Genomic DNA, 115,343 nt, shown 5'->3' on the forward strand with positions numbered 1-115,343 from the left:
CAAAAACTTCAATTTTTCTTTTCATAATTTCCTCCTAAATTGCAATTGGAATATCTTTTATTTGTTCTCCACATTTATAATTTTCTACTATAACATCGTCTGATGTAAAATCATAGAAGTTTTTAACATTAGGATTTAAAGTAACCTTTGGAGCAGGGAATTTCTCTCTCTTAATAAGTTCCTCTATAATAGGAATATGTCTATCATAAATATGAGCATCAGCTATAACATGAACAAGTTCACCAACTTCTAAATCACATTCTCTTGCAAGCATATGAACTAAAATTGCATATTGGCAAACATTCCAATTATTTGCAGCTAAAATATCTTGACTTCTTTGATTTAAGATAGCATTCAATTTTTTACCTGTAACATTGAAAGTAACACTATATGCACAAGGATATAAATTCATTTCAGATAAATCTTCATGAACGTAGATATTTGTAATTATCCTTCTACTATATGGGTTGTTTTTTAAGTCATAAATTACTCTGTCAACTTGATCAAACATTCCTTCCTTATACTTATGTTTAACTCCGAGTTGATACCCATAAGCCTTTCCAATGCTTCCATTTTCATCAGCCCACTCATCCCAAACATGACTCTTCAAATCTTTAATATTATTGGATTTCTTTTGCCATATCCAAAGCATTTCGTCAGTACATAATTTAATAGCTGTTTTTCTAAGTGTAAGTGCAGGAAATTCTTCAGCTAAATTATATCTATTTACAACACCAAACTTTTTAATTGTATATGCCTTTGTTCCATCCTCCCAAACAGGACGAACTTTTTCTCCCTTTGTATCTACACCATTTTCAAGTATATCTTTACACATTGAAATAAATATATCATCTGCTCTACTCATAATTTTCTCCTAAACTTTAATTGTGAAATAACAAATTTTCCGCGCACTACCAGATGCGAAACATCGTGGAAGGGTTGGTTTTTTTCTCATAATAAGAATAACATTTTTATATAAAAAAGGCAAATTAAATTTGAATTTACTTAATCTAAAATTTAAAATATCTATTGAAACTGTAACATTTTTCAAAATATTTTTCAATTTATTCACTAAAAATACTTGATTTAAGTTTTATGATATGATATAATACCTAAAGTGATTAATTTACAATATTTAAGTGAGGTGAAAACAATGAAAAAGGGAATACATCCAGAATACAATAAAGTAGTTTTTATGGATACAACAAGTGGATATAAATTCATCTGTGGTTCAACAAAAACTTCAAATGAAACAATAGAAATGGAAGATGGTAACACTTATCCATTAATTAAAATTGAAATCAGTTCTGACTCACATCCATTCTACACAGGTCGTCAAAGATTTGTTGAAAAAGGTGGTAGAATTGAAAAATTCAAAAAAAGATACAATATGGACTAAAAATAAAAAGCAGAGAAATCTGCTTTTTTTATTGCAAAAAATTAGGGACTTTAGGAGATTTCTAAACTATTACTTGTTTACAAGCAATAGTCTTTCTGAAAAAAACTATAAAATAATTTTTCTATGTATCTTCAATACATTTACTTTTGCTAAAGCAAAAGTATGAGATCTCTCCACTACACTCAGCTAAGCTTCGTTACGGTCGAGATGACGTGTTAGGAGAATTAATTTTCTAAATATCTTGACGTGAATTTTTTTACTTATTTTTGCTAATAACAAGAAATAGTATTTCTGAAAGAAATTCTAAAATAATTTTTCTATGTATCTTCGATACATTTACTTTTGCTAAAGCAAAAGTATGAGATCTTCTCAGTCAATTGTACTCAAATCAAAGATTTTAACAATCTTTGCATCAGGCCTACTTTTGCTTGCAAACAAGCAAAGTTAGGGCTAGATTGACTTCACTTTGCTATACTACGTTTCGCTCAAGATGACGTATAGAGAGAAATATTCGTTTAGTAGCTAGACGTTAAATGTAAATCGGCTTCAAAATATCTGAATAATTTCCCAACAAAAAAAGCTGTTTTCACAGCTCTTTTTTTAACAACCACCTTTAAGTTTTTTACTTCTTATATAAAGTTTAGGAAATTTTTCATGTTGATTAAAATAACCCATAAGTTCAAAAAATTGAAAAGCTCTTTTTTGTTGTTCGACAGTCATTCCCAACTTTTCTCTAATATGTTTTTTTGCCATATTAGAATAAACAAAATACCCTTCACTATTTATATCTTTAATAACAATATCATATAAGTCATAATACTCTTGTTTCATTATTTGTCCCCTTTTGCAGATTGTATTTCGTACCAAGTTTTATATTTTCCATTAAGAGCGATCAACTCATCATGTGTACCTGTTTCTAAAACTTTTCCATTTTCTATCATAACTATTGTATCACAATTTTTAACGGTGGACAATCTATGTGCAATAATCATTGTGCTTCTACCCTGTTTTAAAACATCAATTCCATAATTGATAATTTTCTCAGTTTCAGTATCAATATTAGCAGTTGCTTCATCCAAAATTAAAACTTTTGGATTTCTAACTATTGCTCTAGCAAAACAGATGATTTGTTTTTCTCCAAGAGACAAATCCGAACCACTTATTGCAAGCTCAAAATCCAAATTATTATCTCTTCTTTGTAAAAGATTTTCCCCTCCAACTTTTACAATAGCATCTAGCACTTCTTTTTCAGTTATATTTTCATCTTTAAGAGTAATATTGTCTTTTATACTTCCTGTAAAAATATAAGGATCTTGAAGCACTACTGCCATTTGTTTCCTATATGATGCTTTACTTAAAGTTTTTATATTTTGTCCATCAAGTAAAATTTCTCCTTTTTGATTTTCATAAAAACCTAAAATTAAATTCATTATTGTTGACTTTCCACTTCCAGTTGCACCAACAAAAGCAATTGATTTTCCCTTTTCAAGTTTGAAGTTGACATCTTTTAAAACTGGAACATTTTCTTTATATTCAAAACCAACATTTTTAAATTCAATATTTCCTTCAAGTTCAATTTCCCTATCCGTTGTTTTTTCTTGTTCAATTTCGAAAATTTTGATGATTCTATCACAAGAAACAAGCGCAGTCTTATATCTATTTATTTCAGATAAGAAATTCATAAATAGCCTTAAAATTCTTTTATTGTATTCAATTAGAATATATAATATACCAACACTTAAACCTAGTCCATTTAGTTTTAAAATGGTAAATACTAAAATTATTATCGCATTAGTAACAATCATTACAAAGTCCATCAAATTCCAAGAGAACAAAGCATTGATTAAAGTTCTTCTTATATAGTTTTTCTCAACTTCTTTATTTTCTTTTTCAAAAGAATTAATCATCAAATCTTCATTTCCATAAACTTGAATTACAGGTAAAGATTTAATAGTTTCATTATAGATTGAGCTTGTAATTCCCTCATGTTTTCTTATAGTTTTAGTAACTTCTGTAAGTTTTTGACCATAATATTTTGTAATTACATACATTAATGGCAAATAAACCAATACTATTAATAATAAATATGGACTAATGAAAAACATAACAGTTAACATCATTCCTAGATTTAAAACAAAAGCTAGTAAGTCATTTAAAAGAGTTTGATATAACTCTTTAATTGTATTTGTATCAGTTGTAAATCTAGAAACCAAATCTCCTGCATAAGAACTATCAAAATATTGCATCTTGAAACTTTGCATACGTCTAATTAGACTAAATTGAATCTTGTATGCGATATTACAAGAAATTTTATTAAAAGTAATTCTTACTACAAAAGTAAATCCTACAACAGCTAAGTTTAATGCTAAATAGAATAACACTTTATTTAAAATAAAGGAATAAAAATTATCCATATTAACCAAATCTGCATCTATAATTGATGAAATAACTGTTGGTATATACACATCAAGAAAAACTCTAAAAATAGTACAAATTGAGCCTGTAAAAAGTAAAAACTTTTCTTCTAAAAGGTAGGAAGTTAAAAACTTTAATTTCTTATTCTTCATCTTCTTCCTCCTTATCTAGACTTTGATACTCAAATTGTTCTTTATACCAAGAATCCTTGGAAATAAGTTCTTCATGAGTTCCTCTATCTACTATTTTTCCATTGTCCATAACCAAAATTAAATCAGCATGTTCAACTGCAGAAATTCTATGAGAAATAATTATATTAGTTCTATTTTTTCTATTTTCTTTAAGCGAATTAATAATCTTACTTTCAGTATTTGCATCAATCGCAGAAAAAGAATCATCTAAAACTAGAATTTCAGGATCACGATATAACGCTCTCGCTAGAGAAATTCTTTGTTTTTGTCCACCAGAAAGTCCAAGACCACGTTCTCCAACAACTGTATCAAGTCCTTTTTCTAAATTTTGTATATCCTTATAAAAATCTGCTTTTTTAATAACATTAATAATTCTTTCATCATCTTCTGATACACTACCAAATAAAATATTTTCTCTTACAGTTTTTGAGAGCAAAATATTCTCTTGACTTACATATCCAAATTTACTTCTTACTGATGTAATATCATATTCCTCATAAGGTATATTATTAATAAAAACCTTGTTTTTATCAAAATTATAAAATCTTAAAATTTGTTTTACTAATGTACTCTTTCCACTTCCACTTTTACCAACAATCCCTAAAGTTTCTCCCTTATTTAGTTTAAAACTTATATCTTTAAGTGAAGCCTCTTTTTCTTCAGGATAATAAAAAGAAAAGTTTTTAAATTCCATAGTAGAAAAATCTTCTAAAATTTTATCACCATCTTCAATTTCTGTCTCATCATCAAGTAGAAGATTTATTCTATTTATTGAAACTAATGCTCTTTTATAGGTATTTATACAGTCGCCAAGTCCCCAAAAAGACCATGCTAAAGTCTCTCCAAGTCCAAAAAATGTTACAAGTTTTCCAATTGAAATACTTCCATTTCTAACTAAAAAAGCCCCATAAAATAGTCCTATTACCATTGATACCACTCTTATAAATGAGTTTGAAAGAAAAGACATCATCCAAAGATTCGATTCTAAATATGCTAAATCGAAATAATATTTAATTATTTTAGAAATATTTTTTTGTCTTACCTCTTCATTAACATAACTTTTTATTAATTTTATTCCTTCAATTATTTCTAAAATTTCCTGACTTGACTTTCCAAAAGTCAAATTCATTTCTTCACTTACTTTACCAACTTTTTTACTTATTAAATTTGTAATAATTGCTGTGAAAACAAAAGGTAACATAACTGCAATAGTTAGTTCCCAAGAAAGAAAGAACACAAGATAAATTGCACAAATTAATGGCATAAAAATAGAATCACATGCTAATAAAATTCCAAAACTAAAATATTCATATATGTATTTTGTTTCGTTATCTGCTAAACCAATAACATCTCCTGCAGTATTTTTTTGAAAAAAATCAGGAGATTTCTTTAATATTTTTCTAAAAATTAAATCCTTATAGTACATCTTTAACTTAGCGCCTGAACCAAAAGATAAATAAGCAAAAGTCATAAAACTTAAAAAGTTAACTAAGCCTAAAAATATCATCAAAGCTACATAACTATAAACTTTTGTAGCCTCAAAAGTTGGACTTTTAAACAAATCTACAATCTTTCCAGATAAAACAACTAAATAAATTAAAATTAAACTGCTAATTATATCAAAGGCGCATCCAAGTATAAATTTTGTTTTTGTCTTTTTAAAGCCATCTCTAACAGCTAAATAAATCCCCATTTAATCACCTTCTCCCACTTCAAAAAAAGCTCTTCAAAAAGAAGAGCAATTTTTAAATTATTTATTTTTTTTCTTAAAAGTAGCAACAGATCCTCTTTCAACAATTCTTGAAGGTAAGATTGTAACATCCTTTAATTTTTCTTCATTTCTAAGTTCCTTAATCAACTTTCTCATAGATATTGCACCCATATCATAATATGGTTCTTCTATTGTTGTAAGTGCAGGTCTGTAAATTGATGCGATTAAATCATCTCCGAATCCTGCAACTGAAATATCTTGAGGAACTTTAAGTCCGTTATCATAACAATAACTTATAAAACCAATTGCTAAAGAATCTTCACTTGCAAAAACAACTGTTGATTTATTATCTTTGATAAGTTTGAAAATTTCTTCTCCCATATCATATCCAGCTTGAACTGTTATATCCTTTGCATTTATAAGAGCTGATTTTACTTTTCTTTCAGCAACAGCTTCATTAAATCCAGCAAGTTTTTCTCTACCAATTCTACTTGTAATATCCTCACTTATAAAAATAATACTTTCATGTCCTTCATCAACAAGATAGTTAGTCATTTTATTACAAGTTGATTTGTAATCAATACTTACTGTATGTTCATCAGTATATTCATAAAATTTATCAAGTCTTACAAATGGAATGTTTTTACTTTTCAACTTAAACAAAATTTCCGGATTAATCTTTTCACTTATCATAATAATTCCTTCAACTTGTTTAGTGCACATAAATTCGATAATCTTATGCTCTACTTCAATATCTCCGTATGTACTAGAAAGTAAAATATCATAATTGTACATTCTTCCAATTTCTTCAATTCCTCTAATAATTTGAGCCATATAAGAAATTCCTATATCTTTTACAATAACACCAATCATATTTGATTTTCTCATTACAAGACTTCTTGCCAATTCATTAGGCTTAAAATCTAATTTCTTTATAGCATCTAAAACCTTTCTTCTTGATTCTGGGCTTACAGGTTTTGACTCATTCATGACTCTTGAAACAGTTGAAATAGAAACCCCAGCTAATTTAGCTACATCTTTTATAGTAGGTACTGACATGTTATCACTCCTTTGAATTAAAATTAAATATAAAAATCGTTTACAAACATCAATATAATTATAACATAATTTAATTTAAAATAAAATACTTTATGAAAATTATTTTCAGTAATTTTCCCGCTTGAAAATTCATAATTATTTAGTAAAAATATATTACTAAAAATGTTTTACCCATAAAAAAACTGTAAAATATTTATAATATATTTTACAGTAAAATTTTTATTTTTTAACTTTTATATATAAGCCGAATAAAACAGTAGAAATAATCAATGCAACAAAACATATCCCAATTTCTATTCCCACATAATTAACCAAAGCCTTATTAACAGGTAAAAATCCTCCAGTCAAATCAGAAAACACAGGGTAATTATTTGTAACAGAAGTCATAACAATCCCCAAAATTATAATCACAATAAGGAATAGAATATTTTTCTTCTGTTTTATAAAATATTAAAAAAATAAATTACACATAACTACCTCCAAAGCAAAGCAAAAAAATATTTCATATATAATACATTTTAAAAAATTAATTTATCTATTTACTTTATATTCTAGGTAAATAGTTATCACGAGAATATCACAATTATATTTTTTTATCAAATATAAAAACTGGTATTTTTCATCATATATATTGACATAAAATAAAAATATATCATAATTATATAAAAAAACTCATCTAAGCATGTTAGATGAGTTTTTATTGTGAAACAAAAAGGTTCCCGGGCACCCACCCGATGCAAAGCATCGAGGAATGGTGGGGTTGTTATTGTGAAACATTGTGAAACAACAAGGTTCCCGGGTACCCACCCGATGCAAAGCATCGTGGAAGGGTGGGGTTCTTATTTAATTATTTTTAAAATTTTTATTAAAGTTTATAAACACCTTCTATAAATATTTTCTATATCTTCTGGTGTTAATTCTTTAAATCCTTTTATACTTTCTTTTCCCTTGCAAGCCTTCTTAGCCATAATAGCAAAATTTTCATCGTTAATATTTACATCTGTTAATGTACTTTGTAATTTTAAGTCGTTAAATAAAAATTCAGAAAGTTTTTCAATGGCTTTTTCTGCAATTTCTCTATCAGACAGATTTTTATCTATGCCAAAAACATTAACTCCGAATTGAACATATTTATAAATATTTTCATCATTTAAACAATATTGCATCCAACGAGGAGTTAATATTGCAAGTCCATGTCCATGAGTTATATCATAAAATGCTGAAAGTTCATGTTCCATTGGGTGACAACTCCATGCAGTTGATTTACTTCCATTTATAAAACCATTTATTGCCCATGAAGATGCCCACATTAAATTAGCACGAGCTTCATAGTTTGTAGGGTCTTTCATTGCTATCGGAGCATATTTTATTACTGTTTTCATAAGACCTTCCATAACACAATCAAGCATAAATAAATCATTTTCTGTTGTAAAATAAACTTCTAGGATATGACTTAAAATATCTGCTGAACCGCAAGCAGTTTGATATTCACTTACACTGTATGTATTTTTAGGGTCAAGAAAAGAAACCTTTGGTAACATAGCCATCGAACCATTGCTTAATTTTTCATTTGTTTTAAGGTTTGAAATAACTCCCCCATTATCCATTTCAGAACCAGTTGCTGAAAGTGTTAATATAGTTAAAAGAGGCAATGCATCTTCTATTTTTGCTCTTTTTTCTAAATCAAGAAAATCCCAAGGGTCAAAATCAACTTTTGCTCCAGCACAAATAAATTTTGAGGCGTCAATCGTTGATCCTCCACCAACAGCAAGAACTACATCAATATTTTCTTCCTTACATATTCTAGCACCCTCTCTAACAGATTCTATTCTAGGATTAGGTTCTATCCCTGAAAGTTCAAAAACTTCAAGTCCTGCACTTTTTATTTCTTTGATAACCTCATCATAAAGTCCTATCTTTTTAATGGAACCTCCTCCATAAGTTAATAAAACTTTTTTTCCATATTTTGACAATTCTCTTCCAAGATTGGAAAGTTGTCCTTCTCCAAAATATACCTTAACAGGAATATTATAAACAAATGGTTTCATAAAAAACCTCCTCTTAAATTTTTAAATACTTCTTAATTGATTTTACCTTTTCTCTGTATCTAATTAAAGAATACCCCCATTTTATAATGAGAAAACAAAAAGAGAGAATTATTTAAAACAATTCTCTCCTAACCTATATATCGGATAAAATCGTTTTTTAATAATGATCAAAATATCATTTTTTCTTTTTACCGCTACTATGAGCATAGCATAATAATTTTTCGTTGTCAAATATTAAATCTTTATCTAATCTAAGATAAGTATTTTTTTAATTGTTACTAAAAAATCTAAAATTAATATTATATATTGATTGACTATTGATAAAATAATATGGTATACTCTAATCAATAAAAAATACATTTATCAGTTTTATTTTTAATAGTATAATTATTTATTATAGGATGGTCTTATGAAAACATTTGTTAATTTTAAAAAAATATCATTAAATTGTTCGAGGTATACGAATGGAGACTGTTTAATTTGTTTTAAAATAACAAAAATCTAAAAATGTTATAAAAACATACTGGAGGATAAATTTAATGAAAAAATTATTAAAAATTTTTTTCTTATTTTCTGTTTTAGCTTTATGTTCTTGTAATTCTAATAAAAATAAAGAATTTTATACTACCAATAAAAGCGAAAATGGATTTTATTTGATTAGCAGTCCAGTTCCTAAAAAAGTTGTTGAATATGCAAAAGAGATTTTTGTAAAAGAAAAACTAACTGGTACAGCAATTAAAGACGTTAACAATTTGGAATTATCTGAACCATATTCGATAAAGGAAAATATATTTTCATTTTTTATTTTGCAAAATGGTAAAAGCGTTGGAACATTAAAAATTACTGAAAATAATGGAAAATTAAAATATCAAATTTCTCAAGGATATCTGGAAGAAGAATTGAATAATATAATCTCAAAAGACGGAATTTATGAATTGAGTTTTGAAGAAAAAGAAAAAGGTGGTCGTCCAACACCTATATTTAAAAAACGCGATGATGTTCCTAAGGATAAAGTTATATATAATATCAAAAATTCCATAAAGAAAATACAAAATTAAATTTAAAAACAAAAAATGATGCTCATTTGAACATCATTTTTTTTCTATAATTTTATTAAATATTTGCTTTGTCGCATAATGTGAAAGTAATAATATGATTAAAGAAAAATCAAATGGTATTTGTACTACAACTTTTATTAAAAAGCATAGAACAAAAGCAACAAAATCTAAAATCATAAATTGTTTTTCACTTGTATATTTTTTAATTACATCATATTTTAGTTTTAAATTTCTAACTAAGATTACAAAAGCAACTACTCCAACTAATGCATCTATGCTGAAATTAACTAAAAATTTACTGTTTATAACAGCCCATAAAAAATATATAAACAAAGTTCCCATCATGATTATAGTTAATCCTGTAAGAGAAACTTTAGCCTTATCTTCAGCCATTTCTTTTGGCGTAATTCTTCTTGCCATTATTCAAAAATCACTCCGTCAGCACAATCAATTTTAATATTTGTTGAGAAGAATTCTTTTAATGCTGTAACCATATATCCTGTGTCTTTAATTCCACAAGTTTCATAGCTTGAGTGCATTCCAAGTTGTGCAACTCCTATATCAAGAGCATGTAAACTAACTTGAATATTTGATAAGTTTCCAAGAGTTGAACCACCAACTTTATCGGATCTATTTGCAAAGTATTGTGTAGGAACATCTACTTTTTTACAAATTTCTAAAAATACTGCTCTGCTAAAAGCATCAGTTGTATATTTTTGATTTGCAGCTTCTTTAATTACAATACCTTTGTTCATAAATGTTCTATTTGTTGGATCATAAAGTTCAGGATGATTTGGATGAACAGCATGAGCATTATCACAACTTACTAAGAAAGATTTTGCTACTGCTTGATGATATTCATCTGTTCCAAAACCAAGTGAAGCATTAATTCTCTTTAAAGCATCTTTCATAAATGTTGACATTGCACCTTGTTTTGTGTTTGAGCCAACTTCTTCGTTGTCAAAAACGGCACAAACATTTATTGCCTTTGGATTTTTAGAATCTAAAAATGCTTTCATTGATGTAAATGCACATTGTAAGTCATCAAGTTTTGGTGTTGAAACGAATTCATCTTTATATCCCCAAATACATTGTCTTTGACGATTTACTAAGAATAAATCTTTTGCAACTATATCTTCAACTTTAACTCCTAATTCTTCAGCAATCATTTTATCGAAGTCGCCTTTCTTTAATTCTCCTGCTGAGAATAAGGGTAATAAGTCAACTTGTTTATTATAAGCATAACCATTGTTTATTTCTCTGTTTAAGTGAATTGCAACATTTGGTATCATTAAAATATCTTTATCAATATTAAATAATTTATTTACAATATTTCCATTTTCTATAACTAAAACTCTACCTGCAAGACTTAAAGGTTTATCAAACCAAGTTGAGTCAATCATTCCACCATAACCTTCAACATTTAATTTCAAATGTTCTCCTGGTGCTTCCATTTCTGGAACTGCTTTAACCTTGTATGTTGGAGAGTCGCTGTGTGCAGCTGTGATTTGGAAATGATAATCGCTGAGTTCTTCTCCTACTTGGAAAGCTAATATACTTGAATTATTTCTTGTAGTATAGTAATTTCCACCTTTTTTTATTTCCCATTTTGCATTTTCTGGTAAAAATGTATAACCAGCTTTGTCAAAATATTTTTTCATTGTATCAACTGTATGAAACATACTTTTACTTGAATCAATAAAAGTTAATAACTCTTTTGAAATTTCAATATTATTCATATCAATACCTCCTATCATTTTAAATTTACCCTAATTGATTAAATTAAAATCATTATTTATATCTTAAAGAAAATAAAGGAACCAAAGTTCCTTTATTTCTTTATAAATTACATTTTTTTGTTGTCTTCTGCTTTTCTAAGAATTGGTAAGATTAAACCTAAAGCAACTAAAACTAGTGGAGTAATAATCTTTAAGAACATTTCGAATTGGTCTTTTGAGTACATTCCTAGTAAACAACAAGCTAATGTTACTATGAAACACCAAGCACCAAAGAATAGTCCAACACCTCTGCTTTTAACAAATCTATAATGTCTGTCAAGTTCTTCTCTACCATATCTAAGAGCAAAGTAAGCAACGAATACCCACATATATCTCATTGGCATTACTACACCGTTAAGACGAGTAAGTTGTCTTAGAACTGTAGTAGCTCCTGGTACAAATGATTGAGCTAATATGATTGCTCCACCAAGTACTGCAACTAATACGATACCATTTACATAAGCACCTTTTTCGTTCTTCTTTAACAATTTTGTTGGGATATATTGACTTGCATTAGGGTCTTCTAATAACATTCTTAAAGGAGCATCAATACTAATTAATAATGTTGCAAATTGTCCAACAGTATTAGCTGCTGAATAGATGATTAATAGTAAATCACCAACACCATAGTATTGTCCTAATTTTTGGAATGCCCAGTAAGCACCATTTGCTGCATAAGAGTCAAATGCTTCTTTACTTGCGTTGATTTCGTTGATATCGAACATAAGTCCCATAGCAACTGTACCAAATATAGCACTGATAACAACCATTAGAGTAGCGAACATCATAGCTTTAGGGAATTCTTTTGCAGAATCTCCTTCAACTTTATTTACATAAGGTGAAATTTTTTCAATACCACCAACTGCAAATACTAAGATTGATAAACTACTTAAATAGTTCAAATCAACTTTAGGTAATAAATTACTCATTGATAAGTTTAATTTTAAATATCCCCCATTTGGATTAATAACTGGTGCAGCATACATCATAAGAATAAATAAAATACCTAAAATAAACATACTTGAACCAGCAATAGTAGATAATCTCTTAATAGGACTTAAACCTCTTGTTGCTAAATAACAGAATAACAATAATACACCAAAAGTAGCTAATTGAACATAGATTGTAGGAATACTATCATAAGCTTTAGCATCTCTAAAAATCATAAAGCTTAAAGCTTTAAGACCACCTGAACCTTTACCAGCAATATAAGTAATGTGTACTGCCCAATAAGTCCATCCTGCATAATAAGCTAATTTAGAGTTAGTTGTTTCTTGAATCCAAGAAGTAACTCCACCACCTAAATCTTTAAATGTAGAACCAAGTTCACCAACCATAAGTGCATACGGAATAAAATACAATGCGAACATTAGTATCCAAGAAAATATTACTTGTGTACCATGAAAGTAAATATAACCGTTTAAAACATTTCCGAATCCCCAAAGTGTTGAGAAACACATAAATACAAGGGACTGCCAACTAATTTTCTTTTCGGAACCTTCCATTTCATCCTCCTAAAATATAATTTTTAAAGCTATTTTTTTAGCTATACAAAGTATATCAAATTTAGTTATAGTTGTCAAAGGCATAAACGATAAGATAACGTTTTATTTTTATTTAAAAAATATTATCACTTCACTTAATCGTTCCTGTAAATTATAATTTTGTAAAAGAGAAGACACCATTTGGTGTCTTCTTATTTACATTATTATTTTGCTTTCATTTCTGTCCAAGCATCTTGTAATTTTTCGTTTGATTCTCCTAAATCTTTTAATATGAATCCCTTTTCAAAAACTTCTTTTGAAGGGAATACAATATCACTATTTTTTAAGCTATCATCCATTAATTCTCTAGCTCCTTCTATTGGAGAACCATATTTTACAACATTACAGTTTCTAGCAGAAATTTCTGGTCTAGACATAAAATCTATAAATTTAGCAGCTAATTCTTTATTTTCTGAAACTTTTGGAATTACCCAGTTATCAAAGATAAAGATTGCTCCTTCTTTTGGAAATACAAATTCTACATTTTTATTTTCATCTTTTGCAAGTAGAGCTTCTCCACCCCAGATACAAGTTAGCTTTGAATCACCACTTATCAAATTATCTTTAGCTTGGTCATCCCCAACATAATTTTTTACTATTTTCTTTTGAGCAATTAAAGAATTTTTAGCTTTTTCAATATCTTCAACCTTTGTTGAGTTTGGATCTATTCCTTCTTTTATCATTGCTATTGCCATTGTAAATCTACTTCCATCAAGCATTACAACTTCGCCTTTATTTTTTTCACTCCAAAGATCAGCCCAGCTATCAACTTTTTCTTGTTTTGACTTGTCATAAGCAATCCCGATATTTCCAATTGTATAAGGAACTGAATATTCAAAAGTAGGATCAAATACTAAATTTCTATATTCTTTTTTTACTTTTTCCATATTAGGAATTTTACTTTTATCAAGTTTTTCTAACATACCTTCTTTAATCATAGTATCAACCATATAATCACTTGCTACTATTACATCATATTTTTCAGCACCACTTTTTAATTTTGTATAATATTCTTCATTTTCTTCAAAGAATGTGTAATTTACTTTACAATTAAATTCTTTTTCAAATTCTTTTATTGTTTCAGGATCAATAAAAAGATCAGTATTTGTAACATTTAAAACTTTCTTTTCTGTATTTTGTTCTGTCTTTTCTTCTTTCTTTTCTTCTTTTTTCTCATTTTTTGCACATGCTGAAAAAGAAACAGTTGCAACTAGAAAAAGTAATAATACTAATAAATTTTTAATTTTTTTCATTTTTTTCTCCTCTTTTTTTAAATAAATAAGTTATTGTTGAAATTAATATTATTATTGCAAATAGCAATGTTGACAACGCATTTATTTTAGGACTAATCCCTCTTTTTGTCATTGAATAAATTTTAACTGAAAGTGTAGCAACACCATTACCCGAAGTAAAATAACTTACTGTAAAATCATCCAAAGACAATGTTATACAAACTAATGACGCTATTATTATATTAGGAATTAACTGAGGCAATACAATTCTTCTAAATACTTGAAACTGCCTTGCACCTAAATCTGTTCCAGCATCAAATAGGCTTTTATCAAAGGTTAATAATTTCGGTAAGATTGCAAAAACTACAAATGGAACATTAAAAATTATATGTGATAAAATTACAGTGAAATATCCAAAATTAAATTTAAAAAATACATATAAAATTATCATTCCAATAGCTATTACAATATCAGGAAGTATAAGTGGTATATAAGAGACATTTGTAAAATAAGTTTTGAGTTTTGGACTAAAAGCTTTATAAATCGACCAAGCTCCCAAAGTTCCAATTATTAATGCAAATACCGTAGCAATTGCAGTTATTATAATTGTCTGACCAAAAACTTTCATAACAGACTCATCTTTAAATAGTTCTATATACCATTTTAAACTAAAACCTGTAAAAGCATTGCTATATCTCGATTCATTAAAAGAAAAAACTACCATAAATATTATTGGCATATATAAAAATATATATAATAAAAATAAATAGATTTTTCCAGTATGTTTTTTTACCATATTTTAAATCCTTCTGCGAATTCATTTTCTGATTTGTTTAGAAATAATTTAAAAATAATAAGGCATACAAAAATAATAGAAATCATAATTAAGGATATACTAGAACCAGTTTCCCAATTTCTAGCTTGTAAAAACTCCCTTTGAATTAAATTACCAACTAGCATATTTTGACTTCCACCAAGTAAATCAGAAATTATAAAAGTAGTTACAGAAGGCATAAATACCATAACACATCCTGATATTATCCCCTTAAAACTTAATGGAAAAATAATTCGTAAAAACAAATCTTTACCTTTTGCCCCCAAGTCTTTAGCACACTCTATATATTCTCTATCTATATTTATAAGTGCTGTATAAATTGGAAGTACCATGAAAGGTAAAAAGTTATAAATCATTCCTATAATTATTGCAAAATTATTATTTAAAAATTTTATTGGACTATCTATAAATCCAAAATTCATTAACATTTGATTTATTATTCCCTGTTCTCTAAAAATACTCATCCAAGAATATGTTCTAAGTAAAAAGTTAGTCCATAATGGCATAATGAATAATAATACAAAGATATTTCTTCTTTTTTCATATTTAATCCTACTTAGAAAAAAACCAGCAGGAAATCCTAAAATTAGACATAATAGAGTTGAAATCAATGATAATTTTAATGATACAAAAATAATTTTTACATAAGTAGGAGTAAAAAATTTTTTGTAATTATCAAAAGTGAAAACAAAACTCTCATCTTTAACTTTAAAAGAATAATAAATTATAAAAATCAAAGGTGTTATTGTAAATAGAGTAGTCCATAAAAAATATGGCATAGCTCTTATTCTATATAAATGTTTTCGCAACATAAATCCTCCAAAACAAATTACTTAATTATTATTTTAACATCAAAATAGTTATTAGACAAGTTTTTCTTGTAATGTTTCAAAATTTATACTATAATTAAGGTAATAAAAATTAAAGGAGTTTTTGAAAATGAAATTAGTTTTAATTAGACATGGAGAAAGCGAATGGAATAAATTAAATTTATTTACAGGTTGGACAGATGTAGGACTTTCTGACAAAGGAGTTATAGAAGCAAATGAAGCTGGTTTTTCCTTAAAAGAAAATGAATTTGATTTTGATGTATGCTACTGTTCTTATCTAAAAAGAGCAATAAACACTTTAAATATAGTTTTAGAAAGAATGGATAGACAATGGCTTCCTGTTATAAAGACATGGAAACTAAATGAAAGACATTATGGAGCATTACAAGGCTTAAATAAAGCTGAAACTGCTGAAAAATATGGAGAAGATCAAGTGAAATTATGGAGAAGATCATTTGATGTACCACCTCCAGCGCTTGATAAGGAAGATGAAAGATGTCCACATAATCAAGCACCATACAGAAATGTTTGTAAAAGTGAATTACCTTACCATGAAAGTTTAAAAGACACAATTGAAAGAGTTATTCCTTACTACGAAGAAGTTATTAAAAAAGATATGATTGACGGAAAAAGAGTATTAATTGCTGCTCATGGAAATTCACTTAGAGCATTAGTTAAGTATTTAGACAATTTAACTGATGAAGAAATAATTTCTGTTAATATTCCAACTGGAATTCCTTTAGTTTATGAATTTGATGATAATTTCAAAGTTATAAATAAATACTACTTAGGAAATCAAGATTTAATTAATGCAAAGATTAATTCTGTTGCAAATCAAGCTAAAAAGAAATAGATTAAAAAGGTGATTATCTCCTTTTTTCATGCACAAAAAAGCAACAATGTAAATTGTTGCTCAGACTGATGACAAAGGTGTCGATGAGCAATCATTGGCACTTTTTTAGTGGAGAAAAAGAGAGTAAGTAGTATAATAATTAAACTATAGGCAAATAATTTAATAAGAACCCCACCCTTGACGTGAATTATTTTGTTTTATATATTTTTTATCTCTTTTTTTAAATTATTTTCGAAGTTTATTTACTTTTAACGTCTAGCTCTTAAACAAAGGTACTTCCTTTATACGTCATCTTGAGCGAAATGTAGCATAGCGAAGTGTAGTCGAAAGATCTCATACTTTTGCTTTAGCAAAAGTAAATGTATCGTAGATACATTGGGTACCCAGAAACCTTGTTGTTTCACAATAAAAACAAAAATATAAAAAAAGCAAAGACAAAAATTATACTTTGTCTTTGCTCTGAGCAACAATGTAAATTGTTGCTTTTATTTTATTCTTTATCTTTAATTTCATCATATAGATTCTTAATTGCTTTTCTTATAACTTCAGATTTTGGCTCGTCCATTTTTTCTGATATATAGTAAAGCATTCCAACATCTTCATCATGTAGAGTGATTCTTGTATTTAATACCTTTGGTACATCAATATGTTCCCCTTTATTTTTTTCAAATATAGCAATCACTGTAAATACAATTATTGAAGGAATCAAATAACCAAAACTCAAAGAACTTAATGGTAATAATTTTATAAATTCAAAAATTCCAAAAGAATCATTTAACACTGTCATTAAACCAATAACAAGTGATAAAATTGCAGCATATTTTATTGCCTTTTCACAAGTAAATCTCTTTCTAAAAACACTTGTTAAAATTAATATGATTATTGGTGGATATAAAGTAAATAAAAGTGGAACTGCCAATTGTATTATCGCATCTATTCCTAAACATGAGAAAACAAAACTTGCAAAGCAAACAATCATAACCCATATCTTATAAGATATCTTTGGAACTAATTCTGATAGATATTCAGCAACACCACCTGTAAGTGCAACAGAAGTTGTAAGACAAGCTAAAATTACAATAACTGATAGCATTAAAATTCCTGAACGTCCAAATAATAAATTAGTAAAATGAAGTAATATAACTGTTCCGTTTTTTGCACCCTCAACATTTAATCTTGAACTTGCCCCCAAAAAGCAAAGACCTCCATAAACAATACTTAAACAAATAAAAGCTATAATGGAAGAAGATAATATTACCTTTTTTTCTCTTTCTTTTTTAATTTTATAGAAAATTAAAGCATTTATTATTACCGCATTAAATAGTCCTGCACCAAGTCCATCAAGAGTTTGGAAGCCATTTACAAATGATTCATACATTACTTTTTGTAAATCTTCCCCAGGTTGAATTTTTCCTACTGGAGAAATTATTCCAGTGATAATCATTATAATTAAAAATACTAAAAGTGTTGGAGTTAAATATCTTCCTATAAAATCTACAATTTTTTCAGATTTAATACAGATTAAATATGTTATAATGAAAAAGATTGCAGTTGTTATAATAAGGTTATGAAAACCAAAGTTTTTAACTCCTAAATCATATGTTATAGCACCTGTTCTAGGTATTGCAACTAAAGGTCCTATACATAATGAAATACAAACTAAAATTATTGTTCCTAAATATTTTCCTAAAGGTTTAACAAAGTCAGTAATTCCCCCAGAACAAAATACAGTATATAGTGATACCATTGCTAAAAGTCCATCAGCAGCCATATACAAAAGAAATGCAATTGGCCAATAAGAACCAGAATTATATCCTAAAAATGTTGGAAATATCAAGTTTCCAGCACCAAAGAACATTGCAAATAAGCTAAAGCCTATTACAAATATTATTCTTACTTCTTTTTTCATATTCCCTCCTAAAATAAAAAAACGATTTCTAATGTAATAGTACCATAAAAAATAAAAACATGCAAGGTATGGCAATTGAAAAATTTATCTTTATATTTTCTAATTTATTTTATAATTTGAAGTATATAAAACTAAAAATAAATAAAGTTTATTGTATTAAAAATTTTATACAAATATAAGGTTTACATAAAATTTTTATCATTAATCAAATTGTTTCACAATAAAAAAGGGAACTTTGCAGTTCCCTTTTAAAATCATAATTATAATTATGCTAAAATCTTAGTAACAACGCCTGAACCTACTGTTCTTCCGCCTTCTCTGATGGCAAATCTTAAACCTTCATCAATAGCGATTGGAGTGATTAATTCGATTATGAATTTAGCGTTATCTCCTGGCATAACCATTTCTACGCCATCTTCTAATTGGATGTTACCAGTTACGTCAGTTGTTCTGAAGTAGAATTGTGGTCTATATCCTGAGAAGAATGGAGTATGTCTTCCACCTTCTTCTTTAGTTAATACGTAAACTTCTGATTCGAATTTAGTATGTGGATTGATTGTTCCTGGTTTAGAAAGAACTTGTCCTCTTTGGATTTCATTTCTTTGAACACCTCTTAATAATAGACCTACGTTATCTCCAGCAGCTGCTTCGTCTAACATCTTCTTGAACATTTCAACACCAGTTACAACAACTGTTCTTCTTTCAGTAGTTAAACCTACTAATTCAACGTTATCTTGAACTTTTACTTTACCTTTTTCTACTCTACCTGTAGCAACAGTTCCTCTACCTGTGATTGAGAATACGTCTTCTACTGGCATTAAGAATGGGTTATCAATATCTCTAACTGGTTCTGGGATATATGCGTCAACTTCTTCCATTAATTTAACGATTTTATCTCCCCATACTCCATCTGGATCTTCAAGAGCTTTTAAAGCTGAACCAACTACGATTGGAGTGTTATCTCCATCATATTCATATTCACTTAATAATTCTCTAACTTCCATTTCAACAAGTTCGATTAATTCTGGATCATCAACTTGATCTTCTTTGTTTAAGAAAACAGCAATTTTTGGAACGCCTACTTGTCTTGCAAGTAAGATATGTTCTCTTGTTTGAGGCATTGGACCATCAGCAGCACTTACTACTAAGATAGCTCCGTCCATTTGAGCAGCACCAGTGATCATGTTCTTTACATAGTCAGCGTGTCCTGGGCAGTCAACGTGTGCATAGTGTCTGTTTGCTGTTTCGTATTCAACGTGAGAAGTTGAAATAGTGATTCCTCTTTCTCTTTCTTCTGGAGCTTTGTCGATGTTTGCATAATCAACGAATTCACCAGTACCAAATCTTTTATTTAATACTAAAGTGATAGCTGCAGTTAAAGTAGTTTTACCATGGTCAACGTGACCGATAGTTCCGATATTAACGTGTGGTTTAGTTCTTTCAAATTTTTGCTTAGCCATTTTACTAAAATCCTCCTAATCTATTTTTTTGCTCTCTCTCCAATTACTTTATCAGCAATTGCTTGAGGCACTTTTTCATAATGATCGAATTGCATTGAATATGTTGCACGACCTTGAGTATTACTTCTTAAGTCAGTTGCATATCCAAACATTTCTGCTAAAGGTATAAATGCATCAAGTACATGAACACCATTCTTTGGATTCATACCTTGGATTCTACCTCTTCTTGATGAAACGTCTCCCATTACATCTCCTAAATATTCATCTGGAGTTGTAATTTCAACTTTCATCATTGGTTCTAATAGAACCGGAGCAGCTTTTGATACTGCTTGTCTAAATGCCATTGAACCAGCAATCTTGAATGCCATTTCAGATGAGTCAACTTCGTGGTATGAACCATCATATAAAGTAACTTTAACATCTAAAACTGGATATCCAGCTAGTACCCCAGCTTGAGTCGCTTCTTCAATACCTTTTTGAACAGGTCCGATATATTCTTTTGGAATAGCTCCACCTACGATATTATTTACAAACTCAAAGCCTTTACCAGCTTCTTGAGGTTCAATTTTAATTTTACAGTGTCCGTATTGTCCACTACCACCAGATTGTCTGATGTATTTTCCTTCAGCTTCTGCACCTTGAGAAATTGATTCTCTGTAAGAAACTTGTGGATTACCTATATTAGCTTCTACTTTGAATTCTCTTAAAAGTCTATCTACGATGATTTCTAAGTGTAATTCACCCATACCTGAAATAATTGTTTGACCAGTTTCTTCATCAGTATAAGTTCTGAAAGTAGGATCTTCTTCAGCTAATTTGTGTAAAGCTATACTCATTTTTTCTTGAGATGCTTTTGTTTTTGGTTCTATTGCAACAGAAATAACTGGTTCTGGGAATTCCATTTTTTCAAGAATTACATGGCTATTCATATCACAAAGAGTATCTCCAGTTGTAGTATCTTTAAGACCTACCGCTGCAGCGATGTCTCCAGCTGAAACACTATCAACTTCTTCTCTCTTGTTAGCATGCATCATAAGAATTCTACCAATTCTTTCTTTTTTGCCTTTTGTTGAGTTATATACATAAGAACCTGATTCTAAAGTTCCTGAGTATACTCTGAAATATGCAAGCTTTCCAACAAATGGGTCAGCAACAATTTTAAATGCTAATGCTGAGAAAGGTTCATCATCTGATGCATGTCTTTCTACTGCTTGTTCATTATCATCAACACCTTCAATTGCAGGAATGTCTAATGGTGATGGCATGTAATCTACGATAGCATTTAATAAAGGTTGAACCCCTTTGTTCTTATAAGCTGATCCACAAAGTACTGGGTTTATTGATAGACTAATAGTAGCTCTTCTAATAGCTTCTCTTAATTCAGATGGAGAAATTGCATCTCCTTCTAAATATTTTTCCATAATAAACTCATCTGTTTCAGCTAATGCTTCCAATAAGTTTTGACGATATTCTTCGGCTTTATCTTTGTAAGCATCTGGAATATCAGTTTCGTCTATATCTGTACCTAAGTCATTTTTATAAATAATAGCGTGCATTGAAACTAAGTCAATTACTCCTACAAATTCTGATTCAGCTCCAATAGGAATTTGAACAGGTACTGGATTAGCTTTTAACTTATCCTTAATAGTTTCGATAGAGTCATAGTAGTTAGCTCCAGTAGCATCCATTTTATTTATAAAGCAAATACGTGGTACGCCATATTTGTCTGCTTGTCTCCAAACAGTTTCTGATTGTGGTTCTACACCGCTCTTTGCATCAAAAAGTGCAACTGAGCCGTCAAGAACTCTTAAAGATCTTTCAACTTCTACAGTAAAGTCAACGTGTCCTGGAGTGTCAATGATGTTAATTCTTGTATCATTCCATACACATGTAGTAGCAGCTGAACAAATAGTGATACCTCTTTCTTTTTCTTGCTCCATCCAGTCCATTTGTGCAGCACCTTCATGAGTATCACCTATTTTGTGGATCTTTCCTGTATAATAAAGCATTCTTTCAGTTACTGTTGTTTTACCAGCATCGATATGCGCCATTATACCAATATTTCTTGTGTTTTCAAGTGAATATTGTCTTACCACAATAGCATTTCCCCTTTCCTTTTAAATAAAAATCCTATATTAGAATCCATAATGTGCAAAAGCCTTGTTAGCTTCAGCCATCTTATGAGTGTCTTCTCTCTTCTTAACACTTGATCCAGTGTTATTAACAGCATCAAGAATTTCTTTAGCAAGTCTTTCTTTCATAGTTTTTTCTCCTCTATTTCTAGAGTAAGTTACTAACCATCTTAAACCTAAAGTTTGTCTTCTTTCAGGTCTAACTTGAATAGGCACTTGGTATGTTGCCCCACCTATACGTCTTGCTTTAATTTCTAAAACAGGCATGATATTTTCTAAAGCTTTTCTGAAAACTTCAGTTGGTTCTTCGCCAGTTTTTTCTTTTACGATTTCAAATGCACCGTAAACTATTGCTTGAGCAGTTCCTTTTTTTCCGTCAAGCATGATGTTGTTTATAAGTTTAGTAACAACCACATCTCCGTAAATTGGATCTGGCATTACCTCTCTCTTTGGAACATGTCCTTTTCTTGGCACCTTTCTTCCCTCCTTACTATATTAGTAGTATCACTGGTACTCAGCGATTTTTCTTTGCTGATAAGCACACAAATGTATGTATTATAAAGTTAAACTCTTATTAATAAAACATTTCTGCCACATCAGTTTAATTATTTAGGTCTTTTAGCTCCGTATTTAGATCTTCCTTGTTTTCTGTTAGCTACCCCAGCAGTATCTAATGTACCTCTGATAATGTGGTATCTAACCCCTGGAAGGTCCTTTACTCTTCCCCCTCTAATAAGCACAACGCTGTGTTCTTGAAGGTTATGACCTATACCTGGAATATAAGCTGCAACTTCCATTCCGTTTGTTAATCTAACCCTTGCAACCTTACGTAACGCTGAGTTAGGTTTCTTAGGAGTTACAGTTCTTACAGCTGTACATACACCTCTTTTTTGTGGTGATTCACTAGCAGTACTTCTCTTTTTAAGTGTATTAAAATTGAAACTTAATGCTGGTGCTTTTGATTTAGTTACAGCTTTTTGTCTTCCTTGTTTAATTAACTGGTTAATAGTTGGCATTTCTTCACCTCCTTAATTATTTTCTAAAAATGCACATAACTATACATTATTAAATGTACCTACATATTTTATCATTTATATATACAAAAGTCAACATTTTTATGGCTATTTTTTAGAAAATTCAAAAAAAGAAAAAGAGATTTTTTTCAAAAAAATCTCCTTAAATAATTATTTTCTATTCTAATTTTATTATTCCAATTTTCCTTTTATTAAAATCGAACTAATATCTGATAATATAGGTTTAAACAAAGTCATTATTTCTGAAAAACTCAATTCGTTCTCATGTTTTGTATATTCCTTTGTAAGATTTGTAAATCTTTTTAAAAATCCTTTTGGCGTAGTAGGAATATCTTCTCCAAACACTTCACTTCCACTTTCCATCATAAATAGCGACATTCTATAATACATAAATTTGCTATCTTCAATTTCCATATTTGTATTATAATATTCAAATAGTTTCTCGAAGTTTTTCATAATATCACTTTGTTCAGTAACTTCATTTAAAATTAATATTCCATTTTCGTTTTTAAACATTGAATAAGGAGAATGAAAACCTCCAAATCTATGTTTAAGTTTAGATTGTCTGTCATCATCATTTCCAATATTAGTTGTAGATTTAATAAATATTTTATTTGCTATAGAGAATAAAAGAATATTTACATAGTCATATTCGTTACAAATATTAAAGATTTTATGCCTGTTGTTTTCTATTTCTTTATTGTATTTCTTTAAAAATATACTATTAAAGCCTTGTCCATCAAAGGAATATACTCTTTCAAGTTTTGACATATTTCCTCTTAAAACACCTATATATTGTGATTTATTTCCACCTTTAGAATGGCCAGAAACATATACTTTTTTAACATCTTTAAATTTTTCAACAATTTCATCAAAATAGCTTAAAGCCATCCTTTGTTGTTTTGTGTCAGAAATGTTATAAGTTCCTTCCACGTTATCTTTCCACTCAAAATCTCCTGCAGTACCTTTGTAAACAATAATCAAATTATCTTGATACAAAAATGTTACATTTACAACTCTATCACTTCCTGAAATATTTCCATAGACAGAATTATCCACATCTACTATTTTAATTTTTTCATATAATTCTTTATTCTTCTTAATTGTATTTATAATAATAGAAAACTCATCTTCGTTTATTTCTGCTGGAAAAATTCCTAAAGAGTTTTTTTTGCATTCTAATAAATCTGAAATTTCAAACAAGCTTTTACCGACTATATTTTCAGCAAAATTATCTTTTTCAAAACTACTAACATATATTATACAATTTAATATTAAAAATGTATCAAGACCAAACATATTTCCTCCTAATATTCAAAACAATAATGTTTTTTACCAGCTCCTAATTCAAAATGGCATTTAATTATCCCCAAATCGACCTTTGTGTAAAAACCAATTTTTGAATTTATCTCAACTTTATCATTCTTTAAACTAATTATATATCTTTGCTGATTCAATGCAGTTGGAGCAAGCAAGGCAAATTTAACACCTCTTAAAAACCAATCTGGCATTTCTACGTCACTTATAGCAACAGAAGAAACACTTTTAAGCTTTCTAACCTTACCATTTGTTTCGCCGTATCCTATGGCAATAACACATATAAGTTTTTCGTCTTTTTCTATTTTGTATCTACTATTTTTTTTACTGTAAGTTCCACCAACCCAACAGGTGTTGAGTCCTAGACTTTGTGCTTTTAAAACTAGCTTTTCTCCAAAATATCCAATTTTTTCATCAAGATTATCACATTTTTTTCCAATCAAAGCAATATAATTTTTAACATTTTTAAATCTACCAAAATCTGCTAAAATGCTTTTTCCAAAAGCATCAGGCTCATTTGTTATAAATTGAATATTCAAATTAGCTAAACTATTATATTCTTCTATATCTAAATTAATTTCATCAATCAAATTTTGTTCTATATCTTTTTTTGTATATGCTCTTACAGAATGTCTTTGTTCTATAATTTGTTCAAAATCCATAATATCTCCTATAAAACAAAAGGGCTTAATACCCTTAAAATACTACTTATTTTCAGTTTATCCTAAACTCTTGTTACCATTTCAATTTTAGATAAATCTTTAATTTTATCTAAATTTTTATATAAATTTTCTAAATTCAAAGCAATTTTCACAGGCAAAGAACTACATGGAGTAAATTTTTTACCTAAATGATATACGAATTTCCCACAAATTATTGCTAATGTATATTTCAAGATGCCCCCCATTGAAACCAATTATTCTTATTCCTTATACTAGCATACAGAGTAGTAAAAGTCAATAAAAATGATTTTTTTCAAATAAAAAAAGAAGTCATAAGACTTCTAAATTTTATTTTCTACTTCTTCAGTTTTCTTTTTAAATAAGAAAGATAATTTTGTTTCTGAAATTATTATAGCAATAAAAATTAAAACAAAACCAATAACTGATTTAACAGTTAAACTTTCTATTCCAAGAGCTACTGGTAATGCAACACCAAAGATTGACTCACAACCTAAAATGATAGCAGCACTACTTGGATCTGTATATTTTTGTCCTAAATTTTGTAATAATAAAGCAACTGCTGTACACATTACAGAAAGATATAATACTTCAAGCATTGGTCTTAAAGTAATTTGCATTCCAGCATTATTTTCAAAAGCAAATGTAGTTATCCAAGATAAAACACCAGCAACTAAAAATTGCATTATTGTTAGAACAAATGGATCTTTTCCAACTCCTAATTTTGTAACCATAACGATATGAGATGCAAATAAAAGTCCACTTAAAAGCGCAAGTGCATCTCCATAAATTGCAGTTATACTTGAATTAAAAATTGAACCACTCTCTCCTGCCATAGCAATAAAAAAGATTCCTATAATACAGAATATCGCTGCAGATACATTGAATTTATCAGGTCTAACTTTGTTTGTAATCCAATATAAAAATGGCACGATTACACAATAAGATGCTGACAAAAATCCGCTACGTCCTGGAGTTGTGAATGTAACTCCAAGAGTTTGACTAGAATATGCAACAAATAAAAATACCCCAATAATAGCACCAGCTACTAACTCTTTTTTTTCTGCTTTAAATAACTTTTTATGAAAAATTACTGCAAGGATAATTCCTGCTATAGTAAATCTTATACCTAATAGAAAATTAGGTTTAAATACATCAGCTGCACTCTTAACTACTGTAAGGGATGTTCCCCATAAAATAGCTACAATAAAAAGAGCGATTTTAGCTAAAAAACTAGTTCTATGTGAAATATTATTCAAATCGTCCTCCTACTTAACTATCTTAGTTCCTGTAAGACCTTTTACAGCGTCTGATGCTTTTTCTAGTAAAGTAATGATAGCACATCTATCATCTCCACCTTTTACGAAATCTAAACAAGCTTCAACTTTAGGAAGCATACTTCCCTTAGCAAATTGACCTTCAGCAATGTACTTATTAGCTTCTTCAACAGTGATTTCGTCTAATTCTTTTTGGTCTGGCTTATTAAAGTTAATACAAACTTTATCAACTGCAGTTAAAATTAAAAGGAAATCAGCGTTTAATTCTGATGCAAGTTCAGCACTTGATTTATCTTTATCAATTACAGCATCAACACCAACTAATCTACCATTTTTATTAACAACAGGTATTCCACCACCACCAACAGTGATAACTGTAAGTCCTGCTTCAACCATTTTATTAATAGCATCAATTTCAACAATGTGTAATGGTTTTGGTGAAGGAACAACTTTTCTATATCCTCTTCCTGAATCCTCAACGAAAGTAAATCCATTTTCTCTTTCTAATTCTTCAGCTTTTTCTTTTGTATAGAACATTCCAACTGGTTTAGTTGGATTTTCAAATGCTTTATCATCCTCAGCAACTTCAACTTGAGTTATAACAGATACAGCAGTTTTATTTATTCCTTTTTCTTTGAATGCTTGACCTAAAGCTTGTTGTAAATGATAACCTATATATCCTTGGCTCATAGCTCCACATTCAACAAGTGGCATTAAAGGAGTTTTTTCCTTTCCGTTTGCTGAATAATCCATAGCTAAATTAATCATTCCTACTTGGGGTCCATTTCCGTGTCCGATAATAACATCATTTCCTTCTTTAACTAAATCAGAAATAATATCGGCAGCGATTTTAACTTTTTCTAATTGCTCAAAAGGGGTATTGCCTAAAGCATTACCCCCCAAAGCTACAACTATTCTCTTTCCCATTTGTACCTCTTACCATAAAGTAGCATACATAATAGCTTTTATTGTATGCATTCTATTTTCAGCTTCATCAAATACAACTGATTGAGGTCCTTCAATAACTTCATCAGTAACTTCCATTTCAGGAATTCCGAATTTTTCGAAAATTTCTCTACCGATAACAGTTTTTTGATCGTGGAATGAAGGTAAGCAGTGCATAAAGATAGCATTTTCTTTAGCATTTGCCATAACTTCTTTGTTTACTTGGTATGGTTTTAATAATTTAATTCTTTCTGCCCAAACTTCGTCTGGTTCTCCCATTGATACCCAAATGTCTGTGTAAACTACATCAGCACCTGTAGTAGCTTTTTTAACATCTTCTTCAAAGCTTACTGTACAATGAGTTGCTTTAGCGATTTCTAATGCTTTTTCTCTTAATTCTTCTTCTGGCCATAATTCTTTAGGAGCACATGCAGTAAAGTTTACTCCCATTTTAGCGCAAGCGATCATTAGAGAGTTACCCATATTATTTCTAGCATCTCCCATATATACAAAGTTTAATCCTTTTAAGTATCCGAATTTTTCTTCAATTGTTAAAAGGTCAGCTAACATTTGAGTTGGGTGGAATTTGTCAGTTAATCCATTCCATACAGGTACTCCTGCATATTCTCCTAATGTTTGAACTAATTCTTGGCTGAATCCTCTATATTCAATACCATCATACATTCTTCCTAATACTCTTGCAGTATCTTCAATAGATTCTTTTTTACCCATTTGAGATGAACCTGGATCTAAGTAAGTAACTCCCATACCTAAGTCCATACCTGCAACTTCGAAAGAACAACGAGTTCTAGTTGAAGTCTTTTCAAATAATAATACGATATTTTTTCCTTCTAAATAACGGTGAGGAGTTCCGCTTCTCTTTAAATCTTTGAAATTTCTAGAAAGATCTAAAAGGTAACGAATTTCATCACTTGTAAAGTCTAATAATGTTAGGAAATTTCTTCCTCTTAAGTTTTTGCTCATAACAATTCTCCTTTAAATTATATTTGGTTCTTTATAAGTACCCATACACTCTTATTATACTATATTTGCTAAAAAATTCAGGACATTTTATTTAATAAAATTTGTATTACTCTTTATTTATTTCTTTGATATTTGGTTTCTGTTTTTTCATTTCACAAATTAATAATACAATTTTTATATATTAAATCTATAATTATCTAAAAAGTTTTACTTTCTCCTAAATTCCTTGATTTTTTTAATATGACTTTTAAATATTACTTAAAATTTATTATTTTAGATATTTAATTAAATACTTTATACTTAAGCTATTTTTATTATTATTATACTTATTTTTACTCTTTTTATCATTTAATTTGTCCTTTAATTTATTATAATTGTTTAAAAATACTAATTTTAAAATTTATATAATTTATATAATGAAATTTTTTTATAATTTTTTTATAAAAAAGACACTTTTTATAAAAAAATTCTTTACATATAAAAGATTATGATTTATACTTATAATATAGTTATTAATTTAGTAAACTTTTTAGGAGAATTTATGAATAAACAAAAAGGAATAGAGATACAAAACAAAGCTAATTCGTATATAAACGAAGAGAGTATGTATAGTATTGATAGAGAAATTATTACATCCCCCACAAAAGGACTTTTTCATCAATCAGCAAGATTTTTACTTATAAAAAAAGGTTCTGCTAAGATTAGAATACAAAATAATATATACGAAATAAAAGATAGAACTTTAGTTTGTATTTTACCTTGGGAATATACAGAAGTTGTAGAAGTATCAAAAACTATGCAGTATTTTATTCTTAAATACAACTTTGATAGTGCTAACAAAATAATAAAGTCATTTTACAATGTCGATGCAGAAAATTTAAGTTTAATAAACTCATTTTATGACAATCCCGTTATCCACTGTACTTCTGAACAATTCAAGTATTTTTCTAATGTTTTTGATATGTTAAGAGAAGAACTGGGAGAGGACTCATCATTATATAATAAAAATGAAAATCCAATATCTTCTGCTTATGTACTAAATAAAATAATCGACTTAATTATAACTTACAGAAGATTGCAAGACGAAGAGGATAATAACAAGAAGAGAAAAGTAGATGAAAGTTTTGATAAAATTAATATATTTAGATACATTCATGCTCATTTAAGTGAAAAATTAACAATTTCATCAATTTCTAAACTATTTTTCATGAGTGAGTCTACAATAAATAGATATGTAAAAGAAACAACAGGTCTTTCTTTTAATAATCTAATAAATGAGATGAGAATTGGAAAAACAATGGATATGTTACTATATACAGATTTAGATATTGAAGAAATCGCTGAAATAACTGGATTTTCAGATAGATCTCACCTATCAAAAGTATTTACAGCAAGAACAGGACAAAATCCTAATAAGTACAGACAAACTTTCAACAAAGTTTCTCAAATCTGTCAAATTGAAAATATAAGAAAATTTTACAGAATACTAAATTTTGTGGTCAAAAATTCAAGTGAAGACATTGAAATTGAAAGTATATGTAAGGACTTTTCAATATCAATTACAGAAGTTAATAGACTATTTATCTATTATGTAGAAAAAAACTTTAAAAACTTTTTAAATTTTGTAAGAATAAACAAATCAACAAAATTATTATTAAAAACAGATATGCAAATAACTGATATTGCATTTGAAGTTGGATATAATACCGTTAAAACATTTAATAGAAATTTCCTAAAATATCAAAAAATGTTGCCAACTGAATTTAGAAAAAACTTAAAATTACAAGATAAAGATATTTAAAAAATTATATAGAATTTATGATAAAGAAACAAAGAAAGCTCAAGCCGATTTAATAACTCTTTTTGATGAAAACATAGATGAAAGTAAATCTTTAAAAATTTTCACCCTATCTATACTTGAAAAAGAACAAGTTATGAAAATTACACTTTAAGACCTATGCTTAAAAAATTTTTCGAAGGTGGAAAACTTGTATACGATTTACCAGATATAGAAAAGTATATTAAATGGTACAATACGAAAAGAATTAAGGAGAATTTAAAAGGAATGTATCCTATTGATTATAGATTACATTCCTTTGAATAATTTATTTAACTGTCCGTGTTTTTGGGTTCAGCTCAGTTTACTCAGTCTTTATATTTTTTACTATTTAACCAATACACCATTTGAATCAAAAGTATAATTTACATTATTGATTTTAAGTGTTTTACCCTGTGCGATTAGTCCTCCTTTTTCAGCATAATACCATTTGCCTCCAACAATGAACCATTCGCTATCTGCTATACGTCCACTTGCATTTGCAAAGTACCAATTCCCATCAACTAACACCCATTCATTTTGTGAAATTCTACCGTCAGCATTTGCATAGTACCATTCTCCATTAATAATTATCCATTCGTTTTTAGACATTGTTCCATTTGGCTCAATATAATACCATCTTCCATTTTCTTCAAACCATTGATTCGATACCATTTTTCCATCTTTATCAAATCTATACCATTCATCATTTATTAATTTCCAACTGTCTTTTACAGCTACTTTTCCATCTGCTGATTGGTATGTCCATGTTCCATCATCATTTTGAACCCATTTATCTTCTTGTGGCTTTTCTGGATTTACAGTAGAATTTTCTTTTTCTACAACTGTAACTGTAGCTTTTTTTGTTACACTTACATTTTTATTTGTTAATTTAAATGTTATTGTATATGTTCCTACTTTGTCTTTGTTAAATCCACCTTCATCTATAATTTCAACTTGTTCTTTTAAATCATTATTTTTATCATCTTTTGCTTTAACGATTAATGATTTAAGATCTAATGTATCTTGTTGATGTATTGTAACATTTTTAACTTCAAGTTCTATATTTTTTTCTTCAGATGGTGTATTTTTAACCCATTTTGCAAAAATTGTAGTATCTGTTATTATTTTTTTATTAAAATCAAACTCTTTTGTAAAATCACTATCTTCATACCAACCTTTAAAAGTATAACCATCTTTAGTAGGATCTTGTACTTTAGCTAATTTATTTGTACTTAATTGATTAACTTTTATAATTTGATCATCAATTTTACTTCCTAAAAAAGTTTCAAACTTAACAGTTGATACAATTTCTGTAGTATATAAAGCGTTCATTACCATATCATCTACTGATATAATATGAAGTTTTAAATCTTTATATCCTCTTGCACTGATGATAATTTCATCATCTCTATTAAAGAAAGTTTTATCATTAAATACAATACTTACCTTATCTAAAGTTTTATCAAGATTTTTATATTTTCCATCTTCTTTAGTAAATAAATAATGTTTTATTTCTTTTCCATTTCTTCTTATAGTTATAAGATTTATTTTATTTACATATTCACTATCTTCTTTTTTATAGCCGATTAAATGTTTATAGTCAATTTTATTAATCGATGGATTTTCAGATAAAATTTCACTAAATAAAGGTTCTTTAGGCTCTTTTGATTTATCATCTTTAATCCATAAAGCTTTTATAGTATTAATTTTTTGTAAAGAAACTTTCTCTCCTGGAAGATGTCTTTGTCCATCAATTTCCCAAGCGTCAAATTCCATTTTTTCTGGAGGTAAAAATTCACAAACAGGAAGTTCATACTCTTCTTTTAATAATTTTTTAACCTCTTGCATAGTTCCTAGACCACCATTTTTATCAAATGTTATTGTAGCTTGTTCACTCAATTTTTCTTTCCAAAGAGCTTTTAATATTATGTTTTTAGAAATTTGATATTTATGTCCTATCTCTGTTTTTTCGTTAAGATATTCCCATGAATCAAATTCCATTCCCGAAGGTGCTGTGAAGTCGCATTTTGGAACTACGAAAATTCCTCCATTTTCAACTTCTACATCTTTCATTTCTCCACTACCACCGTTTTTATCAAAAGTAACTCTATAAAGTATCTTTTCTCCTTCAACATTTGCATTTATTGAGTAATAAACATCATTTCCTACAAGGTTATCCATTGTTATTTTTACAATAACATTTTTGTATTTACTAGAAACAATAGTTATAGTATCATTTTTATCTAATTTTTCAGTATATGAAAATTGTAACTTTTTATTTTTATTTCCAGAAAAGTCCGTAGAGTCAATGCCTTTAACATCAGTTATTTCACTTATCTTTCCTTTGTGATTTACAATAACTTTTTGGACTGATTTTAAATACTCATCAGATTTGTTATCATTAGAATAAGTTATAAAATGAGTAAAATCTGTTACACTAGCAGTTGCTAATAAAGGATTTGGCATTACTGGATCGGTTTTTTCCATTTGTGGATTTTCATTTTTCTTATCTCTCCATATAGCTTGTATTGTTAAATCTTTATTAACTACTATATCATCTGAAACATTTTTATTTTCACCCTCAACTTGCCAACAATAAAATTCTTTATTTTCAGGAGCTGTAAATGTACATTGTGGTAATTTATAATTTTCATTAATTTTTACTTTTACAGCTTGCATTTCTCCACTACCACCATTTTTATCAAATGTAATAGTAGCTTGTTGAACTTCATTTTCAGATAATGCCATAACCTTGGCTCCTATCATATATGTTCCTTTAGTTTCAGGTTCATCCCAAGCTCCATTAAACATTTGAAAAGAATTAATTCCATCTTTACTATCATCCATACCAAGTGCAATTTCTCCATCTAGTTTTGTAAATGCAATATAATAATCACCATTTACTTGGACATTTGAAATAGCAACTTTATTCCAACCTTCCTTTTCAAATGTCAAATCTTTTGAAAATAAAATATTACCAGGAAGTTCATCTTGTGTATTCTTATCATAAATAGAAATTCTATATTTACTATTATTTAAATCTACATCTTTAGTTTTTGTAATAAAATATGAAATTTCTTTTATATCTACAGGTTTATCATTTGAAATTTTATTTGCAAATGCTCTATCCTTTAAATCCATTCCTGAGAGGTTAGTTGCTTTTTCATCTGTATAACCTACATTTAACTGACTTTCTGGATAAACTTTTTCTAAAGATAAAGTTACAGTTCCAGTTCCAGGAATTTTAATATTTTTTTCTAATCTTTTATATCCATCACTAGTAGCAACTAAAGTGTAATTCCCCGAAGTTAAATCTGTAAATCTAACAGTTTCTCCATTTTCTTCTGCTATAGGTTCTAATTTTCCTTCTTTATAAAGTTTTACATTTCCTTGTATTGAATCATAATTAGCATCTTTTACATTAACTGATATAGAAGCTTTTTTAAAAGTATCTAAATAAAAATCTTTATTTACATCTTCTATAAGATCTATAACTTCTTCTTTATCTTTATAACCCTCTGCACTAGCTACTACAGTATATTTACCAGCCGGAAGTTTTATACTAAATTTTCCTGTTCCAACTTCTGTCATAACAGTTTTTTCATTTTCTTTAATTGTAATCTTACCAACTAATGGAATTATATCTTTTTCTTGATTTTCTTCATTTAAACTTTGCATATTTAAAAGCTTAAATGGTGAGACTTTTTCTATTATATTATTATTTTTTGTATCTTTAGTGTTTATAGTAACATCATCAATATACCATCCTCCACATTGCTCCGGATCTGTCTTTCCACTATCACTTCCTGTATCAAGAACAAATTTAACTTTAAATTTATCTGTTAAATACTCTTTTGATATTTCAATTCCATTTGTAAACCATGACCACTTTATATGCTTATCTACTTCACTTTCATCAAATGTATAAACTTTATCCCAAGTTTTACCATCATCTTTTGAAAAATAAACTTCTCCTATATCTTGATTATATGAATCATAATCATCACTTCTTCTTTTAGCACTTGAACTAAACCAGTTTTGGTAATAAAGTGTAGCATCTTTTAAAGTTGACAAGTCCATACTTGGAGATTCTAAAGAATATTTTGTATTAGGCTTTCTATAATCATTCAAATTTGTTGCGAAAACATTCATACCATCATTTTTACCTAATGATTGATTAATAGTAGGTTTTTTATAGTTTGTATCAAATTGATCTGCATATTCTAACTTTCCAAAATCCCATTTTGTTTCTTTATCACTTTCTATACTAGTCCATCCATCTTGTCCTTTTTCAAAATCAAAACTTTTGAATTCTTTACCTTTAGTAAAAGTATGAGATAAAATTTGTGAAGGTTCACTTTTGTTTTCACCAATCTTTGCAACTGCATAATAGTAATAAGTTCCTTTTTGTGGTTTTGGAATATCAACTAAATCAATAGAATACTTTCCAAAACCATTTTTATAATCTCCTTTTTCAACAGTTTTTATAAGTTCAAAAGGTCCATTTTCATTTGTTGCTCTATATAATTCATAAGATGTAATCTTTTCATTTCCTACTGGAGAAAATGTATAAATTAATTTACCATCTTTCTTATCATTTAACTTTAAATATTTACTTGGAGTTTCTGGTATTTCTTTTGATGCTTGTTCTATTTTTATATCATCAATATACCAACCATTTCCACTACTTTTATATTCTCCATTAGGTCTAAATCCAAACATTACACAAATTTTCTTACCCTTGTAAGCTGAAAGGTCAATATATTCATCAAGCCATTTTTCTTTTGAAGAATTTTTATAACTTCTTTTTAATTTCCAATCTAAACTATCTGGATCACTATCTTCTTTAGCTTCTGCAATCCAAACTTCAGCAGTATCAAAAAATGCATATTCATGATTGCCAAGGTCATAGAAATGTTTAAAAGTCAAAGCAGGATTTTGTGTTTCATTTGTTAAATCTATCGGTGGCATAACAAAAATAGAATTTCCTCGAATATTTTTATACGCTTCTATACCTATCAATTTTTTATTTGGTTCATCTTTTTTAATATTTCCCCATTTAAATAATTTTGATTGTCCGCCAACCTCAAAACCTGAAAGATCTTTTTCAAAATCTTGTACATATCCAATACCAACACCTTTTTGAACTTCAAATGAAAATTCATCACTCTTAGTAACTTTTTTGTTAATATCTGTAGCTTCAATATAATATTTTCCATTTGTAACATTTTTAAAAGTTGCAACCGGAATATTTACACTATAATAACCTGAAAGATTATTTCCATTTTTAAGTTTCATATCGTAGGGTTTATATTCATTATTAATATTTAAATAAAGTTTTACACTTTCAATTCCAATATTATCTTTTACATTTGCATCAAAAGTTGTTTTGTATGTTGTAAAAATCTTATTCATAGAACTATGATTTATAATCGGTTTTTCATTATCTGTTCCATTTGTAATAATACGCCCCGATAATACTTTCATATTTGAAGTGTCTATATCTTTTCCCTTTTTTTGGCCGATAGAAAGCTTAACCGCATTAAGAGCATCAACTTTTCCATACCCATAACCATGGTTTGGAGAAGTTGTATAGTAATCATCTTTTAAAGGTGTTGCAGTTTCATTTAAAATCTTTTCAATTTGATCAACACTTAAATCTGGATTAGCTTTAAGCATTAAACAAACAACACCTGTAACATGAGGACTTGCCATAGATGTTCCTGTATAAATTGTATATTTACCTCCAGGAATTGAAGATAAAATATTAACTCCAGGTGCAACAATATCCGGCTTAAAATTTTCTGTATAGTCAGATTTACCTCTTAGAGAAAATTTTGCAACTATTTCATCTTTTCTAATAGCCCCAACCGCATAAGCTTGTGGATATGAAGCAGGTGTTCCTATAGAATTATCCCCACCATCATTAAATTGACTTACATTTCCAGCTGAAAATACAGGAAAAATCCCCGCATCTCTCCATTTTTTAACCATATCTTGATAAAATCCATCTGTTGAATTACCACCCCATGAGTTATTTACAACCTTTGGAGCCATTTCCGGATGAGATATACCATTTTCATCTTTAGGTGCCATAATCCATTCACCCGCTTTTAAAAGCTTAGCATTATCTGTTTCACCATTTGAATCAAAAACTTTTACAGCAATCCATTTAGCATACGGACACACACCTAAAAGAGAGTTTTCTCTTTGACCCAAGATAGTTCCACAAACATGAGTTCCATGTCCCCTATCATCATAAGGTTCTTCTTTATCTCCAGTCTTTTCATTTACAACATTATACCAAGAATATCTTTTAAGATTTTTATCATTTCCTCTATAATTATTTTTAATAGCCGGATGACTTACATCAACACCCGAGTCAATTATCGCAACAACAACATCGTTATTAAAATTTTGAACTTCTTTTTGCGCTTTATCTGCACTAATCATCTTTAAATTCCAAGGAACATGCTTTTTTTCTACACTAGATAAAGCTTCTCTATCTTCTGGAATATTATTTTGAAGCTTTGGTATCTTCACTTTTTTATTAATACTAATCTTTTCTACATCAGACCTTTTTGAAATCTTAACCAAAACTTCTTTTTTACAAACTACATTTATACAATTTATAATAAAAAATTGTTGATAATTCTTTACATTACCATCTTTTTTATAACGTTCAAGAATTTCTATAATAGACTTTTGACTATCTTCTTTTAACTTTATAGACTTATCTACCATTTCCTTTCTTATCTCATTTTGAATTTCTTCCTTAGATGCATTAACATTTTCTTTTTTAACAGCATCTTTAATTTTTGAAACATCAACTTGTTTTTTCAATTTGATAATTACATCGACAAAATCATCATCTTTGTAATCTTTTAACTCTTCTATCTTTTTTTGAAAATCTAAAGACTTACTTTCAGTAGCAAAAACACCACTAAAACTTGTAAAAATCAAAGAACAAAATACCACAAAAGATATGATTCTCTTAAAAATTTTCATATAATTCCTCCTAAAAAAATAAAATAAAATTAGCATAAACTAACAAAAAATATTTTATATCAATTAATAATAATTGTCAATATCGAATTTTAAACAATATTTTATTTTTATAAAAACAAAAATTAAATAAAAAAGAACACCCTTACATAAGAGCATTCTTTTAATAAAATAAATTTAACATCTTTTTAATTACTTTTCAACAGAATAATAACATCTCTTTGGTGAAATAACTTTTTCTTCTGCCTTTAATTTCTTTAAAACTTTATCTACTTCAGCCTTATCTACTCCTAATCTTTCGGAAATTTCTCCACTTTTAAGAGGTTCTGAAGATTTTAGTAAATCAATAATTTTTTCATTTAATTCCATTATTATCCCTCCTTTTACTTGCTATTAATATTATACCAAAAATTTTCACTTAAAAATAGACAAAAAAAATCCTGCACTCGCAGGAATAATAGCAATCCGTAACAGATTTCTCGAATTACAGATCTGGTGCCCAGAGGCGGAATCGAACCACCGACACGAGGATTTTCAGTCCTCTGACTCTTCCAGATGATAATTATTTTTTAACAATTCAATTTTACTTACTTTTTTAAGATTTTCATTATTTTAGTTTTTCTTAACTCATCTTCTCGTACTTCGTACTAGACTAAGATATTGCCTAAAAACAACTTCGTTGTTTTTGCCACTCTCTTATACCGACTTTTCGCTATCTGGGCTTAATATATTCTTCTAAAAATGAGCAAAAAAAAATCCTGCACTCGCAGGAATAATAGCAATCCGTAACAGATTTCTCGAATTACAGATCTGGTGCCCAGAGGCGGAATCGAACCACCGACACGAGGATTTTCAGTCCTCTGCTCTACCGACTGAGCTATCTGGGCATATTATGTAAATGGCAGGGGTAGAAGGAATCGAACCCTCATCAGCGGTTTTGGAGACCGACATTCTACCGTTGAACTATACCCCTACAATATTAATCCTTTATTTTAGCTCTATAAAATAAGAGATATTTCTAAAAAAGAAATATCTGCAGATAATTTGGTGGGCCTTCAGGGACTTGAACCCGGGACCTACCGGTTATGAGCCGGGCGCTCTAACCAACTGAGCTAAAGGCCCAAATTATTGGCGGAGAAAGAGGGATTTGAACCCTCGCATCCCGTAAAGGATCTACTCCCTTAGCAGGGGAGCCTCTTCAGCCACTTGAGTATTTCTCCATTGTGGCGGAGAGGGTGGGATTCGAACCCACGTGGGCGTGAACCCAAACGGTTTTCAAGACCGCCTCGTTATGACCACTTCGATACCTCTCCATGAATGGTGATCCATCGGGGATTCGAACCCCGGACACCCTGATTAAAAGTCAGGTGCTCTACCGGCTGAGCTAATGAATCATAAAATTGGCTGGGGTAGCAGGACTCGAACCTGCGGAATGCTAGAGTCAAAGTCTAGTGCCTTACCGACTTGGCTATACCCCAAAGGTTGGCGCACCTAAGAGGATTCGAACCTCTGGCACACGGATTAGAAGTCCGTTGCTCTATCCAGCTGAGCTATAGGTGCAAAATGGAGCGGGTGAAGGGAATCGAACCCTCGCAACCAGCTTGGAAGGCTGGGGCTCTACCACTGAGCTACACCCGCATATAATCTCAAACTTTATGGTCTTAACAAAAATTAAATTGGTGGAGGAGAGTGGATTCGAACCACTGAAAGCGCAGCTAACGGATTTACAGTCCGTCCCCTTTGGCCACTCGGGAACTCCTCCATATAACCTACATAAAGTAGATTGGAGCTGGTGGGAGGACTTGAACCCCTAACCTACTGATTACAAGTCAGTTGCTCTACCAATTGAGCTACACCAGCATATTAGTGGCGACCTGGATGGGACTCGAACCCACGACCTCTAGCGTGACAGGCTAGCATTCTAACCAACTGAACTACCAGGCCATATTTGGTGGGCACAATAGGGCTCGAACCTATGACCCCCTGCTTGTAAGGCAGATGCTCTCCCAACTGAGCTATGCGCCCAAATATAACCACAAACCTACTAAATAAAAGTGGTGACCCCACCGGGATTCGAACCCGGGTTACCGCCGTGAAAGGGCGATGTCTTAACCGCTTGACCATGGGGCCTTATCAATCAATCTCTGTATTAAAATTGACTGCCTAATAATTATATACCATAACTAACTATTTGTCAATACTTTTTTGATTTTTTTGAATTCAAACTCTTTTAAAAATGCATTTCTCAAACAGTTACTCGAATATTATACACTTTATTTTTTTAGTTGTCAACACTTTTACAAAAAAATTTTTTGTGAAATTTACAATTCTAAATTAGGTTCAACATTTAAAGTTAAATCACTTCTAATCCCTGAAATATACTCATAATAGCCAGAAGATGCTATCATCGCAGCATTATCTGTACAAAGTATTTTTGACGGAAAATATGATTTGAAATTATTTTTTTCACACATTTTTTCTATCTCTGCTCTTAATGTATTATTAGCTGAAACTCCACCTGAAACTACAAGTTTATCTAAGTTTTTCTCTTTCATAAGTCTTTCTGTTTTGTAGATTAGAACGTCGAAAACTGCTCTTTGGAAGCTAGCACAGACATCTTCTTTTGAAATTTCTTCATTTTTTTGTTTTTTACTATTTAAATAGTTAAGAACTGCTGTTTTTAAGCCACTAAAACTAAAGTTATAACTATTTTTATCAAGCATTACTCTAGGAAAATCTATAGCTTCTTCATTTCCAAGTTTTGCTAGTTTTTCAACTTCTGGACCTCCTGGATAATTCATTCCAAGGCATCTTGCTACCTTATCATAAGCTTCTCCACAAGCATCATCAATTGTCTTTCCTATAACTTCCATATCATTATAACCTTTAACATGCACAAGATAAGTATGTCCTCCCGATACTAAAAGACATATAAATGGAGGTTCTAATTCTTTATGAGTTATTAATGCAGCACAAATATGACCTTTCATATGGTTAACTCCTATTAAAGGTTTTTTACAAGCATATGATAAAGCCTTTGCTTCAGAAATTCCAACAAGTAAAGCTCCTACAAGTCCAGGACCTTTAGTTACAGCAATAGCATCTATTTCTTCTATAGTAATTTTAGCCTCATCTAAAGCTTCTCTCACTATATTATTAATAACTTCTAAATGCATTCTACTAGCTACTTCTGGAACAACTCCGCCGAATTTTTTATGCATATCTATTTGAGAAGAAATTATATTAGAAATAACTTCCCTACCATTTTTTACAACAGCAACACTTGTTTCATCACAACTGCTTTCTATTGCCATTATTTTAATATCTTTCATTAAACTACCTCTTTTAACATCATAATTCCATTTTCTTTTGGATTATTATAATAGTCAACAATTTTTCTAATTTCTACAAATCCACATTTTTTGTATAAATTTCTTGCAGGTATATTGTTTTCTCGTACTTCTAAAAATATTTTAGAAACATCTCTTAACTTTAATTCTTTTATTAAAAATTCAATGAGATTATAAGCTATTTGTTTGTTTCTAAAATCTTTTGAAACTACAATTTTATAGATTTCTGCTTCATCAAAAATTTGATTAAATAAAACATAACCTACAACATCTTTCTCTTTTGCTACTAATACTTTCTTATTTTCAATATATTCGATATAAAATTTTTCATCAAAATTATTAGAAAAATACTCTTTATCAAAATTTAAAATATCAAATACATCATTACTTACTGCGTATCTGTATGAAATCATCTACTTACCTTTATTCTCCAAATCTCTTTGTGCTTGTGAAAGTCTAACATACTCAGGACTCAAACTAAAACAGTCTGAAATATCTCCTCTTTCATATTTTTGTTTCCCTATAACACATGCATTTTTTGAAATGCAACTATTTAAACAAGCAGGAGTAATTTCAAAATTTTTGTTTTCTAAAATTCTATCCTTGTAAAGATTAACACAATCACCAACAAATACAAATTCACCTTTATTTGAGAATTCTTCTAAAAGTTCATCAATAGTCAAAAGAGCAGGTGCAACTATATTTTCATTATTTATTCCCTCATAAACTCCATAATAGACTCTTTCACCTCTTGCATCTATCAAAGGAATTTTCTTTTTATCAGAAAACACACCAAAAGAAAGAGCTTCCAATGTATTTACAGCAACTATCGGTTTATTTAAAGCCATAGCTAATGCCTTAACAACCGTAACCCCTATTCTTATTCCTGTAAAAGATCCAGGTCCAGTAACAGCAACGAATAAATCTATATCTTCTATATCAATATTTAATTTTTTAAGCATTTCATCAACCATAACAAGTAAAATCTCATTATGACTCATACTTTGATTTATGCTAAAATCTCCAACAATATTATTGTCATCCATAACCGCACATGAACTGTGAGTTGTTGACGTATCTATCGCTAAAATTTTCATTATAATCCCTCTATAATTTCCATTTCTCTTTTATTATTTCCCTTTATCACTATTTTTCTAGAGCTTTCAGAAATTTTTAAAATTTCAATTTCAATTAAATTTTTAGGAAGTAAATATCCTCCATTTTCTGCCCACTCAATCACAGTAACTCCGTCTGGATAAAAGTAATTTTCATAATCTATTTGGTAAAGTTCTTCTGGAGAATCAATTCTGTATAAATCCATATGATTAAATTCAAATTTTCCAGAATATAAATTAACTAAATTAAAAGTTGGTGAAGTAATATCTTCTTCAATTCCTAAATTCTTACCTAAAAATTTAGTCAAAGTAGTTTTCCCAGCTCCAAGATCACCAATTAAGGAAATTACATCTCCGTTTTTTAATGTTTTTGAAAATCTTTTAGAAAAATTATCACATTCATCTAAAGAATTTAAAATAATCTCTAACAAATTTTCCCTCCTATTTTCTAAATATAAATTATATTATATTTTATTATAATATATTTTTGATAATTAAATTAATGTTATTATATCACAAAAATTATTTTTATAACAGTAAAACAAAAAGGAGACTAGCAGTCTCCTTAATATTCTTTATTCTGAAATTTTTATATTTAAAACAATCTTTCCAGAAATTGATGGTGGTTGACTATAATCTCCATACCCTTCAACTTCATAGTTTTCAACATAAATATCATAAGTTTCGCTGAACTCATTTTTATCTTGAACTTTTATTTTTATTTTATCTGACTCAAAAGTTAGATTTGGATTCTTTCCTGATTCATCATCTGTGGCTTCAATAGACATATCATTCCAATCTTTTAACGGATTATCTATCTCTATAAAACCATCTTTTATATCATTTTTCTTAACTTTAACTGGGATTTCCAATTTTTCAAAATTGAACATTCTAATTCTATCTTCGTTTTCAGTTGCATTAACAGCACTTCTAGTTGAAAATGTCTTTAGCCAATCAAAATCTTCCTTTGTGATTTCGTCAACAAATAAAGTATTTATTCCATTAAGATTTTTAATATTCTTAATATAATTTTTAAGATTTTCATTTTTATCGATATATAGTCTATGCAATTTTGGTAGTTTTTCTAAACTTGAAATATCTGATATCTTATTATTTCTAAGATGTAAAGCTTCAAGATTTTTTAGTTCTTCAAGATTAGAGATATCTGATAACTTGTTATCTCTAAGATATAGAGTAATTAATCTTTGTAATTTTGATAAATTAGGTAAATTTACTATTTTATTATTATCTAAATCCAATCTTTCTAAAGTTTCCATATCTTTAATAGGTGTTATATCAATAATCTCATTATCTTGCAAGCTTAATTGCTTTAATTTTAATTTTTCAAAAGCTTTAATACCACTTAAATTTGTTTGTGAAATAATAACTTTTTCTAAAGATTCATTTTTTGAAAAATCTATATTTTCTGGAAATATTTCTTTTTTTGCATGTTTATAATCTTGATTTTGATAAATAAATTGTTTTAATTTTGATGTTTTAGACAAAAAATCAAAGTTATTTACACTTCTAGTTAAGTTAGATTTATTTAATTCTACCTTAAACTCCTCTAAATTCTTAGAATATTTTAAAGGTTCTATCATTTTATCAGTAACATTCTTATCTGCAACAACAAAAGATTTCAACATTTCCATATCTTCTTTAGTAAAATTTTTATCTTTCTTAGGTTTGTTTTTTTCGTTAAAAAGTTTATTTGCTTCATCTGTTAAATTTACATATTTCTTATGAAACTTACTATACTTATTAAACAAATCAAAATAAAAATCTTTATACTCATCAGAAACAATTTCTTCGTCAGCATTAAATTTAAGTTTTACATTCTTTAATGTCCAAGTATATTCATCTAATGACATTTTTAAATTCAAATCTAATTCTTTTCCTTTATTTTCTGCAATAACATCATCAGATATATTTAGAGTTATCGTATTTGAATCTAAATCATAACTTGCTTCTATTCCTTCTTTTCCAGTTGAAATTTCGCTAAATGGATTTAAAGCTTCTTCTGCACCAAAAACTTCTCCTAAAGCTTCTCCAAGTTCTTTTATTCCCTTGAAAGGTGTAACAAAAGAAACTTCATTATCATTTACTTCAACAGTTTTTCCAAAATCTACAGTTTGTCCTGAAAATTGCATACTTCCAATGCCTTCGTTTAAAGCATCTCCAAGTCTTTTTGCAAGATAATCTCCAAGCCCTTCATAATTTTTAACTCTATTTCCTGAAATATCTAAGTGTTCAATTTTATCAAATCCTTTGATTATTGAAACATCTTCAATTCTATTAGCAGACAAATCTAAGAATGTTAATTTTTTCAAATTCTTCAAAGCAGAAATATCAGTAATTCCTTTAGATATTATTTTGTGACTCTCATCACCACCAACCGTAACATTATAATGCAAATCTAATCCTGTTAAATTTGTTAAATTTGCAAGAGGTGATATATCTTCAATTAAATTGTTGTATAATTTTAAAAATTTAAGATTTGTTAATTTTTCTAATGGTTTAATATCAACAATTCTATTTCTTTGAATTTCTAAGTATTCTAATTTAGTTAAATCTTTAAGTGGTGTAATATCTGAAATTTCATTTTCGTTTAATTTTAACTTTTTAAGATTTTTTGCATATTCTAAACCTTTAATGCTTTTCATGCCTCTTGTAACAGCAAATTTAAAGTCTTTTGTTCCTGCTAAACTTGTTGGTACTCCAAGTATAGAGTATTTTGCATTTTCGCTAAAATCAGCACTTCCATCTTCTTTTAAGAAAATAGATAATTCTGTTAAACTTTCCATTTCTTCAACAGTAACTTTTTGGTCATCAGGTCTATTTTTGTCTAAATTTTTATTTATTACTTTTAAAAGTTTTCCATCTTCAATATTAACATATTTATCTGAAGCTTTAGTTAATTTTAAATTTGCATATAATTCAGTTGGAATATTCGCATAATCCATTTCATTTTCAAAATCATATTTAACTTTTACTTCTAAACCGTCATTTGAAATATTGTTAAAAGCTTCATCAGATAGAGTTAATTTTAATTTACCATTTTCTAAAGCAACACTAATACCTTCAGTTTCAGTGCTAACAGTAGGATTCCCACCTTTAGCAATCTTATCTAGTCCAACATAAGGATTATCAACTTCTACAACCTTATCATTAGCTTCTACATTTTCAATATTTACATTTTGATTATGAATAACTTTTTCAAAAATAGTACTCTTATCATTTATTGATGAAAAATCTTTAACTCTATTTCCATCAATTTTAACACTCGCAAGTTCATTTAAGTCTTTAAGAGCTGAAATATCAGAAATCTTATTATTTGAAAGAACTACATTTGAAAGCTTGCTTAATGATTTTAAAGCATCTATATTTTCTACATTATTCTTATCTAAATATAAATAAGTTAAGTCTTTTAAATTACTTATAGCTTCAATATTTTCAACATTATTTTTATTTAAGTTTAAGCTTGTTAATTTATTTACTTTTTCTAAGAATGAAACATCTGAAATCTTGTTATTTTGAAGATTTAAATCATCAAGCTTAGTAAGATGTGTTAAATTAAAGTTGTCTAGATTATTTCCCTTTAAGCTTAATTTATTTAATTTTGTCAAACCATCAATAACGGAAATATCTTTAATTTTATTATTTCCTAAATCTAAATTTTCTAATAATTTTAAGTCTTTTAAAGCACTAATATCTTCAATATTATTATTATCAGCTCTTAAATATGTTAATTTATCAAGATCTTTTACATTACTAATATCTGATATTTTATTTGAATATATATCTAATAGATTTAATTTTTTAAAGTTTTTAACGATGCTAATATCTGGAACTTTATTAACAGCAATATCAAAATCTTCTAAATTTGTAAGATCTTTCAACGAACTAACATCTGAAATGTTATTATGTGAAATATATAAATGTTTTAATTGAGTTAAATCCTTTAAAGGAGTAACATCTGATATTTCATTATGAGAAAGTCTTAATAATTCAAGATTTTTAAGTCCAGCAAGTGGTGTTAAATCTTTAATTGCTCCTTCTGAATATCTTATTGCTTTATCGTCATCAGGAATTTCTCCTGAAGAAATTGTAAGAGTTTTTAAGTTTTTACAATATTCAAGACCTTTAATACTACTAACTTCTATAAGTTCATCTTCAGCAGCATTCATTCCTCTAATTCCAATAGATTCAATTTTTTCTAAATCGCTCTTATAGATTTCATTTGAATTTTTATCTTTTCTATATGATTTATCATTAAGTTTAAAGTTATATTCATTCATTTCAACTTCAAAACTATCTTCACCTTCATAAGCATGTAACTTATCAAGAATGAATTGTTTTAAATTTTCATCTTCAAACTCAACAATTTTATCTTCTTCCTCATCATCAACAGGATTGTTTTCCCCTGGATTATTTCCTCCTGGATTGTTTCCTCCCTGATTATTTTCTCCAGTAGAATCGGTATCATTCCACAATAACACTCCAGTGTATTCATAAGTATTTCCACTTACAACTATATTCCCATTTAAATCAGTAGAATTTTTGTATTCTGTATCTGCACTTGAACTAAATCCTAAAACTGAAGACATTAATATTCCAGTTCCAACTGCTACTGACAATAATCTCTTAGCATTTCTTTTCTTTGATACTAATACACAAACTATTCCTACTATTCCAGCAACTGCTATTGTTACATTTACCTTGTAAACCCCACTAATTCCTGTCTTTGCAAGTTTTCCATTCTTTATACTATTTTCAATAGCTTGAACTATTTCAAATTGTAACTTTTCGCTTTCTAATACTTTCTTTTCTCCAGCTTTTATATCGCCAAGATTTAATTCTTTTCCCTTAACTATCTTTAAACCTTTGATATCTTCTGATTTTACCTTAACTCCAATCATATCTTTTCCAGTATTATTTTCAACAGAAATTTTAAAAACTCCATCTCCATCTGCAATTAAATTAACAGTTAGTCCATCTTTGTTATAAACTACCGTTTCATTAGCTGCATGACTTACTTGTGAAAAAGACAAACCGCATAGTAAAGCTAATCCTAATGCACTTTTCTTATTCATTTAATCCCTCCTAAAAAATAAATATATACTGTTATTTTAACATATAATTGTAATTAAGTATAATAAAAAATACTTATGTACGGAAGATTAACAATTAATTTTTTCTATATAAAAAAAGAACTATTAAATAGTTCTTTTGTTTAAAATTTACGAGAATTTAAACAATAATAACATCTTCAAAACCGTTTTGAAGTGCAATTTGCTTTAATTCTTCCATCTCTTCATCAACTGGAGCTGAGAACATACTATATTCTTCTCTAACCCCATATTTTCTATATTTTATTATTTTGTATCTAATTTTATGTCCCATTTTTATGTATTTGGAAAGCATCTTTGTAATCTTGTCAACAGTTGTTCTATTGTCCATTCCAGCAATTGTTACTGTTCTTATCTCAAAAAGTTTATCTAAACTCGCAAGATAATCTGCATTTTCCAAAACGACATCAACCTTAGTTTTCGTTATAAAAAGATGCTCTTCATTGTAAAAAGCCTTTATATCAAGCATAAAAGCATCTGAAACTTCAACAAATTCAGGCAGTCTCTTAAAAGGTATTCCACCATTTGTATCGACAAAACAAGTAAGACCAAGTTTTTTAACCTCAGTAAAAAGTGGAGTTAAAAACTTATGTTGAAGTGTACATTCTCCACCACTAACAGTAATTCCTCTAATAAATGGAATATTCTTTTTTATTCTCTCAACAGTTTCTTCAACAGTCCAATTATATATCTTTGGTGTTGAAAGATGTGGACAAACTCTAATACATTCATCACAATTTATACAAGTCTTATCGTTCCAAACAATTTTCCCGTTAACATTTGTTAAACTCTTTGTTGAACAAGAAGGAATACATTCCATACAATTAATACAATGTTTTATAGTTTCAGGATTATGGCAATAAAAACAATTAAAATTACAACCCTGAAGGAAAATAGACGTCCTGTTTCCAGGTCCGTCTACCACCGACATATCTATTATTTTATTTATAATTCCTTTATTTGACATCTCTAACCTTACGTTCTAATAGATGATACTTTTCAAAAGCATCTCTAGCATATTGAACAGTATCGTAGCTTACTCTTTCTCCGTCAATGAATTTTTGCATATCTGATTTTTTAACCAAATAACCAGTTACACGAATCAAATCTCCATTTTCTCCATAGCATGAAATATATCTCATATTCAATCTAAATGCAGCTTTAAAGATATCTAAAACGGCAGATGGATTCTTTTCAGCAGTTTCGTCAAATGGGAAGTGATCACCAATTCCTGATGGGAAATATTTGTGGAATAATGCTGAATGTTTAATATGATCATACATTGGTACTTCTTTACCAATTCTAATTCTAACACCTGCACTATCTTCAATATCATCTTGTGCTCCTACTTGTGAGTGTAGCATAAATCTATGATTCCAGAAAGTTGAATATTTGCTTTCAAAAGAATTAACTCTCTTTTCAACAAAATCCATAACTTCAACTCCAAGTTCATTAGCATATTCATCTTTACCAAATTCTAAATCTTTGTTTTCAAATTCTAGAAGTTGTTGAACACATTCATGAAGTCCTACAACTCCAAAAAGTCCAACAAATCTATCTAATTCAACAAATCCTTCTTTAACTAAGAAATTTTCTTTAAAGAAAGGAGTTTCTTCAACTAAGAATTTAATCTTACCTTCCATGAAATTACACATTAAATCAATTGCTTCTGGTAAAACTCTTCCGTAGAAATCTTCTTTTGAACTTGCACTTCTTGCAAGAGAACCAAGTCTTAATCTACTTAGTGTAAAAGCTCCTCCTGAAATTGGAAGACCATTGTAACAACTTGCTATTGCATAATCTCCTTTAAAATCATTTCTATAGTATTTATCATTAGCAAATGCTGGATTTGCAGTTAAAAGAGATGCATAAACTGCCTTTTCTCCAAAATCATCTGGTGTAATATCTTCATCATAAAGAATTGTCATATTTGGAGTAACATTATTTAAAGTTGGAAGTAATTCCAAAATGATTTCTCCTGCAACAGTTTTTTCTGGACCAATATTTGCATGACAGAAACTGTCATTAATTGTTCTATCTAAAGAAACTAAGAACCATTTAATTAATTTTTTAGCTTCTTCTCTATCTGTAATAAATGGATCAAGAAGTTTATCAATCTTACCAATATATACTGGATATCTTGTTACAGAAGGAACATGATGATAAAAAATTAATAAATTATTAATTGCATCAAGTAAAGTTTCTGATTTTTCAAGACGTAAAAATTTACAACCCTCATCCAAAAGTTTTTGATAATTAGGGCAAATGTATCTTGGTGCATAAGGCGCATGACCTTCCCACAAATCGCAGAAACCTCCATTTTCAGAAATTTCAAAAATTCTATCATTTACTGAACTTTCAGGAAAATCATTCAAATTTTCTGCAAGTTTTGCAAGTTGAGAAGTCTTTTGTTCGAAAGTTAAATCCGTAGCCTTAATTATATTCATTGATAATTCTCTTGCTTCTTCTAGTGTTTTTATTTTAGAAATCATAAATACCTCCAATTTTATGTCAAAAAGTCATTTACTATTTACCCATATTATATATTAATAAACCCAAAAATGATACTGTTAATTGTCTTTTTTAAGCAAAAATTTGAAAATTATTGAGAAAAATCTATTAAACTTTTTATAAATTAAAATTTAGTATTTCTCGGATTTCTATAGCAATTATTTTAGAAGATATAATCGCTCCCATCAGAAGTACTTTTTGCTTTTTTTTACTAGCACTTAAATATAATTATGAAAGGAACTTTATGAGATCTCTCCACTACGTTTCACTTCGGTCGAGATGACGTGTTGGGAAATTTTCTTTGCAAAGTGCTATGACGTTAAATATTTAGTTTCTATATATTTTTCGACTTAGATGACTGAGAGTTCCTAATTTTTTATATAGTGAATAATATCCATTTTATCATTTATTCTATCAATTTCTCCAGTCTTTGTATATCCTAATTTTTCGTATAAGTAGCAGTTTCCTTTTTCTTGAAATATTGTATCAAGCTCCCAATTACCTTTACCATGAATTCTTTCTATTTCATAGAAAGCTTTTTGAGCTAACCCTCTATTACGAAATCTCTCCATTATAAATACTGGTGCTACTCTTTTTCTGCTTCCGTCTCTTCTATCAATTACCCGAATGGCACCAACGATATTATTTTCCTCATAAATATAATAAAAGAAAGTATATTCTTGAAGTAATTTAGTTTTGATCTTTTCTTTAGTTTCATTTGCAGGATTAGTATCAAAATCTTGATATTTATCCAATAATTTTTGGAATGCTTGAACTTGCATTTTCCATAATTTTTCTGTGTCCTCAACACTTATTCTAACTAAATTTATATTCACAGTTCACCTCAATTTCTAAATCTACTTCTCTAAAGATTAATATTATGACAAAATTAATTTTATATAAACCTTTTTAGTATTTATAATTATATTTTCATCTCCTATTTTATATGTCATTAATATAGCATTATTATAGCATAAAAAGGGAAATAAAAGAATGGATTGTTTACATTTAAGAGATTTGAAACAACTGTGAGATCTCTCCATTTCGCTACGCTACAGTCGAGATGACGTGTTGAGAGATTTTCTTTGCAAGGTACTATGACGTGAAATATTTAGTTTCTATATATTTTTTAACTTTTAGAAACTTAATGCTCTTAACGTCACGCTATTTAACGAAGTTTTCTACCTTTTACGTCATCTCGAGCGCAGTCGAGAGATCTCATAAAATTATTATTTTCCACAAAAAAACGACCATATGGTCGTTTTAAATATATATTAAATTCTAGTTTTGAAATACTATTCTAATGTTAAAAGCAATGCCATTTTAAAATTCTTTTCAGCTTTTACATAATGTCTTCCAGCTTTTGCAAAGTGGAAGCATTCACCAGCTTTGATTACATGGTCTGTTCCTTCATATCCGATTATTCCTTCACCATCTAATGCAAATACAATTGCTTCACCTGGTGCTGAATGTTCTGATAATCCTGTTCCTGCATCGAATGCCATTAATACAAATTTCATTTGATCATTATGAACAACGTCCATATTAACTATTTTACCTTCTTGGTATTCTAATAATTCTCCTAATTTAAAAACTTCACCTGGTTTTACAGCTTTATTCATAAAGTCCTCCTTTTTTATTGCTATTTCTGTAAATATTGCTCCCGATTTTGTTCTAATTCCAACTGGAATTTCAATCGGTGTAAAAATACTATCACCTTGTTTTAGTATTTTTGTTTTTTCTGAAAATCCATATGCTTCAATCTCTCCTTCTGCTACAATCAATAGTTTGTAGTATGGGAATAATTCTGCACTTATATCAGTTTCTTCTGCCATTGAAAAATATGCTATATAATTTTCTCCGCCATATACTTCTTTAGATACAGTACATCCTTCAAGCGCTTTATTATCTTCGGCTATGGAATATACTTTTCCAACCTTTTCTTTCAAATCGCACCTCCTTTAATATTGAAAACAATATGTATTTGAAAAATATATACCCTATTAAATACCTTAATAACAGTTATATTTTAATAATTTTTTATACAAATAAAGGTCAACAATTTATCGTTGACCTTTGTCATAATTCTATTTAATTAATACTATTCATCTTCTTCAACCAATCCTGAAAGTTTTTCAACTCTTAGAGAAATTGGAAGTGTTGCAGCAGAACTTCTAGTTACAAAAGCTGTAAGCATTGGTTCTTTAATTTTCATTAACATTTTGAAAGGATTAAACCAGCAATAAATGCAATAAAAACTTGAAGCACAAGATTTTTTTACTCATTTTTAACCTCCTTATAATCATTTGTTTCGTTTTTCGTACGAGTTTTTAAAACATAAAGTTTTTTTATATAAATTAGCGTCATTTTTTATAATAATAGCATGTTTTTGACTTATAATTTATATTTCTTATAAAATATCATATAAACAATTGTTTTTAGCCGATTATCCCTTTAAATTCTTTTGCAAAAAAAGTAATAAATTAAAAATTTTTTAAAAAATGACTCTTTTGCTATTTATTTTTTTCTTTTTTTATATTATAATAATGTAGTATTAGATTAATAAGGAGGGACATTGTGGAAAGTAGATTAGTTACACTTTTAAGAAAAGTTTTAATTGAAAAAAACTTTGACTTAAAACTAGATAAAAGATTATATTCAGAATTCACTGTACTTAAGGTAAAGAAAAAGACTGTTATAATCAAAGAAAATGATAAATTGGATTATTTATATTTATTAGTTAGAGGAAGTGCCAATGTTGTTCACTTCACTCCAGTTGGAGAACTAATAGTATTTAATCACATAACTAATACTTCTATTTTTGGATTGCTTGAGTTTATGGACAATAAACACGACTTCTATAAAAGTGTTGCATTCTTTAAAGATACAAGGCTTATTAGAATTCCAGTAGAAAGATTTGAAAAGGAAGCTGAAAGCATTGAACTATTAAAAATTTACAATCAATTTTTATTAGATTTTGCAAAACATTCAATAGCTACATTTGATTTAACTAAAAACTATGGAAGAAAGAAAAACTTAATTGAATTCTTCTTATCAAAATGTGTTGATGTAGAATTCCCTGTTAAGATTTCACTAACAAAAAAAGTTATTTCAGACTATTTGAGAATTAACGAAAGAACAATGTATAGATATTTAAATGAATTGATAGATAGAAATTGCATTTCAAGAAAAACTGGTAAAATTATTATTTCAAAAGAAAATTACGATAATTTACTAGAATACTCAAAGGAAAAAGGCGTAGATAACGAATAATGATAGATATTAATAACCAATCTATAGAAAATTCAGAAGTTACTACAAAAAGATTTAATATAAAATCTTTTATAATTGTTTTAAATTATTTTTTAACTCCAATTTTGTTTTTTATAATAGTAGGTTTATTATTTAGATTTACTCTGATTGACGAAATTATATTCGATTTACAAATAGTAAAGAACTTTTTTGTAAATAATCCATCTCTTGTAGAAAATGATGAAGTATTTACCAAATTTGTATCTAGTATACTAGGTTCTATCGCTACTATTTTAACTTTTGTAATTGCACTGTTAATATACAAAGATCGAAAAGATAGTATTTCTATTAAAAAAACTGAGTTTTCCATTGCAAAACTAATTTTAATAGGTGTTGGTCTTGGAATAATTATGATTTTATGGAATTTTGTAATTTCATATGTATATTCAATTATTGGATTGGATTTTAGAAGTGGAAATACTGAAAGTATAGCAGAATCATTAAAATATAACAAGTTATTGATTTTTAATCTACTAGTATCCGCACCAATCGGAGAAGAAATTGCTTTTAAATATGGTATATTTACATTTCTACATGAAATTTTTCAAAACAAAGGAAAGCTGTTAAAAATATTTTTACCAGCATTTGTGTCAGCCTTTGTATTTGGTATTATTCATGATGGATTATATCTAGTACCATTGTATTTTGTTCCAAGTTTTATTGGATGTTTAATTTACGAAAAAACAAAATCTTTATTCCCATGTGTATTAGGACATTTTATAAATAATTTAATAGCATTCTTAACTATGTTATAAATTAAAAAGCTATTGAAGTTTTACTTCAATAGCTTTTTTTGTTTATAATTGTTTTGATTTATATGACTTATTGTTGAATTTACTAATTATAGTAAAACTACATATTAGATGTTTTTCTTTTTAAGGAAATATTAAATTATATTTTTTATTCTCTACTTAATTTTTAAAAAAAATATTTATAATTAGTTTTTTCTATTTTTATCAAATACCTTATCTAAACTTATAAAAAATAAAATAAAATCAAACAATATTCCTATCAAGGACTTAAAAACCATATCTCCATTCAATAGATTTTTCATATCTATCAAAAAGAAGCTAAATACTGACAATATAATCCCGCATAAATACAATGCTTTATATTTTAAAATTTTTCTTATCATTATTTCACAACTTTTGAATTCACTTCTTCTAAAATCATTTCAAGGAATGCATCAGCTTTCATTGAACCTTTATCTCCCTCTCCACGTTTTCTAACTGAAACTGTTCTTTCGTTTACTTCATTTTCACCAACGATTAAACTATATGGAATTTTAGCAAGTTGCGCTTCTCTGATTTTTAATCCAATTTTTTCTGCTCTATCATCAACTGCTACTCTTATGTCTTTTTTAGCAAATTCTTTTTGTAATTCATATGCATAGTCGTTAAATTTATCAGAAATTGGTAGAATTTTAACTTGTTCTGGCGCTAACCAAGTTGGGAATGCTCCTTTGTATTCTTCAATTAGATAAGCTACGAATCTTTCCATTGTAGAAACAATACCTCTGTGAATTACAACTGGTCTATGAGTATTCTTTCCATCTTCTCCAACATAAGTTAAATCAAATCTTTGTGGTAATAAGAAGTCAAGTTGAATTGTAGAAAGAGTTTCCTCTAAACCAATTGCAGTCTTAACTTGAACATCAAGTTTTGGACCATAGAATGCAGCTTCTCCTTTTGCTTCAAAGTATTCATAACCTAAGTCATCCATTGCACTCTTAAGCATTGCTTCAGCATTATTCCACATTTCATCGTCATCAAAGTATTTTTCCTTATTTTCAGGATCTCTGTAACTTAATCTGAATCTAAAATTCTTGATGTCAAAATCTTCATAAACTGATTTCATTAAATTTACTACTCTTGTAAATTCATCTTTAATTTGGTCAGGACGAACAAAGATATGCGCATCATTTAAAGTCATTTCTCTAACTCTTTGCAAACCTGAAAGTGTACCACTCATTTCATAACGGTGCATCATTCCTAGTTCAGCAATTCTAATAGGGAATTCTTTATAACTATGAACATCATTATTGTAAATTTCCATATGATGAGGACAGTTCATCGGTCTTAAAACTAATAATTCACCATTACCTAAGTCCATTGGTGGGAACATACTATCTTGATAGTGATCCCAGTGACCCGAAGTTTTATAAAGGTCAACATTTGCTAAAATTGGAGTATAAACATGTTCATATCCACATTCAATTTCTTTATCAACTATATATCTTTCAATTACACGTCTAATTGTAGATCCTTTTGGTAACCAGAAAGGAAGACCAGCTCCTACATTTTGGCTAATCATAAAAATTCCTAACTCTTTACCAATCTTTCTGTGGTCTCTTTGTTTAGCATCTTCTAAGAATTCTAAATATTCATCCAAATCTTTTTTCTTTTCAAAAGTTATACCATAAATTCTTTGAAGCATTTTATTTTTTTCGCTACCTCTCCAATAAGCACCGGCTATGCTTAAAAGTTTAACAGCTTTTATTTTCTTAACATCAACAAGATGAGGTCCTCTACAAAGGTCTGTAAAATCTCCTAATTCATAGAAAGAAAGTTCAGCATCTTTATCAAAACCTTCGATTAGATCAATTTTATAATCTTGTCCTTTTTCTGCAAAATATTTTAAGGCAAAGTCTCTATCAACTTCTTTTCTATCAACAGAATAACCTTCCTTAAATATTTTCATCATTTCTTTTTCGATTTTTTCTAAATCTTCTGGTGTAAATTTGTGTTCTGAATCTAAATCATAGTAAAATCCGTTGTCTATTGCAGGTCCAATTCCAAATTTTGTATCTGGAAATAGTCTTTGAATAGCAAGAGCCATAACGTGACTTGATGTATGCCAGAAAATTTCTTTTCCTTCTTTATCTTCAAACTTTACGAATTTAATAGCACAATCTTCTTTTAATGTTTCACTTAAACCTTTTATAACATCATTAACAACAGCACCAATAACATTTCTCGCAAAACCTTCAGAAATGCTAATTGCAACATCTAAAATTTTTACACCTTTTTCAAACTCATGAACAGACCCATCCGGGAATGTAACTTTAATCATTTCCATAATTTCCTCCTTCTTAGACTACATGCTTACTTTGTTCTTTCATGTATCTTTTTTCAAAATAAAAAAAGAGTCCCATCCCTACAAAACTGTAGGGACGATGACTCGTGGTTCCACCCTAATTACTTCTTAATTAGATAAAAGACTCCGTAATAGTTTTCAGTAAATAGCATTCTTAAATGAAATTCCAGCCACGTTTCATTCTCTCTTAAAGCGCTTAAGTCTTACTCGTTACTTCAACGTCTATATTAACTTCAATAATCCTTCAAAATCAACAGTCGTTTGTTCTCCTGTCTTTAAATCTTTGACAGTGTAAGTGTTATTTGCTTTTTCATCTTCTCCGACTATGATAATATAAGGGATATTTAATTTGTCAGCATAAGATATTTTTTTCTTCATCTTAGCATCTTCAAAATATATTTGTATTATTTTACCACTATTTTCAAATTTATTCAATAGTTTAATTCCATAATCATAACAATTTTCCATTGGAATAATTAAAGCGTCAATACTATTAGTTTTAATTTCCTTAAATAAATTCTTATCAAGTAGTTGATAGAATAATCTTGTAAGTCCGATAGATATTCCAACACCTGGTAAAACTTGACTAGTATAATTACTTGCTAAATCATCATATCTTCCACCAGAACAAACACTTCCAAGTTGTCTATAATTTTCTAAAAATGTTTCATAAACAGTTCCAGTATAATAATCTAAACCTCTTGTAATTGTAAGATTAATATCTATAAAATCTTCAGGAATTCCAAAAAGTTTCATACATTCATAAACTTCTTTTAGTTCTTCAATACCTTTTTCAAAAAGTTCATTAGAAATACCAAGAGAACTTAACTTTTCAATAATCTCTTCATTACTTCCAGAAATTTTAATAAATTCTATAATTTTTTCTAATCTTTCGTCACTAAGTCCAGTATTTTTAAGTTCTTCTACAACTTTTTCAAAACCTATCTTTTCAATTTTATCAATTATTCTAAGCATATCAGCTTTATTATCTATACCCAAGTTTTCAAAAAGTCCATTAATAATTTTTAAATTACTAAAATTAATTGCAAATTTTTCATTAATAATTTTTGAAAATATTTCATAGATTATATAAGGAAGCTCTGCATCATTTTTAATATCAAGTTTTCCATTTCCTATTACGTCAATATCACATTGATAAAATTCCTTATATCTACCCTTTTGATTTCTTTCCCCACGATAAACTTTAGCTATATGATATCTTCTAAACGGAAAATTCAAATCACTAAAATATTGAGCTACATATCTTGCCAAAGGCACTGTTAAATCAAATCTTAAAGAGATATCCTTACTTTCAGAGTCAATTTTAAAAATTTGTTTTGTGGTTTCTCCACCACCCTTAGCTAAAAGAATTTCATTTTTTTCAAAAACAGGTGTATCTAAAGGTAAAAATCCACGTTTTTTAAAAGTATCTTCTATTATATTCTTTACATTGTCAAACAAAATTTGTTCATTTGGTAAAAGTTCCATTGTTCCAACAACATTGCTCGGTTTAATAAATCCCATAATTACCTCCACAGTGAAACAATTCCACCTAAATCGACAAAATCTTCGCCTTTAGGAAACAGAATTTTCACATTTTCTTCATCAGCTACGCGTTTAATTATATCATAATCTTGATATTTTGTCACATCACCATAAAACAACAGAGTATCATCAGACACAAAACCACATGTTCCTCCGATAAATCCATTTTTATATCCATTTAAGATTATTCCAGTAGTCGTAACAAGTTCCACATTTATATTTTTAGATTTTAAAGACTTAAAAACTCCCTCATCACTTGTTATTATATGATTTTTAAAACAAATCATACTGCAATTTGAATAACCTTGATTTATCTTTATATATTCTCTTTTCAGATTAAGACTTTCAAAAATTTCTTTTGTAGTAAATTTTTCATTATGAAAAAAATATTTATCATTTTTTGCAACATTTAAAACCATTTCTCCGTTTTTAAAATCTGAAACATCTACTTTTATTAAATTATAATCTTTTAAAAAATCTTTATAATACTCAAATACTGAATTTTCAATATAAATATCATTATCTATCTTTAAAACACTCAAATCTACATGATCATTATAATTATTATTAAATTTTTCATTGTTTAAACTTTTTATATAACAAATACTATTTTTATCTAAAAGTTCAAAAAAGTTCTCACTTGCACAGTTACTAACTATAATTTTTTGTAACATTTTTATCTCCTTATGTTTAGTATTATAATTCTAGGGTACTATTAGTAAAGATTATTATAATACAACTAATTTGTTGATTATAATATATTTTATCACATTTTTATTATAGGAGGAAGTTTATGTTAAAAGAATTTAAAGAATTTGCCTTAAAAGGTAATGTAATGGACTTAGCTGTTGGGGTTATTATAGGTGGAGCATTTGGTAAAATCGTTTCTTCTTTAGTAAATGATATTTTAATGCCTTTAATCTCAATGGTAACAGGTGGAGTTAATTTCTCAGACCTAAAGATTGTATTAAAAGCAGGAGATGAATCAAAGAAGATTGCTGAAGTTGCTTTTAAATATGGTGCATTTATCCAAAACGTTCTTGATTTCTTAATTATTGCTTTCTGTATTTTCTTAATGGTTAAAGCTATGAATAAGTTAAACAGAAAGAAAGAAGAAGCAGTTGAAGAAGCACCAGCTGGCCCAACTCAAGAAGAAATCTTAACAGATATTAAGAATATCTTAAATGATATTAAAGAAAAATAAGAAATTTATATTCGAAAACCGAGTTAAATACAACTCGGTTTTTTTAATTACTTTTGTTTTTCACATATTCCTTCCATTAAGAAAATTTTAAAATCTATCTCCTTACTTATTCCATTCCATACAATCTCATAGTTTTTCGGAATAAATAAGGCTCTTTTAAAATAATTCTCCATTTCTTCTCTTGAAAATCCGTCATGCCCATCAAAGTTTGGAAAATCCTTATGAAAATCAGGAGAAACTGTATCCAAATCCATTATAATTATTTTTCCATTTTCTTTTAAATGCTCTTTTAACAATTTAAGCTCAGCATCAATATCAACAATATGATGAAAAGCAGTTAAACTGTAAATTATATCGTATTTTTCATTCGAATTTTCTAAGAAAATTTCATCATTTATACTAATATTTTCTATTTTCATTTCATTTATTCTATTTATAGACTCTTCCCTCATCTTTAAAGATGTATCAATACAATCTATTCTTTTTAAATCCTTAGATAATAAAGTTGCAAGAAGTCCGTCTCCAGAACCTATTTCAAGAGCTGTTTTATCTTTCAAATTTTCTCCTAAATATTTAAACATTTTTTCGTATATGGTAAAAGTCCTATTTTTCCTATCTTTAGTATTCCAAACTTTAGCAACTTCATCAAAATAATTACTCATACTACCCCCTATTTTATATAGTAAATTAATCAAGATTTTCTAGGAAACCATGGGATACATCTATTTGTTCTCTTACAATATTCAAAATATTCCTCGCCAAAAATATTTTTAAGCCATTTTTCCTCTGTGTTTTTTACTAAAATCGTTAAAAGAATCCAGTAAATTGGAATTGTAATTAAAAAGTAAAGATTATTGAAAAGAAAGCAAATCCCCCAACAAAGAAACATAAAAGCCGAATAAATTGGATTTCTTACAATCGCAAAAACTCCTGTAGTTACCAATTTTAGTTCCTTTATATTCTTAGAAATTCTTGAATTAACAACTGCAGAAATCCAAAGTCCAATACCTATAACTATACATATTATTCCAATAATTATAAAAGGAATTTTTAAAAAGGAAATCTCTCCATTTTTAAAATAACCATTATTTTGTAAAAATATTAATAAAATAGTTATAGAAATAATAATTCCTACATATAAAGGACCGATTCCAAAAACTGATAATTTTTCTCTTTTCATAATTTACTCCTTAATTTTAGGAAATCTAAAATAATAGTAATCATTTCCTTCCATAAATTCAGTTTTTATAAAACCTCTATCAACATAAAACTTTTCAGCTCTATAATTATATTTATGAACCCCTAATGCAATAGGTCTTATTCCGTATTCTTCATAACATTGAGAAATAACTTTTTCTAAAATATAGGAACCTATCCCACAACCTCTATATCTTTTATCAATAATAAATCCCATAAGTCTATAGAAAGGCTCTTTTTTCATTATTTCAGGGTCTGTACTCCATTCAATAGCTTCCCATAACAATATAATACCTATGTATTTTTCATCATATTTAATTGCATAAGTATGACCTATACAATTATGTTCTCTTCCATATTTTGTTATTTCCAAAATTACATCTAATGAATCTACAAAATCTTCACTAATATCATCTCTTAAAATATTTTTTAAAAACCGTGAATTATCTTCACTTACATACTCAATATTTATATTTTCTTTTATCATAATTAACTCCTTGATTAAAAACCAAAAACAATTAACTTAAATATATCACAATTGCAAAACAATATCAATATTAAATTAATAACTTAATGTATCTTTGATACATTTTATATTTGCTTGTAAACAAGCAAATATATGAGATCTCCAGGACAATTGTATCAGAAGATACAATTGTTCCCGTCAGACCTACTTTTGTTTACAAGTAAACAAAGTTAGGGCTAGATTCATTTCACTCAGCTTTGCTTCGTTTCGGTCGAAATGACGTGTCGAGATATTTTCTTTGCAAAGTGCTATGACGTTAAATATTTTATTTTAAATAATTTTTAAATATTTTTTGAAGTTTATTTACCATTCACGTCTAGCTCTAAAATGAGTACACTTCCTTATACGTCATCTCGACCGGAGTGGAGCAAAGCGAAACATAGTGGAGAAATCTCACACTTTTGCTTTAGCAAAAGTGAATGTATCGAAGATACATAAATAAATCTAACACCTTTCAATTTTGCATAAAAAAAGAATGTCCATATTTCTATAAACATTCTTGTTTTCAAATTTAAAAACTATTTAGCGTAATCAACAACTCTTGTTTCCCTAATTAAATTTACTTTAATTGTTCCAGGATACTCAAGTTCTTCTTGTATTTTCTTAACAATTTCTTTTGAAGTTAATAACATCTTATCTTCGTCAATAACTTCTGGTTTAACCAATACTCTTATTTCACGTCCTGCTTGAATTGCAAAAGATTTTTCAACACCGTCAAATGAATTTGCAATTTCTTCAAGATTTTCCAAACGCTTGATATAATTTTCAACAGACTCACGTCTTGCACCTGGTTTTGCAGCTGAAATAGCATCCGCAGCTTGTACCAAAAGTGCCTCAACAGTTTCTGGTTCAACATCATTATGATGTGCCTCAATACAATGTAGAACTTCACGTTTTTCTTTGTATTTCTTAGCCATTTGAACACCCAGTTCAACATGGTTTCCTTCCATTTCGTGATCTATAGCCTTACCTATATCGTGTAATAGACCACCTCTCTTAGCAATTTTAACATCAGCTCCAATATCTGCAGCTAACATTCCAGCTAAGTGTGCAACTTCTATAGAATGTTTTAAAACATTTTGTCCATAAGAAGTTCTGTACTTTAGTCTTCCTAAAAGTTTAATTAGTTCAGGGTGAAGTCCATGAATATTAGTTTGATCACAAGCATCTTCCCCTGCAATTCTAATACTATTTTCAACTTCCTGTCTTGATTTTTCAATCATTTCTTCGATTCTTGTAGGGTGAATTCTTCCGTCATTAATCAATTTTTCAAGAGCAAGTCTTGCAATTTCTCTTCTAACTGGGTCAAAAGAAGATAAAACAACAGCTTCTGGAGTATCGTCAATAATCAAATCAACTCCTGTTAAACTTTCAAATGTTCTAATATTTCTTCCTTCTCTACCAATAATTCTACCCTTCATTTCATCATTTGGTAAATTTACAACGCTAACTGTAGATTCAGCAACATGATCTGCTGCATATCTTTGGATAGCTGTTCCAATAATATATCTAGCATTTTTTTCTGCATTATCTTTAGCATTTTGTTCAATTTCTCTAATGATATTTGCAGCGTCTTTTATACTTTCTTGTCTAACTTCTTCAAGTATAATTTCTTTAGCTTCTTCAGATGATATATTGGCAACTCTTTCTAACTCTTCTTTTTGTTTTTCAACTAATTTTTCGATTTCAGATTCTCTAATTTCTAAATCTTTTAATTCTTTATTTAAACGCTCATTCTTCTTATCTAAATTTTCATTTTTCTTATCTAAATTTTCTTCTTTAGCAATTAAACGACGTTCCAATTTTTGAATTTCATTTCTTCTTTCTCTGTTTTCTTTATCGCTTTCTTGTTTAATTCTATGCGCTTCTTCCTTAGCTTCAACTAATTTTTCTTTTTTCTTTGTTTCAGCTTCTTTTATCGCATCTTCAACAATTTTTTTAGCATGATTTTCAGCACCATTAATAAGTTTTTCTGATGTAAATCTTCTAAAAACATATCCAATAATAGCACCTGCTATTAAAAAAACAGGAAGTAATATAAATTCTTTTGGCATTAGTCTTACACACCTCCTTGTATTAAATTTTCAAGTTACAATTATCAATTCATTATTCCTTAAAATCATATGTGATTTCTCACAACTACTATTTTACAACTTTTTTGAAATTTTGTCAATTTAAAAAATCGCATAAATATGTATAAATATTAGAGTATATATCAGATTACTTGACAAAAAATGACGGTATAAACCGTCATTAATCTTTTTTTATAGTCGTTAATTTCTTTTTAAATTCTTCCAATTCCTTTATAGTATTTAAGTTTTCAAATATATTTTTCTTATCGAAATTTTTCCAATCTTCATATTTTAAAAACTTAAAATTGTTATCTTCAATAAATCTTACAAATTTTCGATTATCTTTAATCAATTCTTCTCTCAAATTTTCTTTTAAAGAATTTTTATAAATCCCATTCATAGGTAAAATTTTATCATTTTCTGAAAGACAAATTAATCCGTCAAAATTTTTATCGAGTTTTGAAATTATAAATCTAATGAATTTTTCATCAATATTCGGCATATCACAAGCAGTTAAAAAAGAAAATTCACTTTCAGAATAACAAAGCCCACTATGAAGTCCAGCCATTGGACCTTTTTTGTAAAAAATATCTCTAACAACTCTTACTTTTAAATCTTTGTAATGCTCTTTATCATTTGAAACAATAACTATATCATCAAAAATATTTTTCAAAACCTCAATTGAATTATGGACTAAATACTTTTCTTCAATCTCAATATATTCTTTTGGAAAAGTCATTCTTACGGAATTACCCCCAGCAAGTATAATACAATTTATCATTATTCTGCCACCAAATCAGCAAAATCGGCATCACAAAAATCTGCAAATTCAATAGGATTTACTATGATTGAATTTCTGACCTTTCCTGCACTTACAAGAAATTTTTCCATATCTTTCGCTCTTATATCAAAAGCTGTTTTAAACTTTGTCTTCATTCCAACAGGACTACAACCGCCATGGACATATCCAGTTAAAGGTTCTAAATCCTTTTGCAAAATCATTTTGATACTTTTTAGTTGAAAATGCTTACTTGCTTTTTTTAAATCTAAATGTGCATCAATAGGAATAACACATACATAGTGATTTTTATCACTACCCTCAAGAACAAGAGTTTTAAAACAAATATTTGAATCTATTCCTAACTCTTCAAATTCTTGAGTTTCTTCCCTAACTACAAATTGATATTGTATCTTTTGTCTATCTAGTATTCTACATACATTCGTCTTGCTATTTTTTTTCATGTTTATCCAAAAAAGTCTTTAAGTGTTGAACCAACATCTTTATTGCAGGAGTATTTTCCCCACCACGAGGAATAATAATATCTGCATGTTTTTTGCTTGGCTCAATAAATTCCTCATGCATTGGTTTAACCGTATTTTGATATTGAGTTAAAATACTTTCAAGACTTCTGCCTCTCTCTTTAGTATCTCTTAAAATTCTTCTGATAAGTCTTTCATCTGCGTCTGTATCTACATAAACTTTTAAATCCATAAGTTCTCTAAGTTTAGAATCTTCTAAAATTAAAATACCTTCAACTATTATTACAGGCTTTGGATAAACTCTCATAGTTTCCTTACTTCTAGTATGAATTGTAAAATCATAAATAGGTAAATCTACTTCTTTACCTGATTTTAAAATTTTTACATCTTCAATTAGTTTAGAAGTTTCAAAAGACTTAGGATGATCATAATTCAGTTTCGCTCTTTCTTCTAAAGTCTTATCGTCATTTGGCCAATAATAAAAATCGTGGCTAATCATTACAATTTCATCTTTAAATTGTTTCTTTAACTTTTCAATAATTGTAGTCTTTCCAGAAGCAGAACCACCAGCAATACCTACAACATAAATATCATTTTTTTCCATTGAAAACTCCTATAAAGCAATTACTCTGTGATAGATTTTTTTACCTTTTTTTATTACAATTTCTTCTAAATTAAGAGAAACTTTTAAATTTGTATCAGTGATTTTTTCTCCGTTTAAAGAAATACCACCTTGTTCAATAAGTCTTCTAGCTTCTCCATTAGACTTTGAAATTCCACAAGTTCTAATTAAATCTAGAATTCCTATCTCTTCATTTTCAAAATCTGCTTTATTGATTTCTGTTGAAGGCATATTTTCGTCTAAAAGCTCTCCACTAAATAAAGCCCTAGCAGTTTCTAATGCTTTTTTAGCCTTTTCTTCTCCGTGAATAATTTTTGTTACTTCAAAAGCTAGAACTTCTTTTGCTTCATTAATTCTTTCGTCTTTATATTTACCTAATTCTCTACATTTTTCAGTTGGTAAGAAAGTAAGCATTAATAAGAATTTTTCAACATCCCTATCATCAACATTTCTCATATATTGGAAAAGTTCGTATGGAGAAGTCTTTTCTTCATCTAACCATACTGCTCCTTTTTGGGATTTACCCATTTTAACTCCATCAGCTGTTGTTAAAAGTTTAAAAGTCATAGCATAAACCTTATCTTGTTCAAGCTTTCTTACTAAATCATATCCGCCAAGTATATTACTCCATTGATCAGAACCACCTAATTGTAATTTACAACCATGTTTTCTGTATAGATATAAGAAGTCATAACTTTGCATTAACATATATGAAAATTCAAAGAATGTAAGACCTTTTTCCATTCTATTCTTATACGCATCACAAGTAAGCATTTTATTAACACTAAAATGCACTCCTACTTCTTTCATAAATCTTATAAAATTCAAGTCTAAAAGCCAGTCTTTGTTATTTTCGATAATTGCATTACCATCTGAAAAATCAATAAATCTAGAAAGTTGTTCAAAAAATCTTTGTGCATTGTGATTGATTTGTTCTTCAGTCATTACCATTCTCATATCACTTCTACCAGAAGGATCTCCAATCATTGTAGTTCCTCCACCTAAAAGAGCGATTGGAATATGTCCATAATTTTGCATTCTCTTCATAACCATGATTTGAATAAAATGACCTATAGTTAAACTATCCGCTGTCGCATCAAAACCTACATAGAATTTTACTCTCTCTTTAGATAATAGCTCTTTTAATTCTTCTTCATAAGTAGCTTGTTCAAAGTAACCTCTATCAACAAGCTCTTCAAAAATATTATTGTATTCCATAAAATCCTCCTATAAAAAAAAGACCTAAAACAATGAAAGGACGACTTATCGTGGTACCACCTTTCTTCGCATAGGCCTCATAATGTTTAAGCACAATCACTTCTGAACTCCTGTGTTGTAAGCACAATCAACGCTCAATATTAAATATAGAAATAATTATATATAAAAAAGTTAAAAAAGTCAACTACATTTCAATCTTTCTAACTCTTTTATCATCAAAAATCAAGTCTTCCAAATGTTCTCTTTCAAAATCTGCAGGAACAAAAGTGTAAAATCTTACAATAACAGTTCTACTCTTCTTTATAATTTCAACATTTTGAATTTCAAGTTTAAATCTTTCCAAACAATTTCTTATCTCTCTAATAGTATTAAAACTATCTTCTAGACTGATTTCAAAAGTAATAGTCAAATGGTCTTTACTTAAAAAAGTATCCTTATGCATCAAAATTTGAATAATTACAATTAAAAGTGTTCCAAAAATAGCAACAGCATAAAGCCCTGCTCCCATTGCAAGTCCAATTCCAGCAGTAGCCCAAATACCAGCAGCAGTTGTAAGTCCATTTACAGCATTATTCTTTATAAAAATAAGACCAGTACCTAAAAAACCAATCCCTGATACAACTTGTGCTGCAACACGTGCTGCATCATATTCAACTATATCAAAAAATCCATATTTAGATACTATCATCATAAGCGCAGATGCTAATGAAACGATTGCGTGAGTCCTAATACCTGCACCTTTGTTTCTGCTCTTTCTTTCAAAACCTATTATTACTCCCATTACAGTTGCAAGAACCATTTTTATTAAAAATTCAAAATTTTGATAAAACATAACCATATCTATTTTCATATAATGCTCCTAAATTTATCTCATAAAATATCAAAATTAAATCTAACTTATATTAATTATAAAATTAAATGCAAATCCAGATTTTTATTATACTAATATACTATAACTATATTATTATATCATATTTTTATAAAAATTATCAGTCTTATCTTTATCATTTTTTATGTTATAATTAATTTATAGTATGAAAGCGTTAAAAATAATGTTGGAGGTACTCAATAACATGAAAAAATTTTTTGAAAAATGTTTTATGTTTACTTTAGTTACTTTAATTCTTAGCTCTTGTTCAGCGAAAGGAGTAAAAATAGAGCAGATAAGCGGTAAATATTTCGTAACAAAAGAAAAAGCTTTTATTATTGAAAAAACTAAGGATGATGAAAGTTCATCAGATTCAAAAAAATATCACATGGTTATATATGAAAAATCAGACTCTGGATATGTTTGTGGCCTATATGAGAATGTAAAAATATCTGTGAAAGATGGTAAAGAATTTATTACTGCGGATAGATTTGATATGGATTTAGAAATAATAAATGACAAAACAATAAAAGACACAAAAAGCAATGTTGAGTATAAAGAATCTAAAATAAAAGATATATATTCAATTTTAAAATTAATTAAATAAAATAACAAAAAATAAAGCTCATCTAATTAACTTAGATGAGCTTTTTGTTAACTTGATTTATATTTTTATTTTGCAATCATATCTTTTGATATATCTACACTTTTTATATTAGTTCTAGTAATAGTTCTAGTTGTGAAACCCCAAATATTACTATACCAATTTTTCTTTTGTTTATCATATATAAAATGGAATCCAACTGTAGATTCTACAGGTGTTATTGATGATAGTTGTGGTGGTTTGTTGTTTTGTGGATATGTTGTTTCTTGAACTAACAAATGTCCACCAATATACATTTCGTAAGTATCACCATATTCTCTAATATCAAAAGAATTAAGGTCAAACTCAACTGAAGGATAACCTCCAACATAATCTCTTCCATTATTAATTAATGATTCAACTCTTTTAGCTTCTATTTCTAAAGATGGATTTATCATAACAGTTAATAAACTTGCATCTTTCTTTCCTCTGGATTGAACATCTTCTCTCAATAACTGAATTGTTCTATTAATCGCTACATTTAAAAGTCTTTTATCTGTAAGAGAAGTACTTACATTTATTTTACTTTCTCCTTGATAAGTAACTCCGTCAGAAATTGTATATCCCCAAGGCATTTTAGTTACTACTTTTAAAATATCTCCAGATTTTATATTTGTTCCAGAAAGTTTATTAAACTCTTTAACGGTAAGTTCTGTATTTTTATCATTTACAAACAGAATACTGCTATCATCTCTAGTTATAATCTTAAAAGAACTTTCTTTTGCATTTGTATCTAGTTTTTCAACTTCATTAGCAAGTTGATAATCTGTTCCAGCTCCATAAGAAATAGTTGTTACATCAGAATTCTCATCATAAAAAAGAGAAACTTCTTCTTTTAATTTTACATTATTATCATAGTAAAAAACTGTATATTTTCCAGGGAATAACTTATATTCTTTATCTGAAATAGCTTCTTCTTTTCCGTCTAATAGAATTGTAGTTTCTACATCATCATTCTTTTCAACTTTCAATTTTAGAGGATCTAAATGAATTTTATAATCATCAAAAAGCCCTAAAACTTTTCCACTTTTTTGAAGTCTAATCGGTCTTGTACTCTTGTAATTACTATCTTTTTTCAAGTTTTCAGCATCTTCTTTAAGCCATTTTTCAACAGTTTTTAGTTTTGCTTCATCTCCCTCAAAAAGTGAAATAAGATATTCTGCTTGATTTTTATCTATAGTCTTATCATTAAAAACTATATTTGAAGTATAAAATCCAATTTTTTTAGATTCAACTCCAGCAAGAATATTTGGAAGTTTTACTTCAAGAGAATGATAAGCTTTAAGTCCAAAGAAACCAACAACTGAAAGCATTAAAGCAATAGTACAAGCAAAGATAAGCTTTAAAGCTTTAGGAATTTTAGGCATTTCATACTTATTAGTATCTTTTTTATCCTTTTCTTCCTTAACTTTTTCAATCTCTTTTGGTTTTTCAACCTCTTTCTGCTTTACAGCTTCTTTAGGTTTAGCTTTTTCCTTTTCTTTTTTCTTTTCTTCAGTTTTTACTTTTTCTTTTTTCTCTATAGTTTCTACGGCAGTAGCAACTACAACTTCCTTTTTTGGAGTTTCTTTTTCATTAACATCTTCACTTTCAACAACTTCAGGTTTTTTCTCTTTGTGTTTTTCCTTATTCTTATTTTTAGTAGCTTTGCTACCCCTACGACGTCTTTCGTGTAGGGGAACAACATTACCATAAATAAGTTGAAGTCTTTGTGTTTCTGTTAAAATTTCATCTTCTTCGTTATTTTCTTCTTTTTTCTCTTTTACTTCTTCAACTTTCTCTTTAGCCTTCTCACTTGATTTTGCCTTTTCTTCGTCAGTTGAAAAAGTATGGTCTTCCACTTCTGAATTGATAAGATGTGATTTAAAATCTAAGTCATCAACCTTTTCAATTTCTTTTTTGGATTCGAGAACAACTTCTTCAGAAATTTCTTTTTCGGAATAATCTTCTCGCCATTGAGAATAGTTGGATAAAATAGATTTATCAAATCCGCCTTCTGAAAAATTTGAAGAATTTTTTTCAATTTTATTCTTTTTCTTATTTTTCTTAGACACGAAAAAAACCCTCCTTAAAATCTTTCTACGCTTCTAATTCTTTTTCTAATTCGTCAACTAGACCTTTGAAAACATCTAGAGCTTTGTTAATAGAATTTTTATCTTCCATATCAATTCCAGCTGTTCTTAATTGTTCAATTGGTTGGTGTCTACATCCGTCTTTTAGGAAGTTTCTATAGTTCTTTAACGCTTCTTTATCTCCTGCAATTACTCTGCTTGATAAGAAACTTGCTGCACAGAAACTTGTTGCATATTTATATACATAGAAATTGTTGTAGAAATGAGGAATTCTTGCCCATAAGTAACTAGCAATTTCACTCTTTTCAACATGTTCTCCATAATATTTATCATTTAATTCTTGCATTATTCTTGTGAAATCATCAGCAGTTAAAGCATTTCCTTCTTCAACTTCTAAATGAGTATTCTTTTCGAATTTAGCAAACATTGTTTGTCTAAATACTGTTCCAATAAACATATTGATATAATGATTTAATATATAAATCTTTTCATGTTTATCTTTAACATTCTTTAACATATAGTCTAATAGAGTTAATTCGTTAAAAGTTGATGCAACTTCTGCAACAAAAATCTTATATTGTGCATATAAATAATCATTGTCTGATTTTGAATAATAGCTATGCATTGAATGTCCAAATTCATGAGCTAATGTGAACATACTGTCTAAATCATCAGTATAGTTCATTAGGATATATGGATCTGTATCAAAGCTTCCCCAAGAATATGCTCCACCAGCTTTTCCTTCTCTTGGATAAACGTCAACCCAACGATCTTCAAATCCTCTATTTAAAACTTCAATATAGTCTTCTCCTAATGGTTTAAGACCTTCAGTTATTAATTCTCTTGCTTTTTCATAAGAATATTTTTGGTCAAATTCTTTTTCTAAATTAAGATAAAGATCCCATAAATATTGTTTATCTTTCTTTAAAGCTTTCTTTCTCAATCCATAATATTTATGAAGTGATGGTAAATATTCTTCAATACTTTCGATTAATGAGTCATAAACTGTTTCAGGAACACAATCTTGGAATAATTCCATATATCTAGCTGAAGGATACTTTTTAACCTTAGCAAGAATAGTTAAATTCTTAATTGCACTGTATAAAGTAGTAGCATAAGTGTTTTTGAATTTTGAAACAGTTCCATACATCTTATCAAATGCTTCTTTTCTTACTTCTTCATTTTCATCTAAAAGAAAACTATTGAAATTAGCAGCAGTTAATTTTTCTCCATTTTTACTTTCAATATTACCATAATCTAAATCAGCATAGCTTAACATGTAGAATGAGTTTTGACCAGTTCCAACCATTTCACTAGTATTTGCAAGAAGTTCTTCTTCTGATTCACTTAAAGTATGTGGTTTAAATCTTAAAATGTTTTCAAAATGAACTCTATACTTTTCATTATCTCCTTCTTTATAAAAGTTTTCTAATTCTTCATTAGATAATTCCATTAAGAATGGATCAAAAAATGCCATAGCTGAACTCAATCTTGTTCCTAATGAGTTTACTTCTAAAGCTAATTTTTGAAATTCAGAAATTCTACTATCTTCATCTCTTTTCATATATGCATAAGTATATAATTTTTCTGCAAGTCTATTTGCTTTTTCAGATAATTCCATAATATTTCTTAAATTTTTAACTGTTTTTTCTTCCTTTGCAAGTCTTTCAACATACTCATCACAAAGTTTAATTTCAGCTCTTGCTTCATCTACATTTTTGTAGATTTTTTCTAATGACCAATTATATTTTTCCATCATAACCTCCAAATAAAAATTAAATTTTCACACATTAATTCTACCATTTTTTAAACTTTTTATCAACATATTCACATAAAAAAAAGAATGTTTTCACATTCTTTTTTACGTTGTACTTGTAGTCCAAAGTTTCTTATATAAATCATTATTTTCAATTAAATTTAAATGTGTATCAAAACCGACTATTTTCCCTTCTTCCAAAACCATAATTTTATCCATTTGTTTTACTGAAGATAAGTTATGTGTAACTACAATCATTCCTGTTTGAATTTCATTATAAAGGAAATTAAAAATTTTTTTCTCTACAATTGGGTCAATCGCCCATGTAGGTTCATCAAAAACAAAAAATTCTTTATTATTATGTAGTCCTCTTAGTATAGCAAGTTTTTGCCATTGACCTTGTGAAATCGAAACATCTGAAAATCTTTTAGATAGAATTTTATCATAATCTAAATCATTTTCAGTAAAGTAATCAATTTTTTTAAATTTTGAAAAATCAACTTCATTTTGGGAATTTGAAATTTTGACATTTTCAATTGAAGATAATTCATATTTTACAAAATCTTGAAAAACTGCACTACTTTTTACAGTTTTTATTTTTCCTTCACTTTGTTCATAAAGCCCTAAAACTAACTTTGAAAGAGTTGATTTTCCTGAACCATTAACTCCTACAATACCTACCTTTTCATTAGTTTTAATTTTAAAATTTATATTTTTTAAAGCATATTCATTAGAATTAGGATATTTAAAACTTACATTTTCAAAAATTATATCATCTTCATAAGTAATATTTTTTTCACAATTACTTTCTAAAATTTTAAGGAATGCATCAAGTTGGGGTAAAAGACTATTTACCTCTTTAATTCTTCCGTAAAATCCTTCTTCGGATAGCGAAAAAATAGACCTAATAGTTACAAACACCACTCCAAATTCTGCAATATTAACCTCATCTTTTAAGAAATAGATTATTAAATAACTTATTATATAGCAAATTATTTTTAAAAGACCTAATCTAAAGTCATTAATAAGCAATTTCTTATAAAAAATTTCACTAGCATCACAAAAACTATTAATTATAGATTTAAATTTCTTTAAAAAATATCCACTTGTATTAAATATTTTTAATTCTTTTACTGTTTCTTTATCTAAAAATAAGCTTTCAAAATATTCTCTTTTTCTTCTTAAATTTTTTATATTTTCTTCTAATTTTTCTTCTATTTCTTTATCAAACTTATTATGTAAAATCTGTAACAATAATACAACAATTAAAATTAATACAAAATATGGACTTAATAAAAACAAATAAATCGCTAAAAATAAAAAATTGAATCCATACATAAAAACTACATCAATATAAGCATTAGTAATATATGTTAAATTTGAAGCACCAACTTTTGCTTGAGATAATACATCTAAAAAATTATTGTCTTCAAAATTAATCGGTAAAAAGTCTTTATCCATTAATTTTCTTTGTATTTTTGAACTTAACACTAAATCATAATATTCACAATAAAATCCCATAAAAGATCTAAATGCGTAAGTTAATATTTTTACAAAAATAAATAGAAACATAAAAATAATCATTTTAGAAGTAGTCAAGTTTCCAGAAATAAAGAGTCCCAATTTTTCTAAAGTAAATTGCAAAGCATAAATTGTAAAAACAAAAGATATAGATTCTAGTATAAATATTCCATAATTAATTATAAACATCTTTTTATCTAAATTATAAACTAATTTAATCGCTTTAAATATACTATTCATTATACCAACTCCTTTGTGTTGTATAAAGTTTTTTAAAGTAGGATTCAAAATTTAATAAATTATTAAAAGTATCATTTTCTACTATTTTACCATCTTTTAAAACTAAAATATAATCACAACTTCTACAACTTCCAAGTCTATGTGTTATCCATATACCAATATTATCTTCAGTAATTAGATGATTAATATTCTCTATAATTTCTCTTTCACTAATCGGATCTAAAGAAGCCGTTGGTTCATCAAAAATTAAGCAATCACAATTTCTAATTAAAAGTCTTGCTAATGCCATTTTTTGCCATTCTCCAAGTGATAACGAAATTCCTTCTTCAAGTTTCCCTAAAAATTGATTTTTTCCATTTTCAAAACTATCAATTTTTTTATTCAAACCTACTTTTCTAATTATTTCATCAATATTTTTGTTATTTTCAAATCCAATATTTTCTGAAACAGTCATTTCATACTTTACAAAATCTTGAAAAATTGCTCCAAAATGTTTTGATAAACAAATTTTGCTAATTTCTCTAAGTTCAACCCCATTGATTAAAATACTACCCTCATAATCTAAAAGTCCTAATAGAATTTTGACTAAAGTAGTTTTCCCTGCTCCATTCTCACCAACAATAGCATATTTGTTGCTTTTTTCCATTACAAAACTACAATTTTTTAAAATATAATTATTCCCATATGTATAAGATACATTTTTAAATTCAATTTTTTCTACGTTGTTAATTAACTTACTAGACTCGATATCTTTTTTATAATCTTTAGTTATAAATTCATTAAATTTATTTAAAAATAGTTTACTATCTACAAATTTTTTTACGTTCATAGATAATTTATATGAAATCTCATCAGTAAATACAAGTAATGAACTAAAAAGTGAAACACTTAAACCCAAACTTATTTGATTTTTTCCAAATATTATTATTACTAAAAATATAACTAATAAAATTATCATCATTATAATTATGCCTATATTAGCATAAAGTTCTGAAAAAAATAAAGTCTTTTTTTCAATATTAATTCCTTTGTCATTATTTTCTTTCCACTTTTTATCTATAAAAACATTATACTTATAAGAAGCTCTTTCAAGTGCAGTTTCCTTTTCAATTAGAACATCAGCAAAATAATTAGCACGTCTAAAAAAATCTTCACTCTCAAGATAACTCTCGTATTCTAAATTTCCCGAATATATTGCAACAAAAATTAAAGGAATAAATAGTATAAACACAATAATTCCGAGATACCAAATTAATGTTGAAACTATAAAACAATATCCTAAAAATCTTACAAAATAAGAAAACAAAGATATAATAGAATTTAAATAATTTTTAAATTTTGGTACTATATCTTTTACATAATATACTTCTCTATGAAAATCTTCATTTTCGTAATTAAAATAAGGAATTTCCGAAATGAAATTCATAGTAAACGTAGAAAACTGTTTTTCAATATGTAAATTAAACTTGTAATTATAATAGCTCAATATTTGTCTTATAAAAAAATGAGCAATTAAAATTCCAATAAATTCAAAAAAATATAAACTTTCATGAATATTATTCAAAAATTTTCCAACAACAAAAACTTCTAAAATTGGAATACTTGAATAAATCAAATTCAAAATAAAAATTAAAAAAATATAACTTTTGTTCACTTTAGCTAACTTAATTAATCTAAACATATAAATTCTCCGTTTTTAATAAAATACAAGATAAGGAATTCAGACAACTGAATTCCTTATACATTTTTTAATAATTTAGACTATCTATTGCACCATGACATTTCACTCAACACTGTCCACTACATAGAGGAACTATAACTTTAGTCTATTGTATATTCTATCCAGCCTTCAAATTTTCTTTTAATTATTTCACCGATTCCAGCTGAAACTATTTGAATGTTTTTTTGTTCATAATTAGGTTTTAAACCATTTAATGCATTCTTACAGAGTTTAACTTGTAAACTTTCGTCTTTGAAAAACTCATCTTCTTCTAAAAAATGTGTAACGACATTACCTGCACAAACTATTTCTATTTCGCAAGTATCTCCCATTTCTTCACAATATCTTCTATAATTTACAATTTTTGCTTTTAATTTATCTATAAGTTTAAGTCTTTCAATTCTAAATAGTACTTTGTAATTCATAGCTACTCCTAATATCCAAGTTCTATTGCTTTATTTACAAGTTTTTTTACAAGAGAAATCATTTCGGCAGCTATTTTGTTTTCCTCTTCAAAAAATGCAGTACAAACAATTGTAGGATTATCAACTGGATAAAAAACAGTTACCCAAGAGTGAATCTTATCTTTTGTTTTTTCAGCAGTTCCTGTCTTACCTGCAACTTTCTTTCCTTTGATAAAACCAACAAAGTTTGTATCTCCAGAAGATTTTAAATAATCTTTCATTGTATCCATTATTTGCTTATCTGCAACTTTTGATAAAATTTCTGGTGTTGTCTTTTCTATAATTTTTCCATTTGGATCTATGATTTCTCCTACGATATAAGGTTTCATCATATTTCCACCATTTGCAATTGCACTTGTATATAGAGCAACATGTAATGGAGTAACCAAGTCTTTTCCTTGTCCAAATGCTGCCGTTGCAAGTTCTAATGTAGTAGTTTTATTATTATATGGAATTGGAGAAATTGCAACTTTTAAGTCGAATGGAATTTCTTGTCCAAACATAAATCTTTTACTTATATCAATCATTGTTTCAACACCAATTTTTTGAACTTGATCGGCAAAATAAGCATTTGAAGATTTTACTAATGCTTTTCTTAAATCTATATTTCCATTAGCTTCTTTAGCATAGTTATTAATCTTATAGTGGTCAATTGTTGTTGAACCTTTATCATTGTATTTTAATTCGCTTGGGCTTAATTTTTCTAATAATGCTGTACCAGTTATTAGTTTATAAACAGAACCCGGTGGAAAAAGCCCAGCAATGCTTCTAGAAATAAGTGGTGCATTTTCTTCATCAGCAATAATATTTGCCCAGTTTGATTCAATTTTATTTGGATCAAATGTAGGTCTATCAGCCATTGCAATTATTGACCCCGTTTGTGGATTCATTAAAATCATTGAGCCTTTATGTCCTTCTAAAAGAGAAAGAGCATATTTTTGTAATTCTGTATTTGTTGTTAATTTTACAGAATTACCCTCTTTTTGTTCAATTAATATTTTCTTTAACTCTCCTATTGGAGTTTTATCTTGTTTGTTTAAAAGAGTTGCATTGAATTTTTTCTCAATTCCAGTTTTTCCATATTTTTTACTATTATATCCAACTATATGTGCATAAACTTCTCCATATGGAAAAAATCTATATTTTTCGCCACTATCGTCAGTTTTAGTTTCAGCTAAAATATTTCCCTTAGAATCTAGAATATTTCCTCTTTTTAATTTATTGTCATCAACCCAATTTCTTTTATTATCTTCAGAGTTTTTAAGTTTATCTGCTTTTACAACTTGAAAATAAGTCATATATGCAAGTATTAAAATAAATAATAAACTTATAAATGTTAAAACTCTTTTATATCTTTTAGTTTCAACCATATTACCCTCCTAAATATTTTCTTCAGAGGCATACTGTAAAATTCCCAAAGCAATGAAACTTGAAAGAATAGAAGAACCCCCATAACTTACAAAAGGAATTGTAATTCCTGTAAGTGGAATAAGTTTTAAAATTCCTCCAAACATTATCAATGATTGGAAAGCGAAAATTAATGATAGGCAAAAAGCTACATATTTATAGAGTCTGTTATGTTGTTCCATAGATGTTTTTATTCCTCTATATGTTAGAATTAAGAACAACATAACTACGCCCATTCCCATTAAAATTCCCATTTCTTCACAAATGCTTGCAAATATATAGTCACTTTCTGCAAAAGGAATATAATCAGGTCTTCCAAGTCCTAGTCCTTTGCCGAAAAATCCACCACTTGCTATTGCATAGAAGCCTTGAATTATTTGATAACCCATTCCATCAGCATACTTAAATGGATCTAACCAAATTTTAACTCTGACTTTAACGTGAGTAAACAAAATATATCCTAAAACAGCTCCACATGAAAGAACCAAAAGATTAATAAACATATATTTTCTATGAGGTTCATACATATATTGTGCAAACATAAATACACCCGAGAAAACAAGTACTGTTCCTAAATCTTTTTGTAAAAATAGAAAACCTAAAAAAGTATAGAAAAAGAAATGTAAACTATATTTTTTAAAAATATCTTTTTCAAATTTATCTCTATTTTTATAGTAAGATGCAATAAGAAAAACAAAAGCAATCTTAATAAGCTCAGATGGTTGGAAAGCAAAATTTGAACCTAATCTTATCCAGTTTTTTGCACCATTAATTCTTTTACCAAATAGAAAAGTTGCAATAAATAGTAGATAAGATATTGCTGCATAAAAATAATACATTTTGCTCCATATTTTTATATATTTTAAAACTAAATATATTAGCCAAAAAGCTATAATCCCTATACAAAACCAAATAATTTGTCTAAATGCTAACTTGTCATTAAGTCTATAAATTTCTAAAATCCCAATAGAAAAAAGCATATTTGCAATAAGCATTATATAGTAATCGCCCCTTGTAAACTTTTGAACTAATTTCCCTGAAATATATACAAAGCTGATTAAGGCAATCATAAAAATTAACTTTTTTCTATCAAAATTCGCAAAATCTCTAGCCATAATTAGAAATAAGCCTAATATTTGAAAGAATAGCAAAAGACCTTGAATACTCTTTGTGCTAACATAGGAATTTACGCTTAAAGTTCTAAATCTTGACTTTAAAATTTTACTAATCATCATCAACTTCCTCATTTACAAATAAGAATTCAATTCGACCTACGTCAATTAAATCTTTATCTTTAAGTTCAATAGCCTCTGTAATAGGTTCTCCATTTAATAGAGTTCCATTAGCAGAACCTAAGTCTTCAATATAATAAATTCCGTCATCCTTTATAATTCTCATATGATTTTTAGAAATGAATTTATCATTAATAACAATATCATTAGAATCTCCACGACCTAATGTAGTTTCGTCATTTATATAATAATGTTCATGAACCTTAAAAGGTAGACTCTCTTTTCTGTTAATAAGTTTCAAATAAGTATTTGAAACTTCACTCATTTCACTTGTTGTGCTAATATCAAAGTATATCATTTTAATTATATTATAAATAAAATAATAGATAATAATAACAAAAATATATTTAAAAATAATAGCCATTAAATCATATAGCTTTAAATTTCCAAATGTTTCAACGGAAAAAATACCTTCCAATATGTCGAAAATTTTATCCATATATCCTCCTAAGTTTATGTTAAAATCCTAATTTATCAACTTTTATTTTACCATAAATACTAAAAGTAGTCAAAATTTAGACATAAAAAAATGGCAATCATTAAATTGCCATTCTAAAATTATTTTTTAGGAAGTTCAATTGTTGATGAAGATTTGAATGTCTTAATAGCTTGTTTTGCTATTTCAATCATATCTTGTTCAGTTAAATGTCTAGTTTTTCCTGATTTTGCAAATGGACCAGTAGACTTAACACTATAATCAAAATTTATTTCTAAAACTGCTTTATCACTAATTTCGTAAGTCAACCTAAATTCAGTATCCGGTTTTTCTTTTGGATTTTTTTTGTCAAAAGATGTATATGATATTGAAGCTCTATGTTCTCCACTATCTACAATAGGAATTGTAACATGTTCTTCGAATTGTTTTTGAATTTCTTGAGCTTTTCCAAGATGATAATCATAGGCACTTTTATCTTTTGTTCTGTGAATTGAAATACCGTGAGTAATATGAGCATTAGCCTCTTTATTTCCTATATCAAAATATCCTTCTCCGCCACCGCCTGGGCTAGAAAATATATATTCATTTTCTTTAATTAAAGGTGCAACATCTTTAATTAGAAGATAAGTATTTTTATCTTTACTTGGATCAATTTGTTGTCTAACTGTTTTAGCTTCACTTGTATTTTGTACAATAAATCTATTATTAGTATAAGTGTCATTAGGTAGTTCAATTTCTACAGTTGCTACAAAATCTCCAGGTATAACATTTCCTGCAATATTGCCATGATAACCTATTCTAACAACAGATGTTTCTGTTTGATTAAAAGGCCATTCTTTTTCATTTTTCTCAAATGTTGAGCCTTCTTTTTGAACTTTAGCAGCATTATTAGAATTATCACTTTCTTTACCCTTGTTATCATCTTTCTTTGTTTCTTCTTGTTTTTTAGATGTTTCAGCAGGTTTTTCTTTTGATTTTGAACAACCGGCAAATGCTAATAAAGCTAAACTACAAATAAGAAATTGTTTTAAATTTTTCATAATACCCTCCGTTTTTTTTAATTTAAAAAATCTAAATTTACTTTTACTTATTTTATCACAACTACAAAAAGAAGTCAAAATTTAAGCAACAATACATTCAATTTTAAATTACAAGTTCCAATCCGTTTTTGTTAAGTTTATATACCTTATCACAAACCTCATTAATATATTTTTTATCGTGAGAAACTGAAATTATTGCTCCTTTATATGATTTTAATAATTTTCTTATTTCTATTGACGAAAAAGGAGATAAATTCCTTGTAGGCTCATCTAAAATTAAAACTTCAGGATTTTCTAAAATCATTTTTAAAAAGTAAATTTTCGCCTTTTGTCCTCCGGAAAGTGATTTTAAATTATGAAACATCTCATTAGCAGTAAACTTCATTGAACCCAAAAACGTTCTAATCTTTGTAGTTTCTTCCTTTTCATAAGTCTTACTCAAATAATCTATAATACTCATATCAACATTCATCTTGTCATCATAATTTTGTGGCATATATGCAATCTTTACATTTTTCTTTATATTTTCCAAAATTTTCTTTAAAAGAGTTGTTTTTCCTATTCCATTTTCTCCGATTATACAGATTTTATCTGCACCAAATACCTTTAATTCTATATTTTCGCTTAAAACTTTAGAGCCAATAATTAGTTTTTCTAAATTCAAATCCAAAATTTCCTTTTTTGAAGAATAAATAACAGCGTCATCAAATTTTACAAAAATGGATTCTTCATAATCAGGAAAATCAAGTAAATTCTCTTTTTCTTTTTCGATCCTTCTACCAATTGACTTTACAGAATGCATTTTATCTTTAAGGTTTTTTCCAGCGTGATCATCTTTTGTACTCCTTATCTCATGTTGCACTCTTTCATAAACTCTTTGATATTTTTTTACTTTCTTATCAAATTCTTCTTTTTGCTTTTTAGCGTTTTTTTCCTGTCTTTCAATAGCATTTCCCCTATTTTCAACATAATTTTCATAATCCAACTTTTCAACTGAAATCTTTGGCTTTTGTTTTCTCATAAGCTGTTCAATATGAATAATTACATTTGCACAATTTTCAATTAAATCCTCATCATGAGAAATGAAAATTACTGGAACATCAATACTATTTATAAAATTCTTAAGCCATTCGATAGAATTTATATCCAAATCATTACTAGGCTCGTCCAATAAAAGACAAGTAGGCTCTTTCATAAGTTCGCAAAGTAGAATAAATTTAATTCTTTCTCCACCTGATAATTCACTTATCCTTTGCTTTTCATTTATTAAATTTTCATCAAAATTTAACTCTTTTAATAATTTATAAAATAAATTATAGTCAAAAAATTCCTCTTTAATTTTGTTTTCAAGATATTCCTTTGTTGAAAAATCTAAAATCTTTGATTCTAATATCTGAGGTAAATATCCAATAACTTCATTTTTCTTATTTATCTCTCCACTTATTTCAGCATATTCTTTTAAACCCTCATCATCAACTATCGCCTTTAAAATGCTGGACTTTCCATTTCCCTCTTCTCCAATTATACAAACTTTCATTTCACTTTCTAAAGAAAAGCTGAAATTTTCAATTACAGTTCTTAAATCATTCACTAAATATATTGATAATTTTTTTATACTAAGCATATATCCTCCTATATTAAGCCACAAAAAAATGGCAACCTACTTATTGCCATTTTAACATTCACTTTGCAACTCAAAAAGGAGTCCTAAAAAGAACACAAAAAGGAATGCATAACTAAAATGGCAACAAAAAACTAAGCTCTAAAAAGCTATTAAATTTCTGTCTCATAATAGTTATCTTATTAACATTCCTTCCTCCTGAATTTTTAATTTAATTTTGATATATCCCTACATCACTTAAATTTTAACACAAACAAATTAAAGTGTCAAATTTTAATTAAAGTAAATAAGTATTCCTGCTATTATAATTACTAAAAGTATTCCCAAAAGAATATTTTTTCTTTTTATTCTTTTATCTTCATATTCATCTGCAGATTTTTCAAAATCTTTAAGTATATCTTTAGGAATTGAAACCCTATTTACCTCTTTTTTTTCTCCGTCTTTATAAGTATAGTAAAGTTGTTCTCCATCAATCATTTTATAGGAATAGTTTCCAATACTATAACCACTTTCAAAATTAGATGAATTAGAATTTGATGTGGGAATAATACTTTTTTCTGTAAACATCATCGGTTCTAAATTATCAACCATAGTTTTTGCCGTTTCTAAATCAAAATTATATTTATCTTTTACATATTTTACAGCTTCAATTTTTCTATTTTCTCTTATCAGTGCATATAAATCATTATCATATATCCTTGATATTATTGAATTTTTAAACATATAGGAAAAATCTTCTTTTGATAAACCACGGTTTTTTCCTTCAAAAAATTCCAATGTTTTTGTCATCTTATCAACTGTTTCTTTTGCGTCTTTAAAATCCATATCATATTTATTTTTAACATACTTTACAGTTTCTTCTTTTCTTTTCTGTTTTAATAAATCATATAATTCTTCGTCCATTGCTTACTCCAATATAATATGTAGATTTCAATTTTTCTAGTTCGTATGAATTATTTTAGTTTTAACTTATCCCAAGTCAAAAATCCGATTTCTTTAAAATGTCAAATTTTAATTAAAGTAAAAATATATTCCTACTATTAATGCTACTAATACAATTCCCCAAAAGAAATTTTTTGTTCTGGATTCTTTATCTTCATATTCATCCGAAGCTTTTTCTCCAGCTTTTTCAAAATATTTCAGTATTTCACTAGGAATTGCCGTTCTACTTACTTCTCTTTTTTCTCCGTCTTTATATGCATAGTAATGTTGTTTTCCATCAATCATTTCATAAGAATAACTTTCGGTACTATAGCCACTTCCATATTTAGAAAAATTCGTTTTTGACGCAGAAATAATATTTTTTTCTGTAAACATCATTGGAGATTCAACATCTAGACTATCAACTATATTTTTTGATGTCTTTAAGTCAAAATTATATTTATCTCTAATGTACTTTACAGCTTCTATTTTTCTATTTTCTTTTATTAAAAGATATAAATCATCATCAGATATTTCTGATGTGCTAAAATCATTATTTATATTTGTATTGTTATTCATAAGTTCTCCTTCAAAGTAATCAAGCTTTTCAATCAGTCTATCTACTGTATCTTTTGAAGTTTTGTAATCCATTTCGTATTTGTTTCCAATATACTTTATAGCTTCTACTTTTCTTTTTTGTTTTAATAATTCATATAATTCCTCGTCCATTATTCACTCCAATGTAATCTATGTAATTCTCCAAACTTTTCAAGTTCTGAAAAATCTTGTTGTCTTAATGCTTCATATAATATTATTGAAGCTGAATTCGAAAGATTAAGTGAACGAATTTCTCCCCACATAGGAATTCTTACACAATGTTCTTCGTTTTTAACTAAAATTTCTTCTGGAATTCCTTTACTCTCTTTTCCAAACATTATATAGTCATTTGGTGAATAATCTACCTCATCGTAAGTTTTTTTCGCCTTTGTGGTTGCAAAATAAATATTTGCATTCGGATTTTTTTCGTAGAAATCTTCAATATTTTCATAGACAAAAAGTTTTAATTTATCCCAATAGTCAAGTCCTGATCTCTTTACCATTTTATCATCAAGTGAAAAACCTAATGGCTTAATTAAATGTAGTTTAGTGTCTGTTGCTACACAAGTTCTTCCAATAGCTCCAGTATTGAAAGGGATTTCTGGTTCTAATAAAACTATATTAAACAAAATATCTCTCCTTTTTTTCTCTATCTATAAACATAATAAATACACAAATAATAAGCAAAAAAGCACTTAACAAAATAGTTTTTAATCCTAAAATATTGCTAAATTTACTTCCTATAATAGCCCCAATAATAAAACATAATATAATTCCAAAGTACATTAAACTATATTCTAAAAACTTTTTATTTTTTGTGTAAAAATACTCTGCCAAATTATGAGTTCCACCTCTTAAATTTCCGATACACATTGTTGTAGAAAAATCTATTCCACATACTTTTTTAAAACTTTGAACTTGTATTCCACAAGCGAAAGATGTCATTGCATTTGCTGTTTCATTCATATTTTTAGGAATAAAAGCCACACAAATAAGTAAAAATATCTCAAAAATAACGGCATTTTGTCGCCAATGTAATTTAAAATTATCTTTTTTTCTAAATAAATCCGATAAAAAAATTCCTAAAGCAAAAAAAGAAATCGGAAAAACATATTTCAAACACATTGCCCAATTTCCTTGAGAAGCGTGAACTCCAAGTAATAACATATTTCCAGTTTGAGCATTTGCAAAAACCTGCCCTCTTAAGAGATATGAATATGCATCCATAAGTCCACCACTTAATGCTAAAAATATTGCAAGTTCAATCGATTCGGACATTTGCATTGCCTTTTTCATATACAAAACTCCTTATTAAATCTTCACAAGATAGTATAAACCAAAAATCTCCATTTTACAAGTTTTACAGTATAACATTTTTACAAAAAAGATTAGACTTTCGTCTAATCTCAATTATTTTGGCAAATCTTTTGTAATTCTGTAAATGTTTCAAACAATTTATTTTCATTTACAAGAATCTTTATTACATCACCATTTATTATTACAGTTTCACCATTTGGAATTATTTCTTCAACACCTCTGTCGATATTTGTAATTAACATTCCATCTGGGAAATTCACTTCTTTAATTTTTTTATTTTCAATTTCACTTCCAAGCTCGACAACAATACTCATAGTCATTTTTTCTCTACATTTTGAAGTAGAAATATGTTCTTTTTCCATTAATCTCTCTAGTAAATATTCGTAAATAGGTAGAGATTTTAAATAATTTGGTATTGTATAAGTAATTAGACAAACAATTGAAAGTGGCAATAGATATGAAAGATTTCCTGTCATTTCAAAAATTAGAATTATTGAAGTTATAGGCGCTCTAACAATAGCTGTTAAATATCCTGCCATTCCAAGAATTATAAAGCTATTTATATAAATAGGATCTATAATTTTCCCAAAAATTGTTCCAATTGTTGCTCCTAAAACAAGTATTGGAAAGAAAATTCCACCAGGAACCCCTGAACTAAAACAAATTATTGAAAATAGTAATTTTACTATAAAAAATAAAATCAACATATAAATTGGAAAATCAACAGTTTGTAATTCTTTCATCAAGAAACCGCCACCACCTAATAAATTAGGCATAAAAGCTAATATAAATAAAGGTAGAACAAAATAAGGAATAAGTTTAAATTCTTGTTTTAATTTAATTCTATCTTGAACTTTCATAAAAAATTCCATTAAAAATATATAGAAAACTCCTAATATTGAAAGCACTATTGCAAATAAAATTATAGTCCAATAATTTACCAATGGTAATTTTTCAGCTAAACTAAAATTAAAAACAGTTTCCGTTCCATATAGTAATTTTGAAACTAAATCAGCAGTAATTGTAGAAGCCATACAAACTACTAAAAGTTTTTTACTAATATGTCTATGAATTTCTTCAACTGCAAATAAAATACCTGCAACAGGTGCATTAAATGCAGCAGCAAGTCCTGCACTCGCTCCACAAGTTATTAAAAACTTTTCAATTGTTTTGTTTTTCTTTAATTTTTTTGAAACTATTTTTCCACTCATTGCACCTATTTGAATTGAAGGACCTTCACGTCCAACTGAAAAACCAGATAGAGCAGTTAAGCCTCCTCCAACAATTTTTGCAAATAAAAGTTTTTCTGGATTAGGATTGATATAACCTTTTATTTCTGCCTCAACTTGAGGTATTCCAGATCCTCCACAAAACTTTGACATCTTCTTTAATTTTGAAACTAAAAAAGAAATAAAAATAAGCGCAACAAAAAGCAGTGGATAAATATATAAATGTTCTCTACTATAATTAATTATTACTCCTAAAACTCCTTCTATTCCGTGGATTATGTAACGATATAAACTTGAAAAACCTCCAGCTACTATCCCTACTAAAACACTATAAAAAAGTAGTTTTAAATCCTCATCTCTCTGATTATTAGTAATATTTTCTAAATTTTTCATAAAAACTCCTAAAATAAATATCTTATAATTATTTTATCACAAAAATTGTAATAAAAAAAGTTTTGATAATAATCAAAACTTTATTTAAAAATCTCTTCTAATTCAGTATTTGTAATTTCTCGATATTCTCCAAGTTCAAGTTTTTCATCCAAACTTAGATTTCCAATACTAACTCTTTTCAGCTCTATAACTTCATTTCCAACATATTCTAACATTCTTTCTCTTTTAATTTTTCTGTTAAGTATATATAAGTTATAATTGTTTTTTTGAGCCATAGTCTTCTTGATATAATTTCTACTCTTATTGATTTTTTCTGTAAGCAAACTTTCGTGTGTATTTATAAAAATGTGAGTGTGTAAATGTATAGGTTTGATTTTGTAATTGTTTTGTAGTTTTATCTAATATTACAGACACTTTTTTGTTTTCCAAAATAATCTATAAATGTTTCTGTAAATTTATATTTATTATTTTTTTGTTTTTCTATATACTTTTTATTTTTACTACTCTTTTGTAAATTAAGCAAAAACCGATTTTTTTGAGTTGAGATATTATTTTATTTTAATCTATATTAAATTGTTGATTTCCTATTTCTTCTAATTCTTTCACATTTGGTTCAACTTGAAAAACAGATGAAAGCATTAAGTCAAGTTGTTTTATATTTTGTATATCTTCCATTGAGAAAAAATAGTTTAAATCAAACGTTCTTTCTTCTTTAGGGTTCAAGTTGAAAAATTTTACAGGAAAATCATTAAAAATATTTTCTCCACTATTTATCAAACCTTTTATATTATTTTGTAAAATTATTGATTTAAGTGGAACATTAACAATTTTATCAGACTTATTTTTTATTTTTATATTAATTGTTAAATTTCCAATAGGGTTATTTAATGTTGCTTTTGAAAGCTCCCTATCATTTTTACTTGATTTTTTAACTGTTTGTAAAAATGTATCATCTAAAAAAGTGAATTTATATTTTGATACAGTTGTAATAGTTATATCAACGTTTTTTAGTGAAATATTTTTATTCACGTTTGTTGTGTTTATTTTTTCCGTGTTAGTTTTTGTGCTTTCCTTTTTTTCTTCTTTCTTTGTTTGTTCTGTTTTTTCAACTTTTTCAGTTGATTTTGTTTGTTCTTTTTTTGTTTCCTCTTTTTTGTTGGCACAACCAACTAAAATCAAACCTGTTAGCATTAATGCTATGATTTTCTTTTTCATTTTTTACCTCCCAATTTTCTTTCTATAATTAATTTTAAATTGACACCTTATTTATTAATAATCAAAATTTGTTTTTATTCCTAATTTCTTTTGAAATTTAAATATGATTTTTTTCATAAGAAATATCCTCAATAAATTCCATTCCTTTTAAATCACAATAAGAATATTGCAAAGTTAATTCAGCCATTTGTTTACTAACTTTAAATAAATTAGAAATACAATTTACATTTTTAGGTAAATATCTTGTTATTTGTGGTGGACATAAAATTAGTCTTGCAAACATATTAGCATCTTGCTATACATATCTAAATTTTGATGACCTAATATGATATGACCTATTTCATGAGCTATAATAAGTCTTTGCTGACTTAATAACATATCTTTATTTAAAAATATAATGTATTTATTGTTATTTTATATGGTTATCATCAGGCTCATCAATCATTACAGCTATCATTTTAATAATAGTATCTTTATCTTTTTCATTTAACTTTTCAAAATTTCTAGCTAATATTTTAAATTGAGGAGTTTCAAAGTTTTCTTTATTATTGTCTATTTCTATATCAACATCATAACCTAATAGCCAAGCAGGATTGACTTGTAAGCATTTTGCAATTTTGTCTATTCTATCTCTGTCAGGTTCGTGTTTGCCTGTTATATAATTATTTATTGTAGCTCTATGGATATTCAATTTTCTTGCTAATTCAGATTGAGTGATATGTCTTTCATTTAAAGCTATTTGTAATCTTTTCTTAAAATCTTCTTTCATAAAAACTCCTAAAATAAATATCTATAATTATTTTATCACAAAAATTGTAATAAAAAAAGTTTTGATTATAATCAAAACTTTATTTAAAAATTTCTTCTAATTCAGTATTTGTAATTTCTCGATATTCTCCAAGTTCAAGTTTTTCATCCAAACTTAGATTTCCAATACTAACTCTTTTTAGCTCTACAACTTCATTTCCAACATATTCTAACATTCTTTTTACTTGATGGAATTTTCCTTCAGAAATTGTAAGGTAAATTTCTCTTTTTGAAATTTCTTCAACCTTTGCATTTTCAGTTGTAAAATCTTCTTTTTCAAAATATATTCCGTTTTCAAGACTTTCTATTTGATTTGATGAAATATCATCTCTTAAAGTAACTAAATATTTTTTATTTACTTTTTTCTTAGGATTTGTAACATTGTATGAAAATTTACCATCATTTGTTAAAATCAAAAATCCAGTTGTATCTATATCAAGTCTACCAACAGGAAATAATTCCATGTTAGAGTATGGAAATTCTAATAATTCTAAAACTGTAGGAAGTTTTGGATCAAATGTTGCACTGATATAGTCCTTAGGTTTATTCAACATGAGATAAGTAAATTCCTTATAGATTACTATTTCATCGTCAAATAAAATTTCGTCTTTATCAATATCAACCTGTGTATTTGGACTTTTTTCAAACTTTCCATTTAGCTTAACTCTACAAGTTTTTAAAAACTTTTTTATTTCACTTCTCGAGCCAATTCCCATATGGCAAAGAAATCTGTCAATTCTAATTTTCATTTTATCTAGTGATTAACTTATTGCTATCTGAAATATTCTTATATTTTAAAGAATATCTTTCAAATATACCATTAACAAATGCTTCTCTAATTTCATGATATAAAGAAACTTCTAAATTGAATTCATTGAAATATTGTTTGTGTATATCATTATAAAGAATAAATTCTAATTCATTTTCTTCTTCTCTAGAAACACTTATTGAAACATCGCATGGAAGTCCGTCAAGTAATATATCCATTAATAATTCATAAGCATCTTTTAAAGATGAAACTTCTTGTTCTGGGAAAGATTTTCCATATTCAAAAGCAACTTTTTTTATTTCTTCAAGTGAAATACCTCTATCTAAAAGTGTTTTTACAATATATGCAAATCTTATTTCAACATTTGAAACAGCTGTATGTAACCAGCCATGAATATTACTTTGGTCTATTACTTCTTCTAAATCTTTAGAATATAAGCCTGGAAATAGACCTTCAACTTCTTCCCTTTCTTCTTTATTTAGAAACTTTTCTTCTAATTTAAAAGTTAATTCTTGTGCGATTAAAATTTTATCATACATCCAAAAATGTATTGGTGCTAAAAATGCGCTCATTATTTTTTTCTCCTTCTACCATCACTATTTATTGACAATAATAATACTGCCAATATTATTAAACCACAACCTATAACTTTAAAAATTGTCATAGATTCGTTAAGAAACATTATACCCAAAATTACACTTGTAATTGGCTCAAATGTACATAATATTGAAGCCGTTGTTGCTCCACAGTATTTAACTCCAAGTTGTAAAAATGCATTACCAAAAATTGAAGTTAAAAATGATATTAAAATTGTAAGTATCCAAGCCATTGGTGTTAGTGCAAAAGTAAGTTGTCCCATTGCTTTTCCTAATGCATAAAGACCAACTATGTTGAATAAACTTATATAGAGAGTACATTTGAATGGATCCATATGTTTAAATCCACTTTTATCTAAATATACTAGGAATAAACTGTAAGTTACACCTGATAATGCTGCTAAAAATATACCTAAAGCACTTCCTCCTGTAACTTCATCAACTAACATTACAATACCTATCATTGAAAAAACAAGAGCAGCCATTTTTTTTAAAGTAACTTTTTCTTTAAAAAATAAGATACAAATAAAATAAACTACACAAGGATAGATAAAATGAATAGTAGTTGCCATTCCAACAGAAATATAATTATATGATGCATAAAGTGCTGTTGTTGTAATTCCAATTCCTAAAAAGGAAAGTGCTATAAAATGAAGAAATTCCCTTTTTGTTATCTTCATAGGAGTTTGGTTTTTTCTCATTCCCGCATATAAAAATGGCAATCCCAATAAAGCCCTTAAAAAAGTTAAGGTAATAGCATTATTCCCTCCGTCATAAGTAAGCTTTGCAAGTATTGGCGTAAAACCGAAAACAAAAGCAGAAATAATTGTATAAATAATACCTTTTATAAAATTCATAATTTCCTCCTATTTTTATTATTTTAAAAGAATTCTTCCAATTCTATTTCATCATTTTTATTCCATCTAATCATCAATTCACTATGCTCATCATTTAGATATAAATCAAGAATTTTATCTATGCTATAGCTCTTTCCATCAGCATTTTTAAACTCTTCAATTCCCATCCAAAAGAGTTTTCCCTCAACATTATCTTCTATTAAACTTCCTGAAAAATCTTCTGTATAATATAAAAAACCTAGTTCTCTTGTATCATTACTCTCAGCGACCCATGTAACAGTTCCCTTTAATTTTAAATTTTTAACTTTTAATCCAGTTTCTTCAAAAACTTCTCTAACACATGAATCATATAGAACTTCTCCATCTTCAACATGTCCACCAACAAAAGTAAGTCCTTCCCAACCATGTTTTTTTACTTTATCTAAAACTAAAATTTTATCTTTTTCTCTATCGTAAATCATACACATATTTACTAAAACTGTTTCCATAAATCCTCCGAATTTTTTGGCAAATAATTTTCCTTATATTATTATACCATTTAAGCCATTGAATTTTCAATACAAAACTTTATCGAATTATCTAAATTCTAGTAAAATGAGAAGACAAAAATTATACTTTGTCTTTGCTCTGAATTTATCGTAGATACATTAGGTACCCGGGAACCTTGTTGTTTCACAATAAAAAAATCCGATAATTTATCGGATTTTTAATACATTATTTAAATTATGGTAAAACTGTTTCAACTACTTCAAAAATTGTTTTGATAAGTCTTACAGTTCTACTTAATAGTCCAGCTTTTGAATAGTCTTCTTTAGCTACTAAGTCAACTGTAGCTATTACTTCATTAGAGTTTTTAATTAGAATTTCTCCAACTTTATCACCTTTTTTCAAAGGTAATTTCACTTCTCCAACATTTACTTCAGTTGTATAGTTAATACCCTTCATTGAAACTCTTTCAATATCTTCTTTAGGTACTAATTCTACATAACCATTACTTGCAGATTTCACATCTACTTTTTTAGTAAATTTTTCTATATCTATAAGTTTTCTAGTTTCTATATTTTGTTTCGCATAGTTAAGCATATCTTTCATATATTGTGCTCTATCTGCTTTAGTTTTAGCTCCCATTAGAACAGAAATAATTCTAAATTCACTTTCACCTTTTTTGATTTTCATTGTAGAAACTAAGCAGTATCCTGCTTCGTCAGTATGTCCGGTTTTTAAACCGTCAACTCCTTCAACTTCTCCAACTAGAGGAATTGTACTCTCTTTTTTAAAATTTCTTGAAGGTTGTTCTAAAACAGTTGTTTTTGCATATTCTAAAACTTCTGGATATTTTTCTATAATAGTTTTTGAAAGTGTAAAAATATTTCTTGTTGACATTTTATTATCTTGGCCATTTTTTGTAAGTCCTGAAGCGTTTATAAATGTTGCATTTTTAAGTCCAAGTTCACTTGCTTTATCATTCATCATTGTTACAAATTTACTTTCAGTTTCTCCAACTAATTCAGCAAGTGCAACCGCAGCATCATTACCTGAAACAATCATAAGGCCGTCAAGTAAATCTTTAACGCTAATTTCTTCTCCTGCTTTTAAATCCAAACTGGATCCTTCTTCTGAACTAGCAGTTACTGATACTTTAACTTTATCTTCTAATTTAAATTTACCTTCAGCAATCTTTTCTTTTACTAATAAGAAAGTCATTAATTTTGAAATACTTGCTATTGGTAGCGCTTCATCTATATTTTCAGCAATAAATAAAGCTCCTGAATTTGCATCTCCAATTAAAGATGCTGTTGTTTTTTTTTCAATTCCGAAAATTGCATAGGACTTTGCCGTTCCCACAAAACAAATCGAAAATATTAAAGCTAAGCTAAGTAGCGTTTTTCTTAAATTCATAATATCCACCTACTTTCTTATTTCATCTAATCCCATATATTTTCTTAAAACATGTGGAATTTCAATACTTCCGTCTTCTCTTTGATAATTTTCTAAAACAGCTGCAAAAGTTCTTCCAACTGCTAAGCCTGATCCATTCAATGTATGAACAAATTTAACTTTTCCATCTTCATCTCTAAATCTTATATTAGCACGTCTAGCTTGGAAGTCTTCAAAATTTGAACAAGAAGAAATTTCAACATATCTTCCATAACTTGGCATCCAAACTTCTATATCATAAGTCTTTGCACTTGAAAAACCAATGTCGCCAGTACATAAACAAACAACTCTATAAGGAATTTCTAAAAGTTTTAAAATTTCTTCAGCATCATTTGTAAGTTTTTCTAATTCATCATAACTATTTTCAGGATTTACAAATTTAACCATTTCAACCTTGTCAAATTGGTGATTTCGTATCAAACCTCTTGTATCTCTACCAGCTGATCCAGCTTCTTGTCTAAAACAATAAGTAAAAGCTGTATAATATGTTGGAACTTTTTCAAATTCTAAAATTTCATTTGATAAAAGATTTGTAACAGGTACTTCAGCTGTTGGAGCTAAAAACATATCCTTTGAAGGAACATAGAACATATCTTCTTCAAATTTTGGCAATTGTCCTGTTCCATACATTGAATTTCTATTAATTAGAACCGGAACGGAAACCTCATCATAGCCTTGTTCACTATGTAAATCAAGCATGAAGTTTATTAATGCTCTTTCAAGTTTTGCTCCCTTGCCTTTAAAAACTGAAAATCTTGAACCAGAGATTTTTACTGCTCTTTCAAAATCTAATATATCTAAATCAACACCTAAATCCCAATGTGCTTTAACTTCAAAATCGAATTTTTTAGGTTCTAAAAATTTTCTGATTTCTACATTGTCTTCATCACTTTTTCCAATAGGAATTTCTTTGTTTGGTGTGTTTGGAATACTTAAAAGTTCTTTTCTAATTTCTTCATCTAAGTCTTTTACTTTTACATCAAGTTCTTTAATTTCATCAGAAAGTAATTTCATTTCTTTAAATAGTTCGGAAACATCTACTCCTTCTTTTTTTAATTTTGGAACTTGTTTTGAAACCTCGTTTTGTCTAGCTTTTTTATTTTCAACTTCAAAGATTATTTCTCTTCTTTTTTCATCAAGTTCAATAACTTTATCAAGATTATAATTTCCAAATCTTGAATTTAAACTTTCAATAACTTCTTCTTTATTTGCTCTAATTCTCTTAATATCTAACATAATTAAACCTCTTTCTCTTCAAACTCTACAGCTGGGTTTTGTGTGGAATATCCCTTTTTTTCAAGTCTATCTTCTATACTTTCCTTAAGTGTTGTGTAAATTACAACAAATACTGGAACGGAAAGCAAAAATCCAATAACGCCAAATAAACTACCACCAAGTACAAGTGCGAATATAACCCAAAACGAGCTTATTCCTAAACTTTTACCAGAAACCCTTGGAGATATTACATTTGCATCCAACATTGCAACTATTAATACTACAACTATAAACCATAAAACAGTATTAATTGTTGAAGTGAAAAGTAATACTACAACTATTGGAATAGCCCCAAGATAGCATCCAAACCACGGTATAAGATTTGTAAAACCAAGTATGAATGCAAATAGAAGAGCATAATCAATCTTCATAAACATTAAAATTATATAGAACATAACTCCAACTATTATAGCTCCTATTCCTTTTGCTAATATATATGATCTTAATGTAGAGTCAAATCTTTTTACAATTTTAAAAGTAACTTTATTTGCTTTGTCCGGAAATACTGCTATCATAAACTTCTTAGAAATTCTTGAAAAGTTTTCTTTATCATATAGTAAATATCCAGATATAATTATAGCTAAAATAATATTTAAAAACAATGACACTACTCTAGTTGCAAAAGTTGCAACCCAAGGAATCATTTGTGTTAAAATAGTTGTTGAATATGTTGCAAATTCAGTTAATTTACCACTTATAAAAGTTCTTATCTCTGAACTTAATTCAACATTTTGTAACATATACTTAGCATTTTCTACTCCCAAATCAATAAAAGCAGGAGTTCTCTCTACAAACATTTGAATATTTGAGTAAAACTGTGGAATTATATATCTTAAAAGTAAAATTATAAAAGCAAAAAACATAAAATATGTAATTAACATAGAAAAAGTTCTTATAGTTTTGTTTTTCATTTTTTTGAAAAATTCAAATTTTAAAAAGCAATTTTCGAAAAACTTTACAAAAAAGTTTAGAATATATGCAATAGATCCCCCTAAAATAAATGGCATCAATACATATTTTATATTAGTAGTATATGAAATTATTGATTTCATATTTGAAAATATAAAATAACAAAGTATTGAAATTGTAAATATTAAAACACCAGTTATTACATTTACTGTATTTTTTTGTTCCCAATTAAATTTCATAACTACCTCCTATAATTTAATATTTTTGCTAATTTTTTCTCTTAAATCAAAAGGTGGAAAAACAAAGAACTTGAAATTTCCCCTTATTCTACTTGCTACTCTAGAATCATAGTATTCAGCTAAGTCGTATTCTGAAAGATTTGAACTTATAACTGTATTTAATCCTTTTTCAATTCTATAATCCAAAAGTGAGCTTAAAAAACTGTTATTGTTTTTATTCGATATTTCATTTCCAAGATCATCAAGCACTAGAAAATCAACATTTCTTACAAAATCAATTCTGTCTTGTAATTCTTTTTTATCCCTATAAAAACTATAACTATAATTTGCCATAAGTTCAAAAAACTCAGTTGCGGTTATAAAACAAGCTCTTTTTCCCCTATCCAACATGTAATTTACCATTGCTGAAGAAAAATATGTCTTTCCTGCACCACTTTTTCCAAAAAAGAATAGCCCATAGTCTTTATTTTTGAACTCATCACAATAATCTTTTGAAAAATTTATAAGTTTTTCAACATATTCTCTGGAATTTACCAGTCTATTAGCATGTTCAAAATTACCTTCAAAAAGTGAAAAATCAAAATTGTCAAAACTTTGCTCTCTTTTCTTATTTGAAAAACCACTTTCTAAAACTCTATCTTCAACTAAGTCATGCATTATACAACTGCAAACAGTCCCATTAAAATATCCTGTATCTTTACATTTTTCGCAAACAAAATAATTACTTAGATAATTTTTTGAAAAGCCATTTTTTAAAAGTAATTCATCAATACTATTTTGCAGTTTTTTAAATTCTTTTAAATCATCTGAACAGTCAATATTCAATAACTTAGATCTCATAATTTTGGTTGCTAATTTATCTCTATTCAATATTAAATTTTCAATATTTTCAATCGAAGAATAAACTTCTTCTCTTCTTCTTTCTTTTATTTTCTCTCTAATTAAAGGTCTTTTTCCAAGACTTTTTAAAACTAATTCATCTAAATTCATAATTAATACCTATCAAGTAATTCTGATGTTGCCGAATTGTTATTTTTGAGTTTTTCTATTTTTTCATCATCTGTTAAGATATGTTCTTTTTCAATATATTTTTTTGTATTTTTGCTATATCTTTTTATTTTGTTCTTATCTTTGTTTTCAAAATAATTTTGTAAATCTTCAACCGTTGAAATATTATTATCTCTCTTCCAAGCTCTTAAAATTCCTATAATATATTTTGCAGACATACTTTTACCAGTACTATTTGCATATTCATAGGCCTTATAAACTAAGTCCATACCATGGCCAGTTTCCTCTATATGTGCCATAATTTCTGATATTTCATGAGGCTTTAAAGTTAAACCTGTTATCTGTTCAATTTTATTATAATATTCCTTATTATCTATCAACGGCTTTTCTTTTTCTTTTTCTTCTACATTATTATCATAGATTCCACCTGCATAAAGAGCAAAATTATTAACAAATTCAATTCTTTCAACTTTTCCATTTCCATCTAAAGAAAAATCTAGAAGTTCATTGTTTTTCCAGTATTTAAGCGCATTCATAACTTGAACTTCGGAAAATCTAAGTTCCTTCGCTATACATTCCATTGTCAATTCACTCTTATATGAGCCAAAAAGTCTTTTATATAAAAATAAATAAACTTTTAGAGAAATCTCATCTACGATTGGCAAGTAGTTATCTAAAAACATATTCTCAATAGGAGTTACTCCAGGCTGAATTATTGACTTTTTAAAACTTATTTCCACTCCTATCCCACCTTTCTAAAAATCTTAATCTATCTAATTTCATTGTGAAAATTTTGGAATAAATTATATTATTTTTTTCTTCAAAATATTCCTTAGTTTCTTCATATCTTTTTAATTTTTGCATTTTTTGAACTTCAAAATCTCCAAGAAACTCGCTTATTTTTTCAAATCCAATTTTTTCATATAATTTTATTGCTCTTTGATTAAAAGCATTTACATTTAGCCAAATAGAACATTTATCAAAATTTTCAAAATAGTATTCTAAAAATAGTCTAAGTGATTTAAAACCATATCCTTTAGAACAGTATTTTTCATCTAAAGACAAAGACAATTCATAATTGCTATTTAAAAAACTAATCCTACTAATTCCAATATATCCAATCATAATTTCATTTAAGAATATTACAAAATAATTATTCTTTTTTGACTTAATTTTCTTTTCCCATTTCTTTATTTCAGACTCTTTCAAAAAACAAAGATTATAATCTGTGAGCAAAATATCATCATATGGAGAGAAATTCTTAAAGTTATTTAAATCATTTTTTTCAAATTTTTTAATTTTAATATCATCATCTTCAATTAAAAAATTATCCATTGAAAAGCTCCTTATCTATATTAGTTTCAAGGTCGATAAATCTTGTACACTCTTTGATAAAGTTTAGTTCAACGCTTCCTGTTTCACCATTTCTATGCTTTGCAATAATCAATTCAATTTGATTTTTCACTTCAGCTTCTTCATTTTGATAATCTTCTCTGAAAAGTAATATTACAACGTCAGCATCTTGTTCGATAGCTCCCGATTCTCTAAGGTCACTTAGTCTTGGCTTTCTGCCACTCTTTTCACTATCACGAGATAACTGACTTAATGCTAAAATAGGAACATCCAACTCTTTTGCTAGAGCCTTTAAATTTCTTGAAATAGTTGAAATTTCTTGTTGTCTATTTTCATTTCTTCCTTCAGAAGTCATAAGTTGCAAGTAGTCTATCATTATAAAGTCAAGACCACCATCAGCTTTAAGTCTTCTACATTTACTTCTAAGCTCAGTTATAGAAATCCCTGCTGTATCATCAATATAAATAGATTTTTCAGCTATAATAGAACTCGCTTGAAAAATATCTTCCCATTCATCTATATCTCCACTTATCAAATTTTTTAAATTTATAAGCGAAAGAGAACTCAACATTCTTTGTGCTAATTGAGCTTTACTCATTTCCAAAGAGAAAATAGCAACTCTATGATCGTTTCTTGCTGCATTTAAGGCAATATTTACAGCTAAAGCAGTTTTCCCTACAGATGGTCTTGCAGCAAGTAAAATCAAATCTTTTCTTTGCATTCCGAGTAATATCCTATCTAAGTCTCTAAAACCTGTAGGAATACCTGTTAATGAACCTTTGTTTTTACTTCTTTCATCAAGTGTATTTATAAGTTCTTCAAGTGTATCTTTAACATGAGTCAGTCCAGATCTATTTTCATTTTGAGATAAATCAAAAATTTGTTCTTCAATAGATTTTAAAACATCTCCATAGTCCTCATTTTTATATGCTCTATTCTTAATATTATCAATTATAAAAAGTAAATTTCTAGTATCTGACTTATCCTTAACAATTTTACAATAGCTTTCAATATTTGATGAAAAAGCTACTGTATTAACAATTTCAACAACTCCTCCAATACCATTATTTGATTCAGTATCAAAGCCCATTTGTTCCATTTTATTTACTACTGTTAAAGGATCTACACTATTATTCTCTCTTGATAATTCCAAGATTGCACTAAATATATCTTTATGCCAACCTAAATAGAAATCTTTTCTCTTTAATTTTTCAAAAACAAATTCTCTTTTAGTTTGATCTGTAATCATTATCGACAAGACGCATTTTTCAGCTTCTAAGTCGTAAATATCATGCATAAATTACTCCTTTTCAATAGAAACCTTAACAGATGCTAAAATTTCTGGATAAACTCTTACTGGCACTGTCAAAGTACAAAGTGATTTTATATTTTCCTTTAATTCTATTTTTCTTTTATCAATTTCAATTTTATGTTGTTTTTTCAAAGCATCACTAATGTCTTGAGAAGTTATTGAACCGAATAGTTTATCTCCATTTCCAGTTTTAGTTTTAATAACAACTTCTAAATTTTCTAAAACATCTTTTAATTCTTTTGCATTTTTTATATTTTCAGCTTCAATTCTCTTTAATTCAGCTTGTTCTTTTTCCCAAATTTCAAGATTTTCCTTAGTAGCTTCTTTTGCTAAACCATTTGGAATTAAGAAGTTTCTTGCATATCCTGTCTTAGCATTAACAAGTTCTCCCGCTTTTCCAAAGCTCTTTACATCTTTAATTAAAATTACTTTCATCTATATTTTCCTCCAATAAATAGTCATCAATTGCTTTTTTCAATTTTTCAATTGCTTCATCCATTGTGCAATCAAGTCTTGCACCAGCAGAAGTGTAATGTCCACCTCCACCAATTTTTTCTAATATTAATTGTACTGAGATTTTACCTAAACTTCTTCCACTAATATGGATTTGTCCTGAAACAATTGTTAAAACAAAACTACATTCTATATCTAAAACTCCAAGTAAATCATCTGCAGCTTGTGCAGCAATTAACATGGATTCATCAATTTCTTCTGGAAAAACTCCGATACCTATATAATTTCTATATGAAATTGCATGAGATAAAACATTTGATTTTAACTTAATTGTATTGAAATTATCTTTGAAAAGATGTTTAATAGCAATACTATCAGCTCCAAAACGTTTCAAGAATGAAGCCATTTCAAATGTTCTTACTCCTGTTTGATAGTAGAAATTCTTTGTATCAACTGTAATTCCTGCTATTAATGCCTCTGCTATCAATTTATCTAAATGAGCTTTTTCAAACATATAGTATATTATTTCTGTTACAAGCTCACAAGCAGATGATGCATATGGCTCAAGATAAGTAAGCATTGCATTTTCAACAAAATCTTTACCTATTCTATGATGATCTATTACTACAATTTTTGAAGTAACATCTAATAGATATGGCGCTTCTGTTGAAAGTTTTCTAGAATTATCAACTAGAATTACAACACTTGTATCTTTACAAATATCATAAGCTTTCTCAGGAGAAATCATCTTATTTATATATTCAGGTTCTCCAACTCTTATCCTATCATATACATTTTTTATTGTAACTGGAACATCTTCTAAAACCATATAACAATCTTTTTTTAGCTCTTTACAGATTGCCATAACCCCAAGTCCTGCACCAAAACAGTCCATATCAGGATTTTTATGCCCCATTACAAAAACTTCTGAAGCTTCTCTAATTATAGTTTCAAGGGCTTGAGAAATAACTCTGGCTTTAACCTTATTTCTTTCAACACCTTTACTATTCTTTCCACCATAAAATTCTAAATCTTCTCCGTTTTTAAATACAATTTGTGCTCCGCCACGTCCTAATGCCATATCAAGAGCAGTTTGAGCTTCTTTATATTTTTCAAAAGGATTAGTCCCACCAAGACCAACACCAACACTCAAAGTTGGCACTATATTTCCAGATATTTCTATTTTTTTCAATTTTTCAATAATTCTAAATTTATCAGCTTTAATCTTTTTTAAAATTGAATTTGACGTTATTACAATATACTTGCCAGTATCATATTTTCTAATAAGCGCACCATAGTTTACGAAATAACTTATAATAATTTTATCCATTTCAGCAAGTAGTATAGTTTTAAAATCATCATCTATACTACTACGAACATCTTCATAATTGTCTATATAAACCAACATAGTATTTAGAGTATCATCTTCATATTTTTCTTGAAGTTTTGAAAACTCTAAATTATCTATCAAATAGATAACAGTGTTAACATCGCCATTATCTTTATCTTTTACAACATTATAATAAACTACAAAATTAAATTTATTAGTTACCCAATTAACTTTTCCAGAACCTGATTTTAAGGCTTCTGAAATATCGAAATTTGAAATTTCTGAATTAATATCAATTCCAATAATATCATCTCCTGAAAAAAGTTCAGAAAATTCTGGACTATACCATTTTACTCTGCCTTTATTATTAAGCACAGCAACAGGAAATGGCATTTTATACACCACTTCACTTGCAATATTATCAAGTGAATCTCTATACTTCTTTACATCTTCTTCGTATTCTACATTTTTTGCCTTTACATAGTATAAAACTAAAATTAAGGTAATAAAAGTTAGTAAAAAAGATATTAAACCAAAAACAAATTGAAAATAAAGTACAAATGCCGAAATTAAAAACATAAACAAAAATACAATATAAAAATCTGAAAATTTAATTATTTTCTTTCCCATTTCACACCTCTCCTAATAGTACACACAATACCGTATATAAAATATAATAAATATAAGAAAGTAAAAAATATTGAAATAAAAGTAATTAGATTTGACAAAAAAGTACTATTTCTAGACTTCAAAAATGTATTAAATTTTATAAAGCCTTGAATTACCATAATTTCAACAAACATCATCATTATATTATATATAGTCAAAAAAACTTGATATTTTCCTTCAAAATCAAAGATGCTTGCAATAAAAATCACTATTGAAATAATTGTAATAAATGTTAGATATTTAGAACTATATGCTACAACATAATCATCTGAATCTCTATTTAATTTGTAAATCTTTTTTGATAAAAATGAATACCCTAATGCACAAAAAACATATGACATTCCAAATGAAATTGCAGGGTAAATTTTCTTCATTGCTTCAACAAAAGATTCTACACTGCCTATATTTAAAACTTCTTTGTAGGATTTAAAATTTTCTAAAAATTCTCCCAAATATTTTACAAAAGTTTCGTATGAATTAGCATTTAATTCTAAAAGTATAAAATCACTTACTAGAAGCATTGCCATAGCAACCGCACTTCCAAGCATAATTTTATATCCATCTACACCATTATCAAGTCCTTTAATCATAATAAAAGAAATAATTACGGGAATGAATGCGGTAAAACTTCCTAAAATCATTAAAGCAAAAATCGAATACATTCCAACTGATAGAAGGTATATTCTAAAATTTGATTTTTTATACAAAATTACCATTGGTACAAAACTTAATAAATTTATAATAGGAAATATTACCATTACCATACTTAAAAAATAATATATTACAAATTTTCTATCTTCCATACTAAACCTCTATTTCTACTATATCTTTAAATGAATTTCTATTCATTAATTATCTTACAAATAATACTGTTTTTAATAAACAATATAACCTTTTTACAAATGCATAAAGTTACTAATATTATACCATATTTGAAGTTATAAATAAATGAGTTGTAAATTTAATTTTAATAAAGAAAAACAGCAAATCAATTTGAATTGCTGTTTTAACATTTAAAAAATTTCAACAAATAAAATATCTTCTTTATTTAATTCTAAACTCTTTTCGATTTTTCCATTTTTAAAATAATATGCCCCACCAACGCTTATCGGCTCGTCTTTTGTTACTGAATTTACTAAAAGTACATTTTCCGATGCTAATTTGGATTGATTAGCATAATCATATTGTTCAGTATTTTCCCATTCATCCTTTGTAAAATTACAATAAACAGGCCAAAGTAAAATTCCATTTGTTTCAAACTTTTCAGGGCAAATCCACATATCGCCACATAGTGCTATTTTAAATTCTCTGTTTTTGTAAATAAATGTATCTGAAATATCTCCTTCACAATAATGTTCATCTGTAATTGAATATTCTTTCCAATTTTTTGTAATTCTTCTATAATTATGAATTATTTTCCCTTTTTCAATCACTACAAAAGAAGAAAAAATCTTTTCTTTTTCTCTTTCAATATAACCAATACCTAGATCAATTTTATGTTTTTCACTAAGATTTTTTAATTTTTCCATTACTACAGAATCCTGTGTAATTGCAATGTCCTTGTCTATTTCATAATTCCAAGAAAGAGAGTCGAAGCCTTGTAAAAAAGTTTCTCCAAAACAAAGTAAATCTGCTTTTTCATTAGCAGAAATAATTGCATTTTCTATTTTTTCAATATTATATTCAATTTTTCCATTTTTAAATTCGTAAGAAACTAAACCTATTTTCATAATATCTCCATTAAAATAATTTTGACATCATATATTCGTCAACATATTTCCCATCTACATACATTGTTTTTTTCTTTGTTCCTTCAATAGAAAATCCACTTTTTTCATAAAGTCTTAGAGCGCTCTTATTTTCACATACTACTGTCAATTCTAATCTTACAATTTTATTTTGTAATGCCCAATCATCCAGCATTTGAAATAATTTCGTTCCTAGCTTTCTATTACAGTAATTTTTTTGGATTCCAATTACTATATAAGCAGTATGTCTTATTCTTCTAAAAACTCCTCTTTGGGCAGTTAAAAATCCTACTATTTTTTCATCATCTATAACACCTAAAACTAGATTGTTTTCATCTTTTAAATTTTTTGATATCCTTTCCTCATTCCAAACTCTTTCGTCAGGTTCAAACATCATAAAATTAGTTTCGCTGTCAATAATTTTTAAACAACCATAAAATTCTTTAGCATCTGTATATATTAATTTTCTAATTACCATAAATTCCTCCATTTTTAAAATTTCATTTAATATAAATATTTTATCATAAAATTAGAGTTTACCAAAATTTATTTTTTGTAATTTTTTGCTTTTGTAGTGTAATCAAATTGCAAAGATTATACATTTTTCGCATTTAAAACTCGCATCTGACTGATAGGAATTAAACACATAGAAAGACTTAAAACAACTGCTGAAATTTTTTCTTCATATAATCCTCCAATATATTTTTTGATATATCAATTTTTAATATCATTTAAAATGATATTATATACTATTATTTTTAGTCAAATATTTTAAAAGAAATTTTTGTTCATTTTACTTTCTATTGAATAATAAAAAGAGTGAGTTGAAAATCAACCCACTCAACATTTGTCAAAGAACCAACAATATAATGCTTGCAAATAGCAGAAAAAACCAGCATTTTTATGAAGTTGCTGGTTTTGTCTATATAATTTTTATAAAGAAGTAATAAAAGTTAAACCGCCTAATATCACTCCCGCTGCATTAGGAATTATGAGAATCCAGTCTTTTTTAGGTTCTTTTGTCCAACCATAGGTTACCCAAATTAAACAAGAAACTGCTGCGAATAGTGGTTGAAATGGTTGAGCTTTTTCTCCTTGTAAGTTAGCGATAATTTGTGGAATATATGCAACAAAGACAAGGATTCCAATAAAAGCTCCAATAGATCCGACAAATTGATTAATTTTTTGTTTAGACATATAACACCTCCTAATGCTTTATTATATCAAAAGGAAAAGATACTGTCAATAATTATGTGTAAACACTCAAGTAGAGTTACGGAGTGTTGATCAAATAAGCTTTCAAGTGTGTCAGAACATTGGTCAAATCCTTTATGGATTCGTTGACTTTAATTGAAATTATAATCTTCAAACAAAGTAACTAAGTAATGTTCCAAAGCCTCCTCGTTAGGAAAAAGAACCTTCTTTTTCGTTTGACGTTTGATTTCTTTGTTAAGAGACACAATAAGATTTGTCGAATAAATGCTGTGCCAATTATATTAGTAATATAAAACTATAAAAAATCATAAAAAGAGTGGGTTGAAAATCAACTCACTCCAACATTTGGCAAAGAACCTAATTAACAATCATAAAATTCTTTAGCATCTTTATATATTAATTTTCTAATTTCCATAAATTTCTCTATTTTTTAAGTTTCATTTAATATAAATATTATATCCTATAACTAGAGTTTACCAAAATTTATTTTTTGTAATTTTTTTGTTTTTGTAGTATAATCAAATTACAAAGATTATACATTAGAATAATTTAATTAATATAAATCTTTGTGAATTTAGTTCAAGGAGGCAATATGAAAAGTATAAAAATTGATGAATTTAAAAACTTTAAATTTTTAGGTAATTTACATTTAAGTAAAGATGAAAAAAATCTATTCTATACTGTTTCTAATATGAATTTAGAAAAGAATTCTTATGAACACAGAATTTACAAAATGGATTTAGAGACTAAAAAATCATTTGTTTTTACTAATGGAGCAAAAGAAAGTTCTTTTACTGAACTTTTAGATGGTTCTATTCTTTTTGCAAGTGATAGAGAAGATTCAAAAGATGATTCAGAACAAACCAAATTTTATAGAATATGTCCTTGTGGTGGAGAAGCTACATTAGACTTTACAATTCCAGCATTAGTAAATACTATTAAGCAAATTAATGAGGATGAATTCTTAGTTTTAGCTAATTTCAACAGAACTAAGGAATTAGAAAAAATAGAAAAAGAAGCTAAAAAAGATGAAAATAAAGAAAAATTATATGATGATTCTAAGGATTATCTAGTTGCTACTGAAATTCCTTTCTGGGGAAATAATGTAGGTTTTACTAACGAAAATAGAAGCAGACTTTATCTTTTCAATAAAAAAACTTCTGAATTTATTCCATTAACTGATGATATTACTGATAATTATTGTCTTCAATTAAATGAAGATAAGACAAAAGCAGTTTTTATCGCAAACTCTTATGTTGGAAAAATGCCACTTGTAACTGAAGTTAGAATTTTAGATATTAAAACTAAGGCTGTTGAAGTTTTAGCAAAAGACTATTCTTTTGAATATGTAAATTTCATTGATTCAAAAAATATTATAACTATAGCAACAGATATGAAAGAATATGGATTAAATGAAAATTCAAATATCTATATTATAAATATCGAAAGTAAGTCCTTTGAAAAGATAGTAAATGATAATTTTGACATGTGTATGCATAATTCTGTTGGAACTGATATTAGATTAACTGGTGGAAAAAGTATTCTTGTTAAAAATGGTTTTATGTACTTTATAAATACAGAAGTAAATAGCGCATATCTTTATAAGATTGATAAAGAAGGAAATCTTGAAAGATTAAACGAAAAATCTGGATCTATTGACTGTTTTGACGTTTCAAAAGACGGAAAAATTTATGCAATAGCTTTAAAAGATTCTAATTTACAAGATATATATGAAATAACTACAGAATCAGAAAATAGAATTTCATTCCATAACGATACATCAGATTATACTCTTTCAGAAGTTGAAGAAATTAATTTTACTAATGATGGAATTGGTTTTATCGGATATGTTATGAAACCTACAGACTATGACCCAGATAAAAAATATCCAGGTGTTCTTCATGTGCACGGAGGTCCTAAAACTGTTTTTGGAAAAGTATTCCATCACGAAATGCAATTTCTAGCAAATAATGGCTATTTTGTATTTTTCACAAATCCTAGAGGCTCTGATGGTAGAGGAAAAGAATTTGCTGATATTCGTGGAAAATATGGAGAAATTGATTTTGACGACTTAATGAAATTTACAGATGCTGTTATTAAAAAATACCCTGCACTTGACGAAGAAAGTCTTGCAATTATGGGTGGAAGTTACGGTGGTTTTATGACTAATTGGGCAATTGGACATACAAATAGATTTAAAGCTGCTTGTTCTCAACGTTCAATAGCGAATATGACTACAGAATTCCTACTTACAGATATCGGATATTATTTCATTGATGATCAAATATCTACAACTCCATGGAATAATTATGATAAAATGTGGTATCATTCTCCATTAAAATATGCAAATAAAGCTAAAACACCAACGCTTTTCATACATTCTGATGAAGATTATAGATGTTGGGTTCCTGAAGGTATTCAAATGTTCTCTGCATTAAAATATCATGACGTACCAGCAAGACTTGTTATGTTCAAAGGTGAAAATCATGAATTATCTAGAAGTGGAAAGCCAATGCATAGAATACGAAGATTAAAAGAAATATTTGATTGGTTTGAAAATTATTTAAAATAATTTATAAATTAAAAAGAGGAGATTCTATTTTAAATCTCCTCTTTTTTTAAAGTCCAATTTTTTTCAAATTTTCAACAGAAATTGTATCCATTTTATAGTCAAATTCTGTAGTTGTATCAAAATATTCCCCATTTGTTAGAGGATCATAAACTAAAACCGTTTTAATTCCCCTTTTCTTTGCAGTATTTAAAGGAGCTTGTGTATCATCAAAGAAAATAATGTCTTCAACTTCTTCATTATGCTTTTTAATCGCCCAATCATAATATCTTACATCATCTTTTAAATATCCACAATCATCACAAGTTTGAATATAGTTAAAATACTTTATAAGTCCTGTTCTTTCAAGACAATTTCTACAAAGTCCAATATTTGTAGCAGTATTTAAAGAAATCTTATATCCCTTTTCTTTTAAATAATCTAATGCTTCAATTACATTTTCTTTTGGCTCATAAATATCATCATAACCTTCTTTTACATATTTTAAATTCTTTGCATAAATTTCATCTGCTGTTAAATCAAGATTGTAATATTCTTTTATAGCAATTCCTCTAGCATAAAGTTTTTTTCCTTTAAACATCTCTTTTAATTCTTCAGTTTCTTCTAAATTCATATCTTTAAGAAAATATGAACAGCTCCCAAACCATCCTCCAATGGAGTCAATCAATGTGCCATCCATATCGAACATTATACACTTCATTGTCTCTCTCCTTTAAAAAATTCTAAAAATTCTTATATTTATTTTAGCATAATTTTATTAACTTCTCAAATATTGGGTAATAAATTGACTAATAAATAACCATTTTTTAATCTTAAAAATTTTTTTAACAATTTTTTAAAAAAAGTGTTGACATTAAATTTTTGTTATGCTATAATTTAGCAACAATATTAAATAACACTTATCCAGAGAGGCGGAGGGACTGGCCCTGTGAAGCCCAGCAACCTGTTTTATAATAAGGTGCTAATTCCAGCGAATTATTCGGAAGATAAGAAATTTTCAGAATCTCTTATCAGAGATTTTTTTTTATATCTAAAAAAGTATTAGATTCCGAAAATATTGAAGAAGGAGGTTTGTATGATAAAAATTGAAAATTTAGTCAAAGTTTATGACAATGGATTAAAAGCTGTTAATAATATTAGTTTAGAAGTCAAAAAAGGAGAAATTTTTGGTATTATCGGTATGAGTGGTGCTGGTAAATCATCTTTAATTAGATGTATTAACCGACTAGAATCTCCCACCGAAGGTAATATTTTTATAGACGGTAAAGATATTGTTACAATGAATAAAAAAGAGCTGAAAGAGGCAAGAAAAAACATGGCAATGATATTTCAATCTTTTAACCTTTTTTATCAAAAAAGTGTTTATGATAATATCGCTTATCCATTGAAAATAAACAAATGGAAGAAAAAAGATATCGATAAAAGAGTTAAAACTCTTTTAGAGTATGTTAACTTGAGCGATAAAATCCATGAATATCCTGCAAATCTTTCCGGAGGACAAAAACAAAGAGTAGCAATAGCTAGAGCTTTAGCGGTCCAACCAAAAATTTTACTTTGTGATGAAGCCACTTCGGCACTAGACCCTCAAAGTACAAAATCTATTTTGGAATTGCTTTTAAAAATCAGAGATGAATTTAATCTTACAATTGTTTTAATAACTCACCAAATGGAAGTTGTTAAATCAGTTTGTGATAGAGCGGCAGTTATAGAAGACGGAAAAATAATTGAACAAAATACAGTTTTAGAACTTTTCACTTCACCAAAAACTGCGACAACAAAGAAATTTATTGAAACTTTACCACAATTTGAAGATTATGTAGATTACCCAGAACAAGATTATCCTGGTTCTATTCTAAGACTTGGTTTTACCAAAGACACTACAACAAGTCCCGTCATTTCCGAACTTATTAGACAAAAAAACATTGATATAAATATAATAAGTGGAAATATCGACAAGATAAAAGAAGGAAAAGTTGGTCATTTAATTGTAGAAGTTTTTGAAAAAGACAAAGTTGATGAAGTTAAAAGCTTCCTTGAAGAGAGAAAAATATTAGTTGAGGAGGTAAATTAAAATGTCGAGTTCATTATTAAAAGCAACATTTCAAACAATTTACATGGTGTTCTTTTCATCACTATTTTCAACTATTATTGGTGGCTTTTTAGGAATTGTATTGGTAGTTACAGATAAAAATGGAATAAAGAGAAATAAATTTGTTTATTCAGTTTTAAGCTTTTTTGTAAATCTTTTTAGATCAGTCCCATTTTTAATTTTAATAATTTATATTTTACCAATATCAAAAGCTTTAATAAATAAAATGACTGGTCCAACCGCTGCAATAATACCATTAACAGTTTCAGCAATGCCATTTGTTGCAAGAATTTTTGAAAATGCTTTAAAAGAAGTTGATTACGGAACTTTAGAAGCAAGCATTTCAATCGGTTCAAGCGATAGAGAAATTATTAAAGTAATGCTTTCTGAAGCTTTACCAACTTTAGTAAATGGAATTACTTTAACAGTTATAAACTTAATTGGATATTCAGCTATGGCAGGAACTGTAGGTGCTCAAGGTCTTGGAGACTTAGCTATCACTTACGGTTATCACAGATTTGATTATGTACAAATGACAGTCCCAGTTGTCATTATAATATTATTAGTTCAAATTATTCAACTTTTAGGAAATTATATTTCCAAAAGAATTAACAAAAAAATAAGTATATAGGAGAGAGAAAAATATGAAAAAGAAATTATTAGCATTAGCATTAGGCTTAGTTGTTGTTTTAACAACAGCATGTGGAGCAAAGAGCTCAGATAACAAATCTTCAGAAAAGAAAGAAGAAAAAAAAGTAGAAACTAAGGTTGTAAAAATTGGTGTATCACCAGAACCTCATCAAAAATTAGTTGAATTAGTTAAAGATGATTTAGAAAAAGAAGGAATTAAACTTGAAATTGTTACTTTCACTGATTATGTTCAACCTAACTTAGCATTAGATGGAAAAGAATTAGATATTAACTTCTTCCAACATAAACCATATTTAGACAAATTCAACCAAGAAAAAGGAACTAAAATTTCACCACTTGGAAATATTCACGTTGAACCAATGGGATTATACTTAAATGCACAATCTGAAATTAAAGATGGCGCTAAAATTGCAATTCCAAATGACCCATCAAACGGAGCAAGAGCATTGATCTTACTTGATAAAAACGGAATCATTAAATTAAAAGACAACACTAATATTTTATCAAGTGTTAAAGATATAGCTGAAAATCCAAAGAACATTCAATTTACAGAAGTTGAAGCTGCTCAATTACCAAGAGTTATCAAAGATTTTGATGGTGCTGTAATTAACGGAAACTATGCAATTGAAGCTGGTCTTAACCCTACTAAAGATGCAAAATTAGTAGAAGGAAAAGATTCACCATACGCAAACTTCTTAGCAGTTAGAACTGGTGATGAAAACAACGAAACATACAAAAAAGTTTTAAAAGCATTACAAAGCGAAAAAGTTAAAGAATTTATAAACAAAACTTACAACGGAGCTGTTGTTCCTGCATTCTAAGACTTATAAGTCATAACAATTCAACTTAAAAAGTGTAGATAAAATCTACACTTTTTTTATTTTAATATTTAGCTTACTGGATCGATAACTCTAAAGAAATAATCTGAAATTTCTTCTGGACTCTCCTCCATTTTATTACCTATCCACCATTTTACTGTTTCTACAAAAGTAGAACAAATATGATTTTTCAAGAATTTTTCGTATTTTTCATCTTTATTTTTTTCAATAAAAATATACTCATCAATAATCTTATAGATATACTTTTTAAAATATTCTAAAAAAAGCTCATTACTCTCACAACTTAAAACTTTTACTATCTTTTCCCTGTTTTCCTTTAAATGATAAAGTATATGTGTAATTAAAATTTTAGGATTTTTCTTTGAATTTTCAAAAACTTTTGAACATTCTCTATTTAAGTCATTTGAAAATATATGATCAAACAATTCTCTACAAATCTCTTTTAACAAATCATCCTTTGTTTCAAAATGAGAGTAAAAAGTACTTCTACCTATATTAGCTCTATCAATAATTTCTTGAACTGTTATTTTATTATAATTTTTCTCTGATAATAACTCAGTAAACGCCATAAAAATTGCAGATGTTTCTGTAGCTATGGGAAAAACAGGTAGTGATATTTCAGTAGAAAGTGCAAATATTGTACTAATGGGAAATGAAGTTTCAAAAATAGTTTATCTAAAAAAACTTGCCAATGCCACTGTGAAAACTATAAAATTCAATATTATAATTTCACTTCTAATCAACTTAGTAGCTGTAATTTTATCAGTTCTTGGATTGTTAAATCCAGTTTTTGGTGCAATAGTGCACAATCTTGGCTCAATACTTGTAATTCTAAATGCGTCATTATTGTATGATAGAAAATTTAATTAAAAAGTATTTACATCACATATGAATATTCCTATAGTCATTTATTTTTAAATAAAGACTTAGGAATATTTTTTATTGCAAAACTTTTGAATATATGATATTATTTTTAAATATGATGTTATTTTAAATATTTTGGAGGATATAATGGTAAAAAACAATGAAGTTGATATGATAAATGGAAAAACCTTGAAAAAAATGGTATTATTTTCAATTCCTATAATTTTTACAAGTATTTTCCAATTACTTTTTAATACAATAGATGTTATAGTCGTAGGACGTTTTTCTGGAAGTTCTGCTCTTGCAGCAGTTGGAGCAACTTCTTCTTTAATTAACTTGCTTATAAGTTTGTTAATAGGAATTTCTATGGGAATAAGTGTTGTTATGGGAAAATATTGTGGTGCAAGAGATTATAAAAATGCTTCAGATACTGTTCATAACGCAATTGGTCTTGCTTTAATTTCAGGAACTATTATGCTTTTCGTAGGTGTTTTAGTTTCAAAACCATTGTTACATCTTATGGGAACTCCTGATGAAATCATTAACTTATCAGCACTTTATATGAGAATTATATTCTTAGGAAGTCCTGCTGGAGCCCTTTACAATTTTGGAGCAGCTCTTTTACGTTCTATTGGAGATACAAAAAGACCTCTTTTCTTTTTGATTGTATCAGGAATTTTAAATGTAATATTAAATTTATTTTTTGTTACTGTTTTACATATGAGTGTTGCAGGTGTAGCTATAGCAACAATTATTTCTCAATATGTATCAGCGTTTATGCTAATTAATTTTTTAAAAAACAGTGTAGGATATATGCATTTGGATTTTAAAAAAATTAAATTACAAAAAGATAAAGTTAAAAATATATTAAGAATTGGACTTCCTGCTGGACTTCAAGGTATCGTATTTAGTATCTCAAATGTATTAATTCAATCTTCAATAAATACATTTGGAAGCCTTGTAATAGCAGGGAATACAGCTGCAATCAACATTGAGAGCTTTGTATATATGTCAATGAATGCAATTTATCAGTCAACACTTAGCTTTACAAGTCAAAATATGGGTGCAAAAAAATATCATAGAGTAGATAAAATACTACTGCAAGGTCTTGGAATTGTAACAGTAGTAGGATTTGTGCTTGGGGTTGGTGCATATGCTTTGGGAAATGTTCTACTTGGAATATTCACCGACAATCCAGAAGTTATTATGTATGGGCTTAATAGAATGAAAATTGTTTCAGCAACTTACCTACTATGTGGACTTATGGACGTAACAGTTGGATCTTTAAGAGGAATGGGGTATTCTATTTTGCCAATGATTGTTTCATTGACAGGAGCATGCCTATTTAGAATTATTTGGATATTTTCAATTTTCCAAATATATAGAACTCAAGAATCACTTTATATTTCTTATCCGATTTCATGGGCATTGACAACCACAGCACATATCTGTTGCTATTTAATTATAAGAAAAAAATTATTAAAACAAAATGATGAAAACATAAACGAAGCATACGCTCAATAAAAAAGCAGACTAAAATGTCTGCTTTTTTTGTGTAATTTTCACTTTATATTTTTAAGAAAAATTTATTTATCCATATTGCCTGATAGCTCTATCAAAAATACAATTCCTATTTCACTTTTCTCTACTTTGTATTTTATTCCGTAGTTAAATAGAATATTTTTTACAATATACAAGCCTAAACCGTTGCTATTTTCTTTATTTAGACTGAAATTTATTTCAAATATTTTATTAATATCTAAGTCTTCGTTGTCCTTGTATGAATTTTCAATATAAAGCCAATCATCTTTAGTTCCAATGTTGATTACTCCGCCTTCGTCAGAGTATTTTACAGCATTGTTTATTAAGTTAGACAATACAATTTTTAGTGCAGTTATTCCTATATAGATTTTTTCTGTACTTAATTCATTTTTTATCTCTATATTCTTTTGATTTGCAAGTAATTTATACTGTTTAAGCACATCTTCTAATATATCATTTACAACTATTATTTCTTCATCATTTTTCAAATGTTCAAAAGATGAAACAGATAACATCTGTGAAATACTTCTTGTAAGATTGTCAACAATATCAATACAATTTCCTATATATAAGTCTCTGTCCTTGTATTTTCCAATATTGTATTTCATATTTTCTAATATTATTTTCAAACTTGCAAGCGGAGTTTTTAACTCATGTGATGAACCTCTAAAAAAGTCGTATTTCAACTTTTCTAATTTAATTATCTCTTCATTTTTTATTTCTAAATCGTCAATTAATTCTAATAGAGTGCTATATAAATTATTAATATGTTCCTTTAATTCTCCAACTTCATTTGTTGATTTAATCTTCAAATATGCATCTCTATCTAATTTCATCATTTTTTTAGTAACATTTTTTATTTCTTTTATATTATTAGTTATCGCCTTTGCATAGATAAGCGAAACTATAATTGAAAATAGAAATGAAATAGATAATGAATATGGCAAGAATTTAAAACTCAATTCTTTTGCATCTTTATTCATATCAGCAGTAGAAATAAATTGAATTGAAATTTTTTCGCCATTTTTTAATTCGACTTCCCTTTCTTCAATTATTAAGGAATTATTTTCACTTTTTAAGTCAATATTGATGTCATCACCAATCTTAACTTCATTTTCTCTATTTTGTCCTTTTATAAAGACTTTTATATCACTGCTTTTTGAATAAAATTCTAAAGACTGTTCGACAAAATTCAAATCCTGTCCTTTAACATTCTTAGAAATTTCATCAGCTTTTGAATAAAGTTCTTGCTTTCTAGTCTCTAAATAAGTTCTTGGAAAAATAAAAAACACTAACAAATGTATTAAAATAATTACTGTTCCAAGAATCCCAAAAGTTTGTAAGAACATTTTTGGAAATATCTTTAAATTCTTCATTTTCTCTCCAATTTATATCCAACATTTCTGATTGTTACTATACAATCTAAACCTAATTTCTTTCTTAACTCCTTTATATAGACATCAATTACTCTATCAAAAGGAATTTCATCAGTCTCTTTCCAAACATTATCTATTATCTGTGTTCTAGTAAGTGCCTGTCCTTCATTTTCTAATAAATATTTTAAGATTTCAAGTTCTTTTGCATTAATATCAACATCTTCTCCATTTAATTTTGCTGAATAGCTTGTAAAATCCACTTCTGCATTATTATATTCAAATTTTTCATGATTTCCGAAATGTCTTTTAATTAAAGAATCTATTCTAACTTTTAAAACCGGTAATGAAAATGGCTTTTCCATATATCCATCAGCTAAACTTGAAAAAGCATTTATCTTGTATTCCTCATCATTAAAAGCTGTTAGCATTAGAACCGGAAGTTCGCTTTTTTTCCTAATTTCTTTTAAAACCTCTAATCCGTTTAATAACGGAATTTGAATATCTAATATTACTAGATTAATTTCATAACTCTCAAAGTTTTTTAAGGCTTCATGTCCATCTTTTGCTTGAACAATATCATAGCCGAATTCAGATAAGTATTCAGAAATTCCTTCTCTGATAATTTGATCATCTTCGACAACAAGTATTCTCATAGAGCCTCCTTTTTAAAATAAATAACTATAATAAGTATACCATATAAAATAAAAATTATCGATGAAAACATCGATAATTTTTATGGTAAATAATATTATGAAATCGTCCAATTAAACTATTTAGTGTCTATCAATAGATCTTTTGGTTTCTTTCGTAATATATTTAATGAAGATATTGCTAACGCGATTACAAGTATTAATGACATGAATAATACTACATAAAGAAGGGATTTCGGATTAATAGTAACATTCAAACTAGTAAGTGTCTTATTAAATCCATCAACTTCAGCCCCTCCTCCCAATTTAGTTGAAGTTGATTGTTTTGCAATTTGTTTCGCAATACTTCCTGTAACTCTTTTTAAAATACTATTTCCAAGGATTTTTCCTGTATATCCTGCCAAGAAATATGAGCCAATAAATGCTGGTATTGTAACTAAAATTAATTCAATAGCAAATTGTCCAAATATTTTAGTTTTAGACATACCTATTGATAATAGTACTGCAATTTCTTTCTTTCTGGCATTCATCCACAAGAATAATAGTAAAGTAACTACTATACCTGCAAATATTAAGGATCCTGCAAATAGTTGATTTGCAATTGCATAAATACCTGATATTGATTTTTGCAATGCAGGGAAGTTTGAAGAACTCTTAATTAAATTATATGCTCTCCAATTTATATCTAATTTCTTAAGGTCTTTTATAACATCATCTAAGTTTTTATTTCCTTTTACAAAGAAAGTAGCATCTTGGTATGTTGCTGTATCCTCTGTATTTCCATATACTTTTGCTGCAGTATGAATATCTGTAATTATTGTATTTTCATAAAGTTCTTGTGAGTAAGTTACTCCCCCTTTATTATGTCCATCAAAAAGTCCTTTAATTTCTACTTCTACAGTTTCATTTGCACCCTTTTCATTATCTGCATCATAGATATTAGATTTTAATTTAATCTTATCCCCAATTTTTAAATTATTTTTTGCAGCTAAATCTTTATGCATTAGTATTTTATTTTTATCTTCGCTATTTAAATGTTCTCCTTCAACTAGTTTATATACACCTGAAACAAATTTTGTTTCTTTTGTTGAATTATTAACACCTGTTAGCATTACTGTTCTTTTAAAATTTTTCGCCCTTTCAGCAGATTGATTAGCTTCTGTTCCAGGCGCTTCTACGATACTTAAATTATCATCTAAATCAGCAACACTATTTATTCTTTTAACATAATTATCAACATATCCAGAATCAACGATTTTCTTAATATCTTGACCTCTTACATTACCACCACCTCTTGGTGTACCTTGATTTACTCTTCTATTAATCTCCATTGTAAAACTATTTGTAATATTTCCAAAAGTTTCTTCTGAAGCCTTATTTGTAGCATCTTTTATTGACAAACTAATCAAGCTAAGAGTTGACATAGATAAAATAACTAATAATATAATTAAAGATTTTAAACTCTTTCTAGTTACATATGCAAAAGCATTTTTTAACATGGTTTACCTCCTAATTACTTTTCTTAACTTCTTTTAATTTTTTGTTACTAAGTTCTAGTATAATATCAGCTGCACTTGCAACTTCCTTACTATGAGTTACAACTATTACACATTTATTTCTTTCTTTAGCAAGTTTTTTCAAAACATCTATTATTTCTCCAGCTGTTGCTTCATCTAAATTTCCAGTTGGTTCATCAGCTAAAATAACTGGTGCTTCTGATACTAAAGCTCTTGCAATAGCAACTCTTTGTTGTTGACCACCAGAAAGTTTCATAACATTTCTTCTTGTTTGACTTCTATCAAGACCCAATTCAAGTAAAATATCTTCAGATGCCTTATTATTTACAAGTCTAATATTTTCT

Annotated in this window: 107 protein-coding genes, 14 tRNA genes, 2 pseudogenes and 1 riboswitch (2 of these 124 only partly in view); of the genes and pseudogenes, 16 read left to right on the forward strand and 107 right to left on the reverse strand. The window is 27.7% G+C overall.

Going from position 1 to position 115,343, the window contains the following annotated elements:
• Nucleotides 1-25 carry the 5' portion of a flavin reductase family protein gene (locus LW893_RS06330; RefSeq protein ID WP_233056448.1) on the reverse strand. 518 nt of this gene lie to the left of the window's left edge, so only the first 25 of its 543 coding nucleotides appear in the window; the start codon lies at nt 23-25; its stop codon lies off the left edge, out of view.
• 9 nt (nt 26-34) lie between these two features.
• Nucleotides 35-865 carry a thymidylate synthase gene (gene thyA / locus LW893_RS06335; protein ID WP_233056449.1) on the reverse strand — a complete coding sequence of 277 codons (831 nt, stop codon included), beginning with the start codon at nt 863-865 and terminating at the stop codon, nt 35-37.
• A gap of 288 nt (nt 866-1,153) precedes the next feature.
• On the opposite strand from thyA, the gene LW893_RS06340 reads away from it, so the two are divergent.
• Nucleotides 1,154-1,399, forward strand: coding sequence for a type B 50S ribosomal protein L31 (locus LW893_RS06340; RefSeq protein ID WP_004832367.1), 246 nt, complete (start codon nt 1,154-1,156; stop codon nt 1,397-1,399).
• Between the two features lie 600 nt (nt 1,400-1,999).
• On the opposite strand, the gene LW893_RS06345 is transcribed toward LW893_RS06340, so the two are convergent.
• The 6 genes from LW893_RS06345 to LW893_RS06370 form a co-directional block, all read right to left on the reverse strand.
• On the reverse strand, nt 2,000-2,230 hold the full coding sequence (locus LW893_RS06345) for a hypothetical protein (protein WP_233056450.1): 231 nt from the start codon (nt 2,228-2,230) through the stop codon (nt 2,000-2,002).
• Nucleotides 2,230-3,966: an ABC transporter ATP-binding protein gene (locus tag LW893_RS06350; protein ID WP_233056451.1), complete on the reverse strand. Its 1,737-nt coding sequence runs from the start codon at nt 3,964-3,966 to the stop codon at nt 2,230-2,232. The genes LW893_RS06345 and LW893_RS06350 overlap by 1 nt, the downstream gene beginning before the upstream one ends.
• Nucleotides 3,956-5,698, reverse strand: coding sequence for an ABC transporter ATP-binding protein (locus LW893_RS06355; RefSeq protein WP_233056452.1), 1,743 nt, complete (start codon nt 5,696-5,698; stop codon nt 3,956-3,958). Before LW893_RS06355 ends, LW893_RS06350 begins: the two co-directional genes overlap by 11 nt.
• 57 nt (nt 5,699-5,755) lie before the next feature.
• Nucleotides 5,756-6,775 carry a LacI family DNA-binding transcriptional regulator gene (locus tag LW893_RS06360; protein WP_233056453.1) on the reverse strand — a complete coding sequence of 340 codons (1,020 nt, stop codon included), beginning with the start codon at nt 6,773-6,775 and terminating at the stop codon, nt 5,756-5,758.
• Nucleotides 6,776-6,994: 219 nt separating this feature from the next.
• The gene (locus LW893_RS06365; protein ID WP_233056454.1) at nt 6,995-7,162 is read right to left on the reverse strand and encodes a hypothetical protein; all 168 of its coding nucleotides are present in this window, start codon (nt 7,160-7,162) and stop codon (nt 6,995-6,997) included.
• A 485-nt stretch (nt 7,163-7,647) separates the two neighbouring features.
• Entirely contained in the window at nt 7,648-8,823 is a 1,176-nt protein-coding gene (locus LW893_RS06370) for an iron-containing alcohol dehydrogenase (RefSeq protein ID WP_233056455.1), read from the reverse strand.
• Nucleotides 8,824-9,362: 539 nt separating this feature from the next.
• Between LW893_RS06370 and LW893_RS06375 the strand changes: the two genes are divergently transcribed.
• Complete coding sequence (locus LW893_RS06375) at nt 9,363-9,881, forward strand: hypothetical protein (RefSeq protein WP_233056456.1); 519 nt, start codon at nt 9,363-9,365, stop codon at nt 9,879-9,881.
• Nucleotides 9,882-9,914: 33 nt separating this feature from the next.
• On the opposite strand, the gene LW893_RS06380 is transcribed toward LW893_RS06375, so the two are convergent.
• From LW893_RS06380 to LW893_RS06405, 6 genes are all read right to left on the reverse strand, one after another.
• Nucleotides 9,915-10,301: a hypothetical protein gene (locus LW893_RS06380; RefSeq protein ID WP_233056457.1), complete on the reverse strand. Its 387-nt coding sequence runs from the start codon at nt 10,299-10,301 to the stop codon at nt 9,915-9,917.
• The gene (locus LW893_RS06385) at nt 10,301-11,620 is read right to left on the reverse strand and encodes a M18 family aminopeptidase (RefSeq protein WP_233056458.1); all 1,320 of its coding nucleotides are present in this window, start codon (nt 11,618-11,620) and stop codon (nt 10,301-10,303) included. The genes LW893_RS06380 and LW893_RS06385 overlap by 1 nt, the downstream gene beginning before the upstream one ends.
• Nucleotides 11,621-11,727: 107 nt before the next feature.
• A complete protein-coding gene (locus LW893_RS06390) occupies nt 11,728-13,164 on the reverse strand; it encodes an APC family permease (protein ID WP_233056459.1) in 1,437 nt (478 codons plus the stop codon).
• A gap of 203 nt (nt 13,165-13,367) precedes the next feature.
• A complete protein-coding gene (locus LW893_RS06395; protein ID WP_233056460.1) occupies nt 13,368-14,456 on the reverse strand; it encodes an ABC transporter substrate-binding protein in 1,089 nt (362 codons plus the stop codon).
• Nucleotides 14,443-15,231 carry an ABC transporter permease gene (locus tag LW893_RS06400; protein WP_233056461.1) on the reverse strand — a complete coding sequence of 263 codons (789 nt, stop codon included), beginning with the start codon at nt 15,229-15,231 and terminating at the stop codon, nt 14,443-14,445. The genes LW893_RS06395 and LW893_RS06400 overlap by 14 nt, the downstream gene beginning before the upstream one ends.
• Nucleotides 15,225-16,082, reverse strand: coding sequence for an ABC transporter permease (locus tag LW893_RS06405; protein WP_233056462.1), 858 nt, complete (start codon nt 16,080-16,082; stop codon nt 15,225-15,227). The genes LW893_RS06400 and LW893_RS06405 overlap by 7 nt, the downstream gene beginning before the upstream one ends.
• A gap of 121 nt (nt 16,083-16,203) precedes the next feature.
• Here LW893_RS06405 and gpmA point away from each other — a divergent pair, with 121 nt between their 5' ends.
• Nucleotides 16,204-16,953 carry a 2,3-diphosphoglycerate-dependent phosphoglycerate mutase gene (gene gpmA / locus LW893_RS06410; RefSeq protein WP_420094857.1) on the forward strand — a complete coding sequence of 250 codons (750 nt, stop codon included), beginning with the start codon at nt 16,204-16,206 and terminating at the stop codon, nt 16,951-16,953.
• Between the two features lie 490 nt (nt 16,954-17,443).
• Here gpmA and brnQ read toward each other — a convergent pair whose 3' ends face one another.
• The 11 genes from brnQ to argF all read right to left on the reverse strand — a co-directional run bounded on the left by brnQ (nt 17,444) and on the right by argF (nt 28,691).
• On the reverse strand, nt 17,444-18,862 hold the full coding sequence (gene brnQ, locus LW893_RS06415; protein ID WP_233056464.1) for a branched-chain amino acid transport system II carrier protein: 1,419 nt from the start codon (nt 18,860-18,862) through the stop codon (nt 17,444-17,446).
• A gap of 266 nt (nt 18,863-19,128) precedes the next feature.
• On the reverse strand, nt 19,129-20,322 hold the full coding sequence (gene tuf, locus LW893_RS06420; RefSeq protein ID WP_233056465.1) for an elongation factor Tu: 1,194 nt from the start codon (nt 20,320-20,322) through the stop codon (nt 19,129-19,131).
• Between the two features lie 20 nt (nt 20,323-20,342).
• A complete protein-coding gene (gene fusA, locus LW893_RS06425; RefSeq protein ID WP_233056466.1) occupies nt 20,343-22,418 on the reverse strand; it encodes an elongation factor G in 2,076 nt (691 codons plus the stop codon).
• A 39-nt stretch (nt 22,419-22,457) separates the two neighbouring features.
• On the reverse strand, nt 22,458-22,928 hold the full coding sequence (rpsG, locus tag LW893_RS06430) for a 30S ribosomal protein S7 (RefSeq protein WP_068474480.1): 471 nt from the start codon (nt 22,926-22,928) through the stop codon (nt 22,458-22,460).
• Between the two features lie 131 nt (nt 22,929-23,059).
• The gene (rpsL, locus tag LW893_RS06435; RefSeq protein ID WP_009355082.1) at nt 23,060-23,470 is read right to left on the reverse strand and encodes a 30S ribosomal protein S12; all 411 of its coding nucleotides are present in this window, start codon (nt 23,468-23,470) and stop codon (nt 23,060-23,062) included.
• 189 nt (nt 23,471-23,659) lie between these two features.
• Nucleotides 23,660-24,787 (reverse strand): Mbeg1-like protein, encoded by a 1,128-nt coding sequence (locus LW893_RS06440; RefSeq protein WP_233056467.1) that lies wholly within the window; start codon nt 24,785-24,787, stop codon nt 23,660-23,662.
• 8 nt (nt 24,788-24,795) lie between these two features.
• Nucleotides 24,796-25,467: a nitroreductase family protein gene (locus tag LW893_RS06445; protein ID WP_233056468.1), complete on the reverse strand. Its 672-nt coding sequence runs from the start codon at nt 25,465-25,467 to the stop codon at nt 24,796-24,798.
• A gap of 62 nt (nt 25,468-25,529) precedes the next feature.
• Nucleotides 25,530-25,700, reverse strand: a complete 171-nt coding sequence (locus LW893_RS06450; RefSeq protein ID WP_233056469.1) for a hypothetical protein — start codon at nt 25,698-25,700, stop codon at nt 25,530-25,532.
• 108 nt (nt 25,701-25,808) lie between these two features.
• A complete protein-coding gene (locus LW893_RS06455; protein WP_233056470.1) occupies nt 25,809-26,744 on the reverse strand; it encodes a DMT family transporter in 936 nt (311 codons plus the stop codon).
• Between the two features lie 9 nt (nt 26,745-26,753).
• Nucleotides 26,754-27,689, reverse strand: a complete 936-nt coding sequence (gene arcC, locus LW893_RS06460) for a carbamate kinase (protein WP_233056471.1) — start codon at nt 27,687-27,689, stop codon at nt 26,754-26,756.
• Between the two features lie 9 nt (nt 27,690-27,698).
• Nucleotides 27,699-28,691, reverse strand: a complete 993-nt coding sequence (argF, locus tag LW893_RS06465) for an ornithine carbamoyltransferase (protein ID WP_233056472.1) — start codon at nt 28,689-28,691, stop codon at nt 27,699-27,701.
• Between the two features lie 541 nt (nt 28,692-29,232).
• Between argF and LW893_RS06470 the strand changes: the two genes are divergently transcribed.
• From LW893_RS06470 to LW893_RS07210, 3 genes and pseudogenes are all read left to right on the forward strand, one after another.
• Nucleotides 29,233-30,492, forward strand: coding sequence for a helix-turn-helix domain-containing protein (locus tag LW893_RS06470; RefSeq protein WP_233056473.1), 1,260 nt, complete (start codon nt 29,233-29,235; stop codon nt 30,490-30,492).
• Nucleotides 30,485-30,711 (forward strand): annotated as a pseudogene (locus LW893_RS07205) (nicotinate phosphoribosyltransferase); the annotation flags it as partial. The gene LW893_RS06470 and the pseudogene LW893_RS07205, both read left to right, overlap by 8 nt.
• 24 nt (nt 30,712-30,735) lie before the next feature.
• Nucleotides 30,736-30,795 carry a hypothetical protein gene (locus LW893_RS07210; protein ID WP_420094858.1) on the forward strand — a complete coding sequence of 20 codons (60 nt, stop codon included), beginning with the start codon at nt 30,736-30,738 and terminating at the stop codon, nt 30,793-30,795.
• A 60-nt stretch (nt 30,796-30,855) separates the two neighbouring features.
• On the opposite strand, the gene LW893_RS06480 is transcribed toward LW893_RS07210, so the two are convergent.
• The 26 genes from LW893_RS06480 to LW893_RS06605 all read right to left on the reverse strand — a co-directional run bounded on the left by LW893_RS06480 (nt 30,856) and on the right by LW893_RS06605 (nt 51,868).
• Entirely contained in the window at nt 30,856-37,518 is a 6,663-nt protein-coding gene (locus LW893_RS06480) for a S8 family serine peptidase (RefSeq protein WP_233056474.1), read from the reverse strand.
• Between the two features lie 189 nt (nt 37,519-37,707).
• Nucleotides 37,708-37,884 (reverse strand): HTH domain-containing protein, encoded by a 177-nt coding sequence (locus LW893_RS06485; protein ID WP_233056475.1) that lies wholly within the window; start codon nt 37,882-37,884, stop codon nt 37,708-37,710.
• A gap of 442 nt (nt 37,885-38,326) precedes the next feature.
• Nucleotides 38,327-38,402: transfer RNA gene (locus LW893_RS06490), tRNA-Phe, on the reverse strand.
• A gap of 12 nt (nt 38,403-38,414) precedes the next feature.
• Nucleotides 38,415-38,488 (reverse strand) — tRNA-Trp (locus tag LW893_RS06495).
• A gap of 72 nt (nt 38,489-38,560) precedes the next feature.
• Nucleotides 38,561-38,637: transfer RNA gene (locus LW893_RS06500), tRNA-Ile, on the reverse strand.
• A gap of 7 nt (nt 38,638-38,644) precedes the next feature.
• Nucleotides 38,645-38,735, reverse strand: a tRNA-Ser gene (locus LW893_RS06505).
• A 4-nt stretch (nt 38,736-38,739) separates the two neighbouring features.
• Nucleotides 38,740-38,828, reverse strand: a tRNA-Ser gene (locus LW893_RS06510).
• A 5-nt stretch (nt 38,829-38,833) separates the two neighbouring features.
• Nucleotides 38,834-38,909 (reverse strand) — tRNA-Lys (locus tag LW893_RS06515).
• Between the two features lie 7 nt (nt 38,910-38,916).
• Nucleotides 38,917-38,993: transfer RNA gene (locus LW893_RS06520), tRNA-Gln, on the reverse strand.
• Nucleotides 38,994-38,998: 5 nt separating this feature from the next.
• Nucleotides 38,999-39,075: transfer RNA gene (locus LW893_RS06525), tRNA-Arg, on the reverse strand.
• A 4-nt stretch (nt 39,076-39,079) separates the two neighbouring features.
• Nucleotides 39,080-39,153 (reverse strand) — tRNA-Gly (locus tag LW893_RS06530).
• Nucleotides 39,154-39,192: 39 nt separating this feature from the next.
• Nucleotides 39,193-39,277: transfer RNA gene (locus LW893_RS06535), tRNA-Tyr, on the reverse strand.
• Between the two features lie 22 nt (nt 39,278-39,299).
• Nucleotides 39,300-39,375 (reverse strand) — tRNA-Thr (locus LW893_RS06540).
• A gap of 7 nt (nt 39,376-39,382) precedes the next feature.
• Nucleotides 39,383-39,459 (reverse strand) — tRNA-Asp (locus tag LW893_RS06545).
• Between the two features lie 5 nt (nt 39,460-39,464).
• A tRNA-Val gene (locus LW893_RS06550) sits at nt 39,465-39,540 on the reverse strand.
• 30 nt (nt 39,541-39,570) lie between these two features.
• Nucleotides 39,571-39,645, reverse strand: a tRNA-Glu gene (locus LW893_RS06555).
• Between the two features lie 191 nt (nt 39,646-39,836).
• Entirely contained in the window at nt 39,837-40,847 is a 1,011-nt protein-coding gene (gene tsaD, locus LW893_RS06560) for a tRNA (adenosine(37)-N6)-threonylcarbamoyltransferase complex transferase subunit TsaD (protein ID WP_233056476.1), read from the reverse strand.
• Nucleotides 40,847-41,278, reverse strand: coding sequence for a ribosomal protein S18-alanine N-acetyltransferase (gene rimI / locus LW893_RS06565; protein WP_233056477.1), 432 nt, complete (start codon nt 41,276-41,278; stop codon nt 40,847-40,849). Before rimI ends, tsaD begins: the two co-directional genes overlap by 1 nt.
• The gene (tsaB, locus tag LW893_RS06570; protein ID WP_233056478.1) at nt 41,279-41,962 is read right to left on the reverse strand and encodes a tRNA (adenosine(37)-N6)-threonylcarbamoyltransferase complex dimerization subunit type 1 TsaB; all 684 of its coding nucleotides are present in this window, start codon (nt 41,960-41,962) and stop codon (nt 41,279-41,281) included.
• A complete protein-coding gene (gene tsaE, locus LW893_RS06575) occupies nt 41,962-42,411 on the reverse strand; it encodes a tRNA (adenosine(37)-N6)-threonylcarbamoyltransferase complex ATPase subunit type 1 TsaE (RefSeq protein WP_233056479.1) in 450 nt (149 codons plus the stop codon). The genes tsaB and tsaE overlap by 1 nt, the downstream gene beginning before the upstream one ends.
• A gap of 144 nt (nt 42,412-42,555) precedes the next feature.
• Nucleotides 42,556-47,073: a leucine-rich repeat domain-containing protein gene (locus LW893_RS06580; RefSeq protein ID WP_233056480.1), complete on the reverse strand. Its 4,518-nt coding sequence runs from the start codon at nt 47,071-47,073 to the stop codon at nt 42,556-42,558.
• A 157-nt stretch (nt 47,074-47,230) separates the two neighbouring features.
• The gene (locus LW893_RS06585) at nt 47,231-48,076 is read right to left on the reverse strand and encodes a YjjW family glycine radical enzyme activase (protein WP_233056481.1); all 846 of its coding nucleotides are present in this window, start codon (nt 48,074-48,076) and stop codon (nt 47,231-47,233) included.
• Nucleotides 48,066-49,601 carry a YjjI family glycine radical enzyme gene (locus tag LW893_RS06590; protein WP_233056482.1) on the reverse strand — a complete coding sequence of 512 codons (1,536 nt, stop codon included), beginning with the start codon at nt 49,599-49,601 and terminating at the stop codon, nt 48,066-48,068. The genes LW893_RS06585 and LW893_RS06590 overlap by 11 nt, the downstream gene beginning before the upstream one ends.
• 387 nt (nt 49,602-49,988) lie before the next feature.
• A complete protein-coding gene (locus LW893_RS06595) occupies nt 49,989-50,456 on the reverse strand; it encodes a GNAT family N-acetyltransferase (protein WP_233056483.1) in 468 nt (155 codons plus the stop codon).
• Between the two features lie 459 nt (nt 50,457-50,915).
• Complete coding sequence (locus tag LW893_RS06600; protein ID WP_233056484.1) at nt 50,916-51,569, reverse strand: cupin domain-containing protein; 654 nt, start codon at nt 51,567-51,569, stop codon at nt 50,916-50,918.
• Between the two features lie 152 nt (nt 51,570-51,721).
• Complete coding sequence (locus tag LW893_RS06605) at nt 51,722-51,868, reverse strand: cation:dicarboxylate symporter family transporter (protein WP_420094859.1); 147 nt, start codon at nt 51,866-51,868, stop codon at nt 51,722-51,724.
• Nucleotides 51,869-52,197: 329 nt separating this feature from the next.
• On the opposite strand from LW893_RS06605, the gene LW893_RS06610 reads away from it, so the two are divergent.
• Together LW893_RS06610 and LW893_RS06615 are read left to right on the forward strand one after the other, a co-directional pair.
• On the forward strand, nt 52,198-52,893 hold the full coding sequence (locus LW893_RS06610; protein ID WP_233056486.1) for a Crp/Fnr family transcriptional regulator: 696 nt from the start codon (nt 52,198-52,200) through the stop codon (nt 52,891-52,893).
• Nucleotides 52,893-53,687, forward strand: a complete 795-nt coding sequence (locus tag LW893_RS06615) for a CPBP family intramembrane glutamic endopeptidase (protein ID WP_233056487.1) — start codon at nt 52,893-52,895, stop codon at nt 53,685-53,687. Before LW893_RS06610 ends, LW893_RS06615 begins: the two co-directional genes overlap by 1 nt.
• Nucleotides 53,688-54,066: 379 nt before the next feature.
• Here the strand turns inward: LW893_RS06615 and thrS are convergent, their stop codons facing one another.
• The 3 genes from thrS to LW893_RS06630 all read right to left on the reverse strand — a co-directional run bounded on the left by thrS (nt 54,067) and on the right by LW893_RS06630 (nt 58,247).
• Nucleotides 54,067-56,010: a threonine--tRNA ligase gene (gene thrS / locus LW893_RS06620; protein ID WP_233056488.1), complete on the reverse strand. Its 1,944-nt coding sequence runs from the start codon at nt 56,008-56,010 to the stop codon at nt 54,067-54,069.
• 240 nt (nt 56,011-56,250) lie between these two features.
• On the reverse strand, nt 56,251-57,552 hold the full coding sequence (hisS, locus tag LW893_RS06625; protein ID WP_233056489.1) for a histidine--tRNA ligase: 1,302 nt from the start codon (nt 57,550-57,552) through the stop codon (nt 56,251-56,253).
• A 2-nt stretch (nt 57,553-57,554) separates the two neighbouring features.
• Complete coding sequence (locus LW893_RS06630) at nt 57,555-58,247, reverse strand: DUF6873 family GME fold protein (protein ID WP_233056490.1); 693 nt, start codon at nt 58,245-58,247, stop codon at nt 57,555-57,557.
• 119 nt (nt 58,248-58,366) lie between these two features.
• Here LW893_RS06630 and mscL point away from each other — a divergent pair, with 119 nt between their 5' ends.
• Nucleotides 58,367-58,777, forward strand: coding sequence for a large-conductance mechanosensitive channel protein MscL (gene mscL, locus LW893_RS06635; protein WP_233056491.1), 411 nt, complete (start codon nt 58,367-58,369; stop codon nt 58,775-58,777).
• A 47-nt stretch (nt 58,778-58,824) separates the two neighbouring features.
• On the opposite strand, the gene LW893_RS06640 is transcribed toward mscL, so the two are convergent.
• The 9 genes from LW893_RS06640 to LW893_RS06680 all read right to left on the reverse strand — a co-directional run bounded on the left by LW893_RS06640 (nt 58,825) and on the right by LW893_RS06680 (nt 66,522).
• A complete protein-coding gene (locus LW893_RS06640; protein WP_233056492.1) occupies nt 58,825-59,439 on the reverse strand; it encodes a class I SAM-dependent DNA methyltransferase in 615 nt (204 codons plus the stop codon).
• 29 nt (nt 59,440-59,468) lie between these two features.
• Nucleotides 59,469-59,957 (reverse strand): methyltransferase family protein, encoded by a 489-nt coding sequence (locus LW893_RS06645; RefSeq protein WP_233056493.1) that lies wholly within the window; start codon nt 59,955-59,957, stop codon nt 59,469-59,471.
• 3 nt (nt 59,958-59,960) lie between these two features.
• On the reverse strand, nt 59,961-60,461 hold the full coding sequence (locus LW893_RS06650; RefSeq protein ID WP_233056494.1) for a GNAT family N-acetyltransferase: 501 nt from the start codon (nt 60,459-60,461) through the stop codon (nt 59,961-59,963).
• A 557-nt stretch (nt 60,462-61,018) separates the two neighbouring features.
• A complete protein-coding gene (rny, locus tag LW893_RS06655) occupies nt 61,019-62,554 on the reverse strand; it encodes a ribonuclease Y (RefSeq protein WP_233056495.1) in 1,536 nt (511 codons plus the stop codon).
• 199 nt (nt 62,555-62,753) lie between these two features.
• Nucleotides 62,754-63,353 carry a molybdenum cofactor guanylyltransferase gene (locus LW893_RS06660; RefSeq protein ID WP_233056496.1) on the reverse strand — a complete coding sequence of 200 codons (600 nt, stop codon included), beginning with the start codon at nt 63,351-63,353 and terminating at the stop codon, nt 62,754-62,756.
• Complete coding sequence (locus LW893_RS06665) at nt 63,353-63,814, reverse strand: aminoacyl-tRNA deacylase (RefSeq protein WP_233056497.1); 462 nt, start codon at nt 63,812-63,814, stop codon at nt 63,353-63,355. The genes LW893_RS06660 and LW893_RS06665 overlap by 1 nt, the downstream gene beginning before the upstream one ends.
• Nucleotides 63,801-64,436, reverse strand: a complete 636-nt coding sequence (gene udk, locus LW893_RS06670; RefSeq protein WP_233056498.1) for a uridine kinase — start codon at nt 64,434-64,436, stop codon at nt 63,801-63,803. The genes LW893_RS06665 and udk overlap by 14 nt, the downstream gene beginning before the upstream one ends.
• A 9-nt stretch (nt 64,437-64,445) precedes the next feature.
• Nucleotides 64,446-65,672, reverse strand: a complete 1,227-nt coding sequence (gene tyrS / locus LW893_RS06675; RefSeq protein WP_233056499.1) for a tyrosine--tRNA ligase — start codon at nt 65,670-65,672, stop codon at nt 64,446-64,448.
• 184 nt (nt 65,673-65,856) lie between these two features.
• Nucleotides 65,857-66,522: an MgtC/SapB family protein gene (locus LW893_RS06680; protein WP_233056500.1), complete on the reverse strand. Its 666-nt coding sequence runs from the start codon at nt 66,520-66,522 to the stop codon at nt 65,857-65,859.
• A gap of 223 nt (nt 66,523-66,745) precedes the next feature.
• Here LW893_RS06680 and LW893_RS06685 point away from each other — a divergent pair, with 223 nt between their 5' ends.
• On the forward strand, nt 66,746-67,147 hold the full coding sequence (locus tag LW893_RS06685) for a hypothetical protein (protein ID WP_233056501.1): 402 nt from the start codon (nt 66,746-66,748) through the stop codon (nt 67,145-67,147).
• Between the two features lie 65 nt (nt 67,148-67,212).
• Here LW893_RS06685 and LW893_RS06690 read toward each other — a convergent pair whose 3' ends face one another.
• From LW893_RS06690 to LW893_RS06865, 38 genes and pseudogenes are all read right to left on the reverse strand, one after another.
• On the reverse strand, nt 67,213-69,237 hold the full coding sequence (locus LW893_RS06690; RefSeq protein ID WP_233056502.1) for a hypothetical protein: 2,025 nt from the start codon (nt 69,235-69,237) through the stop codon (nt 67,213-67,215).
• A 25-nt stretch (nt 69,238-69,262) separates the two neighbouring features.
• Entirely contained in the window at nt 69,263-71,011 is a 1,749-nt protein-coding gene (gene pepF, locus LW893_RS06695; RefSeq protein WP_233056503.1) for an oligoendopeptidase F, read from the reverse strand.
• Between the two features lie 105 nt (nt 71,012-71,116).
• Nucleotides 71,117-72,772, reverse strand: a complete 1,656-nt coding sequence (locus tag LW893_RS06700; protein WP_233056504.1) for an ATP-binding cassette domain-containing protein — start codon at nt 72,770-72,772, stop codon at nt 71,117-71,119.
• Nucleotides 72,765-74,453 carry an ATP-binding cassette domain-containing protein gene (locus LW893_RS06705; protein WP_233056505.1) on the reverse strand — a complete coding sequence of 563 codons (1,689 nt, stop codon included), beginning with the start codon at nt 74,451-74,453 and terminating at the stop codon, nt 72,765-72,767. Before LW893_RS06705 ends, LW893_RS06700 begins: the two co-directional genes overlap by 8 nt.
• A 140-nt stretch (nt 74,454-74,593) precedes the next feature.
• Nucleotides 74,594-74,917 (reverse strand): hypothetical protein, encoded by a 324-nt coding sequence (locus LW893_RS06710; RefSeq protein ID WP_233056506.1) that lies wholly within the window; start codon nt 74,915-74,917, stop codon nt 74,594-74,596.
• An 8-nt stretch (nt 74,918-74,925) separates the two neighbouring features.
• Nucleotides 74,926-76,326 carry a peptidoglycan D,D-transpeptidase FtsI family protein gene (locus LW893_RS06715; protein ID WP_233056507.1) on the reverse strand — a complete coding sequence of 467 codons (1,401 nt, stop codon included), beginning with the start codon at nt 76,324-76,326 and terminating at the stop codon, nt 74,926-74,928.
• Nucleotides 76,327-76,335: 9 nt separating this feature from the next.
• Entirely contained in the window at nt 76,336-77,598 is a 1,263-nt protein-coding gene (locus LW893_RS06720; protein ID WP_233056508.1) for an FtsW/RodA/SpoVE family cell cycle protein, read from the reverse strand.
• A complete protein-coding gene (locus LW893_RS06725) occupies nt 77,588-78,094 on the reverse strand; it encodes an FHA domain-containing protein (RefSeq protein ID WP_233056509.1) in 507 nt (168 codons plus the stop codon). The genes LW893_RS06720 and LW893_RS06725 overlap by 11 nt, the downstream gene beginning before the upstream one ends.
• Before the next feature lie 119 nt (nt 78,095-78,213).
• A complete protein-coding gene (locus tag LW893_RS06730) occupies nt 78,214-79,131 on the reverse strand; it encodes a hypothetical protein (RefSeq protein ID WP_233056510.1) in 918 nt (305 codons plus the stop codon).
• Between the two features lie 103 nt (nt 79,132-79,234).
• Entirely contained in the window at nt 79,235-80,755 is a 1,521-nt protein-coding gene (locus LW893_RS06735) for an ATP-binding cassette domain-containing protein (protein ID WP_233056511.1), read from the reverse strand.
• Nucleotides 80,756-81,025: 270 nt separating this feature from the next.
• The gene (locus LW893_RS06740) at nt 81,026-81,655 is read right to left on the reverse strand and encodes a hypothetical protein (protein WP_233056512.1); all 630 of its coding nucleotides are present in this window, start codon (nt 81,653-81,655) and stop codon (nt 81,026-81,028) included.
• A 108-nt stretch (nt 81,656-81,763) separates the two neighbouring features.
• The gene (locus tag LW893_RS06745) at nt 81,764-82,402 is read right to left on the reverse strand and encodes a hypothetical protein (protein WP_233056513.1); all 639 of its coding nucleotides are present in this window, start codon (nt 82,400-82,402) and stop codon (nt 81,764-81,766) included.
• Nucleotides 82,402-82,899 (reverse strand): tRNA (uridine(34)/cytosine(34)/5-carboxymethylaminomethyluridine(34)-2'-O)-methyltransferase TrmL, encoded by a 498-nt coding sequence (gene trmL / locus LW893_RS06750; protein ID WP_233056514.1) that lies wholly within the window; start codon nt 82,897-82,899, stop codon nt 82,402-82,404. The genes LW893_RS06745 and trmL overlap by 1 nt, the downstream gene beginning before the upstream one ends.
• Nucleotides 82,892-83,566, reverse strand: coding sequence for a YoaK family protein (locus LW893_RS06755; protein ID WP_233056515.1), 675 nt, complete (start codon nt 83,564-83,566; stop codon nt 82,892-82,894). Before LW893_RS06755 ends, trmL begins: the two co-directional genes overlap by 8 nt.
• 110 nt (nt 83,567-83,676) lie before the next feature.
• Nucleotides 83,677-85,209, reverse strand: coding sequence for a ClC family H(+)/Cl(-) exchange transporter (locus tag LW893_RS06760; protein WP_233056516.1), 1,533 nt, complete (start codon nt 85,207-85,209; stop codon nt 83,677-83,679).
• A gap of 80 nt (nt 85,210-85,289) precedes the next feature.
• A complete protein-coding gene (locus LW893_RS07155; RefSeq protein WP_269836911.1) occupies nt 85,290-85,424 on the reverse strand; it encodes a hypothetical protein in 135 nt (44 codons plus the stop codon).
• 343 nt (nt 85,425-85,767) lie between these two features.
• Entirely contained in the window at nt 85,768-86,424 is a 657-nt protein-coding gene (locus LW893_RS06765) for a hypothetical protein (protein ID WP_233056517.1), read from the reverse strand.
• Between the two features lie 97 nt (nt 86,425-86,521).
• Entirely contained in the window at nt 86,522-86,707 is a 186-nt protein-coding gene (locus tag LW893_RS06770; protein ID WP_233056518.1) for a hypothetical protein, read from the reverse strand.
• On the reverse strand, nt 86,692-86,823 hold the full coding sequence (locus LW893_RS07215) for an ImmA/IrrE family metallo-endopeptidase (RefSeq protein ID WP_420094860.1): 132 nt from the start codon (nt 86,821-86,823) through the stop codon (nt 86,692-86,694). The genes LW893_RS06770 and LW893_RS07215 overlap by 16 nt, the downstream gene beginning before the upstream one ends.
• 10 nt (nt 86,824-86,833) lie before the next feature.
• Complete coding sequence (locus LW893_RS06775; protein WP_233056519.1) at nt 86,834-87,193, reverse strand: helix-turn-helix domain-containing protein; 360 nt, start codon at nt 87,191-87,193, stop codon at nt 86,834-86,836.
• Nucleotides 87,194-87,272: 79 nt separating this feature from the next.
• On the reverse strand, nt 87,273-87,980 hold the full coding sequence (locus LW893_RS06780) for a pseudouridine synthase (protein ID WP_233056520.1): 708 nt from the start codon (nt 87,978-87,980) through the stop codon (nt 87,273-87,275).
• Between the two features lies 1 nt (nt 87,981).
• Entirely contained in the window at nt 87,982-88,572 is a 591-nt protein-coding gene (locus tag LW893_RS06785) for a hypothetical protein (RefSeq protein WP_233056521.1), read from the reverse strand.
• Nucleotides 88,572-89,453: a DMT family transporter gene (locus tag LW893_RS06790; protein WP_233056522.1), complete on the reverse strand. Its 882-nt coding sequence runs from the start codon at nt 89,451-89,453 to the stop codon at nt 88,572-88,574. The genes LW893_RS06785 and LW893_RS06790 overlap by 1 nt, the downstream gene beginning before the upstream one ends.
• A 23-nt stretch (nt 89,454-89,476) precedes the next feature.
• Entirely contained in the window at nt 89,477-89,941 is a 465-nt protein-coding gene (locus LW893_RS06795; RefSeq protein WP_233056523.1) for an 8-oxo-dGTP diphosphatase, read from the reverse strand.
• A 235-nt stretch (nt 89,942-90,176) separates the two neighbouring features.
• Nucleotides 90,177-91,352, reverse strand: coding sequence for a D-alanyl-D-alanine carboxypeptidase family protein (locus LW893_RS06800; RefSeq protein ID WP_233056524.1), 1,176 nt, complete (start codon nt 91,350-91,352; stop codon nt 90,177-90,179).
• 9 nt (nt 91,353-91,361) lie between these two features.
• Nucleotides 91,362-92,627 carry a serine--tRNA ligase gene (gene serS / locus LW893_RS06805; protein ID WP_233056525.1) on the reverse strand — a complete coding sequence of 422 codons (1,266 nt, stop codon included), beginning with the start codon at nt 92,625-92,627 and terminating at the stop codon, nt 91,362-91,364.
• Between the two features lie 2 nt (nt 92,628-92,629).
• Entirely contained in the window at nt 92,630-93,814 is a 1,185-nt protein-coding gene (locus LW893_RS06810) for an AI-2E family transporter (RefSeq protein ID WP_233056526.1), read from the reverse strand.
• 9 nt (nt 93,815-93,823) lie between these two features.
• Nucleotides 93,824-94,804, reverse strand: a complete 981-nt coding sequence (locus tag LW893_RS06815) for an ATP-binding protein (RefSeq protein ID WP_233056527.1) — start codon at nt 94,802-94,804, stop codon at nt 93,824-93,826.
• A 2-nt stretch (nt 94,805-94,806) separates the two neighbouring features.
• Nucleotides 94,807-95,562, reverse strand: coding sequence for a DnaD domain-containing protein (locus LW893_RS06820; RefSeq protein ID WP_233056528.1), 756 nt, complete (start codon nt 95,560-95,562; stop codon nt 94,807-94,809).
• Entirely contained in the window at nt 95,546-96,157 is a 612-nt protein-coding gene (locus LW893_RS06825) for a GNAT family N-acetyltransferase (RefSeq protein WP_233056529.1), read from the reverse strand. The genes LW893_RS06820 and LW893_RS06825 overlap by 17 nt, the downstream gene beginning before the upstream one ends.
• The gene (gene dnaB, locus LW893_RS06830; protein WP_233056530.1) at nt 96,150-97,472 is read right to left on the reverse strand and encodes a replicative DNA helicase; all 1,323 of its coding nucleotides are present in this window, start codon (nt 97,470-97,472) and stop codon (nt 96,150-96,152) included. The genes LW893_RS06825 and dnaB overlap by 8 nt, the downstream gene beginning before the upstream one ends.
• A 3-nt stretch (nt 97,473-97,475) precedes the next feature.
• Nucleotides 97,476-97,922: a 50S ribosomal protein L9 gene (gene rplI, locus LW893_RS06835; protein ID WP_233056531.1), complete on the reverse strand. Its 447-nt coding sequence runs from the start codon at nt 97,920-97,922 to the stop codon at nt 97,476-97,478.
• Nucleotides 97,903-99,900, reverse strand: a complete 1,998-nt coding sequence (locus LW893_RS06840) for a DHH family phosphoesterase (RefSeq protein ID WP_233056532.1) — start codon at nt 99,898-99,900, stop codon at nt 97,903-97,905. The genes rplI and LW893_RS06840 overlap by 20 nt, the downstream gene beginning before the upstream one ends.
• Nucleotides 99,885-100,742, reverse strand: coding sequence for a DUF2232 domain-containing protein (locus LW893_RS06845; protein WP_233056533.1), 858 nt, complete (start codon nt 100,740-100,742; stop codon nt 99,885-99,887). The genes LW893_RS06840 and LW893_RS06845 overlap by 16 nt, the downstream gene beginning before the upstream one ends.
• 210 nt (nt 100,743-100,952) lie before the next feature.
• Nucleotides 100,953-101,669, reverse strand: a complete 717-nt coding sequence (locus LW893_RS06850; protein WP_233056534.1) for a carbon-nitrogen hydrolase family protein — start codon at nt 101,667-101,669, stop codon at nt 100,953-100,955.
• Nucleotides 101,670-101,679: 10 nt separating this feature from the next.
• Complete coding sequence (locus LW893_RS06855; protein WP_233056535.1) at nt 101,680-102,165, reverse strand: GNAT family N-acetyltransferase; 486 nt, start codon at nt 102,163-102,165, stop codon at nt 101,680-101,682.
• A gap of 455 nt (nt 102,166-102,620) precedes the next feature.
• Nucleotides 102,621-102,884: an SWEET family sugar transporter gene (locus tag LW893_RS06860; RefSeq protein WP_233056536.1), complete on the reverse strand. Its 264-nt coding sequence runs from the start codon at nt 102,882-102,884 to the stop codon at nt 102,621-102,623.
• An 89-nt stretch (nt 102,885-102,973) separates the two neighbouring features.
• A pseudogene (locus LW893_RS06865) lies at nt 102,974-103,177 on the reverse strand (transposase); the annotation flags it as partial.
• Between the two features lie 317 nt (nt 103,178-103,494).
• On the opposite strand from LW893_RS06865, the gene LW893_RS06870 reads away from it, so the two are divergent.
• Complete coding sequence (locus tag LW893_RS06870) at nt 103,495-105,474, forward strand: alpha/beta hydrolase family protein (RefSeq protein WP_233056537.1); 1,980 nt, start codon at nt 103,495-103,497, stop codon at nt 105,472-105,474.
• Between the two features lie 46 nt (nt 105,475-105,520).
• Here the strand turns inward: LW893_RS06870 and LW893_RS06875 are convergent, their stop codons facing one another.
• On the reverse strand, nt 105,521-106,171 hold the full coding sequence (locus LW893_RS06875) for an HAD family hydrolase (RefSeq protein ID WP_233056538.1): 651 nt from the start codon (nt 106,169-106,171) through the stop codon (nt 105,521-105,523).
• A gap of 196 nt (nt 106,172-106,367) precedes the next feature.
• Nucleotides 106,368-106,464, forward strand: a riboswitch (SAM riboswitch).
• 82 nt (nt 106,465-106,546) lie between these two features.
• Here LW893_RS06875 and LW893_RS06880 point away from each other — a divergent pair.
• The 3 genes from LW893_RS06880 to LW893_RS06890 are packed head-to-tail and all read left to right on the forward strand — an operon-like array spanning nt 106,547 to nt 109,032.
• A complete protein-coding gene (locus LW893_RS06880) occupies nt 106,547-107,542 on the forward strand; it encodes a methionine ABC transporter ATP-binding protein (RefSeq protein ID WP_233056539.1) in 996 nt (331 codons plus the stop codon).
• Nucleotide 107,543: 1 nt separating this feature from the next.
• A complete protein-coding gene (locus tag LW893_RS06885) occupies nt 107,544-108,191 on the forward strand; it encodes a methionine ABC transporter permease (protein WP_233056540.1) in 648 nt (215 codons plus the stop codon).
• A gap of 13 nt (nt 108,192-108,204) precedes the next feature.
• Nucleotides 108,205-109,032 (forward strand): MetQ/NlpA family ABC transporter substrate-binding protein, encoded by an 828-nt coding sequence (locus tag LW893_RS06890; protein WP_233056541.1) that lies wholly within the window; start codon nt 108,205-108,207, stop codon nt 109,030-109,032.
• Between the two features lie 68 nt (nt 109,033-109,100).
• Here LW893_RS06890 and LW893_RS06895 read toward each other — a convergent pair whose 3' ends face one another.
• A complete protein-coding gene (locus tag LW893_RS06895) occupies nt 109,101-109,619 on the reverse strand; it encodes a TetR/AcrR family transcriptional regulator (protein ID WP_233056542.1) in 519 nt (172 codons plus the stop codon).
• Nucleotides 109,620-109,644: 25 nt separating this feature from the next.
• Between LW893_RS06895 and LW893_RS06900 the strand changes: the two genes are divergently transcribed.
• Nucleotides 109,645-109,920 carry a hypothetical protein gene (locus LW893_RS06900; RefSeq protein WP_233056543.1) on the forward strand — a complete coding sequence of 92 codons (276 nt, stop codon included), beginning with the start codon at nt 109,645-109,647 and terminating at the stop codon, nt 109,918-109,920.
• A 141-nt stretch (nt 109,921-110,061) separates the two neighbouring features.
• Nucleotides 110,062-111,438, forward strand: a complete 1,377-nt coding sequence (locus tag LW893_RS06905) for an MATE family efflux transporter (protein WP_233056544.1) — start codon at nt 110,062-110,064, stop codon at nt 111,436-111,438.
• Nucleotides 111,439-111,500: 62 nt separating this feature from the next.
• Here LW893_RS06905 and LW893_RS06910 read toward each other — a convergent pair whose 3' ends face one another.
• The 4 genes from LW893_RS06910 to LW893_RS06925 all read right to left on the reverse strand — a co-directional run.
• A complete protein-coding gene (locus tag LW893_RS06910) occupies nt 111,501-112,832 on the reverse strand; it encodes a sensor histidine kinase (protein WP_233056545.1) in 1,332 nt (443 codons plus the stop codon).
• Nucleotides 112,829-113,485 carry a response regulator transcription factor gene (locus tag LW893_RS06915; protein WP_233056546.1) on the reverse strand — a complete coding sequence of 219 codons (657 nt, stop codon included), beginning with the start codon at nt 113,483-113,485 and terminating at the stop codon, nt 112,829-112,831. Before LW893_RS06915 ends, LW893_RS06910 begins: the two co-directional genes overlap by 4 nt.
• Before the next feature lie 116 nt (nt 113,486-113,601).
• On the reverse strand, nt 113,602-114,981 hold the full coding sequence (locus tag LW893_RS06920) for an ABC transporter permease (protein ID WP_233056547.1): 1,380 nt from the start codon (nt 114,979-114,981) through the stop codon (nt 113,602-113,604).
• A gap of 10 nt (nt 114,982-114,991) precedes the next feature.
• Nucleotides 114,992-115,343 carry the 3' portion of an ABC transporter ATP-binding protein gene (locus LW893_RS06925; RefSeq protein ID WP_233056548.1) on the reverse strand. Its footprint extends 293 nt past the window's final position, so only the last 352 of its 645 coding nucleotides appear in the window; its start codon lies beyond the right edge, outside the window — the gene reads right to left on this strand; its stop codon occupies nt 114,992-114,994.

Source organism: Parvimonas micra (genome assembly GCF_021300775.1).
In the GTDB taxonomy this organism is placed as follows: Bacteria; Bacillota; Clostridia; order Tissierellales; family Peptoniphilaceae; genus Parvimonas.

Coding starts and splice junctions, on each gene's coding strand:
- LW893_RS06480 (WP_233056474.1), bottom strand. CDS start 37,518: ATGAAAATTTTTAAGAGAATCATATCTTTTGTGGTATTTTGTTCTTTG.
- LW893_RS06770 (WP_233056518.1), bottom strand. CDS start 86,707: ATGTTTGCAAGACTAATTTTATGTCCACCACAAATAACAAGATATTTA.
- LW893_RS06780 (WP_233056520.1), bottom strand. CDS start 87,980: ATGAAAATTAGAATTGACAGATTTCTTTGCCATATGGGAATTGGCTCG.
- LW893_RS06355 (WP_233056452.1), bottom strand. CDS start 5,698: ATGGGGATTTATTTAGCTGTTAGAGATGGCTTTAAAAAGACAAAAACA.
- tsaB (WP_233056478.1), bottom strand. CDS start 41,962: ATGAAAATTTTAGCGATAGATACGTCAACAACTCACAGTTCATGTGCG.
- LW893_RS06795 (WP_233056523.1), bottom strand. CDS start 89,941: ATGGAAACAGTTTTAGTAAATATGTGTATGATTTACGATAGAGAAAAA.
- LW893_RS06380 (WP_233056457.1), bottom strand. CDS start 10,301: ATGGCAAGAAGAATTACGCCAAAAGAAATGGCTGAAGATAAGGCTAAA.
- LW893_RS06580 (WP_233056480.1), bottom strand. CDS start 47,073: ATGAATAAGAAAAGTGCATTAGGATTAGCTTTACTATGCGGTTTGTCT.
- tsaD (WP_233056476.1), bottom strand. CDS start 40,847: ATGAAAGATATTAAAATAATGGCAATAGAAAGCAGTTGTGATGAAACA.
- LW893_RS06400 (WP_233056461.1), bottom strand. CDS start 15,231: ATGGTAAAAAAACATACTGGAAAAATCTATTTATTTTTATTATATATA.
- LW893_RS06710 (WP_233056506.1), bottom strand. CDS start 74,917: ATGAATTACAAAGTACTATTTAGAATTGAAAGACTTAAACTTATAGAT.
- LW893_RS06735 (WP_233056511.1), bottom strand. CDS start 80,755: ATGCTTAGTATAAAAAAATTATCAATATATTTAGTGAATGATTTAAGA.
- LW893_RS06895 (WP_233056542.1), bottom strand. CDS start 109,619: ATGGCGTTTACTGAGTTATTATCAGAGAAAAATTATAATAAAATAACA.
- LW893_RS06725 (WP_233056509.1), bottom strand. CDS start 78,094: ATGGATAAAATTTTCGACATATTGGAAGGTATTTTTTCCGTTGAAACA.
- LW893_RS06740 (WP_233056512.1), bottom strand. CDS start 81,655: ATGGACGAAGAATTATATGATTTATTAAAACAGAAAAGAAAAGAAGAA.
- LW893_RS06850 (WP_233056534.1), bottom strand. CDS start 101,669: ATGAAAATAGGTTTAGTTTCTTACGAATTTAAAAATGGAAAAATTGAA.
- rpsL (WP_009355082.1), bottom strand. CDS start 23,470: ATGCCAACTATTAACCAGTTAATTAAACAAGGAAGACAAAAAGCTGTA.
- rny (WP_233056495.1), bottom strand. CDS start 62,554: ATGCCAAAAGAATTTATATTACTTCCTGTTTTTTTAATAGCAGGTGCT.
- LW893_RS06765 (WP_233056517.1), bottom strand. CDS start 86,424: ATGAAAAAGAAAATCATAGCATTAATGCTAACAGGTTTGATTTTAGTT.
- LW893_RS06340 (WP_004832367.1), top strand. CDS start 1,154: ATGAAAAAGGGAATACATCCAGAATACAATAAAGTAGTTTTTATGGAT.
- LW893_RS06640 (WP_233056492.1), bottom strand. CDS start 59,439: ATGAGTAATTATTTTGATGAAGTTGCTAAAGTTTGGAATACTAAAGAT.
- LW893_RS06905 (WP_233056544.1), top strand. CDS start 110,062: ATGGTAAAAAACAATGAAGTTGATATGATAAATGGAAAAACCTTGAAA.
- LW893_RS06375 (WP_233056456.1), top strand. CDS start 9,363: ATGAAAAAATTATTAAAAATTTTTTTCTTATTTTCTGTTTTAGCTTTA.
- argF (WP_233056472.1), bottom strand. CDS start 28,691: ATGAGCAAAAACTTAAGAGGAAGAAATTTCCTAACATTATTAGACTTT.
- LW893_RS06630 (WP_233056490.1), bottom strand. CDS start 58,247: ATGTTACAAAAAATTATAGTTAGTAACTGTGCAAGTGAGAACTTTTTT.
- thyA (WP_233056449.1), bottom strand. CDS start 865: ATGAGTAGAGCAGATGATATATTTATTTCAATGTGTAAAGATATACTT.
- pepF (WP_233056503.1), bottom strand. CDS start 71,011: ATGGAAAAATATAATTGGTCATTAGAAAAAATCTACAAAAATGTAGAT.
- LW893_RS06350 (WP_233056451.1), bottom strand. CDS start 3,966: ATGAAGAATAAGAAATTAAAGTTTTTAACTTCCTACCTTTTAGAAGAA.
- LW893_RS07155 (WP_269836911.1), bottom strand. CDS start 85,424: ATGTTAGAATATGTTGGAAATGAAGTTATAGAGCTGAAAAGAGTTAGT.
- LW893_RS06825 (WP_233056529.1), bottom strand. CDS start 96,157: ATGGATAATTTTTTAATTGAAGATGATGATATTAAAATTAAAAAATTT.
- LW893_RS06720 (WP_233056508.1), bottom strand. CDS start 77,598: ATGATGATTAGTAAAATTTTAAAGTCAAGATTTAGAACTTTAAGCGTA.
- LW893_RS06385 (WP_233056458.1), bottom strand. CDS start 11,620: ATGAATAATATTGAAATTTCAAAAGAGTTATTAACTTTTATTGATTCA.
- arcC (WP_233056471.1), bottom strand. CDS start 27,689: ATGGGAAAGAGAATAGTTGTAGCTTTGGGGGGTAATGCTTTAGGCAAT.
- LW893_RS06885 (WP_233056540.1), top strand. CDS start 107,544: ATGTCGAGTTCATTATTAAAAGCAACATTTCAAACAATTTACATGGTG.
- LW893_RS06755 (WP_233056515.1), bottom strand. CDS start 83,566: ATGAAAAAGGCAATGCAAATGTCCGAATCGATTGAACTTGCAATATTT.
- tuf (WP_233056465.1), bottom strand. CDS start 20,322: ATGGCTAAGCAAAAATTTGAAAGAACTAAACCACACGTTAATATCGGA.
- hisS (WP_233056489.1), bottom strand. CDS start 57,552: ATGGGATTTATTAAACCGAGCAATGTTGTTGGAACAATGGAACTTTTA.
- LW893_RS06445 (WP_233056468.1), bottom strand. CDS start 25,467: ATGGATTTTGAACAAATTATAGAACAAAGACATTCTGTAAGAGCATAT.
- thrS (WP_233056488.1), bottom strand. CDS start 56,010: ATGGAAATGATTAAAGTTACATTCCCGGATGGGTCTGTTCATGAGTTT.
- LW893_RS06745 (WP_233056513.1), bottom strand. CDS start 82,402: ATGGACGAGGAATTATATGAATTATTAAAACAAAAAAGAAAAGTAGAA.
- dnaB (WP_233056530.1), bottom strand. CDS start 97,472: ATGCATGATATTTACGACTTAGAAGCTGAAAAATGCGTCTTGTCGATA.
- LW893_RS06680 (WP_233056500.1), bottom strand. CDS start 66,522: ATGAAAATAGATATGGTTATGTTTTATCAAAATTTTGAATTTTTAATA.
- brnQ (WP_233056464.1), bottom strand. CDS start 18,862: ATGAAAAAAGAAGTAAGAATAATATTTGTAATAGGCTTTAGCTTATTT.
- LW893_RS06365 (WP_233056454.1), bottom strand. CDS start 7,162: ATGACTTCTGTTACAAATAATTACCCTGTGTTTTCTGATTTGACTGGA.
- LW893_RS06395 (WP_233056460.1), bottom strand. CDS start 14,456: ATGAAAAAAATTAAAAATTTATTAGTATTATTACTTTTTCTAGTTGCA.
- LW893_RS06790 (WP_233056522.1), bottom strand. CDS start 89,453: ATGAATTTTATAAAAGGTATTATTTATACAATTATTTCTGCTTTTGTT.
- LW893_RS06800 (WP_233056524.1), bottom strand. CDS start 91,352: ATGAATTTAAGAAAAACGCTACTTAGCTTAGCTTTAATATTTTCGATT.
- LW893_RS06705 (WP_233056505.1), bottom strand. CDS start 74,453: ATGTTTAGATTAATTAAGTTAGCTAAAGTGAACAAAAGTTATATTTTT.
- rplI (WP_233056531.1), bottom strand. CDS start 97,922: ATGAAAGTAATTTTAATTAAAGATGTAAAGAGCTTTGGAAAAGCGGGA.
- udk (WP_233056498.1), bottom strand. CDS start 64,436: ATGGAAAAAAATGATATTTATGTTGTAGGTATTGCTGGTGGTTCTGCT.
- LW893_RS06880 (WP_233056539.1), top strand. CDS start 106,547: ATGATAAAAATTGAAAATTTAGTCAAAGTTTATGACAATGGATTAAAA.
- serS (WP_233056525.1), bottom strand. CDS start 92,627: ATGTTAGATATTAAGAGAATTAGAGCAAATAAAGAAGAAGTTATTGAA.
- LW893_RS06845 (WP_233056533.1), bottom strand. CDS start 100,742: ATGGAAGATAGAAAATTTGTAATATATTATTTTTTAAGTATGGTAATG.
- LW893_RS06920 (WP_233056547.1), bottom strand. CDS start 114,981: ATGTTAAAAAATGCTTTTGCATATGTAACTAGAAAGAGTTTAAAATCT.
- LW893_RS06370 (WP_233056455.1), bottom strand. CDS start 8,823: ATGAAACCATTTGTTTATAATATTCCTGTTAAGGTATATTTTGGAGAA.
- LW893_RS06685 (WP_233056501.1), top strand. CDS start 66,746: ATGAAAAAATTTTTTGAAAAATGTTTTATGTTTACTTTAGTTACTTTA.
- LW893_RS06440 (WP_233056467.1), bottom strand. CDS start 24,787: ATGTTTGGTCTTGATACATTTTTAATATTAAATTGTATAATATATGTT.
- LW893_RS06915 (WP_233056546.1), bottom strand. CDS start 113,485: ATGAGAATACTTGTTGTCGAAGATGATCAAATTATCAGAGAAGGAATT.
- LW893_RS06345 (WP_233056450.1), bottom strand. CDS start 2,230: ATGAAACAAGAGTATTATGACTTATATGATATTGTTATTAAAGATATA.
- LW893_RS06910 (WP_233056545.1), bottom strand. CDS start 112,832: ATGAAGAATTTAAAGATATTTCCAAAAATGTTCTTACAAACTTTTGGG.
- LW893_RS06665 (WP_233056497.1), bottom strand. CDS start 63,814: ATGAAAAAAAATAGCAAGACGAATGTATGTAGAATACTAGATAGACAA.
- LW893_RS06760 (WP_233056516.1), bottom strand. CDS start 85,209: ATGAAAAATTTAGAAAATATTACTAATAATCAGAGAGATGAGGATTTA.
- LW893_RS06700 (WP_233056504.1), bottom strand. CDS start 72,772: ATGAATAGTATATTTAAAGCGATTAAATTAGTTTATAATTTAGATAAA.
- LW893_RS06860 (WP_233056536.1), bottom strand. CDS start 102,884: ATGTCTAAACAAAAAATTAATCAATTTGTCGGATCTATTGGAGCTTTT.
- rimI (WP_233056477.1), bottom strand. CDS start 41,278: ATGATTTCATACAGATACGCAGTAAGTAATGATGTATTTGATATTTTA.
- LW893_RS06875 (WP_233056538.1), bottom strand. CDS start 106,171: ATGAAGTGTATAATGTTCGATATGGATGGCACATTGATTGACTCCATT.
- LW893_RS06615 (WP_233056487.1), top strand. CDS start 52,893: ATGATAGATATTAATAACCAATCTATAGAAAATTCAGAAGTTACTACA.
- LW893_RS06590 (WP_233056482.1), bottom strand. CDS start 49,601: ATGATTTCTAAAATAAAAACACTAGAAGAAGCAAGAGAATTATCAATG.
- LW893_RS06815 (WP_233056527.1), bottom strand. CDS start 94,804: ATGAATTTAGATGAATTAGTTTTAAAAAGTCTTGGAAAAAGACCTTTA.
- LW893_RS06485 (WP_233056475.1), bottom strand. CDS start 37,884: ATGGAATTAAATGAAAAAATTATTGATTTACTAAAATCTTCAGAACCT.
- LW893_RS06660 (WP_233056496.1), bottom strand. CDS start 63,353: ATGATAAATTGTATTATACTTGCTGGGGGTAATTCCGTAAGAATGACT.
- LW893_RS06470 (WP_233056473.1), top strand. CDS start 29,233: ATGAATAAACAAAAAGGAATAGAGATACAAAACAAAGCTAATTCGTAT.
- LW893_RS06730 (WP_233056510.1), bottom strand. CDS start 79,131: ATGAAAAATTTAAAACAATTTCTTATTTGTAGTTTAGCTTTATTAGCA.
- LW893_RS06840 (WP_233056532.1), bottom strand. CDS start 99,900: ATGGGAAAGAAAATAATTAAATTTTCAGATTTTTATATTGTATTTTTG.
- LW893_RS06890 (WP_233056541.1), top strand. CDS start 108,205: ATGAAAAAGAAATTATTAGCATTAGCATTAGGCTTAGTTGTTGTTTTA.
- LW893_RS06870 (WP_233056537.1), top strand. CDS start 103,495: ATGAAAAGTATAAAAATTGATGAATTTAAAAACTTTAAATTTTTAGGT.
- LW893_RS06715 (WP_233056507.1), bottom strand. CDS start 76,326: ATGGTTGAAACTAAAAGATATAAAAGAGTTTTAACATTTATAAGTTTA.
- mscL (WP_233056491.1), top strand. CDS start 58,367: ATGTTAAAAGAATTTAAAGAATTTGCCTTAAAAGGTAATGTAATGGAC.
- LW893_RS06810 (WP_233056526.1), bottom strand. CDS start 93,814: ATGAAATTTAATTGGGAACAAAAAAATACAGTAAATGTAATAACTGGT.
- LW893_RS06405 (WP_233056462.1), bottom strand. CDS start 16,082: ATGTTGCGAAAACATTTATATAGAATAAGAGCTATGCCATATTTTTTA.
- LW893_RS06360 (WP_233056453.1), bottom strand. CDS start 6,775: ATGTCAGTACCTACTATAAAAGATGTAGCTAAATTAGCTGGGGTTTCT.
- LW893_RS06785 (WP_233056521.1), bottom strand. CDS start 88,572: ATGAGCGCATTTTTAGCACCAATACATTTTTGGATGTATGATAAAATT.
- LW893_RS06855 (WP_233056535.1), bottom strand. CDS start 102,165: ATGGTAATTAGAAAATTAATATATACAGATGCTAAAGAATTTTATGGT.
- LW893_RS06650 (WP_233056494.1), bottom strand. CDS start 60,461: ATGATAAAAGAAAATATAAATATTGAGTATGTAAGTGAAGATAATTCA.
- LW893_RS06390 (WP_233056459.1), bottom strand. CDS start 13,164: ATGGAAGGTTCCGAAAAGAAAATTAGTTGGCAGTCCCTTGTATTTATG.
- LW893_RS06645 (WP_233056493.1), bottom strand. CDS start 59,957: ATGAAAAGAGAAAAATTATCAGTTTTTGGAATCGGTCCTTTATATGTA.
- LW893_RS06585 (WP_233056481.1), bottom strand. CDS start 48,076: ATGTCAAATAAAGGAATTATAAATAAAATAATAGATATGTCGGTGGTA.
- LW893_RS06775 (WP_233056519.1), bottom strand. CDS start 87,193: ATGAAAGAAGATTTTAAGAAAAGATTACAAATAGCTTTAAATGAAAGA.
- LW893_RS06900 (WP_233056543.1), top strand. CDS start 109,645: ATGGGAAAAACAGGTAGTGATATTTCAGTAGAAAGTGCAAATATTGTA.
- tyrS (WP_233056499.1), bottom strand. CDS start 65,672: ATGGAATACAATAATATTTTTGAAGAGCTTGTTGATAGAGGTTACTTT.